This window comes from Pseudomonas sp. 10(2024) (genome assembly GCF_045164175.1).
Taxonomy (GTDB): Bacteria; Pseudomonadota; Gammaproteobacteria; order Pseudomonadales; family Pseudomonadaceae; genus Aquipseudomonas; species Aquipseudomonas alloputida.
In genome coordinates, this window is the sequence record NZ_CP174006.1 from 5342942 (window position 1) to 5458284 (window position 115343).

General features: G+C 62.7%; 91 protein-coding genes, 1 pseudogene and 1 riboswitch (2 of these 93 running past the window's edge). Of the genes and pseudogenes, 46 read left to right on the forward strand and 46 right to left on the reverse strand.

The window, feature by feature from the left end; genetic code table 11:
* From ACI7M0_RS24225 to ACI7M0_RS24250, 6 genes are all read right to left on the reverse strand, one after another.
* A protein-coding gene (locus tag ACI7M0_RS24225; protein WP_256658181.1) for a S8 family serine peptidase crosses the window boundary here: on the reverse strand, positions 1-5219 show its 5' portion. It extends 193 nt beyond the left edge of the window; the window shows 5219 of its 5412 coding nt (coding positions 1-5219); it begins with the start codon at positions 5217-5219; its stop codon lies beyond the left edge, outside the window.
* A gap of 5 nt (positions 5220-5224) precedes the next feature.
* Positions 5225-5998 (reverse strand): hypothetical protein, encoded by a 774-nt coding sequence (locus ACI7M0_RS24230; protein ID WP_129932016.1) that lies wholly within the window; start codon positions 5996-5998, stop codon positions 5225-5227.
* 26 nt (positions 5999-6024) lie between these two features.
* Positions 6025-7443 carry an HlyD family type I secretion periplasmic adaptor subunit gene (locus tag ACI7M0_RS24235; RefSeq protein ID WP_064492581.1) on the reverse strand — a complete coding sequence of 473 codons (1419 nt, stop codon included), beginning with the start codon at positions 7441-7443 and terminating at the stop codon, positions 6025-6027.
* Positions 7440-9584, reverse strand: a complete 2145-nt coding sequence (locus ACI7M0_RS24240; RefSeq protein ID WP_104962659.1) for a type I secretion system permease/ATPase — start codon at positions 9582-9584, stop codon at positions 7440-7442. Before ACI7M0_RS24240 ends, ACI7M0_RS24235 begins: the two co-directional genes overlap by 4 nt.
* 238 nt (positions 9585-9822) lie before the next feature.
* Complete coding sequence (gene waaA, locus ACI7M0_RS24245) at positions 9823-11094, reverse strand: lipid IV(A) 3-deoxy-D-manno-octulosonic acid transferase (RefSeq protein WP_129932017.1); 1272 nt, start codon at positions 11092-11094, stop codon at positions 9823-9825.
* A gap of 11 nt (positions 11095-11105) precedes the next feature.
* A complete protein-coding gene (locus ACI7M0_RS24250; protein WP_104886980.1) occupies positions 11106-11996 on the reverse strand; it encodes a LysR family transcriptional regulator in 891 nt (296 codons plus the stop codon).
* Positions 11997-12082: 86 nt separating this feature from the next.
* Here ACI7M0_RS24250 and ACI7M0_RS24255 point away from each other — a divergent pair, with 86 nt between their 5' ends.
* The 4 genes from ACI7M0_RS24255 (at position 12083) to ACI7M0_RS24270 (ending at position 15515) form a co-directional block, all read left to right on the forward strand.
* Positions 12083-12415: a multidrug efflux SMR transporter gene (locus tag ACI7M0_RS24255; RefSeq protein WP_004577390.1), complete on the forward strand. Its 333-nt coding sequence runs from the start codon at positions 12083-12085 to the stop codon at positions 12413-12415.
* Between the two features lie 88 nt (positions 12416-12503).
* On the forward strand, positions 12504-13679 hold the full coding sequence (locus ACI7M0_RS24260; RefSeq protein ID WP_129932018.1) for an FAD-binding oxidoreductase: 1176 nt from the start codon (positions 12504-12506) through the stop codon (positions 13677-13679).
* Positions 13676-14488 carry an aldo/keto reductase gene (locus tag ACI7M0_RS24265; RefSeq protein ID WP_064492584.1) on the forward strand — a complete coding sequence of 271 codons (813 nt, stop codon included), beginning with the start codon at positions 13676-13678 and terminating at the stop codon, positions 14486-14488. The genes ACI7M0_RS24260 and ACI7M0_RS24265 overlap by 4 nt, the downstream gene beginning before the upstream one ends.
* A 58-nt stretch (positions 14489-14546) precedes the next feature.
* A complete protein-coding gene (locus ACI7M0_RS24270) occupies positions 14547-15515 on the forward strand; it encodes a metal ABC transporter ATPase (RefSeq protein WP_129932019.1) in 969 nt (322 codons plus the stop codon).
* 81 nt (positions 15516-15596) lie between these two features.
* Here the strand turns inward: ACI7M0_RS24270 and hldE are convergent, their stop codons facing one another.
* From hldE to ACI7M0_RS24285, 3 genes are all read right to left on the reverse strand, one after another.
* Positions 15597-17018: a bifunctional D-glycero-beta-D-manno-heptose-7-phosphate kinase/D-glycero-beta-D-manno-heptose 1-phosphate adenylyltransferase HldE gene (hldE, locus tag ACI7M0_RS24275; RefSeq protein WP_003249449.1), complete on the reverse strand. Its 1422-nt coding sequence runs from the start codon at positions 17016-17018 to the stop codon at positions 15597-15599.
* A 130-nt stretch (positions 17019-17148) separates the two neighbouring features.
* A complete protein-coding gene (gene msbA, locus ACI7M0_RS24280) occupies positions 17149-18957 on the reverse strand; it encodes a lipid A export permease/ATP-binding protein MsbA (protein WP_010955513.1) in 1809 nt (602 codons plus the stop codon).
* Positions 18958-18972: 15 nt separating this feature from the next.
* Positions 18973-20148, reverse strand: coding sequence for an O-antigen ligase (locus ACI7M0_RS24285; RefSeq protein WP_020191474.1), 1176 nt, complete (start codon positions 20146-20148; stop codon positions 18973-18975).
* A gap of 100 nt (positions 20149-20248) precedes the next feature.
* Here ACI7M0_RS24285 and ACI7M0_RS24290 point away from each other — a divergent pair, with 100 nt between their 5' ends.
* Entirely contained in the window at positions 20249-20854 is a 606-nt protein-coding gene (locus ACI7M0_RS24290; RefSeq protein ID WP_020191475.1) for a hypothetical protein, read from the forward strand.
* A 3-nt stretch (positions 20855-20857) separates the two neighbouring features.
* Here the strand turns inward: ACI7M0_RS24290 and ACI7M0_RS24295 are convergent, their stop codons facing one another.
* From ACI7M0_RS24295 to putP, 9 genes are all read right to left on the reverse strand, one after another.
* Positions 20858-21949 carry a glycosyltransferase gene (locus tag ACI7M0_RS24295; RefSeq protein WP_104886978.1) on the reverse strand — a complete coding sequence of 364 codons (1092 nt, stop codon included), beginning with the start codon at positions 21947-21949 and terminating at the stop codon, positions 20858-20860.
* A 37-nt stretch (positions 21950-21986) separates the two neighbouring features.
* Positions 21987-22760 (reverse strand): glycosyltransferase family 2 protein, encoded by a 774-nt coding sequence (locus ACI7M0_RS24300; RefSeq protein WP_010955517.1) that lies wholly within the window; start codon positions 22758-22760, stop codon positions 21987-21989.
* A gap of 65 nt (positions 22761-22825) precedes the next feature.
* Entirely contained in the window at positions 22826-23782 is a 957-nt protein-coding gene (locus ACI7M0_RS24305) for a glycosyltransferase (protein ID WP_003249439.1), read from the reverse strand.
* A gap of 48 nt (positions 23783-23830) precedes the next feature.
* Positions 23831-25234, reverse strand: a complete 1404-nt coding sequence (locus ACI7M0_RS24310; RefSeq protein ID WP_129932020.1) for a PIG-L deacetylase family protein — start codon at positions 25232-25234, stop codon at positions 23831-23833.
* Positions 25231-26127 (reverse strand): antimicrobial resistance protein Mig-14, encoded by an 897-nt coding sequence (locus ACI7M0_RS24315; RefSeq protein ID WP_064492588.1) that lies wholly within the window; start codon positions 26125-26127, stop codon positions 25231-25233. The genes ACI7M0_RS24310 and ACI7M0_RS24315 overlap by 4 nt, the downstream gene beginning before the upstream one ends.
* On the reverse strand, positions 26127-27257 hold the full coding sequence (locus tag ACI7M0_RS24320; RefSeq protein WP_104962665.1) for a glycosyltransferase: 1131 nt from the start codon (positions 27255-27257) through the stop codon (positions 26127-26129). Before ACI7M0_RS24320 ends, ACI7M0_RS24315 begins: the two co-directional genes overlap by 1 nt.
* Positions 27241-28998: a carbamoyltransferase gene (locus ACI7M0_RS24325; RefSeq protein WP_003249431.1), complete on the reverse strand. Its 1758-nt coding sequence runs from the start codon at positions 28996-28998 to the stop codon at positions 27241-27243. Before ACI7M0_RS24325 ends, ACI7M0_RS24320 begins: the two co-directional genes overlap by 17 nt.
* A gap of 192 nt (positions 28999-29190) precedes the next feature.
* Positions 29191-30027 carry a 23S rRNA (adenine(2030)-N(6))-methyltransferase RlmJ gene (locus tag ACI7M0_RS24330; protein ID WP_010955521.1) on the reverse strand — a complete coding sequence of 279 codons (837 nt, stop codon included), beginning with the start codon at positions 30025-30027 and terminating at the stop codon, positions 29191-29193.
* Between the two features lie 106 nt (positions 30028-30133).
* Positions 30134-31612 carry a sodium/proline symporter PutP gene (putP, locus tag ACI7M0_RS24335; RefSeq protein ID WP_129932021.1) on the reverse strand — a complete coding sequence of 493 codons (1479 nt, stop codon included), beginning with the start codon at positions 31610-31612 and terminating at the stop codon, positions 30134-30136.
* Positions 31613-31639: 27 nt separating this feature from the next.
* On the opposite strand from putP, the gene ACI7M0_RS24340 reads away from it, so the two are divergent.
* Together ACI7M0_RS24340 and putA are read left to right on the forward strand one after the other, a co-directional pair.
* Complete coding sequence (locus tag ACI7M0_RS24340; RefSeq protein ID WP_129932022.1) at positions 31640-31936, forward strand: hypothetical protein; 297 nt, start codon at positions 31640-31642, stop codon at positions 31934-31936.
* 31 nt (positions 31937-31967) lie between these two features.
* Positions 31968-35921 (forward strand): trifunctional transcriptional regulator/proline dehydrogenase/L-glutamate gamma-semialdehyde dehydrogenase, encoded by a 3954-nt coding sequence (gene putA, locus ACI7M0_RS24345; RefSeq protein ID WP_104962666.1) that lies wholly within the window; start codon positions 31968-31970, stop codon positions 35919-35921.
* A 242-nt stretch (positions 35922-36163) separates the two neighbouring features.
* On the opposite strand, the gene ACI7M0_RS24350 is transcribed toward putA, so the two are convergent.
* Entirely contained in the window at positions 36164-36847 is a 684-nt protein-coding gene (locus ACI7M0_RS24350) for a hypothetical protein (protein WP_129932023.1), read from the reverse strand.
* A 142-nt stretch (positions 36848-36989) separates the two neighbouring features.
* On the opposite strand from ACI7M0_RS24350, the gene ACI7M0_RS24355 reads away from it, so the two are divergent.
* From ACI7M0_RS24355 to yccS, 7 genes are all read left to right on the forward strand, one after another.
* Complete coding sequence (locus tag ACI7M0_RS24355) at positions 36990-38792, forward strand: acyl-CoA dehydrogenase (RefSeq protein WP_104962669.1); 1803 nt, start codon at positions 36990-36992, stop codon at positions 38790-38792.
* 31 nt (positions 38793-38823) lie between these two features.
* Positions 38824-40266 (forward strand): TldD/PmbA family protein, encoded by a 1443-nt coding sequence (locus tag ACI7M0_RS24360; RefSeq protein ID WP_129932024.1) that lies wholly within the window; start codon positions 38824-38826, stop codon positions 40264-40266.
* On the forward strand, positions 40266-41585 hold the full coding sequence (locus tag ACI7M0_RS24365) for a TldD/PmbA family protein (protein WP_020190674.1): 1320 nt from the start codon (positions 40266-40268) through the stop codon (positions 41583-41585). Before ACI7M0_RS24360 ends, ACI7M0_RS24365 begins: the two co-directional genes overlap by 1 nt.
* 109 nt (positions 41586-41694) lie before the next feature.
* On the forward strand, positions 41695-43122 hold the full coding sequence (gene mdtD, locus ACI7M0_RS24370) for a multidrug transporter subunit MdtD (RefSeq protein WP_003249408.1): 1428 nt from the start codon (positions 41695-41697) through the stop codon (positions 43120-43122).
* Between the two features lie 112 nt (positions 43123-43234).
* Positions 43235-44572 carry an ATP-dependent RNA helicase DbpA gene (dbpA, locus tag ACI7M0_RS24375; RefSeq protein WP_230065385.1) on the forward strand — a complete coding sequence of 446 codons (1338 nt, stop codon included), beginning with the start codon at positions 43235-43237 and terminating at the stop codon, positions 44570-44572.
* Positions 44573-44694: 122 nt separating this feature from the next.
* Complete coding sequence (locus tag ACI7M0_RS24380; RefSeq protein WP_129932025.1) at positions 44695-45876, forward strand: NAD(P)/FAD-dependent oxidoreductase; 1182 nt, start codon at positions 44695-44697, stop codon at positions 45874-45876.
* Between the two features lie 211 nt (positions 45877-46087).
* Positions 46088-48271, forward strand: coding sequence for a YccS family putative transporter (yccS, locus tag ACI7M0_RS24385; RefSeq protein ID WP_129932026.1), 2184 nt, complete (start codon positions 46088-46090; stop codon positions 48269-48271).
* Positions 48272-48289: 18 nt separating this feature from the next.
* Here the strand turns inward: yccS and ACI7M0_RS24390 are convergent, their stop codons facing one another.
* The gene (locus tag ACI7M0_RS24390) at positions 48290-49027 is read right to left on the reverse strand and encodes an ABC transporter substrate-binding protein (RefSeq protein ID WP_129932027.1); all 738 of its coding nucleotides are present in this window, start codon (positions 49025-49027) and stop codon (positions 48290-48292) included.
* Between the two features lie 153 nt (positions 49028-49180).
* Between ACI7M0_RS24390 and ACI7M0_RS24395 the strand changes: the two genes are divergently transcribed.
* Positions 49181-49633, forward strand: a complete 453-nt coding sequence (locus tag ACI7M0_RS24395; RefSeq protein ID WP_014859623.1) for a GNAT family N-acetyltransferase — start codon at positions 49181-49183, stop codon at positions 49631-49633.
* Between the two features lie 25 nt (positions 49634-49658).
* Here ACI7M0_RS24395 and ACI7M0_RS24400 read toward each other — a convergent pair whose 3' ends face one another.
* The 9 genes from ACI7M0_RS24400 to tkt all read right to left on the reverse strand — a co-directional run bounded on the left by ACI7M0_RS24400 (position 49659) and on the right by tkt (position 59139).
* A complete protein-coding gene (locus tag ACI7M0_RS24400; protein WP_003249396.1) occupies positions 49659-49955 on the reverse strand; it encodes a helix-turn-helix domain-containing protein in 297 nt (98 codons plus the stop codon).
* 12 nt (positions 49956-49967) lie between these two features.
* On the reverse strand, positions 49968-50468 hold the full coding sequence (locus ACI7M0_RS24405) for a M48 family metallopeptidase (RefSeq protein ID WP_054889349.1): 501 nt from the start codon (positions 50466-50468) through the stop codon (positions 49968-49970).
* 39 nt (positions 50469-50507) lie between these two features.
* Positions 50508-52637: a bifunctional diguanylate cyclase/phosphodiesterase gene (locus ACI7M0_RS24410; RefSeq protein WP_020193542.1), complete on the reverse strand. Its 2130-nt coding sequence runs from the start codon at positions 52635-52637 to the stop codon at positions 50508-50510.
* Between the two features lie 212 nt (positions 52638-52849).
* Entirely contained in the window at positions 52850-53914 is a 1065-nt protein-coding gene (gene fba / locus ACI7M0_RS24415; protein WP_010955535.1) for a class II fructose-bisphosphate aldolase, read from the reverse strand.
* A gap of 100 nt (positions 53915-54014) precedes the next feature.
* Positions 54015-54344 (reverse strand): MliC family protein, encoded by a 330-nt coding sequence (locus ACI7M0_RS24420; RefSeq protein WP_003249387.1) that lies wholly within the window; start codon positions 54342-54344, stop codon positions 54015-54017.
* 160 nt (positions 54345-54504) lie between these two features.
* Positions 54505-54756 (reverse strand): hypothetical protein, encoded by a 252-nt coding sequence (locus tag ACI7M0_RS24425; protein WP_129932028.1) that lies wholly within the window; start codon positions 54754-54756, stop codon positions 54505-54507.
* Positions 54756-55919 (reverse strand): phosphoglycerate kinase, encoded by a 1164-nt coding sequence (locus ACI7M0_RS24430; protein ID WP_003249382.1) that lies wholly within the window; start codon positions 55917-55919, stop codon positions 54756-54758. The genes ACI7M0_RS24425 and ACI7M0_RS24430 overlap by 1 nt, the downstream gene beginning before the upstream one ends.
* Before the next feature lie 12 nt (positions 55920-55931).
* The gene (gene epd / locus ACI7M0_RS24435; protein WP_020193574.1) at positions 55932-56990 is read right to left on the reverse strand and encodes an erythrose-4-phosphate dehydrogenase; all 1059 of its coding nucleotides are present in this window, start codon (positions 56988-56990) and stop codon (positions 55932-55934) included.
* A gap of 151 nt (positions 56991-57141) precedes the next feature.
* Positions 57142-59139, reverse strand: a complete 1998-nt coding sequence (tkt, locus tag ACI7M0_RS24440) for a transketolase (protein ID WP_129932029.1) — start codon at positions 59137-59139, stop codon at positions 57142-57144.
* A gap of 251 nt (positions 59140-59390) precedes the next feature.
* Here tkt and ACI7M0_RS24445 point away from each other — a divergent pair, with 251 nt between their 5' ends.
* From ACI7M0_RS24445 to ACI7M0_RS24460, 4 genes and pseudogenes are all read left to right on the forward strand, one after another.
* Positions 59391-60383 carry a metalloregulator ArsR/SmtB family transcription factor gene (locus tag ACI7M0_RS24445; RefSeq protein WP_003249377.1) on the forward strand — a complete coding sequence of 331 codons (993 nt, stop codon included), beginning with the start codon at positions 59391-59393 and terminating at the stop codon, positions 60381-60383.
* Positions 60384-60401: 18 nt separating this feature from the next.
* The gene (gene metK / locus ACI7M0_RS24450) at positions 60402-61592 is read left to right on the forward strand and encodes a methionine adenosyltransferase (RefSeq protein WP_003249375.1); all 1191 of its coding nucleotides are present in this window, start codon (positions 60402-60404) and stop codon (positions 61590-61592) included.
* A gap of 230 nt (positions 61593-61822) precedes the next feature.
* Positions 61823-63521 (forward strand): annotated as a pseudogene (gene ligB, locus ACI7M0_RS24455) (NAD-dependent DNA ligase LigB).
* Positions 63522-63653: 132 nt separating this feature from the next.
* Positions 63654-64046: a DUF1090 domain-containing protein gene (locus ACI7M0_RS24460; protein WP_020191823.1), complete on the forward strand. Its 393-nt coding sequence runs from the start codon at positions 63654-63656 to the stop codon at positions 64044-64046.
* Between the two features lie 74 nt (positions 64047-64120).
* Here the strand turns inward: ACI7M0_RS24460 and ACI7M0_RS24465 are convergent, their stop codons facing one another.
* A complete protein-coding gene (locus ACI7M0_RS24465; RefSeq protein WP_064492989.1) occupies positions 64121-64579 on the reverse strand; it encodes a cytochrome c in 459 nt (152 codons plus the stop codon).
* 119 nt (positions 64580-64698) lie between these two features.
* Between ACI7M0_RS24465 and ACI7M0_RS24470 the strand changes: the two genes are divergently transcribed.
* Positions 64699-65850, forward strand: a complete 1152-nt coding sequence (locus ACI7M0_RS24470; RefSeq protein WP_129933157.1) for a murein transglycosylase A — start codon at positions 64699-64701, stop codon at positions 65848-65850.
* 111 nt (positions 65851-65961) lie between these two features.
* On the opposite strand, the gene ACI7M0_RS24475 is transcribed toward ACI7M0_RS24470, so the two are convergent.
* Positions 65962-66348: an MAPEG family protein gene (locus tag ACI7M0_RS24475; RefSeq protein ID WP_010955544.1), complete on the reverse strand. Its 387-nt coding sequence runs from the start codon at positions 66346-66348 to the stop codon at positions 65962-65964.
* Positions 66349-66376: 28 nt separating this feature from the next.
* Positions 66377-67210, reverse strand: coding sequence for a DMT family transporter (locus ACI7M0_RS24480; RefSeq protein WP_020191826.1), 834 nt, complete (start codon positions 67208-67210; stop codon positions 66377-66379).
* Positions 67211-67492: 282 nt separating this feature from the next.
* Between ACI7M0_RS24480 and ACI7M0_RS24485 the strand changes: the two genes are divergently transcribed.
* Positions 67493-68728, forward strand: a complete 1236-nt coding sequence (locus tag ACI7M0_RS24485) for a sodium:proton antiporter (protein ID WP_104962677.1) — start codon at positions 67493-67495, stop codon at positions 68726-68728.
* Between the two features lie 111 nt (positions 68729-68839).
* On the opposite strand, the gene ACI7M0_RS24490 is transcribed toward ACI7M0_RS24485, so the two are convergent.
* Entirely contained in the window at positions 68840-69241 is a 402-nt protein-coding gene (locus tag ACI7M0_RS24490) for an acyl-CoA thioesterase (RefSeq protein WP_003249362.1), read from the reverse strand.
* 178 nt (positions 69242-69419) lie between these two features.
* Positions 69420-69516, forward strand: a riboswitch (S-adenosyl-L-homocysteine riboswitch).
* Between the two features lie 20 nt (positions 69517-69536).
* Between ACI7M0_RS24490 and ahcY the strand changes: the two genes are divergently transcribed.
* The 5 genes from ahcY to ACI7M0_RS24515 all read left to right on the forward strand — a co-directional run bounded on the left by ahcY (position 69537) and on the right by ACI7M0_RS24515 (position 76185).
* Positions 69537-70946 carry an adenosylhomocysteinase gene (gene ahcY / locus ACI7M0_RS24495; protein ID WP_129933155.1) on the forward strand — a complete coding sequence of 470 codons (1410 nt, stop codon included), beginning with the start codon at positions 69537-69539 and terminating at the stop codon, positions 70944-70946.
* 166 nt (positions 70947-71112) lie between these two features.
* Positions 71113-71958: a methylenetetrahydrofolate reductase [NAD(P)H] gene (gene metF, locus ACI7M0_RS24500; RefSeq protein WP_020191829.1), complete on the forward strand. Its 846-nt coding sequence runs from the start codon at positions 71113-71115 to the stop codon at positions 71956-71958.
* A gap of 93 nt (positions 71959-72051) precedes the next feature.
* Complete coding sequence (locus tag ACI7M0_RS24505) at positions 72052-73128, forward strand: hypothetical protein (protein ID WP_104962678.1); 1077 nt, start codon at positions 72052-72054, stop codon at positions 73126-73128.
* A gap of 169 nt (positions 73129-73297) precedes the next feature.
* Complete coding sequence (locus ACI7M0_RS24510; RefSeq protein WP_104962679.1) at positions 73298-74086, forward strand: ABC transporter substrate-binding protein; 789 nt, start codon at positions 73298-73300, stop codon at positions 74084-74086.
* 218 nt (positions 74087-74304) lie between these two features.
* Complete coding sequence (locus tag ACI7M0_RS24515; protein WP_020191535.1) at positions 74305-76185, forward strand: DEAD/DEAH box helicase; 1881 nt, start codon at positions 74305-74307, stop codon at positions 76183-76185.
* A gap of 140 nt (positions 76186-76325) precedes the next feature.
* On the opposite strand, the gene ACI7M0_RS24520 is transcribed toward ACI7M0_RS24515, so the two are convergent.
* The 3 genes from ACI7M0_RS24520 to ACI7M0_RS24530 form a co-directional block, all read right to left on the reverse strand.
* The gene (locus ACI7M0_RS24520) at positions 76326-76904 is read right to left on the reverse strand and encodes a YceI family protein (RefSeq protein ID WP_020191536.1); all 579 of its coding nucleotides are present in this window, start codon (positions 76902-76904) and stop codon (positions 76326-76328) included.
* Between the two features lie 32 nt (positions 76905-76936).
* Positions 76937-77488 (reverse strand): cytochrome b, encoded by a 552-nt coding sequence (locus ACI7M0_RS24525; protein ID WP_129933153.1) that lies wholly within the window; start codon positions 77486-77488, stop codon positions 76937-76939.
* Positions 77489-77687: 199 nt separating this feature from the next.
* Complete coding sequence (locus ACI7M0_RS24530) at positions 77688-79556, reverse strand: flavin monoamine oxidase family protein (RefSeq protein WP_129933151.1); 1869 nt, start codon at positions 79554-79556, stop codon at positions 77688-77690.
* Positions 79557-79927: 371 nt separating this feature from the next.
* Between ACI7M0_RS24530 and ACI7M0_RS24535 the strand changes: the two genes are divergently transcribed.
* Both ACI7M0_RS24535 and ACI7M0_RS24540 read left to right on the forward strand, forming a co-directional pair.
* Positions 79928-81334, forward strand: coding sequence for an adenosylmethionine--8-amino-7-oxononanoate transaminase (locus ACI7M0_RS24535; protein WP_010955554.1), 1407 nt, complete (start codon positions 79928-79930; stop codon positions 81332-81334).
* Positions 81335-81482: 148 nt separating this feature from the next.
* Positions 81483-82202 carry a 16S rRNA (uracil(1498)-N(3))-methyltransferase gene (locus tag ACI7M0_RS24540; RefSeq protein ID WP_104962683.1) on the forward strand — a complete coding sequence of 240 codons (720 nt, stop codon included), beginning with the start codon at positions 81483-81485 and terminating at the stop codon, positions 82200-82202.
* Here the strand turns inward: ACI7M0_RS24540 and ACI7M0_RS24545 are convergent, their stop codons facing one another.
* The 7 genes from ACI7M0_RS24545 to ACI7M0_RS24575 form a co-directional block, all read right to left on the reverse strand.
* Positions 82203-82820 carry a hemolysin III family protein gene (locus ACI7M0_RS24545; RefSeq protein ID WP_014754668.1) on the reverse strand — a complete coding sequence of 206 codons (618 nt, stop codon included), beginning with the start codon at positions 82818-82820 and terminating at the stop codon, positions 82203-82205.
* 140 nt (positions 82821-82960) lie between these two features.
* Complete coding sequence (locus tag ACI7M0_RS24550; protein ID WP_129933149.1) at positions 82961-83434, reverse strand: chemotaxis protein CheW; 474 nt, start codon at positions 83432-83434, stop codon at positions 82961-82963.
* Positions 83427-88367: an Hpt domain-containing protein gene (locus tag ACI7M0_RS24555; RefSeq protein ID WP_129933148.1), complete on the reverse strand. Its 4941-nt coding sequence runs from the start codon at positions 88365-88367 to the stop codon at positions 83427-83429. Before ACI7M0_RS24555 ends, ACI7M0_RS24550 begins: the two co-directional genes overlap by 8 nt.
* Positions 88368-88379: 12 nt before the next feature.
* The gene (locus ACI7M0_RS24560) at positions 88380-90404 is read right to left on the reverse strand and encodes a methyl-accepting chemotaxis protein (RefSeq protein WP_256658262.1); all 2025 of its coding nucleotides are present in this window, start codon (positions 90402-90404) and stop codon (positions 88380-88382) included.
* A gap of 47 nt (positions 90405-90451) precedes the next feature.
* Entirely contained in the window at positions 90452-91006 is a 555-nt protein-coding gene (locus ACI7M0_RS24565) for a chemotaxis protein CheW (protein WP_010955559.1), read from the reverse strand.
* On the reverse strand, positions 91003-91368 hold the full coding sequence (gene pilH / locus ACI7M0_RS24570; RefSeq protein WP_003249327.1) for a twitching motility response regulator PilH: 366 nt from the start codon (positions 91366-91368) through the stop codon (positions 91003-91005). The genes ACI7M0_RS24565 and pilH overlap by 4 nt, the downstream gene beginning before the upstream one ends.
* Before the next feature lie 47 nt (positions 91369-91415).
* A complete protein-coding gene (locus ACI7M0_RS24575) occupies positions 91416-91817 on the reverse strand; it encodes a PleD family two-component system response regulator (protein ID WP_010955560.1) in 402 nt (133 codons plus the stop codon).
* A gap of 238 nt (positions 91818-92055) precedes the next feature.
* Here ACI7M0_RS24575 and gshB point away from each other — a divergent pair, with 238 nt between their 5' ends.
* The 14 genes from gshB to ACI7M0_RS24645 all read left to right on the forward strand — a co-directional run bounded on the left by gshB (position 92056) and on the right by ACI7M0_RS24645 (position 105948).
* Positions 92056-93009: a glutathione synthase gene (gshB, locus tag ACI7M0_RS24580; protein ID WP_010955561.1), complete on the forward strand. Its 954-nt coding sequence runs from the start codon at positions 92056-92058 to the stop codon at positions 93007-93009.
* A gap of 91 nt (positions 93010-93100) precedes the next feature.
* Positions 93101-94006 (forward strand): energy transducer TonB, encoded by a 906-nt coding sequence (locus ACI7M0_RS24585; protein ID WP_014592660.1) that lies wholly within the window; start codon positions 93101-93103, stop codon positions 94004-94006.
* 169 nt (positions 94007-94175) lie between these two features.
* Positions 94176-94745, forward strand: coding sequence for a YqgE/AlgH family protein (locus tag ACI7M0_RS24590; RefSeq protein WP_003249318.1), 570 nt, complete (start codon positions 94176-94178; stop codon positions 94743-94745).
* Positions 94745-95170 carry a Holliday junction resolvase RuvX gene (gene ruvX, locus ACI7M0_RS24595; protein WP_010955563.1) on the forward strand — a complete coding sequence of 142 codons (426 nt, stop codon included), beginning with the start codon at positions 94745-94747 and terminating at the stop codon, positions 95168-95170. The genes ACI7M0_RS24590 and ruvX overlap by 1 nt, the downstream gene beginning before the upstream one ends.
* 49 nt (positions 95171-95219) lie before the next feature.
* Positions 95220-95738: a bifunctional pyr operon transcriptional regulator/uracil phosphoribosyltransferase PyrR gene (pyrR, locus tag ACI7M0_RS24600; protein ID WP_020191541.1), complete on the forward strand. Its 519-nt coding sequence runs from the start codon at positions 95220-95222 to the stop codon at positions 95736-95738.
* A 12-nt stretch (positions 95739-95750) separates the two neighbouring features.
* A complete protein-coding gene (locus tag ACI7M0_RS24605) occupies positions 95751-96755 on the forward strand; it encodes an aspartate carbamoyltransferase catalytic subunit (RefSeq protein ID WP_003249311.1) in 1005 nt (334 codons plus the stop codon).
* Positions 96752-98023, forward strand: coding sequence for a dihydroorotase (locus ACI7M0_RS24610; protein ID WP_010955564.1), 1272 nt, complete (start codon positions 96752-96754; stop codon positions 98021-98023). Before ACI7M0_RS24605 ends, ACI7M0_RS24610 begins: the two co-directional genes overlap by 4 nt.
* A 210-nt stretch (positions 98024-98233) precedes the next feature.
* On the forward strand, positions 98234-98764 hold the full coding sequence (gene hslV, locus ACI7M0_RS24615) for an ATP-dependent protease subunit HslV (RefSeq protein WP_003249309.1): 531 nt from the start codon (positions 98234-98236) through the stop codon (positions 98762-98764).
* Positions 98765-98840: 76 nt separating this feature from the next.
* On the forward strand, positions 98841-100184 hold the full coding sequence (hslU, locus tag ACI7M0_RS24620; RefSeq protein WP_003249308.1) for an ATP-dependent protease ATPase subunit HslU: 1344 nt from the start codon (positions 98841-98843) through the stop codon (positions 100182-100184).
* A gap of 166 nt (positions 100185-100350) precedes the next feature.
* The gene (locus ACI7M0_RS24625; RefSeq protein ID WP_003249306.1) at positions 100351-100728 is read left to right on the forward strand and encodes a gamma-butyrobetaine hydroxylase-like domain-containing protein; all 378 of its coding nucleotides are present in this window, start codon (positions 100351-100353) and stop codon (positions 100726-100728) included.
* 268 nt (positions 100729-100996) lie between these two features.
* Positions 100997-102676, forward strand: a complete 1680-nt coding sequence (phaC, locus tag ACI7M0_RS24630; protein WP_010955566.1) for a class II poly(R)-hydroxyalkanoic acid synthase — start codon at positions 100997-100999, stop codon at positions 102674-102676.
* Positions 102677-102738: 62 nt separating this feature from the next.
* Positions 102739-103590: a poly(3-hydroxyalkanoate) depolymerase gene (phaZ, locus tag ACI7M0_RS24635; RefSeq protein WP_129933680.1), complete on the forward strand. Its 852-nt coding sequence runs from the start codon at positions 102739-102741 to the stop codon at positions 103588-103590.
* Positions 103591-103638: 48 nt separating this feature from the next.
* Entirely contained in the window at positions 103639-105321 is a 1683-nt protein-coding gene (gene phaC, locus ACI7M0_RS24640) for a class II poly(R)-hydroxyalkanoic acid synthase (protein ID WP_029615476.1), read from the forward strand.
* 12 nt (positions 105322-105333) lie between these two features.
* Positions 105334-105948 carry a TetR/AcrR family transcriptional regulator gene (locus ACI7M0_RS24645; protein ID WP_010955569.1) on the forward strand — a complete coding sequence of 205 codons (615 nt, stop codon included), beginning with the start codon at positions 105334-105336 and terminating at the stop codon, positions 105946-105948.
* A 121-nt stretch (positions 105949-106069) separates the two neighbouring features.
* Here ACI7M0_RS24645 and ACI7M0_RS24650 read toward each other — a convergent pair whose 3' ends face one another.
* A complete protein-coding gene (locus tag ACI7M0_RS24650; protein ID WP_129933679.1) occupies positions 106070-106855 on the reverse strand; it encodes a phasin family protein in 786 nt (261 codons plus the stop codon).
* A 10-nt stretch (positions 106856-106865) separates the two neighbouring features.
* Positions 106866-107285, reverse strand: a complete 420-nt coding sequence (locus ACI7M0_RS24655) for a phasin family protein (RefSeq protein WP_020191651.1) — start codon at positions 107283-107285, stop codon at positions 106866-106868.
* 447 nt (positions 107286-107732) lie between these two features.
* Between ACI7M0_RS24655 and ACI7M0_RS24660 the strand changes: the two genes are divergently transcribed.
* Complete coding sequence (locus ACI7M0_RS24660) at positions 107733-112226, forward strand: hypothetical protein (RefSeq protein WP_371920360.1); 4494 nt, start codon at positions 107733-107735, stop codon at positions 112224-112226.
* An 18-nt stretch (positions 112227-112244) separates the two neighbouring features.
* On the opposite strand, the gene ACI7M0_RS24665 is transcribed toward ACI7M0_RS24660, so the two are convergent.
* Entirely contained in the window at positions 112245-112520 is a 276-nt protein-coding gene (locus ACI7M0_RS24665) for a polyhydroxyalkanoic acid system family protein (RefSeq protein WP_003249289.1), read from the reverse strand.
* Between the two features lie 124 nt (positions 112521-112644).
* Here ACI7M0_RS24665 and ubiE point away from each other — a divergent pair, with 124 nt between their 5' ends.
* The 3 genes in view from ubiE to ubiB are tightly spaced (each overlapping or abutting the next) and all read left to right on the forward strand, a layout consistent with a single transcriptional unit that may run on beyond the window.
* Positions 112645-113415 (forward strand): bifunctional demethylmenaquinone methyltransferase/2-methoxy-6-polyprenyl-1,4-benzoquinol methylase UbiE, encoded by a 771-nt coding sequence (gene ubiE, locus ACI7M0_RS24670; protein ID WP_004576729.1) that lies wholly within the window; start codon positions 112645-112647, stop codon positions 113413-113415.
* The gene (locus ACI7M0_RS24675; protein WP_129933678.1) at positions 113415-114038 is read left to right on the forward strand and encodes an SCP2 domain-containing protein; all 624 of its coding nucleotides are present in this window, start codon (positions 113415-113417) and stop codon (positions 114036-114038) included. The genes ubiE and ACI7M0_RS24675 overlap by 1 nt, the downstream gene beginning before the upstream one ends.
* A protein-coding gene (gene ubiB, locus ACI7M0_RS24680; RefSeq protein ID WP_104886965.1) for a ubiquinone biosynthesis regulatory protein kinase UbiB crosses the window boundary here: on the forward strand, positions 114035-115343 show its 5' portion. The gene runs 314 nt beyond the window's last position; only the first 1309 of its 1623 coding nucleotides appear in the window; the start codon lies at positions 114035-114037; its stop codon lies off the right edge, out of view. The genes ACI7M0_RS24675 and ubiB overlap by 4 nt, the downstream gene beginning before the upstream one ends.

Below are 115343 nucleotides of genomic sequence, written 5' to 3' on the forward strand. Positions count from 1 at the left end.
GATGTGACCATTGCCGGCTGCGCAAAGATAAAGTCCTCCGCTGTCACCTGCGCAACTTCGAGCGCATCCAGGTACAGCATCTTCACAATACCTTCCTGCCCCGGCACTGCCTGAGTATCAACGGCTACACCGTGAATCTGCGCAAAGTCATTGAGTTTGAAGCGCTGGACTTTGCTGACGTGCAGATCCTCGAAGCGACTGATGCCTACCTGGGTCAGGTCAATCTTGTCGATACCGTGTCGGAACCCCCGAAGGGTGTTCTTGTAGTCGCTCACACCTTCTTGTTTTGTCACCAGAAACACGCTGGGCGCAACCGTCGGCGGGGAATATATCGTGCCTGCCAAAGAAGCCACCAACTGCCCGGATGCGTCACTGGCAAGCGACACGCCACCTGCACCACCGGTAAGCAGAACATTCGCGCTGACAGGCGGGGTCGTCTGCTCTTCAGGGCTGCCCTCGAAATAACCTGGCGCAGCGGTGAAAGCGTCAAGGAAACGGAAGTTCGCTGACCGCAGTTCAGCAATCGTAGTGTCCGCAATCGTCAGCTTCTGCCCACTGCCAAGGTCGAGCACAGTCGAATTGCCGTCCTGTTGCATCTGCAAGTCAGCAAACCCTGAACCACCAAAGCCGATCAGGTCGATCACCTCACGCGAAGTCTCGAACTGCTTGAGTACATCGTTACCGCCTGCACGCCTGTGGATGACAAAGCGGTCGGTACCCTCCCCCCCCTTGAGGAGATTGTACCCACGGCCACCATCCAGTAATGCCCCGGTGGGCCCGGCGATCAAGGTATCGTCGCCATCACCACTGATAAGGTTTTGCACCGAGCCAGGGGTTATGGTGAGCGCCGCACCGGCAATACTGGCGCTGCCGCTGGCCAGATCCACCGAGATACTGCGACTTACTGCAGCCGCGTTCAACGTATTGCGCCCGCCAGCGGTGCCGCTGATGGCATCGTCAAGCTTCGCGCGCCCTGGGTTTTCTGCCACCAGATTCGCGTAGTCGTCGGTAAAGTAATAGACATCATCGGTGGTGCCGGGGCTGCCGACGAGGCGCAGCGTCCAGCGATCAAGCGTTAGCGGTAAGCCAGCAACAGCATTACGCACCTCAAGCTTCCACTCCCCAGCCGAGCGCTCTGCGCGATGATGGGTCGACATGAACCCATATTTGAACGCCCCTGAACGCGAATCGCCCAGATCGTCATCACCAGAGCCCGGCGCCTTGCCTGTGCGATCGAGCAGTACGCTGCGCGTGCCGCCAGGCGACACCAGCGTGAGCGTCATGTCGCCAAGGCGGCCGACCATCGAGTGGACATCGACCTCCACATGCTCCACCAGCAAATCAGCCGGCAGGGTCAAAGACAAAGTCGCAACCTGCCCCGCCGCAACCTGTTGAGCCACTGGTTCACTGCTGGCTGTCAGCAGCCTTTCATTGGCCTTGGTCGCCCGGCTCCCCCAGGACTCGGCAAGGCGCACTGCGGCGCGGGCGTCGATCATGCCAAAGCCATAGTCGTGGCTGGCGTGCATGCCACCGCCATTCCAATTGCGCCCTGCGTTGTAAGCCCATTGGGTTGATGCGTCATCCACTATGCGCGCAGACAGTGCGAGGATCTGCTGAACATCCCGGTAACCCAACCCCGGGTTGGCCTGCAACATCAACGCCACCACGCCTGAGACGATCGGCGCGGCGAAGCTGGTGCCCTGAGTCGTGCTGTAGGCGCTGCCGACCGACGCACCGCGCTCCGCTTCAAGGCTGACGCCACTGGATAAAACATGGCTCCCCGGTGCAGCGACCAGCAAGCTGGAGCCTGGATTGGAAAAGGGTGCCGTGGCAGCTTGCAGTACCGAGAGGTCTGCCTTTGCATTGATGGCCGCCACTTCAATGGCGTGGCGGTTGTTGTTGGTCAGCGAGCCCTGTGCATTACCGCCTTTATGGCGCTGGTTGCCACCAGAGGCGACGACGATGGTGCCTAGCCCGCCACGGCCGTTGGTGGCGGCAAGCGTAGTGCTGAATGCCAGCGCCAGAGCAGTATCGACTTTTCCTTCTGGAACATTTGTAAGTCCGAAGTCCGTTTTGAAACCCCAACTGTTGTTGGCTATGTCGTAGTTGACCATTTGCCCCAGATTGGTCAGGTCATCGCCTTTGTTGGCCAGGTAGTGCCCGCCGATCTTCGCATCATATGCGATGCCGATCCCTCCTTGATCATTGCGCGCGCCAACCATGACCCCAGCCACTTGAGTGGCGTGATTGGACGCCAGAGCGGGCAGCGTGCCATTAGTGCGTTGGGTTTGCAGCCAGATAGGATCGATATTCGGCTTGAGATCGGGGTGCCCGATGTCGAAGATTTCCGGCGCCACGGCAAACTCCCCACCCGGCTCGAACTGCCCTATCCTCACCCCCTTGCCCGTGAAGTCACGCCATACCGGCGCGACATTGATCTCGTCCAGATACCACTGCCGCCCCGACAGCGGGTCAGCGGGGGATTGTTCATGGCGCAACGTTACCGTTGCCCGCAAGGGTGCTGATGCAGCACTGCCCACCTCGGTCACACTCATGGAGGCGTTGCCGGCAGCATCGACCAAGTCGTAGCGGAAACTGACATCACCGTCATGGCCTGGCAACGGCGTGACCTCCACATCACCCTGCTCATTCAGCCGCACTGTTGCACCCTTGCCAGCGCTGACTGAGGCGATGCGCAATGGCCCGTTGCTGCCAAGTGGCTGATCATTGCCCAGCAGCGCCGTTGCAGGGACTATCAGCGCCGTGTCAGTGGTGGCGAATGTAGCCAGTTGCTCAGGCGAGAGCCTGTCGCCGATTGGCATGGCGCCCCCGCCGAGAAGATCGATGGCAGCAATGTCGGCGAAGCTGAGTTTCTGGATGTTGCTCAAGCTCAGACGGCCATCTCGTCCCGCCACGGTGTCGGTGATCAGGTGGCCCGATTCGGTACGTGTGATCAGGTACTCGTCGTGAGCACCATGCAAACTGACCAGGTTGGTGCCTGCGCCTCCGTCGATCGTGGCATCGCCGCGTCCGGCCTCGATCACGTCATCGGCAGCACCGCCCGTAATCCGATCAGCGCCACCACCGGCGTAAATGATACTTCCGCCCACCGAGGCCCGGATGCGATCCCCCTTGGGGCCCGCATAGATCACCGACTTGCCGGTACCGCCAATGATGTCGTTACGGCCTGTACCCCCCACAAGCACATCGTTGCCGCCCCCGCCAATCAGCAAGCTGTCGCCCGAGCCGCCCTTGATGAAAACTCCGCGTTGACCGCCGCTGGCGATGATGTCCTTACCCCGCCCGCCTTGCGCAATGGTCAGCCCGGCCTTGGCCATGTTCAGCCCAACGCCATGCTCCCCCACGATCAGTGCCGTGTCGCGCCCACCATTGCCCTGCATGTTCGCCCAATCGTCGCTGGCACTGATCACGAATACATCGTCGCCCGCCCCGCCGTGATAGGTGTTGCTGCCACCGCCACCAACCAGCCAACTGCCCTCTGGAGCCGCGGTCAAGACATCATCGCCCGCGCTGCCGTACAGCGTCTGTACGCCGAGCGCTGCGGCGTCCAGCGTGCTGCCTTGAGTACTCTGGCTGATGTAGGCCCTTCGGGAAGTGGGCCCGCTTGACGAAGTCAGTAGAGCGCCACCCTCCTGGGCCTCGATCCGATTACCGACGGTATCGGCGAGAAACCTCACCGCCAGTACTTCCCGGTCCTCACCATTAACAGTGAAAGCGCCTCGGGAAATGACCTCGTTACCCTGACGCACCTCTCCTACCGGCTCGACCTGGCCGAGCTTGATCTGGCTAATGCCATGCTCCTGCAATGCCCTCAGCTCACCGGCATCGGCAAGCCCGTCATGGTTGCCATCGACCCACACCTTCAATTGCGCCCAGACGGCGTCTTCAGCGTTGATGACGCCATCGGCGTTGGCGTCAACACTTGCCAGGGCGGCGAAGCCATCCTTGAACGGTGTTTCACCAGAGCTGCCGTCGCTGCCTGCCTTGCCGCCGTAGTATTCGGAGAACAGCTGGCTGACGTTGCTCACCTGGCCGGTACCGTTGTCATGCACCAGCATGCCGGTCAGCCGGTCTGCCCAGCCGGTGCGGCGCAGTGAACCACTGTTATCGATATCGAACAGTACGCCTTCCTCGATACCCGTCAGACCAACGCCCTTGCCGCTGAGGTCGAGCAAGAGCGGGTCGACAAACGTGTTCACCGTGGTCATTGCTGCCAACCCGTTGAGTACCACGGCATTGCGCAGGCTGAAATCCGGTTGTTCATTGCCATCACGATAGAACTGAGCCAGATGCTGATTGGGTCGCACGTTGGGGTCGATCTGGAGCTCGCCGGGGCGAACACCACCGGTGGCCAAACTGCCCAACTGAGCGGAGGTGAAGTCGGTGTTGTCGAGGGTGCTGTCGGTGAATGCGATACTGTGGGTCAGGCGACGATCGACGTAGCCGTTGGAGACGTCATTGCGGATATCGTCCTGGCCTTGGAGGTCGCGGCGGGATTCGGTTGTGGGGGTGATTTCGATTTTGATTGAGGCGTCTGATGCACCTCCACCTAAACCAGTATCTTGATGTATGAAAAAATCAACCAGTTTGTCGAAAGTAGTTGACGCAAGATCGAACCATCCCGTGGGTGCTTCGATATGATGAAACCACTTTCTAGCAGCTCCAATTACCTCTTTTGAACCCAACACACTTTTTTGGCTCATAAAAGCATGGGTACGCCCTGCCAGCTCTAGCTCCTTCGCGGGATCCCCCGCAGAGGACAAAACCAGTCCCCAATATATCTGTTTACTTTCTTCTGGCAATCCTAAAAATATGGGATAAAGGGTCCAAGCGCTTTCAGGATATCCGGAACCTTCAAATACTTGCTTATGGAAATTCGCTATAGCAGTTTGAGGTATTGGCCCTAAAACAAAACCATCCACCGCATGCGCCTTTAACGCATTCAGATACTCCTTAGCCATATTAAAACGGATGATTTCAACATCTTCATCGCGCATTGGCATACCCGCTTCTGCGGCTACGCCTTTCATGTAGTTTATCGCCGCCACACCTGCAATGCTGTTCCCCCGAGCCACACCATTTGCGAGCACCGCATATTTATCACCTTTTTCGGCTAATTTATCATACATCGCCGACGGACCTTCTTTTGTTAACAACTCGCTTGCAAGCTCGATATCAGAATGGCTTAATTTCATCATAAAAATTATCCTTGTATACCATTAGAAACTAAGAAGATTTTTACACGCGATGCTATCTCACCCCACTCGCTTAATTCGTCCCATCCAAAATCAATCTTTACAATAGCTTTACTGTCCTCCAGCAAATATCTAAAATGACACCGATGGTATTTAGACCTATACTTACTCCAACTACACCTTCCAATTTGCTCCATGTACCCATTTCTTTCAGACCAGAAAATCATCCGTGGTGAATTGGGGAAAACGCTATCAACACCCTCCACTCGATTCAAACCTAATTGTCTATCAAACACCTTGGCCTCTCGTTGCTTATAAGTTGCCTCGGAAATGAAAAAATCAAAGGTTTCGCGCAGTCCCCTCTCACCAGCGGGCCATGGTTCAAGCGTCACTACGATTCCACTAAACGTCTCTGAGAAATAGTTTCCCGGCGTTAACTCAGGCCAGTTCATGGCCAGACTTAAAGAATATAAATTTGATTCACACCCTCTATCAACGCCGCCAGAACCTCTCTTATAATTTCCTTCATCCTCATATTCCGGCCAGAAAGGAACATATTCGCTTGAAAACTCATACATAACACCGGACACCACACCACATACTTTTGGCGCAGGGGGTGCGACCGGCTTCGATTTCTCGCTTAAAGCAACAGTCGCCACTGCTAAAGCAACACAGCTCGCGGGAAGACACAACGCGACCGCTGCGCTAACCCTCAGTGCATTCCATATAATTTCGTACAGCATTCTCCAGCCGCTTTTTTCTCGTAGCCGATTCGCGTCCATCTGTTATCACCCTCACAAGTAATCACTTAGCGCTCCGTTAAACTTTCCTGCACATGTCGCCGCAAAGGCCTTAGAAAATAACTTATAACCTTGCGCTTATCCGTAATAACCTCCGCACGCACTGACATACCCGCCGTCAACGGAACATCCTGTTTTCCTACACGCATTATTTCCTTACCCAGGCGGACTCGAGCGCTATAAACCAACCCTCGCTTCTCATCTTCAATGGCATCGTCAGAAATACTCTCCACCACCCCCGGGACAACCCCGTACTGGGTAAACGTGAACGTCTCAACTTTCACTTCCACTGGCTGCCCCGGATATACAAAGCCGATATCTTTGTTCTCGACTTTCACTTCCACTTCCACCGGCTCGCCCGTCGGCACAATGACCATCAGTGTCTGCGCGGGTGTAACCACCCCGCCCTGTGTATGGATCGCCAACTGCTGGACGGTGCCGTCAACGGGGGATGTCAGTACCTTGAGGCGATGCCGCTGCTCGGCCTTGTTCAACTCCTGCTCAAGGGTTGCAATGCGCCGTTGCGCCTCACCGTGAAGGTCGAGCATGGCTCTGCGCAGTTGGGCAATGGCACCGCTACGGCGGTGCTGAGCAGCAAGCCGTGCAGCGTTCAGTTCGTCGATGCGCGAGCGCTGGAGTGCCAGTTCGCGTTCCTGCTCCAGGCGGGCCTGCTCCTTTTCCAGGTAGGTGTGCTTGGCCACGGCCGATTCGCTGAACAACAGCTTGTAATCCGCTGTCAGTTGGCGGGTGATCACCAGCAGTTGCTGGAGCGCGTCGGCCCTGCCCTGGGCGGAACGGATTTCGGCAGCGCGTTGACCGATTTCGGCATCAGCCTGTTCCAGCGTGGCCTGCAACTCCAGGTATTGCCCCTCCAACCAGCGCTGCGCGCCTGCCTGCTGCGCGGCCGTGGCCTGCGGTATCAATGGTGCCAGGGAGGCAGGTGCCACATCGCCGTCCAGCGCACTCAGCAGTGTGCTGGCGCGGGCCTGGTCGATCTGTGCAGCCAGCAGTTCGCTGCCCAGGCGCTTGATGTCAGCCTCGGTCAACTGCCCTTCCAGCTCGACCAGCACATCACCTTTGCGCACCGGCTGGCCATCGACGACGTGGATCGACTGCACCACCGCGACCTCGCTGGCCTGTATCAACTTGCTCCTGCCACTGGGCACGATCTTGCCTTCGGCACTGGCGATGACATCGATCTCACCGATGCAAGCCCAGGCAAGCGCCAGCCCGATGAACATCAGCAGGCTCCACTGCAGGTAGCGCGGCAAGGGATGCACTGGCGTTTCCTGCAAGGACAGTGCCGCAGGTAAAAAGGCCAGTTCGTCGGGCTCACGTACGGGGCCGTCCATGCTCCGGCGCTTTCGCCATGCCGTCCTCCACGCATCCCGGTAGCGCTCGGCAAGGTCTTTGAACGCCACACTCATACGGCGGCCCCGAGCTGCAGTTGATGCAGGTAGGCATAGGTGCCCTGTGGATAACCCAGCAGCTCATCATGAGTCCCTTGCTCGATGATCTGCCCACGCTCCATAACCACGATGCGGTCGGCATGGCGTACTGCCGAAAGCCGATGGGCAATGATGATGACCGTGCGCTGCGCGCAAATCCGCGCCATGTTCTGCTGGATGATCCGTTCGGACTCATAGTCCAGCGCACTGGTGGCTTCGTCGAAAATGAGGATGCGTGGGTTGCCGAACAGCGCTCGGGCGATGGCTATGCGCTGTCGCTGCCCACCCGACAGGCTGGCGCCGTGCTCACCAATCAGGGTTTCGTAGCCATCCGGTAATTCGAGGATGAACTCGTGAGCACCCGCCAGCGTCGCTGCGGCGATCACTTCTTCAAGCGGTGCTGCTGGGTTGCCGAGGGCAATGTTCTCGCGCACGGTGCGCCGAAAAAGCACGTTGTCCTGCAACACCACACCGATCTGCCGACGCAGTGACGCCACATCGGCTACCGCCAGGTCAGCACCGTCAAGCAATACCCGCCCCCGCTCGGGTGAGTACAGCCGCTGAATCAAGCGTGTCAGCGTGCTCTTGCCTGACCCCGAGCGACCTACAACGCCTATCACTTCTCCGGCGGCGATCTTCAGGCTGACATCGCGCACCACTTCGCCCCCGTCCGGCCGATAGCGAAAACACACACGATCGAGCTCAATCTGCCCGACAAGTGTGGGCAGTACCGTGCCCTTGCCTTGGTTGACCTCGGTACGGGTGTTGAGAATGTCACCCAGGCGTTGAATCGATACCCCTGTCTGCTGGAAGCTGGTCCAGAGTTGGGCCAGGCGGATGATGGGCTGCGACACGCGCCCTGCGAGCATGTTGAAGGCGATCAGCTCGCCCACCGTGAGTGCGCCTTCGATGACCAGCCGGGCCCCCAGCCACAAGGTGGCTACCGTGACCAGCTTGCCGATCAGGCCGACGCTTTCATTGGCCAGACTGGAAAGGTTCTGGGTCTTGAAACTGGCAGATACATAAGCGGCCAACTGATCATTCCAGCGCCGGGTCACCTGAGGTTCCACGGCCATCGACTTCAGTGTGTCGATGCCGTTGACCGCCTCGACCAAAAAAGCCTGGTTCTCGGCGCCGCGTTGGAAGCTTTGATCAATCAACGCCCGCAGTAGCGGAGTAACGACCAGGGATACGAGAAAATAGAAAGGCAGCGAGCCAACGACGACCAGCGTCAACCATCCGCTATAGAGGAACATGACAGCGATGAAGACCACCGAAAACAGCACATCCAGCACTAGCGTGATGCTGTTGTTGGTCAGGAAACTTCTGATGTTCTCCAGTTCTCGCACTCGGGCAACCGAGTCACCGACTCGCCTGGCGTGAAAATAGGCGGTGGGAAGATCGATCAAATGCCTGAACAGTTTTGCACCCAGTTCGACATCGATTCTTGACGCTGTATGAGCTGCCACATAGGTACGCAACCCACTCAGCAATGTTTCAAACAGAACGACGACCAATAAACCCAAGGCGATAACATCCAGCGTGGTCAAACCGCGATGCACCAGGACTTTGTCCATTACCACCTGAAAGAACAAAGGCGTCAGCAAAGCCAGTATCTGAATGACCAGGGAAACCACGAGCACTTCGCCAAATAGCCGCCTGTACTTCACCAGAGCAGGAATGAACCAGGTAAAGTCGAAGCGCGACAGCCCGAGGGGCAACTGGGCATCGGAGCGAACCAGAATGAGTTCTCCCGACCAGCGCACCACCAGTTCCGCGAGGGTCAGCGCTTGCGGCGCGCGGGAGTGCGGGTCCTGCACCAGAACCTGCTCGCCCTCCACGCGCGCGATGATGAAGTACTCACCACGCGTATCCACTGCAATAGCGGGCAAGGGCGTCTGCTGCAGCCGGGCCGGATCGACGCTGCGGTGTTTGGCCTTGAGGCCAAGTTGCTGAAATGCCCGAAGTAGTGTGCAGGTAGAGAAACGCTCACCCGCTGCTGCATGATCGTGCTGCAACTGCTCGGCAGAGACGGCAACACCATGGTAACGCGCCAGCGTGATAAGACACACCAGCCCACTTTCAATAGTGTTGGCAATGCCATCAGATAAATCAGCCATCACGCCACCTCTTATGAAAACCGGACATGAGGCGATACTAGCCCGAAGCAATAGGACAAACGTCCTACAAGCTTCCGACACAAGCGTGTGACACTTCTGACTTTTAAAGTCTATTCGTAGGAAGTTTCCTAACGGCGAGAAATCCAGTGTAGGAAGTTATAACTTACGCCGTAGGAATAAATAACCAGAATCAGACATATCCACTCTAGACCGGGTCTTTGAGTGGATATGTCGGTTATCAGCGGATCAAGGCCCCCAGACCCTCGAGCAATCGCTGCAGCGCCCCCTGATTGGCCCGCATCACCGCCCTGCCCGCCTCGCCCATGCGCTGGGCGTCCTGCGGCAGTTCCACCAGACGGCGCACCGCACCGGCCAGCCCGTCAGCATCATCCACCTGCTGCAACGCACCCGCCTCGCGCAGCATCGCGCTGATTTCGAGGAAGTTGAACACATGCGGCCCCATGAGCACCGGCAAGGCCAGCGCCGCAGGCTCCAACGGATTGTGCCCACCGGTCGGCACCAGGCTGCCACCGACGAAGGCAATGTCGGCCAGGGCATACAGGAACAGCAGTTCGCCCATGGTGTCGCCCAGCAATACCCGCGTTTGCGCATCGACCAGCGTGCCGGCAGAGCGGCGCACGGTGGTGAACTGCTCGCTGCACAGCGCATGCACTGCATTGAAACGCTCGGGGTGGCGCGGCACCAGGATCAGCAAGGCATCGCCATGCACCTGCAACAACTGCCGATGCGCCTGCAGGATCAAGGCATCTTCCCCTTCATGGGTGCTGGCGGCGATCCACACAGGGCGCTGGCCGCCCCCCCACTGTTCACGCAATGCCCTGGCGCGCGGCAGCAGCTGTTCGTCGATCGTCAGGTCGAACTTGATCGAACCGGTGACTTGCACGCGCTCAGGGCGTGCACCCAGGTCACGGAAGCGCTGGGCCTCGGTTTCGGTCTGCACGGCAATCAGGCTCATCTCGGCCAGCATCGGCCGGGTCAGCCTGGCAAAGCGCCCATAGCCACGGGCCGAGCGCTCAGACAAGCGCGCATTGGCCAGCGCCACCGGAATGCCGCGCCTGGCACACTGGTGAATGTGGTTGGGCCAAAGCTCGGTTTCCATGATGATGCCCAGCTTAGGCTGCACATGATCGAGAAAACGCCCCGCCGCCCAAGGCAGGTCGTAGGGCAGGTAGCAATGCTGCACGCGCGGTTCGTCGGCGAACAGGGCGCGAATGCGTTCAGAGCCGGTAGGGGTCATGCAGGTCAGTGTGATCGGCAACTCTGGGTAAGCCTTGAGCAAGGCACGCACCATGGGTGCGGCCGCAATGCTCTCGCCCACCGATACCGCGTGTACCCAGATACCACCCTGGCGCATGGCCGGCAGCTTGAAAGCAAAGCGCTCGCCGATACGCTGGCCGTAGGCCGGTGCCTTGCGCGCGCGCAGATACAGGCGCAGCGCAACCAGCGGCAGGCCCAGGTGAAACAGCAAGGTATAGAGAGTTCTGTTCATGGCGGCTAAGTCTACCCGATCGCGCGAAGGTGCACTGCAAAGCGCTCGGCCAGCCACTGCGCGGCCGGGCCCAGAGGTTCATCGCGGCGCCAGGCCAGCTCTGCCACCAAAGCCGGCGGCCGCCAGTTGCTGTCCAGTTCGACCATGTGCGCCTGGTAGGTCGGGTACTGCACCACATGCCGGGGTAACCAGGCCCAGCCCAGGCCGCGCATCAGTAGTTCGGCCATGGCGTAGAAACTGTCGGCACGCCATACCTGCGGGCTGATCGCTTCACCGCCGGGGTAACCGCTTTGTTGTGGCGTGATCAGCAACTGCCGGTGGCGGGCCAATTGTTGGCGGGTGACCCGGCCTTCGCCCGCCAGCGGGTGGCCGACCGCGCACACCGTGACCATCTCCACGCTGCCCAACGCACGGCGCTCCAAGGAAGCCGGGATGCTTTCGTGGAGGAAGAACAGGCCCAGATCGGCGCGCCGCTCCACCAGCTTGCGCGCCACATCGCCCTGGGCTCCGCTGGCCAGTTGCACCTCCAGGAACGGGTAGCGGCTCGCCAGTTCGTCGAGGCTGTCGATCACCGGCTGATACGGCATGGCTTCGTCCTGCGCGACCCGCAGCAAGGCCTCCTGCCCGCGCATCAGGGCCAGGGCGCGGCCATCCAGGCGTTCGCACTGGCGTAACAATTCGCGGGCGTCCTCCAGCAAGGCGCTACCGTTTTCAGTCAATTTCGGTTGCCGGCCGCTGCTGCGCTCGAACAGGGTGACCCCTAGGTCGGTTTCGAGCAGCGCGATGGCACTGCTGATCGCCGACTGGGCTTTGTGCTGCTCACGTGCCACCGCGGAGAACGAGCGCAGTTCTGCAACGCGCAGAAAGGTACGCAATTGTTCAAGGTTCCACTGCTCGGCCATCAACCTATCTCCCACATTGATAGGTAATGACTTTACCCCATCCAGGCAACGTCTAGAATGCCCGCTCAGTAACGGAGGATCCCGCCATGAATGCCTATACCTACCTCGCCATTGCCATCTGCGCCGAAGTCATCGCCACTGCCTCGATGAAGGCGGTGAAAGGCCTGAGCACGCCGTTGCCACTGCTGCTGATGGTGGTTGGCTATGGCATTGCGTTCTGGATGCTGACGCTGGTGGTCCGCAGCATTCCGGTGGGGATTGCCTACGCCATCTGGTCGGGGCTGGGGATTGTGCTGATCAGTGTGGCGGCGCTGGTGATCTATGGGCAGAAGCTGGATATGCCGGCGATGCTTGGCATGGCCATGATCGTGGGTGGCGTGGTGGTGATTCAGCTGTTCTCGAAGACCGCTGGGCATTGAGAGCCCGTGTGCGGGGCTCGCCGACGATAGGGCCATCTCAGGTATAGCCTGTATACTTGCCAGCTGTCCCAGTCTTCGAGGTACCGCCATGCCATCTGCCATTTCCACTGACGTGCTGATCGTCGGCGCCGGGGTCGCAGGCCTCTGGCTCAATGCCCGACTGCGCCGCCTGGGCTACTCGACAGTGCTGGTGGAGCGCGCCAGCCTTGGCGGCGAGCAGACCATCAAGTCGCAGGGCATCATCCACGGCGGCACCAAATACGCCCTGCACGGCGCCCTGACCGGCGCCTCGGAAGCCATCGCCGACATGCCGCGCCGCTGGCGCGAGGCCTTGGCCGGCAACGGCGAACTCGACCTCGGGCGTACCCGCCTGCTCTCCGATGCCCACTACCTGTGGTCGCCGGGCACCTTGGCCGGCAACCTCACAAGCTTCTTCGCCAGCAAGGCCGTGCGCGGCCGGGTCGACCAGGTCAAGGGTGACCAGTTGCCACCGGCACTGCAGGACCGCGCGTTCAAGGGCAAGGTGTACCGCCTGGCGGAACTGGTGGTCGATGTCCCGAGCCTGCTGGCCAACCTGGCCGAGCTGGCCGGCGAATCCTTGCTGGCAGGTGAGCGCATCGAACCCTTGCGTGAAGGTAATACGTTGGTCGGCCTGCGCGTGGACGACCGGGAAATCCGTGCCCAACGCATCGTATTGAGTGCCGGAGCCGGCACCGAAGGCTTGCTGCAGGCGCTGGGCCTGGATCAGCCGGCCATGCAAACCCGCCCGCTGCACATGGTCATGGCCAAGGGCCCGAACCTCAAACCTTTGTACGCCCACTGCCTCGGCGGCGGGCCCAAGCCGCGGGTAACGGTGACCACCCATCCGGCAGCCGATGGCCAGTGGGTCTGGTACCTCGGTGGGGACCTAGCCGAAGCCGATGGCGTGGCGCGCGAGCCTGCAGCGCAGATTGCCGCAGCGCAGAAGGAAATCGCCAACCTGCTGCCATGGGTCGATCAGAGCCTGGTGCGCTGGGCCACACTGCGCGTCGACCGCGCAGAGCCTGCGCAATCCGGCCTGGCACGCCCGGACAACGCCTTCCTTGCCGACCAGCAGCGCCTGCTGGTGGGCTGGCCGACCAAACTGGCACTGGCACCGGACTTCAGCGACCGGGTGATCAGCCACCTGGAGCGCGACGGCATTCGTCCACAAGCACAGGCCGACCTGGCCGACCTCCCACGCCCTCCACTGAGCGTACCGGCCTGGGAGCAGTTGCTGCCATGAGCCTGCCAACCCTGCACGCATTCCATCGCCCGCTGGGCAGCACCGGCCTCACGGTCTCCCCACTGGGCCTCGGCACGGTCAAGCTGGGCCGCGATCAGGGCGTGAAGTACCCCAGTGGCTTCACGATCCCCGGCGATGAGGAAGCCCGCCTGTTACTGGCCCAGGCCCGCGAGCTTGGCATCAACCTGATCGACACCGCCCCGGCCTACGGCCGTAGCGAAGAACGCCTGGGCCCGCTGCTGCGCGGCCAACGTGATGAATGGGTAATCGTCAGCAAGGTCGGTGAAGAGTTCGAGGAAGGCCTGTCGCATTTCGACTTCAGCGCTGCCCACACCCGCCGCTCGGTGGAGCGCAGCCTGCGCCGGCTCGAAACCGACCGCATCGAACTGGTGCTGGTGCATTCCGACGGCAATGACCTGGCCATCCTCGAACAGCAGGAGGTCTACCAGACCCTGGCCGAACTCAAGCAGGAGGGCAAGATCCTCGGTTTCGGGCTGTCCGGCAAGACCGTCGCCGGCGGCCTGAAGGCACTGGAGCAAGGCGACTGCGCCATGGTCACCTACAACCTCAACGAACAGGCAGAACGCCCGGTGCTGGACTACGCTGCCGAACACGGCAAGGCCATCCTGGTAAAGAAGGCCTTGGCGAGCGGGCATATCTGCCTGGCCCCGGGCGTCGACCCGGTGCAGGCCAGCTTCGAGCTGCTGTTCGCCCACCCGGGTGTCAGCAGTGCTATTGTCGGCACCATCAACCCGTTGCACCTGGCCCACAACGTGGCCACCGTCGCCCGTATCCTGGGCCAGCATTGAGTTACCTCAGGCTCCCGACTCAGGGACTGAAGACTGACCCGACGCAAGGAGGAGCCTCGTGGCGCGAACGCTGATCCGCAAGAACCCGAGCAACTTCAAGACACTGCCACTGCATGTCGAGGCCACGCCCGAAGGCTTGATCTACCAAAGCATCGGCATGCCGCTGAACTTTGCCCAGACCCAGCAACGGCGCAAGGCCATCCAGTTACCCGACACACAACACTTCGTGGCCGAACTGGCCAACCTGGGCGTGTCAGTGCGCCTCACGCTGCATTGGCAGAACCGCGATTACTGGGTACTGGTGCGTCAGCGCCGCCAAGACCGTGGCGATGTGGTGCTGAAACTGATTTCCGGTTATGTACCGGCGCAGGAGCTGAACCTGCCGCTGCACACGGCCGTACAGGAAGTGGCCGAGGAGTGCCTGCTGGAAACCCCGGAAGGTTGGCTGGGTGGGCGCTTCAACGACACCTGGCTGCCCGTACCCTACGCCGCCGCCCTGCACTACCGCGAAACACCCCACTTCGTGCTGGCTCCGGAGTCCGGTGCCGCACGCCCGGTGCATTGCGGCAAGCTGATGCTACTGGAGCGCCCACGGGCCTATGTGCACCTGCCCACCGCTTCGCTACAGCTGATCTATGACATGCGCCTGCAAGTGCCCCGTGACGCCAAGAAACTCAGCTTGTTCCACGTTGACGAGCGGCTGGAGGGCGACCAGCTGGTGGCGCGGCTCAACCGCAAACGGCCCGACCTGTACCTGATGCCATTGAAGGACGGCCAGCCACTGGCAGAGCTGTACACGCTGAAAAAGGATGAACTGGTGCCGGCGAGTACGCGTGGGCTGTACCTGGCAGAAAGTTTTGCCCGGCAGGAAGGCTGGGTGGTTGCAGATGAACGGGTACGCTGGAAGGATTGGGTGAAGCAGCAGGGTTTGGTGGAAAGCAAGCCCGCACGGGCGTCGCACTTGCAACGCTTTGGCGACAAGGCGCGAGCGCTGCTGGAGCGGGCGCGGACCTCGCTGAACAAGTGACATCCCGAAAGCTTTCGCCTGCTTGCTGGGGCGGGTAAACCCGCCCCTGCAGAGGGCCGCCGCAGCGGCCCCAAGGTCAGATCAGTTCTTGCGAATTTTCTCGACAATCGCCGTGGTCGAGCTGTTCTCGACCAGCCCCAGCACCTTCACGGTGCCGCCATAGCCCTTGACGATATCAGCGCCAACCACTTGGTCGATGCCATAGTCTCCGCCCTTGACCAACACATCCGGCTTGACCTGGCTCAGCAGGTTTTCCGGGGTGCCTTCCGGGAAACTAATCACCCAGTCCACCGCGCCCAAACCGGCCAGCACGGCCATACGCCGGTCAACGCTGTTGATCGGTCGGCCCGGCCCTTTCAGGCGGCTTACCGAGGCATCGTCGTTTACCGCAACGATCAGGCGATCACCCTGGGCCCGCGCCTGTTCCAGGTAAGTGACATGCCCGGCATGCAGGATGTCGAAGCAGCCATTGGTAAAGACGATCTTCTCGTTGTGCGCCCGCGCGTCATCAATGGCCAGCAACAGTTGCTCAAGGCCCAGCACGCCGCGTTCGGAGCCTTCCTCACGCTGGATGGCCCGGCGCAGCTCAGGGGCGCTGATGGCAGCCGTACCCAGCTTGCCGACCACAATGCCCGCCGCCAGATTGGCCAGGGCCACCGCATGGGGCAGGTCCTCACCCGCGGCAATGGCTGCGGCAAGGGTGGAAATGACAGTATCGCCGGCACCGGTCACATCGAACACTTCGCGTGCCCGCGCTGGCAGGTGCAACGCCGGCTGACCAACGCGCAGCAGGGTCATGCCATGCTCGCCGCGGGTAACCAGCAGGGCGCCCAGGTCCAGGTCCTGCAGCAACTGCAAGCCCTTGGCAACCAGTTCGGCCTCATCGACGCAACGGCCAACGATGGTCTCGAACTCGCTGAGGTTCGGGGTAATCAGGCTGGCGCCACGGTAGATGGAAAAGTCCTTGCCCTTGGGGTCGGCCAGCACCGGAATGCCCTTGGCCCGCGCCGCCTGGATCAGGTTTTGGTGATTTTTCAGTGCGCCTTTGCCGTAGTCGGACAGGACCAGCACCTTGACGCCTTCGAGCAGGCTGTCGACCTCCGCGCCCAACGACAGTGGGTCGGTGGCGAACGGCTCTTCGAAATCGATACGCAGCAGCTGCTGGTGGCGGCTCATGACCCGCAGCTTGACGATAGTCGGCTGGTGCGCGATGCGCTGGAACACCGAACGGACACCGGCAGCCTGCAGGCTGTTGGCCAGGCTGTCGGCAGCCTCATCCTGGCCGGTGACGCCGATCAGCGAAGCCGGCGCGCCCAGCGCAGCAATGTTCAAAGCAACGTTGGCCGCGCCGCCGGGGCGATCCTCGATCTGATCAACCTTGACCACCGGGACTGGCGCTTCAGGCGAAATACGCGAAGTACCGCCATGCCAGTAGCGGTCGAGCATGACATCGCCGACCACCAGTACCGGGGCTTGATCGAAACGCGGCATGGACAACTTCATGGGCAACCCATATGGAAATAATGAACAGGGGCAGGATATTAGCACAGGGTAGTCAATGGCTTTATGGCCAGATCATCCCTGGAAAATTCCCGTGACAATCGGGGCCATGACGGCCCCGATCAAGGAGGGTTCAGGTGATATCGGCCTTGGCCGGCTCATCCAGCCCCATGGCGTGCAGACGGGCATAATGGCCATTAGCCGCAAGCAGCTCGGTGTGAGTACCGCGCTCGACCAGGCGGCCCTGGTCCATGACCAGGATCTGGTCAGCCTTCTCGATGGTCGACAGGCGATGGGCAATCACCAGCGTGGTACGGCCTTGCATCACGTGGTCCAGGGCGGCCTGGATATGCCGCTCGGACTCGGTATCCAACGCCGAAGTCGCCTCGTCGAGGATCAGCAACGGCGCGTTTTTAAGCAGCGCACGGGCAATTGCCAGGCGCTGGCGCTGGCCACCGGAAAGCAGTACACCGTTCTCACCCACTTCGGTATCGAAGCCCTTTGGCAGCCGGTCGACGAACTCCTTGGCATAGGCATCGGCCGCGGCGGCTTCGATGTCTGCGCGCGGCGCGCCGGCCAGATCGCCATAAGCGATGTTGTTGGCCACGGTGTCGTTGAACAGGGTGACATGCTGGGTGACTTGCGAAACATGGCGACGCAGGTTACGCAGGCGATAGTGCTCGATCTCCACGCCATCGAGCAGGATCTGCCCCTTGTCGTGGTGATAGAAGCGCGGGATCAGCGCCGCCAGGGTGGACTTGCCACTGCCGGAGCGGCCGACCAGGGCGATCATCTGCCCGGGCTCGGCGACAAAACTGATATCGCTCAGCACTTCACGCTCGGTACCCGGGTAGGTAAAGCTCAGGTTACGCACTTCCAGGCGCCCTTCCACGCGTTCCTTCTCGACCGTACCAGTGTCCACTTCAGGCGCTTCGTCCAGTTGCTCGAAGATGCTCTCGGCACCTGCCAGGCCCTTCTGGATGGTCGAGCTGACTTCCGACAACTGGCGAATCGGCTTGGGCAGCAGGCCGGCAGCGGTGATATACGCCACCAGGTCACCAGCAGTAGAGTCCCCGCGCAGGAACAACACCAGGAACATCAGCGCAGCCATGGCGCTGTAGATCACCAGCTGAAGCATCGGCGTGTACAGCGAGCCGGTCTTGGTCATGCGCAGTTGCTTGTCGGTGTTGCTCTGGCTGGCCTGGCCGAATCGCTGCTGTTCGTAGGCCTCGCCACCGAAGCTACGGACCACGCGGTAACCCTGGATGGTTTCCGAGGCAACGTGGGTGACGTCGCCCATGGCTACCTGGATCTTTTTGCTCTGCTTGCGGAATTTCTTGCTGGCGATGCTGACCATAACCGCGATCACCGGCAAGATGGCGACCATCACCAGGGTCAGGTGCCAGTTCATCCAAAGCAGGTAGGCAAACAGGAACACCACGGTCAGGCCTTCGCGGATCACCACCTTGATGGCGTCGGTAGCGGCGCCGGTGACCATGGTCACATTGAAGGTAATGCGCGAAATCAGGTGCCCGGAGTTGTGGTTGTCGAAGTAGCGGTTGGGCAACACCAGCAGCTTGTTGAACAATGCCACCCGCAGGTCATGCACCAGGCTCAGAGAGACCTTGGCCAGGAAGTAGTTGCCGAGGAACGAGCCCAGGCCCTGCCACGCAGCGATCAGGATGATCAGCAGCGGCACCGCCTGCAGCAGTTGCAGGTCACGCAGGTAGGGGACGTTGGGGAACAATACCGCTTCGGGGTTGCTCAGCCCATCGACGAAGTACTTGAGGATGCCGGCCAGCATTGGCTGGGTCGAGGCAAAGATCACGAAACCGACAATGCTCAGCAGGAAAATGCCGACATAGGGTTTCACATAGCTCAACAGCCGGAAGTAGATCTTCAGGCTGGAGGTGTGCTCCGCTGGTCGCGGTGTTTCGGCCATTATCGAGCTCGCTGTTCAGGTTGAACCGGCAATTTTACCACAGGCGTCATTTTCGGCACGCCCCCATGGCAGCAACATGGCAAGGCCCACCGGCAGCCAGCTGATGAACCATTCGGCACGTGGCGTACCGGTGAGGCTGGCGGCATCGAACTGCATGGCCAGGGTCGAGTAGACCCAGAAGCCCAGCAGGACCTTGCCGAACAGGGTGCCACGGGCGCGAACGATTTCGCCCAGCGTGAACAGCCACACCATTACCCACAGCAACATGCCGGGCAAGCCCATTTCAACGGCAACATGGGTGAACATGTTGTGGGTGTGATCGAAGTGCATGCCGACGGCGCTCACCTCGTAATCAGCCCCCAGGCCAAGACCAGTCCAAGGGTGCGCGGCAATCATCTGGAGAACGGCATGGAAAATTTCCGGCCGGTAGGACGAGCCCCGTTGGGCGATAACGTCGTACACGGCCAAAAAGGCCAGGCCGGTGGCAAGCAGTGCCAGAACAGAGAACACCCGGCTGTGGCGGTCACGGAACCACAACGGCGCCATCACCACGGTAATCACCAGTGCCAGAACCGCACCACGGCTCTGGCTGAGCATGGCGAAGGCCCCCAGGCAAGCCAGTACCGCCAGCCACAACAACTGCAAGCCACGTCGCCGAGGTGGCTCGTAGAGCATCAAGAGCAAGGCCGAACCAATGACATAAGCCCCCAGGATGGGGTGGGATATCTCGCCGATACCCGCCAGCCTGAACAACAAAGGCGCACGCTGCACCCCATAGAACTTGATGATGGAGACCAACGCAGCGATGGCCAGCAGCGCGCTGCCAAGCAGCAATAACTGACGAATGCGGGCTTGGCCAAGCTGGGCCAACAGCGGAAACGCCAGCAGGAACACCAGGATGTAGAGCAAGCGCTTGAGCTCGCGCACGGGCTCCTCGGCGGGCGACCATGCCAGGCTCAGGCCGCTCCAGGCCAACAGCAGCAGCACACTCCCCCACAGCGCCGGTTGCCGCCTCCAGGCTTGCACCAGCACACCTCGGGCCGACCAGGCCAATACCAGCGTTGGCAGCCACAAGAACAACACCAGACCTTGCTGATAAACCTTGTTGCTGGGTGCCAGGGCAATCGCCGCCATGAACCAGACCAGGCCCAAACCTAACCACGCTTGTGCCCAGTTTTTTTGATACAACATCCTTTCCCCCGATGAATCAGAAACACCATCCATGGTGCTACAGCATTATTTTCGGCATTATTGCCGGTCATTTTGCTCGCCAGACGACAAGGCCCTATTCATGCAATGCTCCCGGCTCACCCAGGTCGACTTCGATCAGCTGACACTCGGCGCACAGGTGCTTGAGGCAGACAGCCATGGCGCCAAAGTCTACCTGCTCACAGATGGAAATTTCCTCAAGGTTTTTCGTAGGAAGCGTCTGATTTCATCTGCACTGCTACGTCCTTACTCGCAACGCTTCGTCGATAACGCCGCGCGCCTGGCGCAACTGGGCATCCCTACCCTCGAAGTGATCAGCCAGCACAAGCTCGACCTGCCGGGCCGCACTGCGGTGCTGTATCGCCCGCTACCCGGGCGAACGCTGCTGCAGATGTCGCGCGATGACGGCTTCAGCTGGGACACTTACCTGCCACGCCTGATCGAACTGATCCGTCAGCTGCACCGCAGCGGCATTTATTTCCGCTCGCTGCACCTGGGCAACGTGGTGGTCACCCCCGACCAGCGTCTGGGTTTGATCGACGTGGCCGACATGCGCTTTTTGCGCCCGCCACTGTCGGCCCGCATGATTCGACGCAATGTGCAGCACATGGTGCGCTATATCGAGCGGGAGAACCTGGGCGACCGGTTCCCCCTTGCCGCCTTCGAGGCAGCCTTGCTGACACGCTGAAGGTCAGCTGCGCAACAGGCTCTGCGAGCCGCTGCAGAACGCCTGCCAGGCCTGCTCCGGTGCCAGTGCCTGGCGCTGCTTAGCGGCGATCGTCGATGCACTGAGCGCCGTACAGCGCTCGATCGCCTCAGCCCAGGCGCTTTCGTCGGCAACCGGCAGGTAGCCACCCGTGTCGCGCAACTGCTCGCGAAACACTTCCAGGTCGCTGCACACCACCGGTACATCGGCCATCACCGCCTCTTGCACCACCAGCCCCAGGCCTTCGGAACGCGAAGGTACCAATAGCCAGTCGAATGCCCGATACAGCTGCTGCAGGTCTTCGCGATGACCGCGCAGATGAACGCGCTCGGCCAGGCCCAACGCGTCGATACGCTGCTGCAGCACGGCATGCTGCGGCCCCTCGCCAATGATCGCCAGCTGCAAGCCCGGTTGCCGTGCACTAGCCCTGGCGAATGCCTCGATCAGCATTTCGAAGCCTTTGCTCTCTACCAATCGCCCTACCGCACCCAGCATCACCTCGGCGTCCTGAGGCAACTTCAGCGCCTGCCTGGCCTGGTCCCGGCTCAGCAAAGGCTCGACGAATGCAAGCGGGTCGAGCGCCATGCGCAGCGTCTGCACCGGCCTGCCCAGGTCACGCTCCAACGACTCGGCCAACGTCTGTGATACCGCCGCGATACTCAGACGCTCGGACGGAAAACTCTGCAACAAGCGGATATCGCTGGCATGCAGACGCGTCTTGCCATGGAACAGGACCTTGGCACGTACGTGCCCGATGCGTTGCAACAACGGCAGCACCAACCGGGCGACGCCAATACCATCGAGCAGCACCACTTCTGCCCCGGCCTCGGCCAATGCCTTGCGCAAGCGCATGCGCAGCCACGGGCGCAGCAAGCGCCACAAGTGCCGCCCTTTGAGCGCACGTGAGGGCATATGCCATTCCCGGGTCGAACCGAGCCCACAGCAGAGCCCGCTCCCCAGCAGCAGCCAGTTACTGATCCGGGCATCGGCACCCGCGTTCGACAAGACCTGCCGGTGCACCTTGTGGATGGACATGTACGGCGTTCCACCCGCCCACATCATATTGACGATGTTCATGGGCCCTCTCCCGCTCAAGTCAGGTGGGACAGCGACTTCATTGAACAAAAATGGTGATTCCCATGCCGATCAAGGCCCCCGCAACCAGCGTCAATGCCAGCTTCAACCGATCACGCTGACGACGCTTGGCCTTACGCTCCACTTCAATGGGCAAGGTCACGTGATTGCCGAATCCAGTGTGCAATACTGCGTCACCCTCCAAGGTGACCGCTGTCAGATTTAACTCAGCGTAGCGGCGGGAAAGCGCCTTTTCTCCAGCATAGGCGGCAAATGGCGCACAGCGCTGGTAATCGCTCAATCGGCGCAGCCCAGGGTTGAGCGAGAACGCCTGCCACTCGGCCTTGTCGGACAGCAGCGGATAGCACGGCACCCCAGCGATCACCTGGCGATCGCCCAAGTGGATGTACGGGCTGTGGATGGCCAGGTCGTGGGCATGGCTGCGCAACCAGACCTGCAAGATGTTGGGACTGACATCCAGGATGGCCTGCGAGTCTTCGACAAAGCCTTGGCGATAGAATTGCCAGTCGTCTTCGCAGTGAAAAATGTACGGCGTCTTGACCTGGCTGTAGGCCAGGTCGATAGACGGCAACTGGCCAAGTTTGGGCCGGTTGACGAACACCTTGCAGTGCGGCTTCCAGTGCGCCGGCACAGCGGCATGCACAGCATCATCGCCAGAGTCTTCGGTGATGAATACCTCGCGAATGGGCGCGGTGTTGTAGCGATCGAAACTCTCAAGGGTGTCTTTGAGCAGATCGAACCGCCCACAACTGGTCACGACGAGCGTGACGTCACTCTCATTTGAAAAGCGCACCGGATTCCCTCCGCATTACGACTATCGGCCTTCAACAACCCGCTCCTGGGCGTGAAAGCTCTTGTTTAGATGCCCAGCTTCAGACGCAGCCGCTGCCATGCAGACAATGGCGGGTGGGGCCTGAGCGCCGGGCGCATGTGGTCGACGATGCTACGTCCAACTGCGCCGAAACTAAAACGGGAAACCGCCAGATGGCGGCCATTTTCTGCAATCTGCCGGGCTAGCTCGGGGTTCGCGCGCAAACGACGGAGCTTTTCCTGAAGGGTCGGGATGTTGTCATAGAACACCACGTTGTGCATGTCTTGCAGGCCTAGCGCACGGTTCTCTTCCTCGCCCTGATCGTATGCCAGCAACACACAGCCACAGGCCATGGCTTCGAAGTTCTTGATCATGTATTCGCCCATGCCGACATCGGCACTGACGAAGAAACGAATACGGTTAAGCGTGTTGCAGTAGTCCTCGCCCGACTTGGTACGGGTTACCAACAGGTTCTCGACCTGCCCCAACTCGTCCAGCAGTGCCTTGCGGCCGCTATAGGCCACGCTGTTGACGCTGCCGACAAAGGCCAGTTCGATATCACGCTCACGCCCTTGGTCAGCCAGCAACTGCTCGTCATAGCCCTTGGGCACGAACACCGCGTCGAAACCTTCCTGGCGCAAGCGCTCGCTGACCATGTAGCCCGAGCTGATCACCCGCGCCCATGGCAACTGGCGGTAATGAGCGCTGAACTTGCCGGTGTACTTGCACGGGATGTAGTTCTGGTAGGCGTCGTGCTCGAGAATCACCAGGTTCGGCACAGTGCGGATGAAGGCCACCTGGCGGATCTCCTGCTTGAAACGCAGGAAGAACACGATGCGGTCATAGCGCTCGACTTGCACCTCACGCTTGAAGTAACGGCGCAGGTTGCGCTGATCCTGGCTGGTCAGCCAGCGCAGGTCGCACTCGCAGTTGGCCGCGACGCCATCGTACAGGCGGTCAAGAATCGCCCGCTGTTCCTTCTGCACCAGAAATAGGACTTTCATTGCTTTCCTTGGGCGCTCTGCGCCTTCGCGGTCAACCATGGGGCGTGCTTACAGCTCACGCCGCCAGAACAGTTCGTGTCGGCGCACGGCCTTGCGGAAGAATTCGTTCTCCCCAAAAGGCGATGGCTGTCGCCCGGCAAGCCAGCGTTGCAGCAGGCGGCGCAGGCGGCGCTTGAACGGTGCCGGCGGCTGCAGGTCATGCATCATGCCCAAGGCCATCGCCTTGTCGCGCTGGGTCGCGCAGTCCAGCACCAGGCTGCAGGGTGCCCAGGCCTGGGCAGCGCTCAATTGCGGCGGTAAAGCCACGCCATCGCCACTGTCGCCCATCGGCCAGCGGTCGTTATCGTGCAGGTGGTTGGCGTAGCACAGCAAGGTTTGTGGCTGCCAGGTCATGCCTTGCAAGGCTTCCAATACCGCCGCCTGAGCGCAGATATGGTCCGGATGGGGGTCTAGCTGCGGGTGCGGCATCACCAGCACCTCTGGTTTGGCCAGCTCCAGCAAGGCTCGCAGGTCGGCCAGCAGGTTGTGCCAGGTGGGTGCGCCATCACGGTCGCCCGGTAACGGGAACGGGTTGAACTGGCGGAACACGCGGATATCGGCCAGGTCTGCCTCACGTGAGGCCGCCGGCTGGTCGGGTGCGGCCTGCATGGCAGGTAGTTGCAGGCAGAAGTAACCCAGCTGTATGCAACGCGACTCCGGCACACCGGCCCAACGCGGCACGACGATGCTGTCCCAGGCACGCAGGCGCCCCTTCAGGCGCGCGGCCTCGGCCTTTGCCAGACCCATCTGCTGATAGTGCTCGGCCTCTATCTCACCGGCGGTCAGGGTCACCACCCAGCTTTCGTCGGCCTGGCTGTACAAACCATACGCGGCCAACTCGGCATCGTCGGCATGTGGCGCGATCACCATCACCCGGCGCCGCTGCAGCTCGACCGAGGGGGTTATCCACAGGCGCAACTGACCCTGCAGCCGGCAATGCCGGCCGCGCAGTCGCAACGTACCGGCCTGCAGTGGCGCAGCAAGACCCGTCAGGTTAAGGAAGCGCACGCCATCGACGCCACGCTCGAACGCTTGCCGATCGGCCTGTTCGCCAGCCAGCAGCTCGACCCGAGGGTCGAGAAAGCGCCCCAACCAGCTGCTCTTTAGCCGCAGTTCAAGCACCAGGGTTTCGTCGCCTTGCAACGTGCAATCAGCCTTGAGCCAGCCATCGTGCAGGCTGGCAGGAACCTGCTGCACCTGATCGCCGAAGTCGTAGGCATAGTCCTCACCCGGTGCATAGAACAGGTGGTCGGCAAACCAGGCCTCATGGGCAGCCCAGAACAGCGGCAACAACAGCAGTGGCATCCACCACCAGCTGAAAACACCGAGGGCGACCAGCGCAACCAGGCCCGCCAGCAGCCCCAGGCGTTTGTTGCGCCGGTGGCGCTTGAGCAACTGCTGCTTGCGGCTCACGCTTGATACACCGGCACAGGGTTGCACCAGCGGTCCTTGTACTCACGGTCAGCACGGCCGAACGAGAACCGCAGCGGCTTGTTGCGTGACCGGGCGTCTTCCCAGGCGGCCTGGGTATTGAGGAAGCTCAGCACGCTGCCTGGGCTGAAGGCCTTGGTTTCAGGGTCGACGCCGCCATTGATGTACTCGACGCTGATCCACTCCGGCGCTTCGACGCGGTACACCAGCTGGATGGCAATCGGCTTACCGTCCAGCAGCAACACCGAGCCGATCAGCAGCTCACGCAGGCGCTCCAGCACATCGGCCATACGTTCGGCACCGGTAGCCGGGAACCCCCAGCGGCGCAGGAACAGGTCGCAGTACATGCTGGCGATTTCCTGGGCACTGAAGTCGCTGATCGGGCGTACCACGCCACCCGCCTCTTCCAGCAGGCGCAGTTCACGGCGCTGGTTGTAGCGGAACTTCTTCGACAGGTCTTCAGGCGCCCGGGCCATGGCCAACTGCTCCTTCTGCGCCTTGAGGCCGCTGAAGCGGCCCTGGTTCAGTTCGGACAGGTAACGCATTGTATGGCGCAACGGCGCAGCGGCATCAGACGCCGCCGGCAGAATGATCTCGGCATTACCGAGGTCGAACAGGGCCTTCTTGCCAGCACGCTTCAGCACGTCCTTGGACAGCGCCAGGTGACGCCCCCAGGCCGGGATGGCGGCTTGCAGCTCGCCAGCCTGGTACCAGCCCAGGTAACGCACCGGGATCTGTGCCAGGTCCGCCAGTTGCTCGACCACCAGCGGATGGGTGGCGACACTGCCGCCAAAGCGCGCCCATACCTGGGCATAAGCATTGGCATCGATAGCTTGCCAACCGCGTTCGCGGAAGGCCTGGATACGATTGAGCATCAGGCCTGCCCCACCAACGCGCGCACCTGTGGAAGTTGCCAGAAGGCCTCGCGCACCGCCTGGTCAGAGAAACGCTCACCCAGGCGCTGCAGCATGTGCCTGGCACAGGCCTGGCGCTGCCCAGCGTCCAGTACGGCCATGTGCTGCAGGCCCTGGGCCAGCTGCGCGGCGTCGCCCAACGGGAACAGCACGCCAACGCCCTCGACCACTTCGCGAGCACCGCCACAGGCCGTGGCCAACACCGGCACACCGGCAACCATCGCTTCGAGCAGGACCATGCCGAACGGCTCGTGATCGGAACTCAAAGCAAACACGTCGAACGCCTGGAAGTAACGGCGCGCATCCGGTACCTGGCCAAGAAAGTCGACTTGCCCGGCAATGCCAAGCTCGGCAGCCAACGCCTTGAGCCTGGCCTCCAGACGCCCCTTGCCGAGGATCGCCAGGCGGGCGCCAGCAGGTAGCCCCGGCAGTGCCTGGGCAAAACCGCGCAACAGGGTGGCCTGGTCCTTGTCCGGGTGCAGGCGCCCGACATTGCCGACGATCCACGCCTGAGGATCCAGGCCCAAGGCCTGGCGTGCGTCAGCGCGCGGCACCAGGGCTGCTTGCAAGGCGTCGATGTCGATGCGGTTGTACAGGGTCTGGATGCGTTCGGCCGGCCACTGCGGCAAGCAACGGCGCATATCGTCACGTACCGCGTCCGAAACACCCAACAGGCTCAGACGCTTGCTGAACAGGTTCGCGAACAGGCGGCGGCCTTTGCGCTGGTAGTCGCCAAAGGCATGGTGCACACCAATCACCGGCAGGCCGGTCCCCAGCAGGGCAACGTAGATCGGCTTGAAGCGATGGGCGATGCAGAAAGCGAAATTGCGCTCGGCCGCAATGCGCCGCAATGCGCGGATGGCGCCGAGTTTCAGGCCACGCACGGCCTTGGAACTGAACTCAAGGAACAGTACCTCGTCCGACGCACAGCCAGCCGCCACCTGCGCATCGGCGGCGCCGGTGAGGAATACCGTGGTCACCTGGTACCCACGCCCCTGAAACAGGCTGGCGTACTGACGGGCGCAGTCCAGGAACGGCCCGTCATAGCCATGGCAGAACTGCAGGATGCGCGGTTCAGAGCGGCTGGTCATACGGGGCCGCGCCGTCCTTCACAACCAGGATGTCTTCCATGATCAGGTACTGCAGGTCCGAGCCGAAGAACATGTTCAGGGCATCGGTCGGCGAGCAGATCATCGGTTCACCACGACGGTTCAGCGAGGTGTTCAGCGACACGCCGTTGCCAGTCAGGTCTTCCAGTGCCTTCATCATGTCGTAGTAGCGCGGGTTGTACTCGCGCTTGAGCACCTGGGCACGCGAAGTGCCGTCCTCGTGCACCACTTCCGGCACGCGGGTTTTCCACTCTTCAGCGACTTCGAAGGTGAAGGTCATGAACGGCGCGGGATGGTCGACCTTGATCATCTGCGGGGCGACAGTGTCGAGCATCGACGGGCAGAAAGGTCTCCAGCGTTCACGGAACTTGATCTGGTGGTTGATGCGGTCAGCCACGCCTTCCACGCTTGGGCAACCGATGATCGATCGGCCACCCAAGGCACGCGGCCCGAACTCCATGCGGCCCTGGAACCAGGCTACCGGGTTGCCATCGACCATGATCTGGGCGATCTGCTGCGGCATGTTCTCGAGTTTGCGCCACTTCGGCTGGTTCGGGTGACGGGCGCAGGCGGCGATCACGTCTTCGTTGGAGTACGACGGGCCGAGGTAGACGTGCTCCATCTTCTCGACCGGAACGCCACGGGCGTGGGAAACATAGGCAGCGGCGCCAACAGCAGTCCCGGCGTCGCCGGAGGCCGGCTGGACGAACAGCTCTTTCACGTCCGGACGGGCGATGATCTTCTGGTTGAGCTTGACGTTCAGCGCACAGCCGCCGGCGAAGGCCAGCTTGCCGGTTTCACGCAGGGTGTCGCCCAGGTAATGGTCGATCATTTGCAGCGCCAGTTTCTCGAACAGCGCCTGCATGCTGGCGGCGTAATGGATGTACGGCTCGTCGGCGATGTCGCCTTCGCGCTTGGGGCCCAGCCATTCGATCAGCTTTGGCGAGAAGTAGAAGCCCTTGCCCTTCTCTTTATAGCGGCGCAGGCCGATAACGTTGGCGTACTCGGTGTTGATGACCAACTCGCCGTTTTCGAAGCTGGCCAGACGCGAGAAATCATACTTGCTGGCGTCGCCATACGGCGCCATGCCCATGACCTTGAACTCGCCATCGAGCATTTCGAAGCCCAGGAACTCGGTAATGGCACCGTAAAGGCCACCCAGCGAGTCCGGGTCGAAGAATTCCTTGATCTTGTGGATCTTGCCGTTTTCGCCGTAACCAAAGAAGGTGGTGGCGTACTCGCCCTTGCCGTCAATGCCAAGGATTGCGGTTTTTTCCTTGAAACCCGAGCAATGATAAGCACTGGAAGCGTGGGCCAGGTGGTGCTCGACCGGCTCGATCTTGACCTTTTTCGGGTCGAAGCCCAGTTGCTCCAGGCACCAGACGATCTTCTTGCGATAGCGCTTGTAGCGACGGTTGCCCATCAGGATGGCATCGAGTGCACGATCCGGGGCGTACCAATAGCGCTTGGCATAGTGCCACCGCGCCTTGCCGAACAGGCTGATCGGGGCGAACGGGATGGCTACCACGTCGACGTCGGACGGCTTGATGCCTGCCTGTTCCAGGCAGAACTTCGCCGACTCGTAGGGCATGCGGTTCTTCGCATGCTTGTCACGCACGAAGCGCTCTTCTTCGGCGGCGGCAATCAGCTTGCCGTCAATGTACAGGGCCGCGGAAGGGTCATGGCTAAGGGCGCCGGACAGGCCAAGAATCGTCAATGCCAAGGGATTAGCCTCTTCATTCGGTAAAAATGCGCCAGCGGCCTCTTGGGCGGATGGCGGCTAAAGGGCGGGATTATAACGCAAACATTGGAGGCACACCGCCCCCTTGTAGGAGCGGGCTCACCCGCGAAGCAGGCAATGCGGTGGATGGCACCGGCGTTGCCGGTGTTCGCGGGTAAACCCGCGCCTACAGGTTTATTCGGCGATCAGCCAGTCCATGCGGTAACTACCGGCGGTCTGTGCCAGCTCTTTGGCCAGCCATGGCAGCAGCTCCTTAAGTTCATCCTCCAGCCCCCATGGTGGGTTGGCGATGGCCAGGCCCGAACCATTCAGGCCCTGCGGGCTGTCCTGGTGATGCACATACAGCTCGACCCGCAGCAGCTTTGGCGCGCCGGTGCTTGTCAGGTCCTGGTAGTAGCGGGTCAGCGAGCGCTGGTCCTTGATCGGGTACCAGATGGCCGCAACGGTCTGGCGCATGCGGCCGATCGCCTCTTTCATGGCCGTGGTGCAGCGCTTGAGCTCATCGGCCTGCTCGAACGGCGGGTCGATCAGCATGATCGCGCGCTTTTCCTGCACCGGCAGCAAGGCCCGCGGCACATGCCAGCCCTCACCCAGGTGCACGGTCACGCGCGGGTCTTTTTTCATGTTTTCTTTGAGGAGCGGCCCGTCTTCGGGGTGCTTCTCGTTGAGCAGGGCGCGGTCCTGCTGGCGCATCAGGCGACGGGCCAGTTCGGGCGACCCTGGGTAGTAGCGCAGCTCGCCATCGGCATTCAGGCGCTTGATGATGCGCAGGTAGTCGTCGGCCATGGCCGGCAGGTCATCGCGATTCCACAGGCGGGCTACGCCTTCCAGGTACTCGCCGGTACGGCTTGCCTGATCGCCCTGCAGATCGTACAGGCCGAGCCCTGCGTGGGTATCGATATAGGCGAACGGCTGCTCCTTGCGCGACATCAGGGCGATGAGGCGGGTCAGCACGATGTGTTTGAGGACGTCGGCGTGGTTGCCGGCGTGGAAGGCGTGACGATAGTTCATGGCAACTCCTGCGAAGGCGGCAAGTTTACCTTGCCTTGCAGGCGGAGTCAGGCCTGGCTGCTGATTGGCGGCACCCGCAAAGCAGGCGCCGTCAATTCAACGGGTGTTACTTGTCGGCGTGATACGCCGCATCAGCAGCTTCGAAGCGCTTGACCATCGCCTGCGAAGGGCTGCCCAGCTTGCTCACCAGAACAATGGCGATGCTGGCGAACAGGAAGCCCGGGATGATTTCGTACAACCCGAGGGTGTCGAAGTTCTTCCACAGGATCACCGTCAGCGCACCCACCACGATACCGGCCAGCGCACCGTTACGGGTCATGCCTTTCCACAGCACCGAAATCAGCACCACCGGGCCGAAGGCGGCACCGAAGCCAGCCCAGGCATAGGCCACCAGGCCCAGCACGCGGTTTTCCGGGTTGGAGGCCATGGCGATGGCGATCAGGGCCACGGCCAGCACCATCAGACGGCCAACCCACACCAGTTCGACCTGCGAAGCATTCTTGCGCAGGAAGGCTTTGTAGAAGTCTTCGGTCAGGGCACTGGAGCACACCAGCAGCTGGCAGCTCAGGGTACTCATGACTGCGGCCAGGATGGCCGACAGCAGGACACCCGCAATCCATGGGTTGAACAGGATCTTGGCCAGCTCGATGAACACACGTTCGTGGTTCTCGCTAACCGGGCCTGCCAGCTCAGGATGGGCCGAGAAGTAGGCAATGCCGAAGAAGCCAACGGCACAGGTACCCGCCAGGCACAGGATCATCCAGGTCATGGAAATGCGGCGCGCCTTGGCGATCGACTTCACCGAATCAGCGGCCATGAAGCGCGCCAGGATATGCGGCTGGCCGAAGTAACCCAGACCCCAGCCCATCAGCGAGATGATGCCGATGAAGGTGGCACCCTTGAGCATGTCGAAGCTCGCCGGGTTCACCGCCTCGATAGCGGCGAAGGTCTGATCGAAGCCACCGGTGGCGATCAGCACGAACACCGGGGTGAGGATGAGCGCGAAGATCATCAGTGTGGCCTGCACGGTATCGGTCCAGCTCACAGCCAGGAAACCACCGATGAATGTGTAGGCGATGGTCGCCGCTGCACCAGCCCACAGCGCGGTTTCGTACGACATGCCGAAGGTGCTCTCGAACAGACGGGCACCGGCCACGATGCCGGAGGCACAGTAGATGGTGAAGAACACCAGGATGACGATGGCGGAAATGATGCGCAGCAGGCCGCTCTTGTCTTCGAAACGGCTGGAGAAATAGTCCGGCAGGGTCAGCGCGTCACCGTTGTGCTCGGTCTGCACGCGCAGCCGTCCGGCCACGAACAGCCAGTTCAGGTAGGCACCGACCGTCAGACCGATGGCGATCCAGACCTCAGACAGGCCCGCAAAGTAGATGGCACCAGGCAGGCCCATCAGCAGCCAGCCACTCATGTCGGAGGCACCGGCAGACAGCGCGGTGACCACGCTACCCAAGCTGCGACCGCCCAGAATGTAATCGGAAAGGTTTTTGGTAGCGCGATAGGCGGCGAAGCCGATCAGCACCATTGCTGCGATGTAGATCACGAAGGTGATCGTTAGTGGATTGCCCATGCGTGTGCCCTGGCGTTTGTTTTTATCATGCGCAACCACAGCGATGGCGGTTGCACCCAGGCGGCGAATGCTATGCAACAACGCAAAGAAGGTGCAACCATTTTTCTTTTGCAAGTTGCACCTGCCAGTGCATTTTCCGACAAAGCCCATTTTTTGCTCCTTTCGGGAGTAAAAAACCGGTTTTTCAGAATAAAACACACCCAAAACGCCCCTTTTCAGGGTATGGGAATGGCTATCGGACGAGTTGCACCTTCTACACAAAAAATTCAGGTTGCACCTAGTTGCACCCGAATTGTCCTACAGCTACTCTTGATGCCAGCTTAGGCCACAACCGTGGCAATAACGAGGATAAGAAATGGCGACTACCACCCTTGGGGTCAAACTCGACGACCCGACCCGTGAGCGACTCAAAGCAGCTGCGCAGTCCATCGACCGCACGCCTCACTGGTTGATCAAGCAAGCGATCTTCAATTACCTGGAGAAGCTCGAGGGTGGTGCCACCCTGACCGAACTCAACGGTCATGCCAGCAACCCGGCCGACGATGCCGGTGAAGTCCAGGCCGACCACAGCCACCAGTGCTTCCTCGAATTTGCCGAGAGCATCTTGCCGCAGTCGGTACTGCGCTCGGCGATCACCGCCGCCTACCGCCGCCCCGAGCAGGAAGTGGTGCCGATGCTGCTGGAGCAGGCGCGCCTGAGCGCGCCGCTGGCCGACGCCACCAACAAGCTGGCCGCAAGCATTGCCGAAAAACTGCGCAATCAGAAAAGCGCCGGCGGCCGTGCCGGTGTCGTTCAGGGTCTGCTGCAGGAATTCTCGCTGTCGTCTCAGGAAGGCGTGGCGCTGATGTGCCTGGCCGAAGCCCTGCTGCGTATCCCCGACAAAGGCACCCGCGATGCGCTGATCCGCGACAAGATCAGCACCGGCAACTGGCAGCCGCACCTGGGCAACAGCCCGTCGCTGTTCGTCAACGCCGCCACCTGGGGGCTGCTGCTGACCGGCAAGCTGGTCAGCACCCATAACGAAACCGGCCTCACCTCCTCGCTCACCCGCATCATCGGCAAGAGCGGCGAACCGATGATCCGCAAGGGCGTCGACATGGCCATGCGCCTGATGGGTGAGCAGTTCGTCACCGGCGAGACCATTGCCGAAGCACTGGCCAATGCCAGCCGTTTCGAGTCCAAAGGCTTCCGCTACTCCTACGACATGCTCGGCGAAGCCGCACTGACCGAACACGACGCGCAGAAGTACCTGGCGTCCTACGAGCAGGCCATCCACTCGATCGGCAAGGCCTCGCATGGCCGTGGCATCTATGAAGGCCCAGGCATCTCGATCAAGCTGTCGGCACTGCACCCGCGCTACAGCCGGGCCCAGTACGAGCGCGTGATGGAAGAGCTGTACCCGCGCCTGCTGTCGCTGACCCTGCTGGCCAAGCAGTACGACATCGGCCTTAACATCGACGCCGAGGAAGCCGACCGCCTGGAGCTTTCGCTGGACCTGCTCGAACGCCTGTGCTTCGAGCCATCCCTGGCTGGCTGGAACGGCATCGGCTTCGTTATCCAGGCCTACCAGAAGCGCTGCCCGTACGTGATCGACTACGTCATCGATCTGGCCAAGCGCAGCCGCCACCGCCTGATGATCCGCCTGGTAAAAGGCGCCTACTGGGACAGCGAGATCAAGCGTGCCCAGGTCGAAGGCCTGGAAGGCTACCCGGTCTATACCCGCAAGGTGTACACCGACGTGTCCTACGTCGCCTGCGCCCGCAAGCTGCTGGCCGTGCCAGAAGCCATCTACCCGCAGTTCGCCACCCACAACGCCCACACCCTGTCGGCCATCTACCACATTGCCGGGCAGAACTATTACCCGGGCCAGTACGAGTTCCAGTGCCTGCACGGCATGGGCGAGCCGCTGTACGAGCAAGTGGTCGGCAAGATTGCCGATGGCAAGCTGAACCGCCCGTGCCGCGTGTATGCACCGGTCGGCACCCATGAAACGCTGCTGGCCTACCTGGTGCGCCGTCTGCTGGAAAACGGCGCCAACACCTCGTTCGTCAACCGCATCGCCGACCACTCGATTTCCATCCAGGAACTGGTCGCCGACCCGGTGGCCAGCATCGAGCGCATGGGTACCCAGGAAGGCAGTATCGGCCTGCCGCACCCACGCATTCCCCTGCCGCGCGATCTGTATGGCACTGAACGGGCCAACTCGGCCGGCATCGACATGGCCAACGAACACCGCCTGGCATCGCTGTCCTGCGCCATGCTGGCCACCGCTCACAATGACTGGAAGGCTGCCCCGCTGCTGGCCTGCGCCGCCAGCGAGAGCGCTGCCGCACCGGTACTGAACCCGGCAGACCACCGCGACGTAGTCGGCCATGTGCAGGAGGCCACCGTTGCCGACGTGGACAACGCCATCCAGTGCGCACTGAACGCCGCGCCGATCTGGCAGGCCACCCCGCCAGCTGAGCGTGCTGCCATTCTGGAGCGTACCGCCGACCTGATGGAGGCCGAGATCCAGCCGCTGATGGGCCTGCTCATCCGCGAGGCCGGCAAGACCTTCGCCAACGCCATCGCCGAAGTGCGTGAAGCCGTGGACTTCCTGCGCTACTACGCGGTGCAGGCACGTAACGACTTCAGCAACGACGCCCACCGCCCGCTGGGCCCGGTGGTGTGCATCAGCCCGTGGAACTTCCCGCTGGCGATCTTCACCGGCCAGGTGGCCGCAGCCCTGGCTGCCGGCAACCCGGTACTGGCCAAGCCTGCCGAGCAAACCCCGCTGATCGCCGCCCAGGCCGTGCGCCTGCTGCTGGAAGCGGGCATCCCAGAAGGCGTGCTGCAGCTGCTGCCGGGCCGCGGTGAAACCGTCGGTGCCGGCCTGGTCGGAGACGAGCGCGTCAAAGGCGTGATGTTCACCGGCTCCACTGAAGTGGCCCGCCTGCTGCAGCGCAACGTCGCTGGCCGCCTGGACAACCAGGGCCGCCCGATCCCGCTGATCGCCGAAACCGGCGGCCAGAACGCGATGATCGTCGACTCCTCGGCACTGACCGAACAGGTCGTGATCGACGTGGTGTCCTCGGCCTTCGACAGTGCCGGCCAGCGTTGCTCGGCCCTGCGCGTGCTGTGCCTGCAGGAAGACTCTGCCGACCGCGTGATCGAAATGCTCAAGGGCGCCATGGCTGAAAGCCGCCTGGGCTGCCCGGACCGCCTGGCCGTGGACATCGGCCCGGTGATCGATGCCGAAGCCAAGGCCGGCATCGAGAAGCACATCCAGGGCATGCGCGAGAAAGGCCGCCCGGTCTATCAGGTCGCCATTGCCGATGCTGCCGAGATCAAGCGCGGCACCTTCGTCATGCCAACCCTGATCGAGCTGGACAGCTTCGACGAGCTGAAGCGCGAAATCTTCGGCCCCGTACTGCACGTGGTGCGCTACAACCGCCGCAATCTGGACCAGCTGATCGAGCAGATCAACAACTCCGGCTACGGCCTGACCCTCGGCGTGCACACCCGTATCGACGAGACCATCGCCAAAGTGGTGGAAACCGCCAACGCCGGCAACATGTACGTCAACCGCAACATTGTGGGTGCAGTGGTGGGCGTGCAGCCGTTCGGTGGTGAAGGCCTGTCTGGCACCGGCCCGAAAGCCGGCGGCCCGCTGTACCTCTACCGCCTGCTGTCGACCCGCCCGGCCGATGCCATTGGCCGCCACTTCCAGCAGCAGGACGGCGAAGGCAAGCCGGACCGCACCCTGCACGAACAGCTGATCAAGCCGCTGCACGGCCTGAAGGCCTGGGCCGAGAGCAACCAGCTGGCCGACCTGGCCGCGCTGTGCAGCCAGTTCGCCAGCCAGTCGCAGAGCGGCATCGCTCGCCTGCTGCCAGGCCCGACCGGCGAGCGCAACAGCTACACCATTCTGCCGCGTGAGCACGTGCTGTGCCTGGCAGACAACGAAACCGACCTGCTGGCGCAGTTCGCCGCGGTACTGGCCGTTGGCAGCTCGGCGGTGTGGGTTGACGGTGAGCCGGGCAAGGCCCTGCGCGCCCGCCTGCCGCGTGAGCTGCAGGCCAAGGTGAAGCTGGTCGCGGACTGGAACAAGGATGAAGTGGCGTTCGACGCCGTGATCCACCATGGCGACTCGGACCAGCTGCGCGGCGTATGCCAGCAGGTGGCCAAGCGTGCCGGGGCGATCGTTGGGGTGCACGGGCTGTCCAGCGGGGATCACCAGATTGCGCTGGAGCGCCTGGTCATCGAGCGCGCGGTGAGCGTGAACACTGCAGCGGCGGGTGGTAACGCCAGCCTGATGACCATTGGCTAATGGCTGAGGGTTGTTGAAGAAGAAGGAGAGCCTCGGCTCTCCTTTTTTATGCGTGAATGTCCTGAAGCAGGGGCTGGACTAACAGGTGCTCACCAGAACGTGAGCCATGCCAACGGTGACTTGGGTGTCTTCTGTTGTTACCGTTTATCCCCTGGAAATTCTCGGCTGCCTGGGCCGGTCCTTTCGCGGGTAAACCCGCTCCTACGGAGCTCCCCTCAGACAGAGCTCCGGCCAAAAGTTGCTCAAACCATTGGTGAAAGCGCAATCAAAGCAGACAGCTGTGCTGCCATAAGCCCAATACCCAACAGCATCCAAAGCCAATTTGCCAGCGTGAACCGGCTGTTGGCCTTCCCTTCTTTGTCACCCGCACTGAAATTGATGCCCTTCTGCATGAACACCAGAATGATCAGCCAAGCTGCCTGAACGGCTAAGCCCGCAAAATAGGCCGGCCACAGCTGGCCTTCCAACACGACGCCGGCAGCCACCCAGACAACGCAAAAACCGTAATAGCCCAGCGTGAGCCCCAGGATGGACCACGGATAGGTTTTACCTGAGTCGCGAATATGGTCATTTGCCCTTCTCAATAATGGATAGATGAAGAACACTGCAAAAGCGCTTCGCCAGAGCGGACTTACGCGCTCTCCCGTTTTCTCTCTATGCAGACTCCAACTTTGATAGAAGCAATAAACCCAGTAGAAGCCCAAGGTAAAGAAAGTCATTACACCAAATTTCATGGGTGAGACTACGAAGAAGGGAACCTGGTTGCCGTCGGCCTCAGCCAAGTCAGCGGGGTGGGCATCACTCATCTGAAACGTTTCCTTGTGAACACCAAAACGCACATTCAAGGCCAACTGACATTCGATCCGCAGCAGTCCATTTCCGATCGGGATTGTGGGAAACGTCTCTATATTGTCCCGAGCAGGCATTACACGACCTGACCTTGCGTTGGTTTCACCAATAACCGGCAGGCTTCCCGGCGTTCTCAACCCATATCACGCAAACCTATTAACCTGTCCCCAGTCTCACCACGCTCCTACACTCGCAGCATCCCGCCTCAGGACCGCCACCATGCCCGAGACCTTGCTCAGCCCCCGCAACCTCGCCTTCGAGCTCTACGAAGTCCTTGACGCCGAAGCCCTGACCCAGCGCCCGCGCTTCGCCGAGCACAGCCGTGAAACCTTCGATGCGGCACTGACCACCGCCCGCACCATCGCCGAAAAGTATTTCGCCCCGCACAACCGCAAGGCCGACGAAAACGAACCACGCTACGTGGACGGCCGCGCCGAGCTGATCCCCGAAGTGAAGCCCGCCGTCGATGCCTTCCTCGAAGCCGGCTTCCTCAACGCCAACCGGGACTTCGAGGTCGGCGGCATGCAACTGCCCAGCCTGGTCTCGCAAGCCTGCTTCGCCCACTTCCAGGCCGCCAACGCCGGCACCACGGCCTACCCGTTCCTGACCATGGGCGCGGCCAACCTGATCGAGAGCTTCGGCTCCGATGAACAGAAGCGCCTGTTCCTGCAACCGATGATCGACGGCCGCTACTTCGGCACCATGGCGCTGACCGAACCCCACGCCGGCTCGTCGCTGGCCGACATCCGTACCCGCGCCGAACCAGCAGGCGACGGCAGCTACCGGCTCAAAGGCAACAAGATCTTCATTTCCGGCGGCGACCACGAACTGTCGGAAAACATCGTGCACATGGTGCTGGCCAAGCTTCCGGACGCCCCGCCCGGGGTCAAGGGCATCTCGCTGTTCATCGTGCCCAAGTACCACGTAAACCCGGACGGCAGCCGCGGCCCGCGCAACGATGTGCTGCTGGCTGGGCTGTTCCACAAGATGGGCTGGCGCGGCACCACCTCGACCGCGCTGAACTTCGGCGACAATGGCCAGTGCGTCGGCTATCTGGTCGGCCAGCCGCACCAGGGCCTGGCCTGCATGTTCCAGATGATGAACGAGGCGCGGATAGGCGTAGGCATGGGCGCGGTGATGCTGGGTTACGCCGGCTACCTTTACTCCCTGGAATACGCTCGCCAGCGGCCGCAGGGCCGGCTGCCGGACAACAAGGACCCACACAGCCCGGCGGTACCGATCATCGAGCACACGGATGTGAAACGCATGCTCCTGGCGCAGAAGGCCTACGTAGAAGGCGCCTTTGATCTGGGCCTGTACGCCGCGCGCCTGTTCGACGACACCCATACGGCCCCTGACGAAAACGCCCGCAAACCGGCGCAGGACCTGCTCGACCTGCTGACCCCGATCGTCAAATCCTGGCCCTCGGCGTTCTGCCTCAAAGCCAACGAACTGGCGATCCAGATTCTTGGCGGCCACGGCTACACCCGCGAATACCCGGTGGAGCAGTACTACCGTGACAATCGCCTGAACCCGATCCACGAAGGCACGGAGGGTATCCAGTCGCTCGATCTGCTCGGCCGCAAGCTGGCACAGCACAATGGTGCCGGCCTCAAGCAATTGATCCGCCTGATCGCCGCCACCTGCGAGCGCGCCAGCCATCACCCGAACCTTGACCCACTGCGTCAGCCGTTGGAGCAACTGGCCAACCGCCTGCAAGGCGTAACCCTGGCCCTGCTCGGCGATCTGGCCCAAGGCAAAGTCGCTGGTGCCCTGGCCAACTCTGCCTTGTACCTCAAGGCCTTCGGCCACTGCGTGATCGGCTGGCGCTGGCTGGAACAGGCGGTTCACGCAGAGCTTGGCATGCTCAAGGGAACGGCTGCTGATCGCGACTTCTACCTCGGCAAGCTGCAAGCTGCGCGTTATTTCCTGACCTGGGAAGTACCGGGCTGCCATAATGAGCTGGCATTGCTCGAGGCACACGACGATACCTGCCTCGGCATGCAAGACGGGTGGTTCTAGGGGGAGCCACCGTGTACACGGAGGCATCCGCATGTTCGATTCCAGCGCCCTGCTGCGCCAGCGCTTTGCTGCGCTGCGCAGTACGGCCGAGTTGTTTTCCCTGCGCCATGTGAAACAGTCGCACCAGGCGCTTTCGGTTCGCCGCAACGTCGCCGAACCACCCTTCTTCAGCCAGGATGAGGGCGCCATGCTCACCGTGCGGGTAAATGGCGTGGAGGCCTACGCTGCCACCGCCGACCTGTCCCAGGCTGGCCTGCAGCGCGCCCTTGAGCAAGCCGAGGCGCTGGCGCGGCAGATCGCCCGGCACAGCCTGCTGGACCTGCGCGAACAAGCCGTGACCAGCGCACGCCACGACCATGTTTCGCCCAACTTCGACCAACCCGTGCCCAGCCTCGCCGACTGCCTTGGCCTGCTCGCCGCCGAATCGGCCAGCGTGCCCAAGGACAGCCGCTTGGTGGACTGGCAGGCCAGCCTGGGGCTGAGCCTGGTCGAACAAACCTACCTGAACTCGGCCGGCGCCGAACTGCGCCATGCCCAGCGCTTCCTGTTCCCGGGCCTGGGGGTGACCGCCAGCGACGGCCAGGACAGCCAAAGCCGCAGCCTGGGCCGCGACAACTTCGGCCAACAGGGTGGTTTCGAGATCATCGAGCGCTGCGGCCTGGTCGGCGCGGCCAGCCGGGTGGCCGACGAAGCACTGCAACTGCTGCTGGCACCGAACACCCCCAGTGGCCCGCGCGACCTGCTGTTGATGCCGGACCAGATGATGCTGCAGATTCACGAATCCGTCGGCCACCCGCTGGAGATGGACCGTATTCTCGGCGACGAGCGCAACTACGCCGGCACCAGCTTCGTCAAAACCAGCGACTTCGGCCACCTGCAGTACGGCTCCAGCCTGCTGAACGTGACCTTCGACCCGACCATTGGCGAAGAGCTGGCCAGCTACAGTCATGACGACGATGGCACCCCGGCCAGCAAAGCGTTCCTGATACGCGACGGCCTGCTGCTGCGCCCATTGGGTGGCGCGCTGTCGCAGTTCCGTTCTGGCCTGGACGGCGTGGCCAACAGCCGTGCCTGCGGCTGGAACCGCGCGCCGATCGACCGCATGGCCAACCTCAACATCGAGCCGGGCGACCAGTCTTTCGAGCAACTGATCGGAGGCATCGAGCACGGCATCCTGATGCGTACCAACCGTTCCTGGTCCATCGACGATGCACGCAACAAGTTCCAGTTCGGCTGCGAATGGGGCCAGTTGATTGAAAATGGCGAGCTCAAGGGCATCGTCAAGAACCCCAACTACCGCGGCATCTCCGCGCAGTTCTGGCGCAACCTGTCGGCGGTTGGCGACCACAGTACCTTCCAGGTGCTGGGCACGCCCAACTGTGGCAAGGGCGAACCCAATCAGGTGGTGCGGGTCGGCCACGCCTCGCCGGCCTGTGTGTTCCGCCAGATCGATGTATTCGGAGGAGACGCGTGATGAAACAGGCTTTCGAAACCCTGGTCGGGGAGGTGCGCACCGCCCTTCAGGCGGGCGAGCAGTTCACCCTCGGTTACAGTGCCGAGCAATCGCAGTTCGTGCGTTTCAACCATGCCAAGGTGCGCCAGGCCGGCGAAGTGAACCAGGCCACTGTGCAATTGCGGCTGATCCACGATGGCCGCCAGGCTGAACAGCAAGTGACCTTGAGTGGCGATGCGCAGTTGGACCGCCAACGCCTGGCGGATGCCCTGGAGCAGCTGCGCCAGACACTGCCGCTACTCGCCGTCGACCCTTACCTGCGCCTGGACGAGAGCCCCTGGCACAGCCATAGCCAGCAAGCGCAGGCGCTGCCAGACCTGAACGAAGTGCTGGCACTGCTGGAGCGTGATGCCGGTGACCTGGACCTGGTCGGTATATACGCCGCTGGCCCGGTCTGCCGGGGCTTCGCCAGCTCGTACGGCGCGTTCGGCTGGCACCAGGCCAACAGCTTCAACTTCGATTGGAGCGTGTTCCACCCAAACGGCGAAGCGGTGAAAGCCAACTATGCCGGCCAGCTGTGGAACGCCGACGACTTCAGCGCACGCCTGCGCCAGGCGCGGGAGCAGTTGGGCTTTCTTGGGCGCCCGGCGGTGACCCTCAAGCCAGGCAGCTACCGCGCTTTCCTGGCGCCGGCAGCGATGGACGAGATCGCCGGCATGTTGTGCTGGGGCGGTTTTTCCGCGCAGGCCCTGGCGACTGGCAACAGTGCCTTGCAGCGCCTGTACAACGGCGATGCGCGGCTTAGCCCGCTGGTGAGCTTTACCGAGCAGGTCAGTGGCTCGTTGAGCCCGGCGTTTTCCGATGAAGGCTCGCCGCGCCTGGATGTGCCATTGATTCAGCGAGGAGAGGCGTTGCAACGGCTGATCAGTGCGCGCAGTGCGGCCGAATTCGGGCTGCTGGCCAATGGCGCCGACAGCTACGAGTCGCCTTGCGCGCTCAGCCTGGCGCCGGGTAGTTTGCCCACCGAGCAAATCCTGCAGCGGCTTGGCACCGGGTTGTACATCAGCAACCTGTGGTACCTGAACTACTCGGACCTGCCAGCGGCGCGCATGACCGGGCTGACCCGCTTCGCCACTTTCTGGGTAGAAGACGGACAGATCCAGGGGCCGGTGAGTACCATGCGCTTCGATGACAGCCTGTACAGCTTGCTGGGCAGCCAGCTGGAGGACCTGACCCAGGAGCGCGAGATGATCCTGTCGACCAGTACTTATGGACAGCGCAGTACCGGGTCGAGTCATTTGCCCGGGGCACTGGTCAAAGGCCTGACCCTGACATTGTGACTGGACTTGCCGGCCCTTTCGCGGCTAAAGCCGCTCCTACAAGGAACGCGTAACCCTTGTAGGAGCGGCTTTAGCCGCGAAAGGGCCGGCACTGACAAACGAGGACGTCATGCCCGAACGCACCCCGCTGGACCCCGTCACCGCCCGCTGGATCCCTTGGGTGGTGGCTATCGCCTTCTTCATGCAGTCCCTGGACGGCACCATCCTCAACACTGCCCTGCCGGCCATGGCCCGCTCGTTGGCCGAAGACCCCTTGCGCATGCAGGGTGTGATCATTGCCTACATGCTCACCGTGGCCCTGCTGATCCCTGCCTCAGGCTGGATCGCCGACCGATTCGGCACCAAGCGCATCTTCTTCAGCGCCATCTTGCTGTTCAGCTTTGGCTCGCTGCTGTGCGCTGCAGCCAACAGCCTTGGCTTCCTGATCTTCGCCCGCGTGGTGCAGGGACTGGGCGGTGCGCTGATGCTGCCGGTCGGGCGGCTGGTGGTGCTGCGCGCCTACCCACGCAGCGAGCTGGTGCGGATCATGAGTTTCATCACCATCCCCGGCCTGCTCGGGCCATTGCTGGGCCCAACGGTCGGTGGCTGGCTGGTGGAAATCCTCAGCTGGCACTGGATCTTCCTGCTCAACCTGCCAGTCGGCCTGCTTGGCTGCATTGCCGTATGGAAGTTCATCCCGGACTTGCGCGGCGCCGAGCGCACCACCTTCGACGGCCCTGGTTTCCTGCTGTTCGGCGCAGCGATGGTACTGATCACCATTGCCATGGAAGGCCTGGGCGAGCTGCACCTGCCGCACTTGCGGGTAATGTTGCTGCTGTTCGCCGGCATGGCCTGCCTGGCCGCGTACTGGCTGCGCGCCGGGCGCGACCCGGAGCCGCTGTTCTCGCCAAGCCTGTTCCGCGTTCGTACTTTCGCCATCGGCATCCTCGGCAACCTGTTCGCCCGCCTGGGCAGCGGCGCGCTGCCGTTCCTGGTGCCGTTGCTGCTGCAGGTCGCGCTGGGCTACTCACCCGCCCAGGCCGGCATGAGCATGATCCCGCTGGCGGCGGCGGCCATGCTGGCCAAATCCATTGCCCGACCGCTGATCGAACGGTTCGGCTATCGCATCATCCTCACAGGTAATACCTTGCTGCTAGGCATCCTGCTGGCAAGCCTGGGCCTGGTGGACGAGCAGACCCCTTATTGGCTGCTGTTGGTGCAGCTTGGCCTCCTGGGCGCAGTGAACTCCATGCAGTTCACTGCGATGAACACAGTGACGCTCATCGATCTCGACGACGCCAGCGCCAGCAGCGGTAACAGCCTGCTGTCAGTGGTCGCGCAACTGTCGCTGAGCCTGGGTGTGGCCTGCGCCGGCGCACTGTTGGGCGGCTTTACTGCGGCAGGCAGCGCCGAAGGCGTGGAAACCACACTGGGCGCGTTCCAGCTGACCTTCGTCACCATCGGTGTAATGGCCATGCTGGCAGCGGCGATCTTCCTGCAGCTGGCGCCGACGGACGGAAGGCGTGCCCGTCGTCCGGAACAACACATGGAGTCGTAGGGCGAATGGCCACGAGGCTGGTAGACTATGCGGCATTTTTCGCTTCGCACCGCAGGCCCGCCTCGTGACCACCGAATCCACCGCCTTTGCCACCTTGCCGCTGTCCACTGCCATGCTGGCCAACCTGGAGGCCCTCGGCTATGCCTCGATGACGCCGATCCAGGCCCAGAGCCTGCCTGTCATCCTCAAAGGCCAGGACCTGATCGCCCAGGCCAAGACCGGTAGCGGCAAGACTGCCGCCTTCGGCATCGGCCTGCTCAACCCGATCAACCCGCGCTACTTCGGCTGCCAGGCGTTGGTGCTCTGCCCTACCCGCGAACTCGCCGACCAGGTGGCCAAGGAGCTGCGCCGCCTGGCCCGTGCCGAGGACAACATCAAGATCCTGACCCTGTGCGGCGGCGTTTCGCTGGGCCCACAGATCGCTTCGCTGGAGCACGGCGCGCACATCATCGTCGGCACCCCAGGGCGCATCCAGCAGCACCTGGACAAAGGCACCCTGGTCCTGGACGGGTTGAACACCCTGGTGCTGGACGAAGCCGACCGCATGCTCGACATGGGCTTCTTCGACGCCATCGCCAGCATCATCGGCAAGACCCCGTCGCGCCGCCAGACCCTGCTGTTCTCGGCCACCTACCCGGCCGGCATCAAGCAACTGGCCGCCGACTTCATGCGCAACCCGCAGCAGGTCAAGGTCGAAAGCCTGCACACCGACAACCAGATCGAGCAGCGTTTCATCGAGATTGACCCGCAGCAACGCCTGGAAGCCGTCACCCGCGTGCTCGGCCACTACCGCCCGCAGTCGTGCGTAGCGTTCTGCTTCACCAAGCAGCAATGCGAGGACGTGGTCGCCCACCTGACCGCCAAGGGCATCGTCGCCCAGGCCCTGCACGGCGACCTGGAGCAGCGCGACCGTGACCAGGTGCTGACCATGTTCGCCAACCGCAGCAGCTCGGTGCTGGTCGCTACCGACGTGGCCGCGCGCGGCCTGGACATCGATGGCCTGGACATGGTCATCAACGTGGAGCTGGCGCGTGATGCCGAAATCCACGTGCACCGCGTGGGCCGTACCGGCCGCGCCGGCGAGAAAGGCGTTGCGGTCAGCCTGGTGGCACCGGCCGAAGGCCACCGCGCCCAGGCCATCGAAGCGCTGCAGAAGAGCCCGCTGCGCTGGGACCAGCTGGACAGCCTGAAAAACAAGGGCGGCGAGCCCCTGCTGCCGGTGATGACCACACTGTGCATTGCCGCTGGCCGCAAGGACAAGCTGCGCCCTGGCGACATCCTGGGGGCCCTGACCGGTGATGCCGGCATCCCGGGCAAGCAAGTGGGCAAGATCGCCATCTTCGACTTCCAGGCGTTTGTAGCCGTGGAGCGGGCGCTGGCCAAGCAGGCCATGCAGCGGCTGAACAGCGGCAAGATCAAGGGTCGCGCCCTGAAAGTCCGCATTATCTAAAGCCAGGCAAAGCCCCCTGTAGGAGCGGGTTTACCCGCGAACGCGGCAGTAAATGCATCGTCGCATTCGCGGGTGAACCCGTTCCCACAGGGTTCAGCATTTCAAATCTGAAGGTTCATACCGTGCACTCCACCGACGTGATCATCCTTGGCGCCGGCGCCGCCGGCCTGATGTGCGCCCAGCTCAGCGCCCGTCGCGGCCGCCGGGTGCTGCTGCTCGACCACGCCAACAAGCCAGGCAAGAAAATCCTCATGTCCGGCGGCGGGCGTTGCAACTTCACCAACCTGTACACCGAGCCGGCCAACTTCCTTTCGCACAACGCGCACTTCTGCAAGTCGGCCCTGGCCCGCTACACCCAGTGGGACTTCATCGAGCTGGTGTGCAAGCACGGCGTGGCGTACCACGAGAAGAAGCTCGGCCAGCTGTTCTGTGACAACAAGGCCAGCGACATCCTCGACATGCTGCTGGCCGAGTGCGACGAGGCCGGTGCCGAGATCCGCATGCACACCAGCATCGAACAGATCGAGAAGATCGAAAGCGGCTACCTGCTGCAGACCAGCGGCGGCCAGTTCGCCTGCCAGTCGCTGGTCATCGCCACCGGCGGCCTGTCGATCCCGACCCTGGGCGCCACCGGTTTCGGCTACCAGGTGGCCCGCCAGTTCGGCCACACCCTGCTGCCAACCCGCGCTGGGCTGGTGCCATTCACCATCACCGAGCCCCAACTCAAGGCGATGTGCACCGAGTTGTCCGGCACCTCGCTGGACTGCACCGCCAGCTGCAATGGCACCAGCTTCCGCGAAAACCTGCTGTTCACGCACCGCGGCCTGAGCGGCCCGGCAATCTTGCAGATCTCGTCGTTCTGGGAAGCCGGTGACACGGTCGAGATCAACCTGTTGCCCGACCGTGATGCGCTTTCCTGGCTGCAACAGATGCAGGCCGAACGCGCCAACGCCGAACTGAAGACCGTGCTGGGCGAGGTGTTCACCCGCAAGCTGGCCAACTTGCTGGCCGAGCAGTGGTTCGAGTCGAAGCCAATGAAGCAGTACACCCCGGCGGAACTGGCGCAAATCGCCGAAAAGCTGGCGAACTGGCAAGTGGTGCCAGCCGGCACCGAAGGCTACCGCACCGCCGAAGTGACCCTGGGCGGCGTGGATACCCGCGAGGTGTCGTCCAAGACCATGGAATCGCTGAAAAGCCCCGGCTTGTACTTCATCGGTGAAGTGCTGGATGTCACCGGCCACCTGGGCGGTTTCAACTTCCAGTGGGCTTGGGCATCGGCGAACGCCGCCGCGCAGTTCGTGTAGAGTAGAATCCTTTCAGCAGCACGGAACGCTTCTTGCTGGCCCGTGCTTGGCGCCGTTATTGGGGCCGCTGCGCGCCCCTTCGCGGGCGCGCCCGCTCCCACAGGGGCCTGTGTCGTACGTGTGGGAGCGGGCGTGCCCGCGAAGGGGCGCGAAGCGGCCCCGATAACCGGCCCTGAAAGGTATTCTTCTGATCACCGCCTGGCAGGCCATCATGTCATCGAGCTCGTTCCGTCAGTCACTGCGTCGCCTGTGGGGCCAAGACAAGTTCAGCTACAGCATCCGGGTCACCATTGCCCTCACCGGCAGCCTGGCCCTGTGCTGGTACCAGAACGAGATGGCCCTGCTGATTCCGCTGTTCCTCGGCATCATCGCCAGCGCCCTGGCCGAAACCGACGACAGCTGGCAGGGCCGCCTCAGCGCCCTGGCCGTTACCCTGGTGTGCTTCGCCATCGCTGCACTGGCAGTCGAGTTGCTGTTCCCCTACCCCTGGATCTTCGTCATTGCCCTGGCCCTGGCTGCCTTTGGCCTGACCATGCTCGGGGCGCTGGGCGAGCGCTACGGCGCCATCGCTTCGGCCACCTTGATCACTGCGGTCTACACCATGATCGGGGTGGACCAGCGCGGCGGCCAGGTCACCGACTTCTGGCATGAACCGCTGCTGCTGGTGGCAGGTGCGGCCTGGTACGGGTTGTTGTCGGTGCTGTGGCAGGCGCTGTTTTCCAACCAGCCGGTACAGCAGAGCCTGGCCAAACTGTTCTTCGAGCTGGGCAGCTACCTCAAGCTCAAGGCCAGCCTGTTTGAACCGGTCCGCACGCTCGACGTCGAGGCACGGCGCCTGGAACTGGCCCAGCAGAACGGCAAGGTGGTGGCCGCGCTGAATGCAGCCAAGGAGATCATCCTGCACCGGGTGGGCAACAGCCAACCAAACTCGAAGGTAAGCCGCTACCTCAAGCTGTACTTCCTGGCTCAGGACATCCACGAGCGTGTCAGTGCCTCGCACTACCCCTACAACGCACTGACCGAGGCGTTTTTCCACAGCGACGTCATGTTCCGCTGCCAGCGCCTGTTGCGTAAGCAGGGTTCATCCTGCCAGGAACTGGCCCGCTCGATCCGCCTGCGCCAACCGTTCGTACTGGCCAGCGGTTATCCAGAAGCCCTCGAGGACCTCAACGCTTCGCTCGAGCACCTGCGCATCCAGAGCAACCCGGCCTGGCGCAGCCTGTTGCGCTCGCTGCGGGCACTCGCCGCCAACCTGGCAACACTGGACCGCCTGCTCAGTGCCGCCAGCAACCCGGATAGCCTGGCCGACGCCAGCGACAGCAGCCTGCTCGACCGCTCGCCACACTCGCTGAAGGACGTGTGGACGCGCCTGCGCACTCAGCTCACACCGACTTCGCTGTTGTTCCGCCATGCCTTGCGCCTGCCGCTGGCGTTGTCGATCGGCTATGGCATGGTGCACCTGATTCACCCGACCCAGGGCTACTGGATCATCCTCACCACGCTGTTCGTCTGCCAGCCCAACTACGGGGCCACGCGGCGCAAGCTGGTGCAGCGAATCTTCGGCACTGCCGTTGGCCTGACCGTGGGCTGGGCCTTGTTCGACCTGTTCCCCAACCCGGTCATCCAGTCGTTGTTCGCCGTGGTTGCCGGGGTGGTGTTCTTCGTCAACCGCACCACCCGCTACACCCTGGCCACTGCCGCGATCACCCTGATGGTGCTGTTCTGCTTCAACCAGATCGGCGATGGCTACGGCCTGTTCCTGCCACGCCTGTTCGATACGCTGGTGGGCAGCCTAATTGCCATTCTTGCAGTGTTCCTGTTCCTGCCTGACTGGCAGGGCCGACGGCTGAACAAGGCGCTGGCCAATACCCTGGCCTGCGCCAGCGTGTACCTGCGCCAGATCATGCAGCAGTACGCCCACGGCAAGCGCGACGACCTGGCCTACCGCCTGGCCCGGCGCAATGCCCACAACGCTGACGCGGCGTTGTCCACCACCTTGGCCAACATGCTGATGGAGCCGGGGCATTTCCGTAAGGAGGCCGACGTTGGCTTTCGTTTCCTGGTGCTGTCGCACACTTTGCTCAGTTACCTCTCGGGGTTAGGCGCGCACCGCGACACGGCGTTGCCGGCGGAGGTGCAGGAGCAGTTGATCGAAGGCGCCGGGCAAAGCCTGGCCAGCAGCCTGGACGAGATTGCCAACGGCCTGGCCGCACGGCTGCCGGTGGCGATTCACAGTGATGCCGAAGAGGCGCTGGCCAATGCCCTGGAGCAGATGCCGGAAGATCTGGATGAGCATCAGCGGTTGGTGCAGACGCAGTTGGCGTTGATATGCCGGCAGCTGGGGCCATTGCGGACCCTGGCGGCACACCTGATCAAGGAAAATGCCCCGGCCTGATCGTTTTATTGCCTGTGCTCAAAAGCCATACTGACGCAGCAGCCGGGCATAGCTGCCATCGGCCTTCATCGCCGCTATCGCCTGCTCGAAGCGCTCGACGATCCGCTTGTGCTCCGGGTGCTTCAGGCTGACCAGGACATGCAGGGTGTTCTCCCCCAGCGGCGGATCCACCAGCATCACCCTGTCACGCACTTCCTGCGGCTCGCGCTGCAGGTTGTAGCGGGCCACGTAATCGTCTTCCACCGCCAGGCTTACCCGCCCTGCCGCCAACATGCGTACCGCAGAAGAAAAGTTGCGCACCGGCACTTTGTTCAGACGCGGATCCCCGTCGAATTCCGGTGAATAGGCGTAATCACGCACTACCGCAATGCTGTAGGCATAAAGGTCAGACAGACGCGTGTAGCTGAACGCCTCCCCCTTACGTTGCAGCAGGCGAATACGATTACTCAGGTAGGCGCTGGAGAATTGCCCGATATTGGCGCGCGAGTCGTTGTACCAGGCATTGATCAGCACGTCGTAGCGCCCTTCACCTACCCCCAGCAACGCCCGCGCCCACGGCACCTCTTCATAGCCGCTGGCGTAGCCGGCACGGGCCAGTGCGGTGGTAACGATGCTGGTCGCAAGGCCGCCGCCCGGCATCTTGGCATCGGTGAACGGTGGCCAGTTGTCGGCCACCAGGCGTAGCTTGTCGTGACCCGGGGCAGGTGTTGCCAGCATCGTTGTCAGCAATCCCAGAACACAAAGCAGTGGCCGCATGCTCACGTCCTTTCGCAATGGAGGGCAACACTGCCAGTGAGATTACACAAAGCGCTTGCCGAGGGCAGCGGCCAATAGTGTCATTTAGCCTCTATTTTGGCCGAAGCACGTGCAGCATGCGATGATCGAGCCTCATCCAAGGAGTTCGTGCCCATGTCAATCGACTGGCTCTGCAAGCACCACACCGATCTCGGCAAGGAGCAGCTCTATGCCATTTTGCAGCTACGCACTGAAGTGCTCGTGGTGGAGCAGCGCCACGCCTACCAGGAAGTCGATGGTCAGGACCTGACTGGCGATACCTTGCACCTCATGGCCTGGCAGGAAGACAAGCTGGTGGCCTACCTGCGCCTGCTGGATCCGCAGTCACAAGGTGGGGATGTGGTGATCGGACGAGTGGTGACATCACCGCAGGCGCGAGGTTTGCAGCTCGACGAAAGCTTGCTGCTCAAGGGGCTGGAAGCGGCGGAGCATTGTTGGCCGGGGGTGCCGGTTTATCTGTCGGCTCCGGCGCATTTACAGGCGTTTTATGCCCGCCATGGGTTTGCGGTGGTGGGCGAGGAGTCTTTGGAGAACGGCATCGCGTCCATTGGAATGCGCAAGGGATGAGCCCACCCTGTGCGGGCTTTGCACATCAGGGGTAACCCAGCACTTCGCGGATCTGCCGCAAGTGACGGATGATCCACTGCTTGTCGATCGCCCCCCAGTCATGAATGCGATAATGCCCGGCGTGGTTGCGTGCGCCTTCCTGCTGTTCGAACTCGCAGACGATGTCCAGGTCGGCCAGCGCGGCGATAGTGTCCTGAGCTGTGCGACGAGGCATGCCGGTGGCTTCCATCAGGGCGGGCACGCTGGTCGCGGTCTGGCTATCGATCAGCCAGGCCACGTACAGGCGGCGGTAGAAGCTGCTCTTGGTCTTGCTCACTTCCATGCTGCATGTTCCTTAGAGATTGCCCGGCAGCTCCCGGTAGGTCAGGTAGACGCGCAGGTCGAATTCCAGTTGATGATAGTCCGGCTCCATGTGCTGGCAGAGCTGGTAGAACGCCTTGTTGTGATCTCGCTCGCGCAGGTGCGCCAACTCGTGCACAACAATCATGCGCAAGAACTGTGGCGCGGCCTCCTTGAACAGCGAGGCAATGCGGATTTCCTTCTTCGCCTTGAGCTTGCCGCCCTGCACCCGCGACACCGCCGTGTTCAAGCCCAGGGCCCGATGCGTCAGATCGAGGCGGCTGTCGAACAGCACCTTGTCCAGGTTTGGCGCACTTCGCAGGTACTGTTGGCGCAGATCCTGGGCATAGCCATACAGCGCCTTGTCGTTTTGCACGTCATGGCGGTCAGGGTAACGGCGCTGCAGGTATTCACCCAGGCGGTCGCTGTCGATCATCTGCCGCACCTGCTCCTGCAGGTGCGGGGGGTAGGCTTGCAAGTAACGTAGTACGGTCATGGCGCTGTATTCGGCGTAACGAATGCCGATTCTAGCCAATCACGGCCCTGGCCAGGAGAAAATTGCCGGGAAGCCGCTAGCGTCAGTCGCGGTCATCGGATAAGCCACCAGGAAACCCTGAACGTATTCGCAGCCATTGGCCTTGAGCCAGGCTGCCTGCGCCGGGGTCTCCACCCCCTCGGCGATCACCGTGATACGGTAGTCGGCGCACAGGCCGATCACGCTGCGAACCAACGCAGCATCTACCGCCGAATCGGGCAGACGTGCCACCAGATGACGGTCGAGCTTGAGTGTGTCGATAGGCAGGTCGCGCAGCATGCGCAACGAACAGTCACCCGCACCGAAGTCATCCAGGGCCACCCTCACGCCCAGCTCACGCAAGCGGTGTATCTGTTTGACGGCCGCGTCGATGTTATACATCAGCGACGTTTCCGCCACTTCCACCTCCAACTGCGTCGGGACAAGCTGGTAAAGCTGGATGACCCGTTGCAGTTCTTCGACCAGGCCAGGCATGACGAACTGCGCGCGGCTCAGGCTGATGCCGAGCACAAGGTCCGGCGGAAACCTGTCGTACCAGGCCTGCCGCTGGGCGGCCCCCTGGCGGTAGATCCAGCTGGCCAGGCGGTTGATCAGACGCGCTTCTTCCAGCAACGGGATGAACAGCCCCGGCGGCACATCGCCAACGCTGGGGTGCTGCCAGCGCAGCAAGGCCTCGAAACCACGCAGGCGACCATCGTGGAAGGCGACCTGTGGCTGGTACACCAAGGTAAAGTCCTGCTGCTCGATGGCCGTGCGCACGCTGTCCTCGAGCATCAATCGCGAGCGCGCCCGTCCGTTGAGTTCCTGGTCGTAGAAGCGGTATTGCTGACGCCCCGCTTGCTTGGCGGCGTACATCGCAGCATCGGCCGAACGCAGCAGGCCTTCGACATTGGCGCCACAGTCCGGGTAGGTGGCAATGCCGATGCTGACCCCAAGGCACACATCGAGCCCGTCTACCTCATGGCTGATGGAAACACGTTCGAGCAACCGTTCGGCAAAACGCCCGGCCTGCTCCGGGTAGGGCAAGCTGTCAAACAGTGCAGTGAACTCATCACCGCCCATACGCGCCAGCAAGGCCTCACTGCCCAGGCAGTCCTTGAGCTGCTCGGCCACCCAGCGCAACACCCGGTCGCCCGCGTCGTGGCCGAGCGAGTCGTTGATGCGCTTGAAGCCATCCAGGTCCATGTACATCAGCGCCTGCGCCTTGTCCGAGCGCTCGTTGCGCAACAGTGCACCTTCAGCCGCCTGGTAGAAACCACGGCGGTTGAGCAGGCCGGTGAGCGGGTCAGTAATGGCCTGGTATTCCAGCTGTTGGTGCAAGTTACGCACTGCCGACATGTCCAGCACGGTCACCACCATGGCCTGTTGATCGGCCGGCAACGGCGCACAGGACAGCGCCACCGGCACAAGCTCACCGCCTTGGGTACGCAGTTGGGCATCGTGTACGCGGTAGATCTGCCGCCCCTGGTAGGCCTTGTAGAAGTCCGACTCGCGCCACAGGCTGGTACTGGTCAGTTGCACAACGTCGAGCAATTGGGTGCCCTGCAGGTGTTGCACCGGTGCCGCCAGCAAACGGGAGATGGCCGGATTGGCAAAACTGATGATGCCATGGGCATCAACCACCAGAATGCCTTCGGCGGCATTTTCCAGGATGGACGCGTTGAAGGCCCTGGCCGTCTCCAGCTCGCGACTCAGCTGCTGCAGCATGCGCCGGTTGCGCTGCTGGTCGAGCAGCGCCTGGACCTTGGGCTTGAGGATTTGTGGGTCGAACGGTTTGAACATGTAGTCCACGGCGCCGCTGGCGTAGCCTTTGAGCACGGCCGCTTCGGACTGTTCGTTGGCGGTGAGGAAAATGATCGGGGTCAGTCGGGTACGCTGATTGCCGCGCATCAGCCGGGCGACTTCAAAGCCGTCCATTTCCGGCATCTGTACATCCATCAACACTAGGTCGACTTCGTACTCAAGCAACGCGCTCAAGGCTTCTATCCCAGAGCTTGCCGTCAATACTTGCCAATCCTGCCGGGCCAGCAAGGCCCGCATGCTGATGAGGTTCTCGGGGTAGTCGTCTACCACCAGAAGAACTGAGCTGCCATCCAGTGGCTGCTGCTGTTGAGGGTGAGCGCCATCCATGCTGCTTCTCTGTTATGTGACCGACTTCAAAATACGGTTGGATCCATTAGTACTCTAGACCTGAGGCTGCAACACGCAATGCAATCAGAACGCTATCAATGGTCAAACTGTACGGTAGCCGACTAACGGTCGGTCTGCCGGAATTATGTACAGGTTTCCATCACCCATAAAAAAACCCGCATCGCTGCGGGTTTTTCAGGGTTACCTGTCGATCAGTTGACCTTGGCGGCCAGTTCACCTTTCAGGTAGCGCTGGTACATACCTTCCAGAGAGATCGGCTTGATCTTCGAGGCATTGCCGGCGGTGCCGAAGGCTTCGTAACGCGCGATGCACACGTCGCGCATGGCCTTGATGGTTTCACCGAAGAACTTGCGCGGGTCGAACTCGCTCGGGTTCTGCGCCATCAGGCGGCGCATGGCACCGGTAGAGGCCAGACGCAGGTCGGTATCGATGTTGACCTTGCGCACGCCGTGCTTGATGCCTTCAACGATTTCTTCGACCGGTACACCGTAGGTTTCTTTGATGTCGCCGCCGTACTGGTTGATGATCGCCAGCCACTCTTGCGGTACCGAGGACGAACCGTGCATCACCAGGTGGGTGTTGGGGATGCGCTTGTGGATTTCCTTGATGCGATCGATGGCCAGCACGTCACCGGTTGGTGGCTTGGTGAACTTGTAGGCACCGTGGCTGGTACCAATGGCGATCGCCAGGGCGTCGACCTGGGTCTTCTTGACGAAGTCGGCGGCTTCTTCCGGGTCGGTCAGCATCTGGCTGTGATCCAGCACGCCTTCGGCGCCGATCCCGTCTTCTTCACCGGCCATGCCGGTTTCCAGCGAACCCAGGCAGCCCAGCTCGCCTTCAACCGAAACGCCGCAGGCGTGAGCCATGGCAACGGTCTGCTGGGTAACGCGGACGTTGTACTCGTAGTCGGTCGGGGTCTTGCCGTCTTCACCCAGCGAGCCGTCCATCATGACCGAGCTGAAGCCCAGCTGGATGGAGCGCTGGCAGACGTCAGGGCTGGTACCGTGGTCCTGGTGCATGCACACCGGAATGTGCGGGAACTCTTCGATGGCAGCCAGGATCAGGTGGCGCAGGAAAGGCGCACCAGCGTATTTGCGGGCACCGGCCGAAGCCTGGACGATCACGGGGGAGTCGGTCTTGTCGGCCGCTTCCATGATGGCGCGCATCTGCTCGAGGTTGTTGACGTTGAAAGCTGGTACGCCGTAGCCGAACTCGGCGGCGTGGTCCAGCATCTGGCGCATGCTAATGAGTGCCATTGTGTATCTCTCTCCCGACAAGCGTCGTTTGTTTCGTGCAAGCCTGCCGCAGGGGCGGTTGCTGTTCAAGTAGTGTGGGCCACCCTCGCGGCCCGGCCAGTCACGGTGCCTTGCAGCCCCGCCCAATCAGATCGTTGGTTGCCACCCAGTACACCAGGCCTTCTTCGCCCTTGGTGTGGAAGGCCAGCATGCCATCGCTGTACAGCGCACCCGAGGCACCCGGTTCAGCCTTGAGCCGATAGACCTGGTCGCCGCCGCCAAGGCGCACGTCAACCTGGTCACGTTGCGCATCGGCGAAGCGCCAAAGCACCTCAGCCTGGGTGTCGCAGACCCAACGGGTCCAGTTGTCTGCCGGGGCCGGTTGCGTCGGCTGCAGCAGTGAGCATCCTGCCAGTGTCGCCAGGGCCGTCACGGCCAAAAGCGCTTTCATTCAGTTTCCTCGATTTGGGGCTGCTGTGCAGCCCTTCGCGGGCTCGCCCGCTCCCACAGGTACAGTACGGTCTCTGTGGGAGCGGGCGAGCCCGCGAAGGGCCGCACAGCGGCCCCTTCTTCAAGACCACAAATCAACGTTCAGGTTGCCTATTACCCGATCAAGGGCAACCCGGCGCCTTGCGCTGGTGGTCTTCGTCGTACTTTTCCAGGCCTTCCGGGCCCACGCGCTTGCCGATGACCGGCACAGTCTCGGCCTGCCATTCGGACTGGTAGCAACCGCCCTTGTGCGACTGCGCCGAGTCGGTATCCGAGGCCGGGCTGCCCGCGCAAGCGCTCAACAGACCAGCCAGCATCATCACAGGCAATTGTTTGACCACCAGGCCACTCCCTTTGCCAAGCGCCGACGTCATCAGGCCTTGGCCCGCTCTTCCAGGATTGCCACAGCTGGCAGGACCTTGCCCTCGACGAACTCGAGGAAGGCGCCACCACCGGTAGAAATGTAGGAGATTTCCTTGCTGACGCCATATTTGTCGATGGCTGCCAGGGTGTCACCGCCACCGGCGATGGAAAACGCGGCGCTGTCGGCGATGGCCTTGGCCAGTACCTTGGTGCCGTTGCCGAACTGATCGAATTCGAACACGCCAACCGGGCCGTTCCACAGAATGGTTTTCGACGATTTCAGCAGCTCGGCGAAGTTGGCCGCGGTTTGCGGGCCGATGTCCAGGATCATGTCGTCGGCAGCTACGTCGGCGATGGCCTTGACGGTGGCTTCGGCGGTCTCGGCGAACTCCTTGGCAACTACCACGTCGACTGGCAGCGGTACGCTGACCTTGGCGGCGATGGCCTTGGCGGTGTCTACCAGGTCAGGCTCGTACAGCGACTTGCCCACCGGGTGGCCAGCAGCGGCCAGGAAGGTGTTGGCAATACCGCCGCCGACGATCAGCTGGTCGCAAACACTGCTCAGGCTGTTCAGCACGTCCAGTTTGGTGGAAACCTTGGAGCCGGCAACGATGGCCGCCATTGGTTTGGCCGGGGCCTTCAGGGCCTTGCCCAGGGCATCCAGTTCGGCTGCCAGCAGTGGGCCGGCAGCGGCCACCTTGGCGAACTTGGCGACGCCATGGGTCGAGCCTTCGGCGCGGTGTGCGGTGCCGAAAGCGTCCATGACGAATACGTCGCACAGGGCTGCGTACTTCTGCGCCAGCTCGTCGGCGTTCTTTTTCTCGCCTTTGTTGAAGCGCACGTTCTCGAACAGCACCAGTTCACCGGCCTGTACCGCGACACCGTCCAGGTAGTCGGCAACCAGCGGCACGTCGCGGCCCAGGGCCTTGCTCAGGTAATCGGCGACCGGCTTGAGGCTGTTCTCGGCAGAGAATTCGCCTTCGGTCGGGCGGCCCAGGTGCGAGCAGACCATTACCGCTGCGCCCTTCTCCAGGGCCAGCTTGATGGTCGGCAGCGCTGCCAGGATACGCGCGTCGCTGGCTACCACACCGTCCTTCACAGGCACGTTGAGGTCTTCGCGGATCAGTACGCGCTTACCTTGCAGGTCGAGGTCGGTCATCTTCAACACGGTCATGAATGCAGTCCTTCAGGGCTGTTTGTTGCGGGTTGGGTGAACGACGTGCAGAAAGTGTTCGGCAACGTCGAGCATACGGTTGGCAAAACCCCATTCGTTGTCGAACCAGGCCAGCAGGTTTACCAGGCGAGGCCCGGAAACACGCGTCTGGCTGGCATCGACGATCGCCGAATGCGGGTCATGGTTGAAATCACAGCTGGCGTGCGGCAGCTCGGTGTAGGCCAGCAAGCCTTTAAGCGGGCCTTCCAGCGCGGCCTCGCGCAGCACTCGGTTGACTTCGGCCGCACTGGTGTCGCGGGCGGTCTGCAGGGTGATGTCCAGGCACGAGACGTTGACGGTCGGTACACGTACCGCTTTGGCCTGGATTCGCCCGGCAAGTTCCGGAAGCAGGCGCTCGATGCCACGCGCCAGGCCAGTGGACACGGGGATCACCGATTGGAAGGCCGAACGCGTGCGGCGCAGGTCTTCGTGGTGATAGGCATCGATCACCGGCTGGTCGTTCATCGCCGAGTGGATGGTGGTGATCTGCACGTATTCGATGCCGAACGCCTGGTCCAGCACACGCAGCAGCGGCACACCGCAGTTGGTGGTGCACGAGGCGTTGGACACCAGGCGCTCGCTACCGGTTAGGCAGGCCTGGTTGATGCCGTAGACCACCGTGGCGTCAACGTCGGCCTCGCTGGCCATGGGCTGCGAGAACAGCACCCTTGGCGCACCGGCTTCGAGGAAACGCTGGCCATCGGCACGGGTGTTATAGGCACCGGAACACTCCAGCACCAGGTCGATGCCCAGCGCAGCCCAGTCGATGCCTTCGGGGGTGGCACTGCGCATTACCTTCACGCAGTCGCCATTGATGTGCAGACAGTCGCCGTCGACCTTGACCTCGCCGGGAAAACGCCCGTGGGTGGAGTCGAAGCGTGTCAGGTATTCGAGGCTGGCCTGATCGGCCAGATCGTTCAGCGCAACGATCTCGAAACCGGCCTTTGCCCCCCGCTCGAACAGCGCGCGCAGGACACAGCGGCCGATACGGCCATAACCGTTGAGTGCAACTTTGTAGGGACGGTGGGGCATTCGGGGCTCACGAGACAGTTCAATTGTCGTCAGCCTGCGGAATTTGCGGTGTGGCATTCGCGGGCAAGCCCGCTCCCACAGGGTTTCATGCAACCTCTGTGGGAGCGGGCTTGCCCGCGAATGAAGGCGACACCGCCCGCAGATCTTTAAATCAGTCTTCCAGCAGCTCTTCGGCAGTACCGAGGATGTTCTCCAGGGTGAAGCCAAACTCTTCGAACAATGCCGAAGCCGGCGCCGACTCACCGTAGGTGGTCATGCCGATGATACGACCTTCCAGGCCGACGTACTTGTACCAGAAGTCGGCGTGGGCAGCTTCGATGGCGATGCGCGCACCGACTTCCAGCGGCAGCACGGATTGCTTGTAGGCAGCGTCCTGGGCATCGAACACGCTGGTGCATGGCATGGAAACCACGCGCACCTTGCGGCCTTGCTCGGTCAGCTTGTCGAAGGCCTGAACAGCCAGGCCCACTTCGGAACCGGTGGCGATCAGAATCAGTTCAGGCTCGCCGGCGCAGTCCTTGAGCACATAACCACCGCGGCTGATGTCGGCGATCTGCTGGGCATCGCGGTCCTGGTGCTGCAGGTTCTGGCGCGAGAAGATCAGCGCCGATGGGCCGTCCTTGCGCTCCAGGGCGTTTTTCCAGGACACGGCGGATTCCACCGCGTCGGCCGGGCGCCAGGTGTCCAGGTTCGGGGTGCTGCGCAGGCTGGTCAGCTGCTCGATCGGCTGGTGCGTCGGGCCGTCTTCGCCCAGACCGATGGAGTCGTGGGTGTACACGTGGATCACGCGCTGCTTCATCAGGGCCGACATGCGCACGGCGTTGCGGGCGTATTCCATGAACATCAGGAAGGTCGCGCCGTAAGGCACCAGGCCACCGTGCAGGGCAACGCCGTTCATGATGGCGGTCATGCCGAACTCGCGCACACCGTAGAACACGTAGTTGCCGCTGGCGTCATTGGCTTCGACGCCCTTGCAACCTTTCCACAGGGTCAGGTTGGAGCCGGCCAGGTCAGCCGAACCGCCGAGGAACTCGGGCAGCAGCGGGCCGAAGGCGTTCAGGGCGTTCTGGCTGGCCTTGCGGCTGGCGATGGTTTCGCCTTTGGCAGCCACTTCGTTGATGTAGGCCTGGGCCTTTTCGCTGAAGTCGGCCGGCAGCTCGCCGCTGGCACGGCGCTTGAACTCGGCAGCCAGCTCCGGGTAGGCCTTGGCGTAGGCCTCGAAGCGCTGGTTCCACTCGGCTTCAACCTTGGCACCGGCGGCCTTGGCATCCCACTCGGCGTAGATGTCGGCCGGGATTTCGAACGGGCCGTGGTTCCAGTTCAGGGCCTGGCGGGTCAGGGCGATTTCGTCGTTGCCCAGCGGGGCACCGTGGCAGTCTTCCTTGCCCTGCTTGTTCGGCGAACCGAAACCGATGGTGGTCTTGCAGCAGATCAGGGTCGGGCGATCGCTCTTGCGGGCGGTCTCGATGGCCATCTTGATTTCTTCGGCATCGTGGCCGTCGACGTTGCGGATCACCTGCCAGTTGTAGGCTTCGAAGCGCGCCGGGGTGTTGTCGGTGAACCAGCCGTGCACTTCGCCGTCGATGGAGATGCCATTGTCATCGTAGAAGGCGATCAGCTTGTTCAGGCCCAGGGTGCCGGCCAGCGAGGCGACTTCATGGGAGATGCCTTCCATCATGCAGCCGTCGCCGAGGAACACATAGGTGTTGTGGTCGACGATATTGTGGCCGTCACGGTTGAACTGGGCAGCCAGCACTTTTTCGGCCAGAGCGAAGCCCACGGCGTTGGCGATACCCTGGCCGAGCGGGCCGGTGGTGGTTTCCACGCCTGGGGTGTAGCCGTATTCCGGGTGGCCCGGGGTGCGGCTGTGCAGTTGGCGGAAGCCTTTGATGTCATCGATGGTGACGTCGTAGCCGGTCAGGTGCAGCAGCGAGTAGATCAGCATCGAACCGTGGCCGTTGGACAGCACGAAGCGGTCACGGTCGGCGAAGCTCGGGTTGCTCGGGTTGTGCTTCAGGTAGTCGCGCCAAAGCACTTCGGCGATATCCGCCATGCCCATGGGGGCACCTGGGTGGCCGCTGTTGGCCTTTTGCACGGCATCCATGCTGAGGGCACGAATGGCGTTGGCACGTTCACGACGGCTGGGCATCGCTGATCTCCTAGGGGGCTTGAATAGGTGGTGTCACGAAAAAGGCGGCCATTTTCGCCCACTGGGGGCGCTTGGGGCAAACATTTAAGCGCCAGGCGCCAGCTTTAAGCCGCAACTGAAGAAGCAGAGCGCGACTCGGGGTGCCCCAAAGCGTGTAACTTGAGGCTTTCGGCTTGCAGCTCATCGCCAATATCAAAACTTTTTGATATTGGCCTTGCTAGGGCATCGATGCCTGTCTAGACTGCCGCCCCATGAATCTGCGTGCGCAATCGATCCCCGAACAACGCGAAACATTGGCCGCCCTGTGCAAAGCCAGTGGCGATGCGCTGCGCCTGAACGTATTGCGCGCCCTGGCCAACGACTCGTTCGGCGTGCTGGAGCTGGCGCAGATCTTCGACATCGGCCAGTCGGGCATGAGCCATCACCTCAAGGTGCTGGCTCAGGCCGACCTCGTGGCAACCCGCCGCGAAGGCAACGCCATCTTCTACCGCCGTGCCCTGCCCGATGGCCTGCGCCTGGGTGGCCGGCTGCACGCGGCGCTGCTCGAAGAAGTCGACGACCTGGCCCTGCCGCCCGATGTGCAGGCGCGCATAGCCCATGTCCAGCAGCGACGGGCGGCCACCAGCCAGGACTTCTTCCTGCGCGTGGAAGAGAAGTTCCGTGCCCAGCAGGACCTGATCGCCGGCCTTCCGCAGTACCGCGACAGCCTGCTGGCGCTGCTCGACAAACTGCATTTCGACCCGGCCGCCAGCGCGCTGGAAGTCGGCCCCGGCGACGGTGGCTTCCTGCCCGACCTGGCCCGGCGCTTCGCCCAGGTCACCGCCCTGGACAACAGCCCTACCATGCTCGAGCTTGCGCGCCAGGTGTGCCAGCGCGAAGGGCTCGACAACGTGAACCTGCAGTTGGCCGATGCACTGGGTGCAACGGATGTGGCCGCCGACTGCGTTGTGCTGAACATGGTGCTGCACCATTTCAGCGACCCGGCCCTGGCCTTGCGCCAGCTGGCCAAACGGGTGAAGGCAGGCGGCAGCCTGCTGGTCACCGAACTGTGCAGCCATGACCAGGGGTGGGCGCGCGAAGCCTGCGGCGACCTCTGGCTGGGCTTCGAACAGGACGACCTGGCGCGCTGGGCCAACGCTGCCGGGCTGGCCCATGCGGACAGCCTGTACGTGGGCTTGCGTAACGGTTTCCAGATCCAGGTCCGCCATTTTCAGCGGACGGCTGGCGACATACACCATCGGTAAATTTCAGGAACCTTCGAGATGAGCGAATACTCCCTTTTCACCTCCGAGTCCGTGTCCGAAGGGCATCCGGACAAGATCGCCGACCAGATTTCGGACGCAGTCCTTGATGCCATCATCGCTCAGGACAAATACGCCCGCGTAGCCTGCGAAACCCTGGTCAAGACCGGTGTCGCCATCATCGCCGGCGAAGTCACCACTTCGGCCTGGGTCGACCTGGAAGACCTGGTGCGCAAAGTCATCATCGACATCGGCTACAACAGCTCCGACGTCGGCTTCGACGGCGCCACCTGCGCCGTGATGAACATCATCGGCAAACAGTCGGTAGACATCGCCCAGGGCGTGGACCGCTCCAAGCCAGAAGACCAGGGCGCCGGTGATCAGGGCCTGATGTTCGGCTATGCCAGCAACGAAACCGAAGTCCTGATGCCTGCACCGATCTGCTTCTCGCACCGTCTGGTAGAACGCCAGGCCGAGGCGCGCAAGTCCGGCCTGCTGCCATGGCTGCGCCCGGATGCCAAGTCGCAGGTCACCTGCCGCTACGAGAACGGCAAAGTGGTCGGTATCGACGCCGTGGTGCTGTCGACCCAGCACAATCCGGAGGTTTCGCAGAAAGACTTGCAAGAAGCCGTGATGGAGCTGATCGTCAAGCACACCCTGCCGGCCGAACTGCTGCACAAAGGCACCCAGTACCACATCAACCCGACCGGCAACTTCATCATCGGTGGCCCGGTGGGTGACTGCGGCCTGACTGGCCGCAAGATCATCGTCGACTCTTACGGTGGCATGGCCCGTCACGGGGGTGGCGCGTTCTCCGGCAAGGACCCGTCCAAGGTCGACCGTTCCGCTGCCTACGCCGGCCGCTACGTGGCCAAGAACATCGTCGCCGCCGGTTTGGCCGAGCGTTGCGAGATTCAGGTGTCGTACGCCATCGGCGTGGCCCAGCCGACCTCCATCTCGATCAACACCTTCGGTACCGGCAAGGTCTCCGACGACAAGATCATCCAGCTGGTGCGTGAGTGCTTCGACCTGCGTCCATACGCCATCACCACCATGCTCGACCTGCTGCACCCGATGTATCAGGAAACCGCTGCCTACGGCCACTTCGGCCGCACCCCGCAGCAGAAGACTGTCGGCGACGACACCTTCACCACCTTCACCTGGGAGCGCACCGACCGCGCCCAGTCGCTGCGTGACGCTGCCGGCCTGTAAGAGCTTCCTGCAGCGCCAGACGAAAGCCCCTGCCGAGCGATCGGCAGGGGCTTTTTTGTGCCTGTCACGGCATGTCCATCGCCCGTGAGATCGAGCGCCGCGCTCGTTTTTTGCTCCGCCTCGGGCTTGGAGACGAACACCAGCGAAATATCACCTGACAACTGCACGCACCGCCCGCCCCGCCACCCGCCTACGCTAAGCGCTTCCCCGCCATGCAAGGATGCCAGGCCATGCCGTACCTGTTGTTGTTCGCCCTGCTATTTGTGCTGAACACCCCATTGGCCAGGGCTGCCTCATGCCCACACTGGAGCCCGCAACAGGTCAAGGCCGAAGTTGCGCAACTGCGCGCCACGCTTGCCCGATGGGACGAGCACTACCATCGCCAGGGCATAGCCCTGGTGGCCGACGAACTGTACGACCAGAGCCGCGAGCGCCTGAACCACCTGCAGCAGTGCTTCGCGGTTGGCACCAGCCCCTCCCCTGGCCAGCGCTCGCGGCCCGGTCCCCCACCCTGTGCCGCATACCGGCGTCGACAAGCTGGCAGACCGCCAGGCCGTGGCGCGATGGATGGCCGGCAAGACCGGCGTGTGGGTACAGCCCAAGGTCGACGGCGTAGCCGTTTCCCTCACTTACCAACAGGGCCGATTGGTACAGCTGACCAGCCGGGGGGACGGTGTACACGGCCATGACTGGAGCCGACACATCCCACAGCTCGGCGCTGTCACACGGCAGTTGCCCGAGGCGGTCGACCTGCACTTGCAAGGTGAACTGTATCTGCGCCTGGACGAACATGTGCAAGCCAAGGCAGGCAGCGCCAACGCCCGGGGTACCGTGGCAGGGCTGCTCGCACGCAAGCAACTGACTGGCGCACAAGGCAACGCTATCGGCCTGTTCGTGTGGGGCTGGCCGCACGGCCCCGAGCAACAGGCCGAACGCCTCGCCCAGCTGGCACGACTGGGTTTTCCGGACAGCCAGCTTTACAGCATCGCCATCGACACGCTGGAGGATGCAGCACACTGGCGCGAGCACTGGTATCGCTCTGCTCTGCCCTTCGCCACCGACGGTGTGATCCTGCGCCAGGGCAGTCGGCCACCTGCCGAGCGCTGGCAGGCCAAGGCGCCATACTGGATCGCGGCCTGGAAGTACCCCTATGCACAAGCCTTGGCCGAAGTACGCGACGTGCGCTTTCGGGTCGGCCGCACTGGCAGGGTCACGCCCGTTCTTCACCTGCAACCCGTTACCCTCGATGACCGGCGCATTAGCCAAGTCAGCCTTGGGTCGCTGGCGCGCTGGCAACGCCTGGATATTCGCCCTGGCGATCAGGTGGCCATCAGCCTTGCCGGGCTGACCATTCCGCGGCTCGAACACGTCGTGCACCGCGCTGTAGAGCGCCAACCGATAACCGCACCAGCACCCGACCAGCATCATGCCCACAGCTGCTGGCAAGCCAGCGAGGGCTGTGATGAGCAGTTCATTGCCCGACTCACCTGGCTTGGCGGTAAACAGGGCCTGGCCTTGCCACGCACCGGGCCGGGCACATGGCGTCGGCTGGTCGAAGCTGGCTTGGTAACGTCCATGGCCGACTGGCTGCAGCTCGATGCCGAGCGCCTGCAGCAGGCCCCCGGTATCAGCAGGCTCACTGCGGCACACCTGATGGGCAGTTTCGACGAAGCCCGCTCACGCCCATTCGATCAGTGGCTGCGCGCCCTTGGCGTGCCCATTGGCAAGCATTTGCCACTGACTGGCGACTGGCAGGCGCTGGCTTCACGCAGTGCCGGGCAATGGCAAACCGTGCCCGGCATCGGCGCAAAACGCTCGCGCCAACTTGTGGAATTTTTCGCGGCATCCGAGGTGCAAGCCATTGCCGCACAGTTGGCCGAAGCCGGCATAGAAGGTTTCCGGACCCCACCCCAGCGCATTGAGCAATGATTTTTTACCAAATAGTGCGTAGGAAAAACCCGAGACTCCGGCAGAAAACCTCACCAAGGGTTTCTAAATGGGCAAAACCAAGGCAGGATTTCCCCCAACTTTTGCTGCCCCGCCCCGTTAGGGAGGCTTTTCATGAAACGTATTTCGACTCTTTTCCTGCTCGCAACACTGGGCCTGGCCGCGGGCACTGCTCAGGCTGCCCAGCCGGATGCCGGCCTGACCGGTTGCGCCGCCAAGCGCAGCGCCATCGAAAACCAGCTGAAAATTGCCCGTGACCACGGCAACAGCGACCAGGTTGCAGGGCTGGAGGAAGCCCTGCGCGGTGTGGACAACTGCACCGACGCCAGCCTGCGCAAGGAACGTGAGCAGAAGGTGCTCGATGCGCGTCACGAAGTGGCGCAGCGGGAAAAGGACTTGAAGAAGGCAGAGAAGAAAGGCGACGCCGAGAAGATCAACAAACGCAAGGACAAGCTGGCCGAGTCGCGTAAAGAGCTGCAGGAAGCGGTCGACGCTCTCGACCGCTAAGGCATCTGGCCGGCAAGCCTGGTCTTTGTGGAATTTGTACACGCCTCGAAGGTTTGCGCAAACAGCACAGCCATTCAATGATTACGAAATTCGCTATGACAGGCCTTGCACGCAGCCTCGACCTTGTCCATCGGTGCCTTCAATTGCGCAGCATCCAGTGGCTGGTTGCGGGTGACATCGACCAGTTCGCCGGTGACGCCCTCAAGCTGCCGGGCCAGGTCATGGAACCGCGCCTGGCGCTCCCACACTTCGGCACGGGCGGCGCTGTCACCACCATCGCGCACCTGTGGAAAATGCTGCCACGGCTGATGCGACAGGCTGTCCAGCTTCAGCGCGCCGTCGGCAAACTTCACCCCGTCGAACGGCAACCGGCCACGCAGCATGCCGCCGAGGTCCTCGCTGGTCTTGAGCATGTCCTTGAAGATCACCTTGCGTTTGCCCAGCGGCGAATTCGGGTCAACCCGGTCACAACCCGTCAGAGCCCCTCCCAGGGCAAGTGCTGCCAGCAGAACAACGGTCAATCGCTTAAACATCACGCTCACTTCGGCCTACGCAAATGGGCGGCCAGTATCGCTGCCCCTGGGCCAAACACCAATAGCCACATAAAAGACAGGGGCGAACCTTCATGTTCGCTCATGACAGGAATGCACACATGAAATCTGCCCTGCGCCACCTGGCCTGGACACTGCCGGTGCTGGCTTTGCTGGCCGGCTGCAACGGCGGCGAGAGCGCCAAGCCCGAGCCCCACGCTGTCGCCACCTATGCCCCGGCCACTTGGAAAGACTTGCCGGCCGTCAGCGATGAAGACCTGCTGGCAGGCTTTTATGCATGGCGCAACGGCTGCGAAAAACTCAAGCGCGACCCGGTGTGGGCCGCCACCTGCGAAGCGGCCGGCAGCGCCACAGCCAGCGCCGCCCAAGTGCGAACCTTCCTTGAACAGAACCTGCAGGTGTACGGCCTGCGCTCTGCAGAGAACAATGCCAACGGCCTGATTACCGGCTACTACGAGCCGGTCTACCCAGGCAGCCTGAGCCAATCGGCAACCAACCATGTGGCGGTCTACGGCATCCCTGATGACATGATCGTGGTCGACCTGGCCAGCGTGTACCCCGAACTGAAGGGCAAACGCCTGCGCGGCCGCCTGGAGGGTCGGGTGCTCAAGCCCTACGACACGGCCGAAGTCATCAACCGTAACGGCGTCAAGGCACCGGTGCTGGCCTGGCTGACCGACCCGATGGACCTGCAATTCCTGCAGATCCAGGGTTCTGGCCGGGTGCAACTGGAGGACGGCCGTCAACTGCGCCTGGGCTACGCCGACCAGAACGGCCACCCCTATCGGCCGATCGGCCGCTGGCTGGTGGAGCAAGGTCAGCTGAAAAAAGAAGAAGTGAGCATGGGCGCCATTCATGCCTGGGCCCAGGCCAACCCGCAGCGCGTACCAGAGCTGCTGGCCAGCAACCCCAGCTACGTATTCTTCAGCACCCGCCCGGACAGCAACGAAGGCCCGCGCGGCTCGCTGAACGTACCGCTTACCGCCGGCTACAGCGTGGCCATCGACCGCAAGGTGATTCCCCTGGGCAGCCTGTTGTGGCTTTCCACTACGCGCCCGGACGGCTCGCCAGTGGTGCGCCCGGTGGGTGCGCAGGACACTGGTGGGGCGATTGCGGGTGAAGTGCGTGCCGACCTGTTCTGGGGCACCGGGCCGGAAGCCGGCGAGCTGGCGGGGAACATGAAACAGCAGGGGCAGATCTGGATGCTCTGGCCTAAAGGCCAGCCGCTACCTGAGGTACCTAAGGTACCTTGATCGGCGATGGATTCTTCGCGGGCTTGCCCGCTCCCACAGGTACACCACAGCCCTTGAATACTGTGGTGTACCTGTGGGAGCGGGCAAGCCCGCGAAGAAGACCACTCGGTTTCAGATGGAAACCACGAAGAACGACACGATCAGTGCCAGGCTGGCAAACCACACCAGCGACCGCAAGGCAGCCCAGTCGGCCAGGTAGCAGATGATGTAAAGCAAGCGGCTGGTGATATACATCACCCCCAGCACATCCTGGGTCACCTGCTCTGCATTGCCCACGATATCCGCCACAAGCACCGCCGCAGCAAATGCCGGAAACGCTTCGTAGCCATTCTGCTGCGCTGCATGGGCACGCCGCGGCAGGCCCGACAAGGTATCGAGGAAGGCTCGCGGATCGTGATTGTCCTTGAGGCCGAAGCGGCCACTGCTCGCCTTGGCGATCAAGGCACAAAGCGGGTTCAACAGCAGCGCAATCAGGATGCACCACAGGGCAACAGTCATGGACAGGACTCCTTGTTCAGTCTTCAGTTCAAAGCTTCATTACCAGCATGCCGGCCAACACCAGCCCGCAAGCTAGGAGTCTCGGCCCGCCAAAAGGTTCTTTGAGGTAGCGCATACCCAGCAGCACCACCAGTATCACGCTCAACTCCCGCAGTGCCGCCGCTTCGGCCACTGACCCCAGGTGCATGGCCCACAGCACCAGGGCATAGCTGAACAATACGCAGAACCCTACCGCCAACCCAAGGCGCCATTGGGTTCGCCAGAACAGTACGAATGGCGCCCGCCGCGCTACGCCCGCCAACAACGGGAATTGCCAGGCGCTGAGCAGGGTCAGCCAGACCAGGTAATCCCACGGTTTGCCCCACAGGCGCACGGCCTGGCCGTCGAACCAGGTGTAGCAACCAATGCACAGGCCAATCAAGGCAACCACCGGCAGCATCGACCATGGCAGCCGGTCACCGCCGCCGCCCTGCCACAACAGGCAGGCCATGCCACAGGGGATCAACAGGATACCGATGATCTGCTGCTGGCTCAGCGATTCCCCGGCAAAGGCCAGGGTCAGCCCCAGCACCACCAGCGGTGACAGCCCGCGCATCAGAGGATAGACCAGCCCCAGGTCGCCCACGCGGTAGGCCTTGATCAGCAGATAGCGGTACAACTGCTCAGCCAGTGCCGAGGCTACCAACCAGGGCCAGATTTCAGCAGGCGGAACATCGACGAAGGGCACCGCCAGCACCGCGAAGGCCAGCGCTACCGTGTCCATGCTGGCAATTACCAGCAAGCGCTCGCCACTGAATTTGATCAAGGTATTCCAGGTTGCATGCAGCAGGGCGGCAACCAGCACCAGAGATGTTGCCAACACGCCTTCTTGTCCTTATGGCTTTTCATGGCTGTGAATATATAGCGTTCAGGGGGGCTTTGTGGGAGCGGGCATGCCCGCGAAGAATGCAACTCGGTGTATGGCACCGGCTTTGCCGGTGTTCGCGGGCACGCCCGCTCCCACAGGGTAACCAGTGCAGACTGTCACGGGAACGATTTGGACTAATTCGGTCAAACCCTGTGCCCCGAACCCCGTGCCAGGTCATCAAAGAACTGCCCGAGTCACTCGGGTAACGACTTGGAAGCCACTGTTACAGGATTCGGGATGCTTGAATTAGTTGCCGCGTTTATTTGCCTCACCACCCTTCTTACCTATGTCAATTACCGCTTCATCGGCCTGCCCCCCGCTATCGGCGTGATGGTTACGGCGCTGTTGTTTTCCCTGATATTGCAAGGCCTGAGCCTTGTCGGCTTCCCTGGCCTGGAAGAGCGCGTCGAAGGGCTGATGAACCAGATCGACTTCAACGATCTGCTCATGCACTGGATGCTGGCGTTCCTGCTGTTTGCCGGCGCCCTGCACGTCAACCTCAGCGACTTGCGCAGCTACCGCTGGCCGATCGGCCTGCTGGCTACCTTGGGCGTGCTGATTGCCACCGTGGTCATCGGCTACCTGTCACATTGGGTGTTTGCCCTGTTCGGCTGGCAGGTGCCCCTGATCTACTGCCTGCTGTTCGGTGCACTGATCTCACCGACCGACCCGATTGCAGTGCTTGGCGCGCTGCGTACTGCCAATGCGCCCAAACCGCTTAAAACCACCATCGTCGGCGAGTCACTGTTCAACGACGGCACGGCAGTCGTGGTATTCACCGTGTTGCTGGGCATCATCCAGCTGGGTGAAACACCGAGCATGGCCGACACGGCGATCCTGTTCGCCCGCGAGGCCATTGGCGGTGTGGTGTTCGGTGGCCTGATCGGCTACGCCACCTACCGCATGATCAAGAGCGTCGAGCAGTACCAGGTGGAGGTCATGCTGACCCTGGCGCTGGTAATCGGTGGTTCGGCGATGTGCTACGAGCTGCATGTGTCGGCACCGATCGCCATGGTGGTGGCAGGCCTGATCATCGGCAACCTGGGGCGCAACCTGGCGATGAATGACATGACCCGCCGTTACATGGACGGTTTCTGGGAGCTGATCGACGACATGCTCAATGCCCTGCTGTTCGCATTGATCGGCCTGGAGCTGTTGCTGCTGCCGTTCAACTGGATGCACCTGGCGGCCGGCGGCGTGCTGGCGCTGGCAGTGCTGCTGTCGCGCCTGTTGACGGTGGCCCCGGCGATCGTGTTGCTGCGGCGCTGGCGCCCGGTGCCCAAAGGCACGGTGCGGGTGCTGACCTGGGGTGGCCTGCGCGGTGGCGTGTCGGTGGCACTTGCACTGTCGCTACCGCTGGGCGAGGAACGGGACCTGCTGCTGTCGATCACCTACATCGTGGTGTTGTCGTCGATTCTGGTGCAGGGGTTGAGCATTGGGCGGGTGGTGCGCAAGGTCAGCGCCCAGCCTTGAGAATGCCGGGGCCGCTTTGCGGCCCATTCGCGGTAAACCCGCTCCTACGGGGGCGCGTCCCCCTGTAGGAGCGGGTTTACCCGCGAAGAGGCCGGCACAGGCAACCAGGGTCTATTCGACTGCCGAATCCGGGAACTGGTCCTGCACGTACTTGATCTCGGTGCGCCCATGGGCTGCCGGCAAGCCATCCTCGCCCAGGTTGACGAACACCATCTTGTCGACAGTCAGAATGCTCTTGCGGGTTATCTTGTTACGCACTTCGCACTTGAGGGTGATCGAGGTGCGGCCGAACGCGGTAGCGGTGATGCCCAGCTCGATGATGTCACCCTGACGCGAAGCACTGACGAAGTTGATTTCCGACATGTACTTGGTCACCACACGCTGGTTGCCCAACTGGACGATGGCGTAGATCGCCGCCTCTTCATCGATCCAGCGCAACAGGCTGCCACCGAACAGGGTGCCATTGGGGTTGAGGTCTTCGGGTTTAACCCACTTGCGGGTGTGAAAGTTCATCTGTACTCCTGACCTGCTTGGCTAACGTGTAGCAATGATGGCAGAGCGGCTGCCTTCGCTCCATTGAACATCGACTATCGTCGCGATTAATCGACGGAAAACCTTGGGCAAGCCGGCGGGGGCAGCTATAATCTGCGCCGTTTTACATGGTTGCCCACAGCGGAGCCATGCCCGCCACCTGTCCGAGGGGCGCTGCAGCAGGCTAGGCCTGTCAGGCTCGGATGGGGCGTTGCTCGCTCCCGCGAGCGCTTAACGCACAACGGCGCCCATTCGCACATTACGAATGGAGGCTCTCATGAGCGCTGCAAACATGCCTGCTGGTTTTACCGATTACAAAGTCGCCGACATCTCCCTGGCCGCCTGGGGCCGTCGCGAAACCATCATTGCCGAATCGGAAATGCCTGCGCTGATGGGCCTGCGTCGCAAGTACCTGGCCGAGCAACCGCTCAAGGGTGCGAAGATCCTGGGCTGCATCCACATGACCATCCAGACCGCCGTGCTGATCGAAACCCTGGTTGCCTTGGGTGCCGAAGTGCGCTGGTCGTCCTGCAACATCTTCTCGACTCAAGACCAGGCCGCCGCCTCGATCGCCGCCGCCGGTATCCCGGTTTTCGCCTGGAAAGGTGAAACCGAAGAAGAATACGAGTGGTGCCTGGAGCAGACCATCCTGAAAGATGGCCAGCCATGGGACGCCAACATGATCCTCGACGACGGTGGTGACCTGACCGAACTGCTGCACAAGAAGTACCCGCAGGTACTGGACCGCGTGCACGGCGTGACCGAAGAGACCACCACCGGCGTACACCGCCTGCTGGACATGCTGGCCAAGGGCGAGCTGAAAGTCCCGGCGATCAACGTCAACGACTCGGTCACCAAGAGCAAGAACGACAACAAGTACGGCTGCCGTCACAGCCTGAACGATGCCATCAAGCGTGGTACCGACCACCTGCTGTCGGGCAAGCAGGCCCTGGTGATCGGCTACGGTGACGTGGGCAAGGGCTCGGCCCAGTCCCTGCGTCAGGAAGGCATGATCGTCAAGGTCTCCGAAATTGACCCGATCTGCGCCATGCAGGCCTGCATGGACGGCTTCGAGCTGGTCTCGCCGTTCATCGACGGTATCAACGACGGCACCGATGCCAGCATCGACAAGGCCCTGCTGGGCAAGATCGACCTGATCGTGACCACCACCGGTAACGTCAATGTCTGCGACGCCAACATGCTCAAGGCCCTGAAAAAGCGTGCCGTAGTCTGCAACATCGGCCACTTCGACAACGAGATCGACACCGCCTTCATGCGCAAGAACTGGGCCTGGGAAGAGGTCAAGCCGCAGGTTCACAAGATCCACCGTACCGGCGCTGGCAGCTTCGACCCGCAGAACGACGACTACCTGATCCTGCTGGCCGAAGGCCGCCTGGTCAACCTGGGCAACGCCACTGGCCACCCAAGCCGCATCATGGACGGCTCGTTCGCCAACCAGGTTCTGGCACAGATCTTCCTGTTCGAGCAGAAGTTCGCTGACCTGCCGGCCGAAAAGAAAGCCGAGCGCCTGACCGTTGAAGTGCTGCCGAAGAAACTCGACGAAGAAGTGGCCCTGGAAATGGTCCGCGGCTTCGGCGGCGTGGTCACCCAGCTGACCAAGCAGCAAGCCGACTACATCGGCGTGACCGTCGAAGGCCCGTTCAAGCCGCACGCCTACCGCTACTAAGCGGCAAGCTTGAAGCTGCAAGTGGCAGGCAAAGGCATACCGTGCCGTTGCCACTTGCAGCTCCGGAAACACAGATCTTGAACGACGCCCAAGCCAGACCGGCCATCACCGATCTGGCTTTTACTTGCAGCTTGCCGCCAGACGCTTGTTGCCAGAGGAACGCCTGATGTCACAAGAACGCCGCTACAGTTTCGAGTTCTTCCCGACCAAGACCGATGCCGGTCACGAAAAGCTGATGGGCGTCGCCCGCCAGCTGGCCACCTATAACCCGGACTTCTTCTCCTGCACCTACGGTGCCGGTGGCTCGACCCGCGACCGCACGCTCAATACCGTGCTGCAGCTGGAAAGCGAAGTGAAGATACCTGCCGCGCCGCACCTGTCGTGCGTGGGCGACACCAAGGCCGAATTGCGTGCCCTGCTGGCCGAGTACAAGGCAGCCGGCATCAAACGCATTGTCGCTCTGCGTGGTGACCTGCCGTCGGGCATGGGAATGGCCAGTGGTGAACTGCGCTATGCCAGTGACCTGGTCGAGTTCATCCGCCAGGAAACCGCTGATCACTTCCACCTGGAAGTGGCTGCCTACCCGGAAATGCACCCGCAGGCGCGCAACTTCGAGGCGGATCTGGCCAACTTTGTGCACAAGGTCAAGGCCGGTGCCGACAGCGCCATCACCCAGTACTTCTTCAACGCCGACAGCTACTTCTACTTCGTCGAGCGTGCACAGAAGCTGGGCGTGGAGATTCCGGTGGTACCGGGCATCATGCCGATCACCAACTACAGCAAGCTGGCCCGCTTCTCCGATGCCTGTGGCGCCGAGATCCCGCGCTGGATCCGCAAGCAGCTGGAAGCCTATGCCGACGACACCGCCAGCATCCAGGCCTTCGGCGAAGAAGTGATTACCCGCATGTGCGAACAGCTGTTGCAAGGCGGCGCGCCGGGCCTGCACTTCTATACCTTGAACCAGGCCGAACCGAGCCTGGCGATCTGGAACAACCTGAAGCTGCCGCGCTGAAATCTTTTGGCAAAGTCTGCTTAAGAAATGATTAAGGCTTTGGTCATAGACTAAAGCCTTATTCATTTTCGGGTTAAACAGGTCTTGCCTGCCATGCAGCACACCCAACCTTCGCGCCCACAGCTTGTATACCTGGCTTTTGGCCCGGCAACCTACCATCAGGAAGCCTGCTTCAGCATCGTCAGCGCCCTCGCCCAGCTAGGCAGCGCAGCCGGCGAGGCCATGGACATCCAGGTCTACACCGACAATGCGCAGCCCTACGCCAGGCTGCCCGTCACCGTCCACCTGCTGGACGAGGCCACGCGCCAGGCATGGAATGCCCCGCACGGTTATCACTTTCGCAGCAAGCATGTGCTGTTGCGCCAGGTACTGCAGCAACACCCGCTGGCAGTGCTGATCGACACCGATACCTTCTTCCGCACCTCGCCGTTGCATCTGTTCGCCCGCGTGGCGCCCAACCGCCTGCTGTGCAACGCCATCGGCACGCGCTACGGCGCTGACCAGAAGTGCCTGTTGTACAAGAACCTGCTGGCCATTCTCGAGTCCCGGGGACTGGCCGACTGCCAGATGCCGCTCGTCAATTCCGGCGTTATCGGCCTCACTGCCGAGAACTGCGACACCCTGGACCGCTCCATCGCCATGATGGACGAATTCTACCCCTTGGCTCGGGAGGCCTATACCCTTGAGGAGTTCTGCCTGGCAGTAGCGGCCTACCGCAACCTGGAGCTGGCCGAGTGTACCGATGTCATCCATCACTACTGGAGCCGGAAGGCGCAGTTCCGCGCCAAGATCCAGGCCTGGCTGCGCAAGCACGAGCACGACCCACTCAGCCCCTCGGCCTTGGCCGACGTTGCGCTGGTCAACGACCAACTGCCGCGACCACCCACTCTGCACCGCCTGGGTTACAAGGCGTTGAGCCTGACCCTGCCCAGTCACGAGCGCCAGTTCGCCCGCGAATTGCTCTATGGCTGCTACCCCTACCCCAATGAGTTCGACCGCGCCTGTGCGTCCGCCTGGTGGGACAAGGCCCTGGAAAACCTCAATGACCGCTACGGCCACGTGGAGCCCGAGCGGCTGCGTCAGTGCCTGCGCCATCCGGGGCTACGGCTATCGCTGGGCGAGCGGCGCAAGGATATCGAGGCGCATCTGCTGCGAACCACTCAAGCCTGATGTGCCCGCAAAACTCATTGCCTTGCGCGGTCTGGTGGGAGCGGGCGTGCCCGCGAAGAGAGCAACCCGATCGTTGGCACCGGCTTCGCCGGTGTTCGCGGGCACGCCCGCTCCCACATCGATAATGCATGCCTTTACCGTACACCGGCCGAGCGCGTAATCTCCGGCCATGCCACATATCGCCCGTCTGTTCTGGATCCTGCTGCTCGTTTGCCTGAGCCCGTTGGCTCTGGGCGAACGCTTGCGCCTGGTAACCGACGACTGGGCACCTTATGTGTTTCAGCACAACGGCCAACCGCGCGGCATCGACTACGAAGTCGCCAGCCAGGTCTTCGCACGCCTCGGCGTCGAGGTGGAGTGGCAATTCCTGCCTTGGAAGCGCTGCTTGGCGATGGCTGAGCAGGGCCTGGCCGATGGCATTCTCGACATTTTCCAGACGGAGGCGCGCCAACCCTACATGGTGTACGGCTCCGAACCCATGTCGGAGGTCGAATTCGTCCTGTTCCAAAGCCGCACGCGCCGCCATACCGTCACCCACCTGGACGACCTCGCCGGCCTCACCGTCGGCACATCACCCGGCTACGCCTACGGTAAAGCGTTCACCGAGGCCCCGCACTTCAAGCGCGAAGCCGCACCCACCCACGAAGCCAACTTCGGCAAGCTGGTGCTGGGCCGTATCGACCTGGCGATCACCGACCGCAGGGTCGGGCATTACCTGCTCCGCCAGCTCGGCCTGCAACAGCAAGTCGAAGAACTGCCGCTGGTAGTCAGCCGCCAGGCGCAGTATTTGGGCCTGGTGCGCAAGCCTGGGCGCGAGGCACTGGCCGTGGCCTTTGCCGAAGAGCTGCAGCGGTTCAAGCAGGAGCCGGCCTATGCAGCGATCAGCAACCGTTATACAAGCGACACTGGAAACATTCTCAACGCCGTTGAGCAGCAGGAAAGCAGCACAGCGCGATAGCTCTGTTATACTCGGGCCTTCCCGCCCGGCTCACGCCCGGACGCTCGGCCTCGCAACAGGCATCCCGATCGGTACCGACGCCCCTTCGCGTCCAGCCTCCGTTTCCCGGATGTGCAGTGAAAGCCCAGCTGGACCGGACGCGATCGCATTTCATCGATGCCCGTCGCGCCAGGCAGAACATCCCAACGGGCCCAGCCCACACGAGAACAGGATCGCCCATGTCCTTTGCTTCCCTCGGTCTCTCCGAGGCTCTTGTCCGCGCTATCGAGGCTGCGGGCTACACCCAGCCGACCCCCGTGCAACAGCGGGCTATTCCCGCCGTGTTGCAAGGCCGCGACCTGATGGTTGCCGCACAGACAGGTACGGGTAAAACCGGCGGCTTCGCCCTGCCGATTCTCGAGCGCCTGTTCCCGGCCGGCCATCCCGACAAATCGCAGCGCCACGGCCCACGCCAGCCTCGCGTGCTGGTCCTGACACCGACCCGCGAACTGGCAGCCCAGGTGCATGACAGTTTCAAGGTCTATGCCCGTGACCTGCCACTGGTCAGCGCCTGCATCTTCGGCGGCGTTGGCATGAACCCGCAGATCCAGGCCATTGCCAAAGGCGTTGATGTGCTGGTCGCCTGCCCAGGCCGCCTGCTCGACCTGGCCGGTCAAGGCAAGGTCGACCTGGCCCACGTGGAAATCCTGGTACTTGATGAAGCCGATCGCATGCTCGACATGGGCTTCATCCACGACGTCAAGAAGGTCCTCGCCCGCCTGCCGGCCAAACGCCAGAACCTGCTCTTCTCGGCCACCTTCTCCAAGGACATCACCGACCTCGCCGACAAGCTCCTGCACAACCCGGAGCGTATCGAGGTCACCCCGCCGAACACCACCGTCGAGCGTATCGAGCAGCGGGTGTATCGCCTGCCTGCCAGCCACAAGCGTGCCCTGCTGGCGCACCTGATTACCCTGGGTGCCTGGGAACAGGTGTTGGTGTTCACCCGAACCAAGCATGGCGCCAACCGCCTGGCCGAGTACCTGGAAAAGCAAGGCCTGACCGCCGCCGCGATCCACGGTAACAAGAGCCAGAACGCCCGCACCAAGGCTTTGGCCGACTTCAAGGCCAACAGCGTGCGCGTACTGGTCGCCACCGACATCGCTGCCCGCGGCCTGGACATCGACCAGTTGCCCCACGTTGTCAACTTCGAGCTGCCGAATGTCGAGGAGGACTACGTCCACCGCATTGGCCGTACCGGCCGTGCCGGTCGGTCGGGCGAAGCAATTTCCCTGGTCGCGCCAGATGAAGAGAAGCTGCTCAAGAGCATCGAGCGGGTGACCAAGCAGCGCATCGCGGATGGCGACCTGATGGGCTTCGACGCCAGCCAGGTCGAAGCCGAAAAGCCCGAAGCACGCGAGCGCCCACAGAACAACGGCCGCGGCGGCCGCAACCAGCAAGCCCGTGGCGAAGGTGCTAAAGACAGCAACGGCGGCCGCAAGGACAAAGGCAAGGACAAAGGCAAAGCCAGGCAGCAAGCTGCGGCCAAGCCGGACGACAAGGAAAAGAGCGGCGACAAGCAGCAACCGCGCAAGCCGCGTGACAAGAAGCCACGCCCGCAGCAGGCCAGCAGTAACAGCGTTCCGAAGCCGCCGGCAGACCGCGACCCGGAAGAATTCCTGGACGACGAGCTCGATAACTTCGGTAACCGCGCCGACTATGTCAGCCCGTACCAAGGCAAGAACCAGGGCCGCAACCGCCGCCCGGGTGGTGCTGGCCAAGGTCAGGGGCAAGGCAATGGCCAACGCAGCAACGCTGGCGGCCAGGGCCAAGCTCGCAATGGCGGCCAGCCACGCAGTGGTGGCGGAGAAAAACGCCCGCCTCGCGCCAACAACGGTGGCGGTGCCCGTCGTGATGGCGGCGGTGGCCGTGGTCGCCCAGCGCGTGACGATGCTGCCCGGCAAGAGCCGGCCGTGCGCAACCCGCGTCAGCCGGAAAAACAGCCAGTGATCATTCGCAAGGAGTCCAAGCTGGACCGTTTCCCGACGCCTGAGCAACTGGATGACCTGCCAAGCCGCCCACGCGGTGAGCGCCCAGCGCTGCTGACCCGCAAGGGCTGATAGAAGTACCGAGGGGGCTGCTTCGCAGCCCTATCACGACACAAGGCCGCGCCTGCAGAGAATTTCTTGATCTCTGCAGGCGCGGCCTTGTGTCGTGATAGGGCCGCAAAGCGGCCCCCTCGGTTTTCAGCTGGCAGAAATTACTTCTGCTTCACACCTTCGACACTGATATCCAGGTCCAGGGTCTGCGAAGTAGCACCTGGGCCTTTGATGCCGAAGTCGTTCAGGTTCAGCGTCGTGGTGGCGTTGAAGCCTGCGCGCTCACCACCCCATGGGTCCTTGCCTTCACCGTTGAAGGTAGCCTTGAACGTCACCGGTTTGGTGACACCGTGCATGGTCAGGTCACCAGTCACGTCAGCCGTCTTGTCGCCAGTCGACTTGACGCTGGTGGAGACGAATTTGGCGTCCGGGTACTTCTTCACGTCGAGGAAGTCGGCGCTGGCGATGTGCTTGTCACGCTCGGCGTGGTTCGACCACAGGCTGGCAGTTTTCAAGTCGACGCTGATCTTGCTGGCTTCAGGCTTGGCACTGTCCCAGGTGAAGCTGCCGTCGAAATCCTTGAAAGTACCGTGGATGAAGCTGTAGCCCAGGTGGCTGATTTTCCAGTCAACGAACGCGTGCTGGCCTTCCTTGTCGATCTTGTACTCGGCAGCCATGGCCTGGCCAGCAGAGAGCAGAGCGGTACCGAGCGCCAGAGCGGCAAAAGTCTTTTTCAACATCCTGTTCCTTCCTGTGTAATTGAGGTTGAGAGTCAAGCTTTGCGGCCCAGCATGCGAGTCAGGGTCGCGTCACGGTCGATGAAATGATGCTTGAGCGCGGCAAGGGCATGCAGCACGGCAAAAATCACCAGCCCCCAAGCCAGCCACAAATGAACCACACCCGCCACATCTGCCTGGTCAGGCAGGTCGCTGATCAGTGCCGGCACTTCGAAAAGGCCGAACACCGGAATGCCGACGCCGTCGGCGGTGGAAATCAGGTAACCGGCAACCATCACCGCAAACAGCCCAAGGTACAGGGCCAGGTGGCCCAGCGTGGCCGCCAGGCTTGTGACCGCACCATGGTTGGTTGGTGCCGGTGGTGGCGGGCTGATGAAACGCCAGACTACCCGCAGCAGCATCACCGCCAGCAGCACCAGGCCGATGCTCTTGTGCAGGTCCGGGCCAGCTTTGCGCCAAGGGCTGTAGTAGTCCAGGCCGACCATCCACAAGCCCAGGCCGAACAGGCCGAAAACTGCCAGCGCCACGCCCCAGTGCAGGATGATGCTGACCACGCCGTAGCGAGAAGGTGAATTGCGCAGTTGCATGTTGCGTGTTTCCCCGTGAAAGCTATGCACAGACTAACGCGTAACGTATCGAATAAAAGCGGAAAAAATTGCTTTGGATTATCGAGGAATCCGATATTTATTCTGTTAGCTGACCATTAAGAAAACATTAACGATAGTCGGAGAGTTGGGGTTGCAGTGCCGGCCCTCAGGCTGCGAACAGGCCGGCACTGTCGATCGATCAGCCCGCCTTGGCCTGGGTATTGGTTACAGCCTTCTTCGCAGGCTCCGACTTGGCTGTCGCCTTTTTCGTCTCGGCAGGCTTGTGGGCTGGCTTGTGCGCGGGCGCATGCTTGGCGGGAGCGGCTTTGGTTGCCGCAGGCTTGGCAGCCGTTTCCTTGGCCACAGGCGCAGGCGCTGCAGGAGCCGGAGCCGCCTGTGGAGCGGGCGCAGGTGCAGGCGCCACTTCCTCAGCCTTGGCAATTGGCTCAACCTTCGCCTCTGGCGCTTGCGCCCCGCCAAACAGGCGCTTGAAGAAGCCTGGCTTGTCCTGCTTGTCCTGCTTGGCCTCTTCGGCCTGCTTAGGCTCAGCTTTGGCCGGCGCCTTGTCAGCTTTGTCGCCCTTGTCGGACGAACCGCCGAACATATTGGAGAAGAAGCCGCCCTTGCTCTCCTTGGCGGCCGCCGCACCTGCCGCCGCCGCAACCGGCAGCGCCTTGGCCGGGTCGAACGACTTGCCGGCCAACAGGTCCTGTGCCTGGCTGGCCGCACGCTGGCCACTGCGCAGGGCGCCTTCCAGGGTGCCCGGGTACAGGGCATCCGTGTGCTCACCGGCAAAGGTCATGCGCTGCACCGGACGCTCCCACAGGCGCCAGTATTTACTGATCTGCCCTGGGCCGTAGGCCAGGTAGGCACCACCCGTGCCAGCGTCCGCGCTGTATCGCTTGACCTCGTAACCAGTGAACGCGCCACGGGCCTGGGGGTAGAACGCATGCAGACGGATCAGCACCTGGTCGACCATCTGCTTTTCACCAAAGGCCTGCAGCAGGCGTGCGTTGTCGCCGGACAGGTTGATCACCACGTTGGCACCACCCTTGAGCGCCGGCTCGACCCACAGCATGCCGAGGCCGGCGTTACTGTAGATTTCGCCCGACATGCGTGCACGGCTTTCCCATACGGGTTTCTTGAACTTGAGCATGATCTGGTCGCGCCAACCATAGTTGGTGCCCTTGAGCGCCGCCAGGTGCTGGCTGTCCAGGCCAGGGGTCATCTGAATCTTGGCCAGCGCGCGCAGGGGCACAGCCATGACCAGATAGTCCGCCTTGTAGCCGACGCTGCCGACTTTTACCGTGACACCATCCTTGTCCTGGACAATGGCGGTAACCGGCGAGTTGGTCTTGATGGTTTTCAGCTGCTTGACGAAAGCCTGGGCCAGCACCGGGCTGCCACCGGGCAGGCGCGCAGCGCGCAGGTCGCGGTCGCTGACGCCGCGGTAGACGCGGTTCTGCTGGGCGAAGTACAGCAGCGACAGGCGCGACGGTTCATCGTAGCGGGTGCGGATCTGCTGATTGATCAACTGACGGGCGGTGGCCGGCAGTTGCAGTTTGTCCAGCCAGGTGGAGACATTGATCTGGTCGAGGGCGAACAGCGTGCTGGTTGCCTGCGGGTTCAGCGGGTCATCGATCGAACGGGCCAGGTCATCGAGGGTTTTCTCATAACGCTTGAGCGCCTCGGCAGTGGCCGGTTGCTTGGTGGCCAGGTCGCTGGCGCTGAAGTACTCGCCGTCGATCAGGTAACCCGGGGTACGCACGAACTCGGGCGCCGGCAGTGTTTCAAGCTTGAAACGGTCGAGGTACTGGTTGAGCACCGGCTGTGCCTTGGCGTTGCCGATCCACTCGCTGGTCGCCAGGCCCGAACGCCCGCCCATGCCCGCCTTGGCCTCCAGCAAGGTCACCTGCCAGCCTTTGTTCTGCAGCTCGTAGGCTGCCGTCAGGCCTGCCAGGCCACCCCCCACGACAATCGCCGTGGGCGTCTTGTCTTTTGCCAGCGCAGCGCCGCTGGACACACCAATCAATACCAACGCGCACAGGCGCACCCAAGCAGCAGCCATGTCGGCGAACTCCGAGTCAGAGGTTACAGAAACGGGGAGAGGCAGGAATGCCCCAGGAAGATGCGTTAAGAATACGTCAGGTCCGAGCACCCTGCCAGCGCAGTGACATCAAGTCCTTTTGGCAGCTCATATTTTTGTCGGTAGCTATGCCACACAGTAGCAGGGACCTCTGCATGAGCCTGGTGACTGCGCACAGCCTCAGGCCTGAGCCTTCACTCCGGCACCACATCCTGCAGGGCTTTGCTCTGTGCATGGCAGCAGGCTCGAATGGACCAGCACCCACCGCCATTGAACGGCAGCGGTTGTCCTGCCCTGCGGCATTGCTTAGGCTTACGCGGTCGAACCACGCCGCAAAGCCAGGAGAAGTGCCCATGGGCCTCAATGATCAGTGGATGCAACGCGACCTCAAGGTCCTGTGGCACCCCTGTACCCAGATGAAAGACCACGAGCAGCTGCCGCTGATCCCGATCAAGCGCGGCGAAGGCGTGTGGCTGGAAGACTTCGAGGGCAAACGCTACCTGGATGCGGTAAGCAGCTGGTGGGTCAACGTGTTCGGCCATGCCAACCCGCGCATCAACCAGCGCATCAAGGACCAGGTCGACCAGCTCGAGCACGTGATCCTGGCCGGTTTCAGTCATCAGCCAGTGATCGAGCTGTCCGAACGCCTGGTCGCCATGACCCCGGCCGGTCTCGACCGGGTGTTCTATGCCGACAATGGCTCGTCGTGCATCGAAGTGGCGCTGAAAATGAGCTTCCACTACTGGCAGAACATCGGCAAACCGGACAAGAAGCGCTTCGTCACCCTGACCAACAGCTATCACGGCGAAACCATTGCCGCCATGTCGGTGGGTGATGTGCCGCTGTTCACCGAAACCTACAAGGCGCTGCTGCTCGACACCCTCAAGGTGCCAAGCCCTGACTGCTACCTGCGCCCGGAGGGCATGAGCTGGGAGGAGCACTCGCGCAACATGTTCCAGGCCATGGAGCAGACCCTGGCCGAACACCACGCCTCGATCAGCGCCGTGATCGTCGAGCCGCTGATCCAGGGTGCCGGTGGCATGCGCATGTACCACCCGGTGTACCTCAAGCTGTTGCGCGAGGCCTGCGACCGTTACGACGTGCACCTTATCCACGATGAGATCGCCGTGGGCTTCGGCCGTACCGGCACGATGTTCGCCTGCGAGCAAGCCGGCATCCGCCCGGATTTCCTGTGCCTGTCCAAGGCCCTCACCGGCGGCTACCTGCCGCTGGCCGCCTGCCTGACCACCGACAAGGTGTATCAGGCGTTCTATGACGATTACCCGACACTGCGCGCATTCCTGCACTCGCACAGCTACACCGGCAACCCGCTGGCGTGCGCTGCAGCGCTGGCGACCCTGGATATCTTCGAGCAGGACAACGTGATCGAGGCCAACAAGGCCCTGGCCACGCGCATGGCCACAGCCACTGCACACCTGGCCGATCATGCTCACGTTGCCGAAATACGCCAGACTGGCATGGCCCTGGCCATCGAAATGGTGCAAGACAAGGCAGGCAAGCTTGCCTATCCCTGGCAGGAGCGCCGTGGCCTGAAGGTGTTCGAGCACGCCCTGACCCGCGGCGCCCTGCTGCGACCGCTGGGCAGCGTGGTGTACTTCCTGCCGCCGTACGTGATCACCCCCGAGCAGATCGACTTCCTTGCCGAAGTGGCCAGCGAAGGCATCGATATCGCCACCCGCGACAGCGTCAGTGTCGCAGTGCCGGCCAACTTCCACCCCGACTTCCGCGACCCGGGCTAGGCCCGGCAATTCGCCACACCACTTTTCCTGTGGGAGCGTGCGAGCCCGCGAACAAGGGCGAAGCCCTTGCCAGGCACCGCGGCGCCTGATTCGCGGGCACGCCCGCTCCCACAGGGGATCTGCGTCTCTCTATTTACCGAGCAAACCCATGAGACTGTCCCGCTTCTTCATCGACGCCCCCCTGAGCCTTGGCGAGCACGACCTGCCCGAGGCCCAGGCCCATTACATTGGCCGCGTGCTGCGCATGGCACCCGGCGACGCCGTGCAGCTGTTCGATGGCAGCGGCCAGGAATACCGTGGTCAGTTGCTCGAGGTGGGCAAGAAAACTGTCCGCGTCAGCCTTGACCAGGCCTTTGCCGGCCAGGCCGATTCACCGCTGCATGTGCACCTGGGCCAGGGCCTTTCCCGTGGCGAGCGCATGGACTGGGCGATCCAGAAGGCCACCGAGCTTGGTGCCAACGAAATCACCCCGATCGTCAGCGAGCGCTGCGAAGTACGCCTGAAAGATGAGCGCGCCGACAAGCGCCTGGCCCACTGGCGCCAAGTGGCGATCAGCGCCTGTGAACAATGCGGGCGTTCTACCTTGCCCGTCATCCACCCACCCGTGACCCTGGCTGAATGGTTGAGCAGCACCAAGGCTGACCTGAAGCTGGTCCTGCACCCGGTGGCCGAGCCGCTCACCAGCCATGAAAAGCCCGCCACCCTGGCCTTCGTGATCGGCCCCGAAGGCGGCCTTAGCGAAGCCGAGGTCGAGCAGGCCAAAGCCGCCGGTTTCCACGCAGCACGCCTTGGGCCGCGCGTGCTGCGCACCGAGACCGCGCCGGTGGTGGCGATGTCGGTGGCACAGCAGTTGTGGGGCGATTTTTAACTAGCGCACGTAGAACGACACCGCCACGAAGTGCATCAGGCTGCCAGCGATCACGAACAGGTGCCAGATGCCATGCCAGTGGCGGAAGCGGCTGTCGAAGGCGAAGAAGATGATGCCGACGGTGTAGAACACGCCGCCGGCAGCCAGCCAGGCGAAGCCGGCCGTGCCCAGCGAGTTCAGCAGTGGCTTGACTGCCACCAGCACGATCCAGCCCATTACCGCATAGATGATGATCGAAAGGATCCGCGCCTCGGAGCGCGGCTTGATCTCTTGCAACATGCCGATGATCGCCAGCCCCCAGACCACGCCGAACAGGCTCCATCCCCAAGGGCCGCGCAGGCTGACCAGGCAAAACGGCGTGTAGCTGCCGGCAATCAGCAGATAGATCGACAGGTGGTCGAGCTTGCGCATGATCACTTTCGCCCGCCCACGGGTGCTGTGGTACAGGGTGGAAATGCTGTACAGCAACAGCAGCGTGCCGCCGTAGATGGAGAAGCTGACGATCTTCCACGGGTCGCCTTGCAGGCCCGCGGCCACGATCAGCCAGATGGCACCAATAGCAGCGAGGACGGCACCGACCAGGTGGGTCCAGGCGTTGAAGCGTTCACCGTAATACATGCAAACACAGACCTCCTGAGGTGGGCTGGGTTCCTGTTGTGATGCTGATGACCCCTTCGCGGGTAAACCCGCTCCTACAACGGAGCGCGCAGCCATTGTAGGAGCGGGTTTACCCGCGAAGAGGCCCTGCGCCTCACATCCTAACCAAGGTCAGGTTGCAGATCCGCGTCACGCACCAGCCTTTCCAATGCGACCAGGTCCGGCACCCGCGCCACCTGCTCACCCACCTGCACCGCCGCCAGCTCCAACCTGCCCAGCGCCACATCCACGTAGTTAAGCTGACTGTCGAGCTTGCACGAGCGCGGAATGTCCTGCAGCAACAGCGCCAGGTAGCGCAAACCGGTATCGCCCAACGCATTGAGCACCACCACGCGAGCCCGGTCCCCGCACGGTGTCTCACCACCGCATGCGGCCTCGAAACCGATCAACGGCAGGCGTTGCTGACGCCAGTCGATCCACCCCAGGTGCCAGGCGGGGTCGCCGTGCTGGCACACCAGGTTACGCTGCCCGCTCAACTCGGCCACCGCCACGTTGGGCAACACCAGCGTGCGGTCCCCCAACGGCAGCAACAGCCCGGTCAGGCTGCTGCGCTGGCCGGAAATCAGTTCAAGCATGGGCCTGGCTCCAATGGGCGATGCTCTGCAACAGCAGCGATTCCTGGTACGGCTTGCCCAGGTATTCGTTGACGCCGATGGCCATGGCGCGGTCCCGGTGCTTCTGGCCGGTGCGCGAGGTGATCATGATGATCGGCAAGTCTTTCAGCCGTGCGTCACGGCGGATGCGTGTGGCCACCTCGAAGCCGTCCATGCGCGGCATTTCGATGTCCAGCAACAACACGTCAGGCCGGTGCTCTTCCAGCAGGGCCATGGCATCGACACCATCCTTGGCCGTAAGCACGCTCATACCGTGGCGCTCCAGCAGGCGGCTGGTTACCTTGCGTACGGTTACCGAATCGTCCACCACCATCACCAGCAAGGCACGGCGCGGCGCCGGGCCAAGCAACTGGCGTTGGCTACCGCCACCAGGCAAGCGGGCCAGACGTCGCTGCTGGCCGCGCAGCTGGCCCAGCAGGTCAAGAATCAGCACCACCCGGCCATCGCCCAGCAGTGTCGCCCCCGATAACCCGGCAACCGCGGCAAACTGCGGCCCCAGGCTTTTCACCACGATCTCGCGGCTGGGCGACAGGCTGTCGGCCTGGATGGCGAACGACTGCTCCTTGGAATGCACCAGCAGCACCGGCAACGGCACGCTCTGCCCCAGCAGCGCGGGGCGCGGCAGGCCTTGCAGCAACTCGCCCAGATAGCGCAGCTCGTATTCGTGGCCGGCATAGACATAGCGCGGCGAGTCCAGTTGGTAGCACGCCGCAAGCTCGGCAGGTGGCACGCGGACGATGCCCTCGATGGTATTGAGCGGAATGGCGTATTGCTCTTCGCCCAGGTGCACCATCAGCGCACGGTTGATCGACACGGTGAACGGCAGGCGGATCAGGAAACGCGCCCCCTTGCCCTGCGCCGACTCGATACTCATCGAGCCACCCAGTTGCTTGACCTCCTCGTGCACCACATCCATGCCCAGCCCGCGCCCGGAAATCTGGGTGATCTTTTCGGCGGTGGAAAAGCCTGGCCGCAGGATGAACTGCAGGATCTCGTGGTCACTCAACTGCGCCTGCGGGTCCAGCAGGCCGCGCTTGATGGCCTTGCGCCGCACCGCTTCCAGGGGCACGCCGGCACCATCATCCGTCATTTCGATGACGATATCGGCGCCCTCATGCAGCAAATTCAGATGGATGGTGCCCTGCTCCGGCTTGCCGGCGGCCAGGCGCATTGCGCGGCTTTCCAGGCCGTGGTCAACGGCGTTGCGCAGCATATGCTCCAGCGGCGCCACCATACGTTCCAGCACGCTGCGGTCCAGTTCGCCCTCGGCATTGCCAACCACCAGTTCCACCTGCTTGCCCAGCTCGCTGGCCACCTGCCGCACCACGCGCTGCAAGCGCGGCACCAGGCGCTCGAACGGCACCATCAGGGTGGCCGTCAGGCCCTCCTGCAACTGGCTGTTCACCCGCGCCTGCTGTTGCAGCAGGCTGTAGGCCTCCTGAGCGCGCTGAGCCAGGGTCTCCTTCAGGTCGAGCAGGTCCGAGGCAGACTCGAAGAGGGCCCGTGACAGCTGCTGCAGCTGGGAGTGGCGGTCCATTTCCAGCGGGTCGAAGTCGTCATAGGCATCGCCTTCGAACTGCTGCCGGCTGGAGATTCGCCCCTGGGTCTCGACATCCAGACGCAGCAACTGATCACGCATGCGCTCGAGTGTGGTCTCCATCTCGTTGAGGGCGAACTGCGCGTCGTTGACCTGCTGCTCGATGCGCCCCCGGATGATCGAGTGCTCGCCGGCCAGGTTACCCAGGTCGTCGAGCAGCTCGGCGTCGACCTTGACCATGTCACCCGGTGCCCGCTCTGGCGCTGCTGCCGGTACTTCGGCGGTGGCAGCTTCTGGCGGCCCCTGGCCCGCGGCACTGTCTGTCAGTGCGGCGCTACTGAAGTTGCGAATGTAGTCGATCAGCGCTGTAGCGGCATGCAGCGGCTGCCCCAGGCGCACAGCGTCAAGCATATGCGCCAGCCGGTCGTGGCAGTTCTGCAGCAGTGCGAACAGTGGCGCGCTTGGCGGCAATCTACCCGCAGCCAACAGCTCATAGAGAAACTCCAGTTCGTGGGCCAGGTCGCCGATCGGGGTAATTTCGACCATGCGCGCCACGCCCTTGAGGGTGTGCAGGTCGCGCATCAGGTTGTCCACCTCGACGCTGCTGCGCGGGTCGGCCTGCCAGCGCGCCAGGGCCGCCGCGGCGCTCTCGACGATGTCCGAGCTTTCTTCTAGGAACACTTCCAGCAGCTCTTCGCCGGGGCTTTCCGGCTCCTCGGCAAGCGGCTCGGCCACCTGCGGTTGCAACGGCGGGCGTGGCAACCCGAAGGTATCGGACAGGTCCATGTCCGGGTGCAGTGGTGTGACCGTATCGATGCCCACCAGGCCGGTGGCATCTGGCGCCAAGGCCTGGTCCAGCAGGTTGCGCAGGCTGTCGACCAGCTCCGGGCGCGGTGGAATATCCTGCCCGGCCGCCACTTCGTCCAGCATGTCCAGCAAGGCTTCATGGGCCCGCTGCGCCTGGCTGAAGAAGCGGGCATCGGCAGGCAGGCTGCCCTCCTCCACAGCGCCATACAGGTCCAGCAACGCCTCGCACACGTCATCCATCTGCCACAGGTCGGCCAGGTGCGCGGCGTGCCCCAGGGTGGTCATCTGGTCGAGCAGGTTATCCAGTGCGTCGCGCTGGGCGGGCTGTTGCTGCCAGCGCGACAACAACGTCTCTGCATCGAGCAGGATGTCCATGGCCTGGGCCAGGAAGCTGGCGACCAACTGCGGATCACGCTTGCTGCGGCCGGCATGGTGCGGGTCTTCATGCAGGCTGGCCAGGCGGCGGTCCACGGCCTGGCCAACCTGCTCGATCAGTTCCGCGGCACCGGGGATGGCGGCCAGGGGCGTGCTATCGAGTTGCGCCAAGCCCAGATGGAACAACGACCGCGCAGCCTCCAGCCATTCCATTTCGGCCATTTGCAGTGGCAGTTGATGGCCCTTGTACTCACGGGCCAGGCGGTCGAAGGCAGTGGCCAGTTCGGCCACCGGCATCACACCGGCCATGGCGGCACTGCCTTTGAGTGTGTGCAAGGCACGCTGCAAGTCATCGCTGACCGGCGTGTCGTGGCCACCGGTGTTTTGCAGATAAACCTCAAGGCTGGCCAGATGGCCCTGCGCCTCGCTGCGAAAAATACCCAGCAACTGCGGATCGAGGCCATCGACACCGGCAGCCGCCGGGGCATCGTTTTCGGCCAGGCTGTGCAGATGCCCGGCCAATTGCTCGATTTCAGTCAGTTGCGGCAACTGGCCGGCGGCAAAGTCGGCCAGCAGGTCAGGCAGGTGAACGAACACCTGCTGCAGCGCTACAACCCCTTCCGGGCTGAGCACGCTGCGGCCCTCGAGCACCCGGTTCAGCAGGTGCTCGGCGCCCCAGGCCAGTTCAGCCACCGCCTCGGCATGGACCATGCGGCCGCTGCCTTTGAGTGTATGCAGCGCGCGACGCACTTCACCCAGTGCCTCGCGCTGCTGGTTGTCGGCACGCCAGCGCAGCCAGTGGCGCTCGATTTCCGGCAGCAGTTCGCCCGCCTCGTCAAGGAACACTTGGCGAAGCTCATCATCGATGCCATCGCCATTGCCGTCCTGGTCTGGGCTGGCCCCGATCACCGCGCACTGCACACCCAGCGCCGCCAGGCTGGCCCGTGCCATCTCGATAAAGGGTTGGCCATCGGCCAGCGGGTCTGCCGTCCGCCATTGCAGGTAGCATTCGGCAGCGCTCAGTGCCTCGGCCAAGTGCGTCAGCTCATCAATCGGCGGCTCTTCCTCCTGGTGCTGCAACCAACGCTGCACATAGCTTGCGCAGCCGACAAACAGCTCGGCCACGGCCGGCAGCATCAACATGGCCAATGCCCCGCGGATCTGCTGTAACAGCCCCGGCAAGGGCTGCAGGCGTTGCCGCGGCCAGTCGGACTCCAGGTAATCGCCGATCAGATCCTTGGCCTGCTGCAACACGTTCAGCGATTCATTCAGCACCAGCTGGCGTATCTCGGCCAGGTCCGAGCCCGGCAGGCTGCCTTGGCCGTTTTCCTCCAAAGGGCCGACCATGCCGTTCAGGGAGGCCTCCACGTACAGCAGGGCCCCCGCCACATCCATCAACACCGCGTCGTCCACCGCCCGCTCGCCCTGAGCCAATGCCTGCAACGCCAGCACCTGGTCGATGATCACCCGCCGCGGTTGCTGAAAGCCCAGTACCGCCAGGGTGTCAGCCACGTGGCGCAACGGCGCCAACAGCGCATCGAGCTGTTCGCGGTGCTGACGGTCGCCGCGCCCGAACTGGTCCAGGCGCTCCTTGATGCGCATCAAGTCATCGCACAGTGCAGTCACCACCGAACGCAGCGCATCACGCCCCGACCCGGCCTGCAGTTGGTGACGCCAGTTGCCCAGCGACAGGTCGAGGTTGGCAAGGTCATCGTCACCCGCGAAGCGTTGGGCGGCGCCGGTCATCAGGCTGGCCTGAGCCAGCGGTTCCTCCCCCCGGCAGGCGCGCAGCTGGTTGAGCAACGGCAGCATCACCAGTGGCAGGTCATGGCGAGCACCGCGCAACCGCTCCAGGTACGAGGGCAACTGCTCCAGGCCGCGGAACAATGCACCAAGGCAATCACCCCGGGGGCTGACCTGGCCGTCGGCCAACGCCCTGGCAAACAGCTCCAGCTCCTCGGCCAGGCGCGTGGCGCCGCGCAGTTCGAGCATGCGCAGGCAGCCGTGCACCTGGTGCAGGTTGTCGACCACGAAAGCCATCATCGACAGGTCACCCGTCTCGCCGGCAAAGCGCTCCAGCGCCTGCCGTGCCTGGCCCAGGCAATCGAGGATGGCGGCCTTGGTCCAGGCCAGCGCCACTGTTTCGTGACGCTCGGGGCTTACTGCAGAAGCCATGGTCGCTATTCCTTAACGCGGCTCGGTAGGGGGTGGCAGGGTGAAACCGGACACCGAACGGCGCATCTCGCTGGCCATGCGGGCCAAGTGGCGGATGCTGTCGGCGGTGGCACCGGAGCCGGCAGAGGTTTGCGCGGTAATCTGCTGGATCACCGCCATGGTGTGGGAGATCTGCCCGGCCGACGAGGTCTGCAACTGGGCAGCGTCGGAGATGCTGTGGATAAGGTCGGCGAGGTTCTGCGATACCCCTTCGATCTCGGCCAGCGCCACCCCGGCATCCTGGGCCAGGCGTGCGCCACGCACCACTTCGGCAGTGGTCTGCTCCATGGAGATCACCGCTTCGTTGGTATCGGCCTGGATGGTACGCACCAGCGCCTCGATCTGGCGGGTGGCAGACGATGAGCGTTCGGCCAGGCGCTGCACCTCGTCGGCAACCACGGCAAACCCGCGCCCGGCCTCACCGGCCAGCGAGGCCTGGATGGCGGCGTTCAGGGCAAGGATGTTGGTCTGGTCGGCAATGTCGTCGATCAGGCTGACGATGTCGCCGATTTCCTGGGAGGACTCGCCCAGGCGCTTGATCCGCTTGGCAGTGTCCTGGATCTGCTCGCGAATGTTGTCCATGCCATTGATGGTGTTGTGCACCACCTCGTTGCCCTTGTTGGCAATGGCCACCGAACGCTCGGCCACCTTGGCCGATTCGTAGGCATGCGCCGAAACCCGGTCGATCGACTCGACCATGTCACCCACCGCCTCGGACGCCTCGCTGATCTGTGCAGCCTGGTGCTCTGAGGCCTTGGCCAGTTGCCGCGCAGTGTTCTGCGTGTCCTGCACGGCGGCGGCGACCTGCACTGCACTGTGGTTGATGGTGGCGACCAGGTCGCGCAACTGGTCCACGGAATAGTTGATCGAGTCGGCAATGGCGCCGGTAAAGTCTTCAGTCACCGATACGGTCACGGTCAGGTCGCCATCTGCCAGCTCTTCGATCTCGTCGAGCAGGCGCATGATGGCCTGCTGGTTGCGTTCGTTCTTTTCTGCGGTCTCGCGCAGTTGGCGGTTGGTGGTGCGCACCATGACCAGGCCGATGAGGATGATCGAGGCCAGCGCCAGCAGCCCCAGGGCATAGCCGCCAACGGTGTCGAGGGTGCGCCCGCCAGCCAGGTTCTCGAAACCGTTCGCCAGGTGCGACGCTTCGTCGAGCAGGGTTTGCGAAAGGCTGAAGATGTTGCCCGCAGCCTCCCGCACACGGAACAGTTCGGGCGAGGTTTCGAGGATTTCATCCACCGAGCCGGCAACGAACTGGAACAACTCGGCGATTTCGGCCAGCCGCGCACGCGCATCGGCGTCCTCGACGCGGGTTATCTGGATTGTCGCATTGCCATTGAGCATGCCCTCCAGCACCTGGCCAAAGCGCCCGGCGTCACGGCCGAAGGCATCGGCCGCCTGGGCGGCGCTGTCGTCACCGGCCAGCACGGTGTTGACCGAGCCAAGGATGCGTTCGGCCAGCAACAGCTGGCGCTGGGCCACCGCAACCTGATTGGCCGGGGCACCGCTCTGCAGCAGGATCTCGACCACTTTTTCGTATTCCACCTGCAGCTGCGGCACGGTCTCGGCCAGGGTCGCTGCCACCTGGTGCAGCGACAGCACGGTCTGCTCGCTGGCCAGGATGATGTCGGTGTTCTTGCGCAGGTTTTCCCAGTCGCGGCGTACCGATTCCATCTCGTCACGCACCGCAGGTGGCGCAGGCGGCAGGCCAGTGGACTTGTCACCCTGGCGCAGGTAACCCCAGCGCCGTTCGAAATCATTGCGCGCATCCGACAGCAGCTTGAAGGCCAGGGCCTTGCCGGTGGCCGCCTCGGTGGCGTTCTTGGCGATACGCTGCGACAGCACGCGCAGCTCGCCGGCATGGCCGATGTACTGCTTGTCGTAGTTGGATTGGGTATTCAGGTAAGCAAAGTTGGCGAACAGCAAGATGATCGAAAGGATCAGGATCAGGAACAGCACGGTGATCTGCGCGATGCTGCGGGTACGTGGGCTCACGGTGGTGGCAGTGACGGGGGTGGCAGGCTTGTTCACGTTCGCAGGTCCTATAACGCCACATCGAGAAAGCCCGGCGCCTGGGCCAGGGCAAAGGGGCTGAAGATCGCCCAGTTACGTTCACGCGGAAAATACCCCTGCACAAAGCGTGCAGCGGCAGGGATCAGCGGCTGCGGCGGCGACAGCTGCAGGCTGTCGAGGGCAAAGTGCTGAAGGCCCAGCACCTCGTCGACCAGCAAACCGACGAACAGGTCGTCGTGATCCAGCACCAGCACTCGCCGCTGCTTGCCCGGTGCGGCGTGGCCAAGGCCGAAGAAGCAGCTCAGGTCCATCACCGGCAACAGCCGGCCACGCAGGTTGGCCACCCCGCACACCCACGGCTGCACGCCGGGAACGCGGCTACTGCGCGGCTCGCGCAGCACCTCGGCCACTTCGCCCATGGGCGCGACGAACCACTGCCCGGCAATGCGAAAGCCAATGCCGCTCCACTGCTGCACGCGGTTGTCCTGCGGCGGCTGGTCGGCAACCAGCAGGCGACAGCGCCGGTCGATGTCCAGCAACAACTCAAAGGCGGTCAGCGACGCGCCTTGCGGGCGGGTGGTCAAGCCCCCAGCACTTCTTTGAGCTTGGCGATCAGCGCCTCCTCTTCCACCGGTTTGGTCAGGAAGTCACGGGCACCCTGGCGCGTGGCCCAGATACGGTCGGTTTCCTGGTCCTTGGTGGTTACCACGATCACTGGAATAGCGCTGGTGTCCGGGTCCTTGCTGAGCTGGCGGGTGGCCTGGAAGCCGTTCATGCCAGGCATGACGATGTCCATCAGCACCGCGTCGGGCTTGTCCTGCCGGGCCAGGGCCACGCCGTCGGCACCGTTGCTGGCCTTGAGCACCTGGTAGCCGTGCTTTTCCAGCCATTCGGTCAATCTGTACATCTCTGTCGGCGAGTCGTCGACAATCAGAACTCGGGCCATGCTGTTTCCCCATCAGGAAAGTAGGACCGCGCCATGGCGGGGCTCGGTCAGGGTGCGTGTTGTTGAGGTGCGGCAAACCCGGGCACATGGGCGCGGATCGCGTCGAGCAGTTCTTCCTTGCTGAACGGCTTGGTCAGGAACTGATCGGAACCGACCACCCGCCCGCGGGCCTTGTCGAACAGGCCATCGCGGGACGACAGCAGGATAACCGGGGTGTCCTTGAAGGCACTGTTGTGCTTGATTACCGCGCAGGTCTGGTAGCCGTCCAGGCGTGGCATCAGCACATCGACGAAAATGATGCTGGGCTGATGGTCGACGATCTTGGCCAGGGCATCGAAGCCATCGCTGGCGGTGATCACCTCGCAGCCCGCTTCACCGAGCAACATCTGCGCGGTGCGGCGGATCGTGCGGGAATCGTCGATCACCATCACCTTCAGGGGTTGTTCCATAGACGCCTACCAGTAGGATTGAAGCCGCAAGTTGCAAGCGGCAAGCTGCAAGAAAGCAGCTCGGCGCATGGATGCTCTTTTCTTGAGGCTTGTAGCTCAAGGCTTGCAGCTGCATTTTTAGCATACTCCGGATGGCCATTCCATCTGCCGCGCCCCTTGACCGTCGGCGTTCGCGGCGCCACCCTGAGCCACTTTTCTTTCGATCCACCGCGGCCACCTGCCGCCAAGAGGACCCACCATGAGCGTTCGCCTCGGCATTGTGATGGACCCCATCGCGTCCATCTCCTACAAGAAGGACAGCTCGCTGGCCATGCTGCTGGCCGCCCAGGCACGCGGCTGGAGCCTGTTCTACATGGAACAGCAAGACCTGTATCAGGGCGAAGGCAAGGCCCGCGCCCGCATGCGCCCGCTGAAGGTGTTTGCCGACCCTGCACGCTGGTTCGAACTGGGCGAGGAGCAGGACAGCCCGCTGGCCGAGCTGGACGTGATCCTGATGCGCAAGGACCCGCCCTTCGACATGGAGTTCGTCTACAGCACTTACCTGCTGGAACAAGCCGAGAACGACGGCGTACTGGTGGTAAACCGCCCGCAAAGCCTGCGCGACTGCAACGAGAAGATGTTCGCCACGCTGTTCCCGCAATGCACCACCCCGACCCTGGTCAGCCGCCGCCCGGACATCATTCGCGAATTCACCGCCAAGCATGCCGACGTGATCCTCAAGCCACTGGATGGCATGGGCGGTACGTCGATCTTCCGTCACCGGGCTGGCGACCCCAACCTGTCGGTGATCCTGGAAACCCTGACCGCACTGGGCACCCAGCAGATCATGGCGCAGGCCTACCTGCCGGCAATCAAGGACGGCGACAAGCGCATCCTGATGATCGATGGCGAGCCAGTGGACTATTGCCTGGCACGCATTCCGGCCAGCGGCGAAACCCGTGGCAACCTGGCCGCAGGCGGGCGTGGCGAAGCCCGCCCACTGACCGAGCGCGACCGCTGGATCGCCGCCCAGGTCGGCCCGACGCTGCGCGAGAAGGGCCTGCTGTTCGTTGGCCTGGACGTGATCGGCGACTACCTCACCGAAATCAACGTCACCAGCCCCACCTGTATCCGCGAAATCGATGCCGCCTACAACACCGATATCGGTGGCAAGCTGATGGATGCCATTGATCGCAAGCTAAAGGCACGCTGACAGCCAACGCGAAGTAAAGCCGTAGAGTGGGGTATGATGCCGGTCCTATTCGACTGAGCTGCTGCCCCGCCCTGCGGTTGCTGGATACCTGATGACGCACCCCGCTGACGTCCCTGCCGACCTGCTGCCTCCCCGTGTTCGCCCTGCGGACCGGCTTGGCTTCACCCTGTTCCTGGCTGCGCTGGTGCACCTGGCGCTGATCCTTGGCGTCGGCTTCACCGTGGTCAAGCCTGCCGAAATCCGCCACACCATGGACATCACCCTGGCCACCTTCAAGAGCGAGAAACCGCCCGAGAAGGCTGACTTCCAGGCCCAGGACAACCAGCAAGGCAGCGGCACCCTGGACAAGAAAGCGGTGCCCAAGACCACCGAGCTGGCGCCGTTCCAGGACAGCAAGATCAACAAGATCACCCCACCGCCTGCGGCCAGGCCCGAGGTGGTCCCACCCCCTCCCCCGAAAAAGTCGGCAGTGGTGACGACGGCGCCCAAGCCGCACAAGGTCGAGCCCAAACCCAAGGAAAGCAAGGCGCAGCCCAAGCCAGCCGCACCGGCACCGGACTTCGACAGCTCGCAGCTGTCCAGCCAGATCGCCAGCCTGGAGGCGGAGCTGTCCAACGAGCAGCAGATGTACGCCAAGCGCCCGCGCATCCATCGCCTGAACGCCGCGTCGACCATGCGCGACAAGGGCGCCTGGTACAAGGAAGAGTGGCGCAAGAAGGTCGAGCGCGTGGGTAACCTCAACTACCCCGACGAAGCACGCCGACAGCAGATCTACGGCAACTTGCGCATGATGGTCTCGATCAACCGCGATGGCTCGCTGTACGAGGTGCTGGTACTGGAATCATCCGGGCAGCCCGTGCTGGACCAGGCGGCGCAACGCATCGTGCGGCTGGCCGCGCCGTTTGCACCGTTTACCGGGGATCTGGCCGAGTTCGACCGGCTGGAGATCATCCGCACCTGGCGCTTTGCCCGTGGGGACCGTTTGTCCAGTAACTGATTTTCTGCCTGTGCCGGCCTCTTCGCGGGCACGCCCGCTCCCACAGGTTGCTCACCGGCGCTGAAGCCTGTGGAGTATCGGCGGGAGCGGGCATGCCCGCGAAGGGGCCGGCAAAAGCGACACAAAGCCCACCTTGTCAGTCTCGCCACCTGGCGCCACACTATCCCCCATGAAAACCCTCGCACCCAGCTACCTCAAGCACCAGTTCCTGATCGCCATGCCGCACATGGCCGATCCGAACTTCGCCCAGACCCTCACGTATATCGTCGAGCACAATGAGCATGGCGCCATGGGCCTGGTGGTCAACCGACCACAGGAACTGAGCCTGGCCGACATCCTCGAGCAACTGCGCCCGGACGAAACGCCGCCGGCCAGCACCCTGCAGGTGCCGATCTACCAAGGTGGCCCGGTACAAACCGACCGCGGTTTCGTGCTGCACAGCAGCGAGTGCAGTTTCCAGGCCAGCGTGGCGCTGGAAGGGCTGTCGCTGACCACGTCACAGGACATATTGCTGGCTATCGCCGCCGGTGTGGGCCCGAAACAGAGCCTGATCACCTTGGGCTATGCCGGTTGGGAAGCGGGCCAACTGGAAGCGGAACTGGCCGACAACGCCTGGCTGAACTGCCCGTTCGACCCGGAAATCGTCTTCGGAATGGCCAGCGACCTGCGCCTTGAGGCTGCGGCCGCCAGCCTGGGGATCAACCTGCACCTGCTGACCAGCCAGGCGGGCCACGCCTGATGGCTGATCTACGCCTGCTGCTGGGCTTCGACTATGGCAGCAAACAGATCGGCGTGGCCGTCGGCCAGGTGATTACCGGCCAGGCCCGCGAACTGTGCACCCTGAAGGCGCAGAACGGCGTACCGGACTGGGCCCAGGTGGAAAAGCTGATTGCCGAATGGAAGCCAGATGCCATTGTCGTAGGCCTGCCGCTGAACATGGACGGCACACCCAGCGAAATGAGCGCCCGCGCCGAAAAGTTCGCCCGCCGCCTGAACGGCCGCTTCAACCTGCCCGTGCACACGCACGACGAGCGCCTGACCACCTTCGAGGCCAAAGGCGAGCGCATGGCCCGTGGCGGCCAGCGTGGCAGCTACCGCGACAACCCGGTCGATGCCATTGCCGCCGCCTTGTTGCTGCAAGGCTGGCTGGAGGCCAATACCTGATCATCTTTGCCGCCGGGCCCACCCGGCGCACCCTTCCGAGGAGCCCGCAATGAGCCTACCCAATCCCGCCGAGCTGATCCGGCAGATGGCTGTCGACCTTCGTGCCCACCTGGCGCGCCGGGCAATCACCGAGCCCCGTTACATCGGTATCCGCACCGGCGGCGTCTGGGTTGCCCAGGCCCTGCAGGATGCCATGGGCGACACCAGCCCAATGGGCACCCTGGACGTGTCGTTCTACCGCGACGACTTCAGCCAGAACGGCCTGCACCCACAAGTGCGCCCTTCCGAGTTGCCGTTCGAGGTCGAAGGCCAGCACCTGGTGCTGGTGGATGACGTGCTGATGAGCGGTCGTACCATCCGCGCGGCGCTCAACGAACTGTTCGATTACGGCCGCCCGGCCAGCGTCACTCTGGTCTGCCTGCTGGACCTGGATGCCGGCGAACTGCCGATTCGCCCGAACGTGCTCGGCGCCACCCTGTCGCTGGCCGCCCATGAACGGGTAAAATTGACCGGACCCGCACCGCTCGCCCTCGAGCGCCAGGACCTCGCCTCCGCTTCCGCCCTTTAAGAGTCCCCCGCGATGACGCCAATCGACGCCAAGCGCCCGCTGCAGCTCAATGATCAGGGCCAGCTGCGCCACTTCCTCTCGCTTGACGGTTTGCCCCGCGAACTGCTCACCGAGATCCTCGACACCGCCGACTCCTTCCTGGAAGTCGGTGCCCGGGCTGTGAAAAAAGTCCCGTTGCTGCGCGGCAAGACTGTGTGCAACGTGTTCTTCGAGAACTCGACCCGTACCCGTACCACCTTCGAACTGGCAGCCCAGCGCCTGTCGGCCGACGTGATCAGCCTGAACGTGTCGACCTCCTCGACCAGCAAGGGCGAAACCCTGTTCGACACCCTGCGCAACCTCGAAGCCATGGCCGCCGACATGTTCGTCGTACGCCACTCCGACTCCGGCGCCGCGCACTTCATCGCCGAGCACGTGTGCCCGGAAGTGGCCGTGATCAACGGCGGTGACGGCCGCCACGCGCACCCGACCCAGGGCATGCTCGACATGCTCACCATCCGCCGTCACAAAGGCAGCTTCGAAAACCTGTCCGTGGCGATCGTCGGCGACATCCTGCACTCGCGTGTGGCCCGTTCCGACATGCTCGCGCTCAAAGCGCTGGGTTGCCCGGACATCCGCGTGATCGGGCCGAAAACCCTGATCCCGATCGGTATCGAGCAGTACGGCGTAAAGGTCTACACCGACCTCGCCGAAGGCCTGAAAGACGTCGACGTGGTGATCATGCTGCGCCTGCAGCGTGAGCGCATGGCCGGTGGCCTGCTGCCCAGCGAAGGCGAGTTCTACCGCCTGTTCGGCCTGACGACCGCGCGCCTGGCCGGGGCCAAGCCTGACGCCATCGTCATGCACCCGGGCCCGATCAACCGTGGCGTGGAAATCGAGTCGGCGGTTGCCGATGGCAAGCACTCGGTGATCCTCAACCAGGTCACCTACGGTATCGCCGTGCGCATGGCCGTGCTGTCCATGGCCATGAGCGGGCAGAACGCGCAACGTCAATTGGACCAGGAGAACGCCCAGTGACCATCAGTATTCTCGGCGCCCGGGTCATCGACCCCAACAGCGGCCTGGACCAGGTCACCGACCTGCACCTGGACGGCGGCCGCATTGTCGCCATCGGCGCCGCACCGGCCGGTTTCAGCGCCAGCCGCACGATCCAGGCTGATGGCCTGGTAGCTGCGCCCGGTCTGGTTGACCTGGGCGTGTCCCTGCGCGAGCCGGGTTACAGCCGCAAAGGCAACATCGCCAGTGAAACCCGCGCTGCCGTTGCCGGCGGTGTCACCAGCCTGTGCTGCCCGCCACAGACCAAGCCGGTGCTGGACACCTCGGCGGTAGCCGAACTTATCCTTGACCGCGCCCGCGAAGCCGCCAACAGCAAGGTCTACCCGGTCGGCGCCCTGACCAAGGGCCTGGAGGGCGAGCAACTGGCCGAACTGGTGGCCCTGCGTGACACCGGTTGCGTAGCGTTTGGCAACGGCCTGAAGGAAATCCCCAACAACCGTACCCTGGCCCGCGCCCTGGAGTATGCCGCCACCTTCGACCTGACGGTGGTGTTCCACTCCCAGGACCGCGATCTGGCCCAGGGCGGCCTGGCCCACGAAGGTGCCATGGCCAGCTTCCTCGGCCTGCCGGGCATCCCGGAGAGCGCCGAAACCGTGGCCCTGGCGCGCAACCTGCTGCTGGTGGAACAGAGCGGCGTGCGTGCGCACTTCAGCCAGATCACCAGCGCCCGTGGTGCGCGGCTGATCGCCCAGGCCCAGGCCTTGGGCCTGCCGGTAACCGCCGATGTAGCGCTGTACCAGCTGATCCTCACGGACGAGTCGCTGCGCGAGTTCTCCAGCCTGTACCACGTGCAGCCGCCGCTGCGCACCGCTGCCGACCGTGACGGGTTGCGCGAGGCGGTGAAGTCGGGGGTGATCCAGGCCATCTCCAGCCATCACCAGCCGCACGAGCGCGATGCCAAGCTGGCCCCGTTCGGCGCCACCGAGCCGGGTATCAGCAGCGTCGAGTTGCTGCTGCCACTGGCCATGACCCTGGTGCAGGACGGCCTGCTCGACCTGCCAACCTTGCTGGCCCGCCTGAGCAGCGGCCCGGCTGCCGCCCTGCGCCTGCCGGCCGGTGAGCTGAAAGTGGGTGGCGCGGCCGACCTGGTGCTGTTCGACCCGCAAGCGTCCACCGTTGCTGGCGAACAATGGTTCTCCCGTGGCGAGAACTGCCCGTTCATCGGCCACTGCCTGCCGGGCGCGGTGCGTTATACCTTGGTCGATGGGCACATCTGCCACGAGGCCTGAGTACCATGCTTCGCGGGCACGCCCGCTCCCACAGGATCACCACAATTCCAAGGCATGTGGTAACCCTGTGGGAGCGGGCGTGCCCGCGAATGCCTTCACATAGTCCCCCCGCCAAGCGCGACCATTCATCCCCCCGGTTGAAATCCTTCCCCCCACCCCCATATGAGTCTGCATCAGGCACTTTCGCCCCGCTGCGTGGAGACTCTCCCCTTGACCACAATCGTTTCTGTCCGCCGTAACGGCAAAGTCGTCATGGGCGGCGACGGCCAGGTATCCCTCGGCAACACCGTGATGAAAGGCAACGCCAAGAAGGTGCGCCGCCTGTACCACGGCCAGGTCATCGCGGGCTTCGCCGGCGCCACTGCCGACGCCTTCACCCTGTTCGAGCGCTTTGAAGGTCAGCTGGAAAAACACCAGGGTCACCTGGTACGCGCCGCCGTCGAGCTGGCCAAGGAATGGCGTACCGACCGCTCCCTGAGCCGCCTGGAAGCCATGCTGGCCGTGGCCAACAAGGATGCATCCCTGATCATCACCGGCAACGGTGACGTGGTCGAACCCGAAGATGGCCTGATCGCCATGGGGTCCGGCGGCGCCTATGCCCAGGCCGCAGCCCGTGCCCTGCTGAACAAGACCGACCTCTCGGCCCGCGAAATCGCCGAGACCGCCCTGAACATCGCCGGCGACATCTGCGTGTTCACCAACCACAACCTGACCATCGAGGAGCAGGACCTGGCCGACTGATTCAGCTGTTCTGGCGCCCCTTCCCGATGAAGGGGCTTTTCCACGCTGACTCACCTGCCCAAGGACCGTATTGATCATGTCCATGACCCCCCGCGAGATCGTCCACGAACTCAACCGCCACATCATCGGCCAGGACGACGCCAAGCGCGCCGTGGCTATTGCCCTGCGCAACCGCTGGCGGCGCATGCAGCTCCCTGCCGAGCTGCGTGCCGAAGTCACCCCCAAGAACATCCTGATGATCGGCCCTACCGGCGTCGGCAAGACCGAAATCGCCCGCCGGCTGGCCAAACTGGCCAACGCGCCGTTCCTCAAGGTCGAGGCCACCAAGTTCACCGAAGTGGGCTACGTGGGCCGCGACGTCGAGTCGATCATCCGTGACCTGGCCGATGCCGCGCTGAAGATGCTGCGCGAGCAGGAAATCATCCGCGTGCGCCACCGCGCCGAAGACGCCGCCGAAGACCGCATCCTCGACGCCCTGCTGCCCCAGGCACGCGTCACCAGCTTCAGCGAAGAAGCCGCACAGACCAGCAGCGACTCCAACACCCGCCAGCTGTTCCGCAAGCGCCTGCGCGAAGGCCAGCTGGACGACAAGGAAATCGAGATCGAAGTGGCCGATGCCGTCGGTGTCGAAATTGCTGCGCCGCCCGGCATGGAAGAAATGACCAACCAGCTGCAGAGCCTGTTTGCCAACATGGGCAAGGGCAAGCGCAAAGCGCGCAAGCTGAAGGTGAAGGAAGCGCTGAAGATGGTTCGCGATGAAGAAGCGAGCCGCCTGGTCAACGAGGAAGAGCTCAAGGCCAAGGCCCTGGAAGCAGTCGAACAGCACGGTATCGTGTTCATCGACGAAATCGACAAGGTTGCCAAGCGTGGCAACGTTGGCGGCGCCGACGTGTCCCGTGAAGGCGTACAGCGCGACCTGCTGCCGCTGATCGAAGGCTGCACCGTCAACACCAAGCTGGGCATGGTCAAGACCGACCACATTCTGTTCATTGCCTCGGGTGCATTCCACCTGAGCAAGCCGAGCGACCTGGTGCCCGAGCTGCAAGGCCGTCTGCCGATTCGTGTCGAGCTGAAGGCACTGACCCCGGAAGACTTCGAGCGCATCCTGCAGGAGCCGCACGCGTCGCTGACCGAGCAGTACCAGGCATTGCTGAAGACCGAAGGCCTGAACATCGAGTTCCTCGCCGACGGCATCAAGCGCCTGGCCGAGATTGCCTACCAGGTCAACGAGAAGACCGAAAACATCGGTGCCCGCCGCCTGCACACCCTGCTCGAGCGTTTGCTCGAAGAAGTGTCGTTCAGTGCGGGCGACCTGGCCAGCACCCATGACGAAGCGCCGATCCAGATCGACGCGGCGTATGTGAACAGCCACCTGGGTGAGCTGGCACAGAACGAAGACCTGTCGCGTTACATTCTGTAAGACCGGTTTCGACAGTTTCGCGGGCAAGCCCGCTCGTGCACGCGCCACCACAACCCTTGGGCCTGTGGTGATCCGTGCGGGGGCGGGCTTGCCCGCGAAGAGGCCCTTGAATCCCTCCCCCATAAGCTGGAAGCTGTGCTTCATCAGCTCCCGAGAGATTCTGCCCATGGCCCGCCTGCCTACCGCCATCAACCTGCACAAAGCCTCCAAGACCCTCAGCCTCACCTACGCGCCCGGCGAGGTCTACCACCTGCCCGCCGAATTCCTGCGCGTGCACTCTCCCTCCGCCGAGGTCCAGGGCCACGGCAACCCCATCCTGCAGTTCGGCAAGATCAACGTCGGCCTCAGTGGCTTGGAACCTGCCGGCCAATATGCACTGAAACTGACCTTCGACGACGGCCATGACAGCGGCTTGTTCACTTGGGAATACCTTGAGCAACTGTGCCTGCGTCAGGAACAACTGTGGGCGGAATACCTCGACGAGTTGCACAAGGCCGGCAAATCCCGCGACCCAGCCGAATCTGTGGTCAAGCTCATGCTCTAGCGCAAGGCCTGCGGGGTTTAGAGCGCATTTTCTAAATTCATCTGTTTGAATGACTTGCAGACAGCCCAGTGAAGGGCTGTCTTGCGCATTACACGAAAGTCGGGTAACCAATGGGTGTGGCAAGTTCCCTGCATGACTTTGCAGGTCGGCAGAACCCACGCAGCACCGCTGTTCCTTATCACTGGTCACCCGAGTAGCAGTACCGGGCTCAGGGCTGTGCACCCGCCACAGCAACCGGTACTCGTCTCAGGACAACGGAGCGTCGTAGATGAGTAACAAGAACAACGATGAGCTGCAGCGGCAGGCCTCGGAAAACACCCTGGGGCTGAACCCGGTCATCGGCATCCGCCGCAAGGACCTGTTGAGCTCGGCACGCACCGTGCTGCGCCAGGCCGTGCGCCAACCGCTGCACAGCGCCAAGCATGTGGCTCACTTTGGCCTGGAGCTGAAGAACGTGTTGCTGGGCAAATCCAGCCTGGCCCCGGACAGCGACGACCGTCGCTTCAATGACCCGGCCTGGAGCAACAACCCGCTGTACCGCCGCTACCTGCAAACCTACCTGGCCTGGCGCAAGGAGCTGCAGGACTGGGTGAGCAGCAGCGACCTGTCCCCCCAGGACATCAGCCGCGGCCAGTTCGTCATCAACCTGATGACCGAGGCCATGGCGCCGACCAATACCCTGTCCAACCCGGCTGCGGTCAAACGCTTCTTCGAAACCGGCGGCAAGAGCCTGCTCGATGGCCTGTCCAACCTGGCCAAGGACATGGTCAACAACGGCGGCATGCCCAGCCAGGTGAACATGGATGCCTTCGAAGTGGGCAAGAACCTGGGCACCAGCGAAGGCGCGGTGGTGTACCGCAACGATGTGCTGGAACTGATCCAGTACAGCCCCATCACCGAACAAGTGCATGCGCGTCCGCTGCTGGTGGTGCCGCCACAGATCAACAAGTTCTACGTGTTCGACCTCAGCCCGGAAAAGAGCCTGGCGCGCTTCTGCCTGCGCTCGCAGCAGCAGACCTTCATCATCAGCTGGCGCAACCCGACCAAGGCCCAGCGCGAATGGGGCCTGTCCACCTATATCGATGCGCTGAAAGAAGCCGTCGACGCGGTGCTGTCGATTACCGGCAGCAAGGACCTGAACATGCTCGGCGCCTGCTCCGGTGGCATCACCTGTACCGCACTGGTGGGCCACTATGCCGCCATTGGCGAGAACAAGGTCAACGCCCTGACCCTGCTGGTCAGCGTGCTGGACACCACCATGGACAACCAGGTTGCTTTGTTTGTCGACGAGCAGACCTTGGAGGCCGCCAAGCGCCACTCCTATCAGGCGGGCGTGCTGGAAGGCAGCGAAATGGCCAAGGTGTTCGCCTGGATGCGCCCCAACGACCTGATCTGGAACTACTGGGTAAACAACTACCTGCTCGGCAATGAGCCCCCCGTGTTCGACATCCTGTTCTGGAACAACGACACCACGCGCCTGCCGGCCGCCTTCCACGGCGACCTGATCGAAATGTTCAAGAGCAACCCGCTGACCCGCCCCGACGCCCTGGAAGTGTGCGGCACCGCGATCGACCTGAAACAGGTCAAATGCGACATCTACAGCCTCGCCGGCACCAACGACCACATCACCCCATGGCCGTCATGCTACCGCTCGGCACATCTGTTCGGCGGCAAGATCGAATTCGTACTGTCCAACAGCGGGCATATCCAGAGCATCCTCAACCCGCCGGGCAACCCGAAGGCACGTTTCATGACCGGTGCCGATCGCCCGGGTGACCCGGTGGCCTGGCAGGAAAATGCCATCAAGCATGCAGACTCCTGGTGGTTGCACTGGCAGAGTTGGCTGGGCGAGCGTGCCGGCGCGCTGAAAAAGGCACCGACCCGCCTGGGCAACCGTACCTATGCCGCCGGCGAAGCCTCCCCAGGCACCTACGTTCACGAGCGTTGAGTTACAGCGCCGTGGCGGCCTGCACGGCGCCACGGTGTTTACTTCACCCAAGAGTCACATGCATGCCGCAACCCTATATTTTCAGGACCGTCGAGCTGGACAACCAGTCCATCCGCACCGCTGTTCGCCCCGGCAAGCCGCACCTGACGCCGTTGCTGATCTTTAACGGCATCGGCGCCAACCTCGAGCTGGTGTTCCCGTTCATCGATGCACTTGACCCGGACCTGGAAGTCATCGCCTTCGATGTGCCCGGGGTCGGCGGCTCGTCTACGCCACGCAACCCGTACCGCTTCCCTGGGCTGGCCAAGCTGACCGCGCGGATGCTCGACTACCTCGACTACGGCCAGGTCAACGTCATCGGCGTGTCCTGGGGCGGCGCCCTGGCCCAGCAGTTTGCTCACGATTACCCCGAGCGCTGCAAGAAGCTGGTGCTGGCCGCCACCGCTGCCGGTGCGGTAATGGTGCCAGGCAAGCCCAAGGTGCTGTGGATGATGGCCAGCCCCCGGCGTTACGTGCAGCCATCGCATGTCATCCGCATTGCGCCGATGATCTATGGCGGCGGCTTCCGACGTGACCCCGACCTGGCCATGCACCATGCTGCCAAGGTGCGCTCCGGCGGCAAGCTGGGCTACTACTGGCAGCTGTTCGCCGGGCTGGGCTGGACCAGCATCCACTGGCTGCACAAGATCCAGCAGCCCACCCTGGTACTGGCCGGCGACGACGACCCGTTGATCCCGCTGATCAACATGCGCCTGCTGGCCTGGCGGATTCCCAATGCCCAGCTACACATTATCGACGACGGACATCTGTTCCTGATCACCCGTGCCGAAGCCGTCGCCCCGATCATCATGAAGTTCCTGCAGGAAGAACGTCAGCGTGCGGTCATGCATCCCCGTCCGGCCTCGGGGGGGTGAAACAGCTGCGGCCTGACAGGGAAATGGATCAGACGAGGGAGTGTTGCCATGACAGACAAACCGGCCAAAGGATCGAGAACGCTCCCCGCCACCGGCATGAACGTGCAGAACGCGATCCTCGGCCTTCGCGGCCGCGACCTGCTTTCCACGCTGCGCAACGTCGGCCGTCACGGCCTGCGCCACCCGCTGCATACCGCGCATCATCTGCTGGCGCTTGGCGGGCAGTTGGGGCGGGTGATGCTGGGGGACACGCCCTACCAGCCGAACCCGCGTGACGCGCGCTTCAGTGACCCGACCTGGAGCCAGAACCCGTTCTACCGCCGCGGCCTGCAGGCCTATCTGGCCTGGCAGAAGCAGACACGCCAGTGGATCGATGAAAGCCATTTGAACGACGATGATCGAGCCCGCGCCCACTTCCTGTTCAACCTGATCAACGATGCGCTGGCGCCCAGCAACTCACTGCTCAATCCGTTGGCGGTCAAGGAGCTGTTCAACACCGGCGGCCAGAGCCTGGTGCGCGGCGTGGCCCACCTGCTCGACGACCTGCGTCACAACGATGGGCTGCCGCGTCAGGTGGACGAGCGCGCCTTCGAAGTGGGCGTTAACCTGGCCGCAACCCCTGGCGCAGTGGTATTTCGCAACGAGCTGCTGGAGCTGATCCAGTACTCGCCGATGAGCGAAAAGCAGCACGCACGCCCACTGCTGGTCGTGCCGCCTCAGATCAACAAGTTCTACATCTTCGACCTCAGCGCGACCAACAGCTTCGTCCAGTACATGCTCAAAAGCGGCTTGCAGGTGTTCATGGTCAGCTGGCGCAACCCCGACCCACGCCACCGTGAATGGGGCCTTTCCAGCTACGTGCAAGCCCTGGAGGAAGCGCTCAATGCCTGCCGCAGTATCAGCGGCAACCGCGACCCCAACCTGATGGGCGCCTGTGCCGGCGGCCTGACCATGGCCGCACTGCAAGGCCATCTGCAAGCCAAGAAGCAATTGCGCCGGGTGCGCAGTGCCACGTATCTGGTCAGCTTGCTGGACAGCAAGTTCGAAAGCCCGGCCAGCCTGTTCGCCGATGAGCAGACCATCGAAGCGGCCAAGCGACGCTCCTATCAGCGTGGCGTGCTGGACGGTGGCGAAGTGGCGCGGATCTTCGCCTGGATGCGCCCCAACGACCTGATCTGGAACTACTGGGTCAACAACTACCTGCTCGGCAAGACACCGCCGGCGTTCGACATCCTGTACTGGAATGCCGACAGCACGCGCCTGCCCGCCGCGCTGCATGGCGACCTGCTGGAGTTTTTCAAGCTCAACCCGTTGACCTACGCGTCCGGGCTGGAGGTGTGCGGTACGCCGATCGACCTGCAGCAGGTCAATATCGACAGCTTTACCGTGGCCGGCAGCAACGACCACATCACACCATGGGATGCGGTGTACCGCTCGGCCTTGCTGCTGGGTGGCGAGCGGCGCTTCGTGCTGGCCAACAGCGGGCATATCCAGAGCATCATCAACCCGCCAGGCAACCCCAAGGCCTACTACCTGGCCAACCCCAAGCTGAGCAGCGACCCACGCGCCTGGTTCCACGACGCCAAGCGCAGCGAAGGCAGCTGGTGGCCATTGTGGCTGGAGTGGATCACCGCCCGCTCCGGCCTGCTCAAGGCGCCCCGCACTGAACTGGGCAACGCCACTTACCCACCGCTAGGCCCCGCGCCAGGCACCTACGTGCTGACCCGATGAGCTGCTGACTGGATGAAAACCCGCGACCGTATCCTTGAATGCGCCCTGCAGTTGTTCAACCAGCAGGGCGAACCCAACGTATCCACCCTGGAAATTGCCAACGAACTCGGCATCAGCCCAGGCAACCTGTACTACCACTTCCATGGCAAGGAGCCCTTGGTACTGGGCTTGTTCGAGCGTTTTGAGGAAGCGTTGATGCCGTTGCTGGACCCGCCGCTGGAGGTGCGGCTGGACGCAGAGGATTACTGGCTGTTTCTGCACTTGATCGTCGAGCGCATGGCTCAGTACCGCTTCCTGTTCCAGGACCTGTCCAACCTGACCGGGCGCCTGCCCAAACTCGCCCGAGGCATGCGCAGCCTGATCAATGCAATCAAACGCACGCTGGCGGCGCTGTTGGCCAGCCTCAAGAGCCAGGGGCTGGTAGAGAGTGATACCCAGGCGCTGGGGCAACTGGTTGAGCAGATCACACTGACGCTGATGTTCTCGCTGGATTACCAGCGTGTGCTGGGGCGCGAGGGGGATGTGGGGATCGTGGTGTATCAGGTGATGATGCTGGTGGCCCCGCATCTGCAGGCCCAGGCCCGGGCGGCGGCGGAGCAGCTGGCAGTGAAGTACCTGGAGGGGTAGGCCGAGCAGATCCGTGGTGGGGCCTTCGCGGGCATGCCCGCTCCCACAGGGTCTGCGCTGATGTTCGGATCTGCGCTGTACCTGTGGGAGCGGGCGAGCCCGCGAAGAAAGCGACGCAGTATCAGATCAGGGTACCGGTGCCAGTCGGTGCCGACGGCGTGCTGCTGGCCGGGGTGGCGGCAGTTGCCGGTGCTGTGGTCGCTGCAGGCGCAGCGCTGGCAGCTGGTGCTGCTGGTTTGGCCGCTGCCGGTTTGGCTGGAGCTTTCTTCACCGCAGGTTTCTTGGCTGCCGCAGGTTTGGCCGCTGCAGGCTTGGCTGCTGGCTTGGCTGCAGGTTTTTCCGCTGCGTTTTTGGCTGCGGGTTTGGTCGCTGCGGTTTTACCAGCAGGTTTGGCCGCCGCCGTTTTCGCCGCAGGCTTGGCTGCTGCCTTGGCCAGTGGCTTGGCCGCAGCCTTGCTTGCAGCCGGCTTGGTTGCTGCAGCGCGCGACGAAATCGGCGTAACCGAAGCACCGGTCAGCTTCTCGATCTGCTTGGTCAGGCTGTCCACCTGCTGGTGCAGTGCCTTGATCTCGTTGCGGCTCGGCACGCCAAGGCGCGAGATGGCGCTGTTAAGGCGCTTGTCGAAGGCTTCTTCAAGTTCGCTCCACTTGCCCAGCGCACGGTCCTTCACGCCTGACACCCGCGAAGTGGTCGAAGACTTGGCAGTCTCGGCAACATCTTCAGCCGTCTTTTTCGCCTGCTTCTCGGCCTTCTCGCCATCCTTCACCAGCGAGTCGAACAGCTTCGGGCCGTCCTGGTCGATCTTCGAATAGATACCCAGCCCCGCCAGCCAGATCTTGCGGGAGTATTTCTCGATCCCGCCGACCCAGGAGCTGCCTTCTTTTTCGGTGTTCTTCTTGCCAGCCATCCTGCTCTCCTTATGGTTTGTGCGCGACGCGCTCAAGCAGCTCATGCAACTGTTCAAGCTTGATCGACAACGCCTCAACGTCATGTTTAGACGGAATACCCAGGCGATTCAAGGCGCGACCGACCCGTGCGTCGAAAGCTTTTTCGATCTTGTCGAGTTGAATTTCTACCTTGCCGCGTACGCGGCTCACTTCTTCACCGACTTCGTCAAGCTGGTGGTTGGCGGCATCGAGCTCTTTGTCGATGCGCTTCTTGCCGCGCGTCTCGACACTTTCACCCGCCCTGACCAGCTCTTTGAAGTAGTCAGAGCCTTCCTGACCCACGCGGGCGTAGGCGCCGATACCGGCCAGCCAGATCTTGCGCGCATAGCCGCGCACCTCGCCAAGCGTGCCCAGGGCTTCGTCTTTTTTCTTCACAATCACTTTGGCCATGCTGTGTACCTCATGCTCATGAGTGGTGGAAAACCGCCCATGGAGGCTGGGCTTGAGCATTAAGGTAGGGAAGAAAATTAGAAACCTCACCCTAAGGTCGTCGTTGTCGCATCTATATACCGCAAGCCCCGTTGACCATAGCGCTAGCGTCGCAGGCTTCACCTCACGGACATCGACGCCATGACTGCTGTAGCAAACCCACCCAGGCTGACGTTCAAGCAAAGCGTGGCAGCCTGTTTCTCCAAACGACCCAGCCTGCGGGACGTTTTATCAAAAGAAGCATTCCAGACTTTCAGCGACCGGTATCCATGGTTGCACCGCAACCACCCTCACATCACATCGCTCGATCCTTTCGTCATCTTGCATGCACCGGCCAGTACAGGTGATCTCCCACGTCAGAGCGGGCTGCCGGACGAGCTTCTCAGGCATTTTCTGGCCAAGGAACGTGTGCAACTAAGCGCCGCAGACAAGCTGAGCATCAGCCCACCCCATGTGTTTCAAATTCAGGAGCAAGGCTCGGACAACCTCCGCCAACCCGAAATCATCCCGGACCTGACGAAGCTCAACGATGACTTCGATACAGTGCTTGGTGCGTTGATACCCGCCTTCCAGCAAGCCCAGATCGGCTTCTGGAACGGGCTCGACGAAGACAGCCAAGTCTCGCGCATGCTCTGGCTGGAACACACCATCAAGGCCGCCTTGCTCGAGAACCTCCCTGGCCAAGGCCTGGCAGATGATGAAAAAGCTGCAATGTACGCCCTGCTCGACGGGGTGTTCGACAGCCTGGCTGTCGAGGCGATACAAGTCACGCTCGGAACGGATGGCGAGGCACGCACCGTCACCCTACCGGATCTGTTGCTCATCACCACAAGTGGCACCCGCAACCTGGTTCTGCAATGCAAACCCTGCGGTTCGGTTCACCGCCATGTCGACCTGCCCAGCTTTGCCACCGCGCTGCAACGGCAGCTAGCGCAACGCTATCGCTTCGAAGCGTTGTCCTGGGCGCACACACCGGTGATCGGACGCCCTTTCGCCTTCCAGGCCAGGCAGCTGCTGAACGATATCCTTGACGACATCGGCCGCCTGCGTCTTGGTGGCCTGGCAACCGTCGACGAACTGGAGCGACAACTGCGCCAGGTGAGCGACCCGTCAGCTTACTTCTTCGACCTGCCTTCGCAGGAACGAACTGCACCCGCCGTCAGTCCGCCGCGATGGCTGCTCAATGCCAGCGCTGAGGACCGCTATGCCTATCACACTGCACTGCTCGATCTGGCGGCGAGCCAAGGTCGGTCGAAGGGCTGCACATCCCTGGGCGATGTTGAAGATATCCGTGATTACGCCGCTCGCCGCTTGCGTGAGACCCTGCAGACCAGCTACCCAGACAAGGCGGTACACGACCCGAACAAGGTGCGCATCCGCATTTCCCAGGCCATCATCGGCGCCGCTACACAAGGGCAGTCACTGTTCTTGTACTCGGTTTCCCTGACCGACCTGGCGATTTCACGCCTGCGGCTGGAGGCTGGCGAGGTGATGAGCGGGATGAACTTCGAGGACGGCTCGCCTGTGACCGACTGGCTGAGCATCGACCAGATCAGGGGCCTGATTCATCAGGTCGACATCGGCGGCCACTACCCCTCCTACCTGAAGGACCAAGTCAACACCCAGCCGCGCAGAGCCGAGCGAATCCGCCAGCATGCCAGGGAATGGCGTTACGCCCTTCGGTTCAGCACGCTGAAGGCCAAGATCGAGCGACAGCTTGGCGAAGCGGCAAGCCAGGCAATGCTCAGGTTCTGCCAGGGCATGGACAATGGCGTGGACCTTCTGCGCATCGCCCCCCTGGCGTTCCTTTGCGCGCCTGGCGCTTCGGCAAGCGATGTGGCGCACGGGATGTTCATCATCGAAATACCGGCAAGCGGCAGCTGGGTCTTGTACCGCCCATTCTATGCCGACAGGGCGTTGCAGGAATTTCCGAACCTCGAATTGCTGATGGACGCAATCCGCAGCAGGGGCGAACTGCAAGAGAGCGTATTGGCCTGGCTCGACGATGACGCGCGCCCGATTTACCAGAACGACGGGTTCAAGCACCCGCACTTGCACCCGAACATTACCAAACTGACGCACCTGCTCAATGTGCCGGTCGAGCTGCTGGACAGTCTTTTGCAACGCCTAAGACGCCCGGTTCAGGCCTCGTTCCAAGCCTGGACGGATGATCTGGACACCCACCTGTTCAACGCCCGCATCGACACCATGTTATTGGCCTCAGCCAGCAACAGCGTCTCCAATGCCCAGGAAGTGCGGGCTTTGGTGAAGGAGGCTACCTGGGCGATCTTCAATACCGTCACCCAACTTTGGCATGGCCCGATGACCACCCTGCTATGGCTGGTCGTGGCGCTGTCGGCGGCCAAGGAAGACGTGGAGGCGCTGATCAAGCGCAGCGGTGACGATAAGATCGTCGCCGCCATAGACCTTCTCACCAACCTGGCCTTGCTCCTTGCGCACCGCCCCGCAACGCCACCTGCCAACAGCGAAGCGGCCGCTACGTTGCGTTTTTCAGGCCCTGCACCGAAGGAAGAATCCCCAGCCCCAGCGCTAGAGCAGCCACAGGAGAAACCGTGGCAGGCCCCCGTCGAGGCGCCGCAGCCTACGCGCGTGCGGGTAGAAAGCTGGCATGACGAGCAGCGCCTGAGCAACCTGTCGGTACAGGAACGCCAGGCAATGGCCCAGCTGCAAGCCTCGCAGTCGCTGGAAGGGCACGCGCCACTGATAAAGGGCCGTTTGCGTGGGTTGTTCAATATCGCCGGCCGTTACTACGTCAAGTTGGGCGATGACGTCTATGAGGTCATCGAGACCTGGAACGGCATGCAGATCATCGGCCCAGAGCCGAGCAGCAGCGAATGGGTGTCCCAATGGAATGGCGCCCCGGACGGCTACCATATCGTTGGTCGTGAACGCCAGAAAGGCCCCTGGTTGACGCGCTGGCATGGCCAATGGACTTTGAATCTGACCCTCTTTGGCGGCATGCCAAGGAACAGGCAATCCATCAACGCGGAAAACCGCCAGCGGTTCGACACGTTGAGCGCAACCGCCACGGCTAACCAACAAGCGCTGAATCAGATGGCACCACTGATGGAACGCAGCCAAGTGCAACTGCAGGCTTATGACGACCTCGCGCTGGAATACAGCCTTGCTATCGATGCATTACCTGCACATGAGCGCGCTACACCGCCGCCAGCCTTGCAGCTTCAGATGCAGGCACTCAAAGCCCAGCGCCTACGCCACTTACCGGAAATCAGGGCATCCGCGCTGTACCTGGAACGGCAGAGCATGCTGCTGCACGGGAATATCGAAGTATTCAAGGAGATGGCCGAACCTCGGTTCAGCAAATTCGACACCCGAGCCCCGAACCGACGCCGATACGGCAATTGGTACGGTGCAGCCATCGAAAACGACATGCTGCTGTGCCGCCGCTTGCTGGAGCAGGTCGACCACCAGGCGCTGAGCGCACAGTCCATCGGGCTGCCCCGCGTTCCAGAGACTGCCGAGCAGATACAGCAATACCTCGATTATCGCGAACGGGTCCGCGATTCTAGCCAGGCCAGCCGCCGCCTGCTTGTCGTCAGCCAGCGACTGGACCGGACCCTGGCGGAAGCACTGCAGGACCCCAAGATCGATTTTCCCAATAAAGCCACGAAACTCGCCCAGACCATTCGACGCAGGACGTATTCGACACTGGTCATTCGGGCCCAGCTGCTCAGTGACCTGGCCTACCTCGCCGTGGACAAGACCCGCCTCACTGCGGACACGGCCGAGCATTTGCTTGCGATGCGCGCGCCGCTCAGCGGCATCGAATTCAGCCGCACAATATGGAGCCACGACGGGCTGGCAGCCACCGAAGAGACGGCCCAGGTCAAAGCCGAACTGCTTGAGGATATCCTTCAGAAATACCGTACCGTGCTGGATCGCGCCCAATACATGAGGACACTGGACTCGCCTGCGCTGGTCGCTGACGTGCTGGACGAATACATACGCGAACTGTCCAGCATTACCCAGATCACGGAGCAGCAACTGAGCGCGACCCTGACCAACCTCGACAGCGGCATCAGTCCCCCCTCGCCAACGCCCTACCATCGCCCCGCAACGATCAGGCGCCGGGTCATCCGTGTTGACCGAGGTCGACCGCTGCTGGTGGAAATCGACCAAATGGGCAATCGGGCCATCCAGCGCAGTGCATTCAACCAGGAGCCTGCGGGCAGTTTCGCGCAACGCGACGGGGTGTGGCATGCCGTGCCTGAGCAAGCGCGGCCGGCCCAGCACGACCGGGCACAGCTGCGCCAGCGCGCAAGCCGCCTGCTGGCAGAGGTGGATGGGAAAATCGCCTTCGCCGCGCACTATGCCGATGAGCCCAACAGCCTGGCCGACTTTCTGGAATGGCCTGCAGGTGACATGCGCGAAGTGCAGCAGCAACTGACCGAGCTGAACAATCCACTGGATTCCAGCTTGGTCGACCTCCTTCGGGCAGCGGTAGAGCGCGTCCATCACGAAAGGCTTCGGCTGCTCACCGACGCGTATCTGAACACCCGCCATCCCGACGGCAAGGCCCTTCGCTTCCTGGCTGAGCAGAAGCGAATTCGGATCAGGCAGACCGTGATTCGCCGGCAGCTACGTCACGCCAATGATTACCTCGACGTCTACGAGATTCGCGATGTGCAAGCGCCACAGCGGGTATTGTGGGAGGCGCATTTTCACTACCCCAGCCTCGAAGCGAGGGGGCATGACTTCGTCAAGGGCCACCTCAAATTCTGGGATGCAGGCGTAAGGGGCCGAAAGGCCATGCTCGAGCAGGCCGCAGACGCACACGAGCGCATCGCGATCTACCGCGGCGATCTGCGCCTGGAGCAGGTGATTGGCATCATTCCCTTTCCGGCGGACGCGCCGCAGTAATCTGAGAGCGGCTCTGGCTCAGGCCAGGGCCTTGTCCAGCGCCCGCTCGATCTCCCCCTTGATGGTGCCGCTCATCATCGACAGCATCATGCCCAGCTTCAATTCGACACGGATGCTGTCGTCGCCAATGTGCACACTGCCATTGGCGCCACTGCGCGCAACGTCCACGCGGTCACCGTTCCAGGTGGCCTTGAGGTCGTACTCACGGCTGAGCTTGTCGACCAGCGCTTCGGCCTTGGCGCGGGCGGCATCACGGCCGAGGGAGTGTTTGCGTTCGACGCTGATCTGGGTCATGCGGGCGTTCCTGAAGATGTAGACATAATGAGCATTATGCCCGCCCCTGCCGACTGGCACACCCCGCCAAGACAAATCCGCCCGTTCGCCCTAGAATGGCGGTAATTTTTTCCGGTGAAGCGATATGAACGACCAGCGCAAAGGCGACCACGCCGAACCCACCACCCATTTCGGCTACCAGGACGTGCCTGAAAGCCAGAAGGCGAAAAAAGTCGCCGAAGTGTTCCACTCGGTAGCAGCCAAGTACGACCTGATGAACGACGTGCTTTCCGGCGGCATGCACCGCCTGTGGAAGCGCTTTACCATCGAGCTGTCAGGCGTGCGCAGCGGCAACCGCGTGCTGGACATCGCCGGCGGTACCGGTGACCTGGCGGCCAAGTTCTCGCGTCTTGTCGGGCCGACCGGGCAGGTGGTGCTGGCCGACATCAACGATTCGATGCTCAAGGTTGGCCGTGACCGGCTGCTTGACCGTGGCGTGGCCGGCAACATCGAGTTCGTCCAGGCCGACGCTGAAAAGCTGCCGTTCCCGGACAACCACTTCGACTGCGTGACCATCGCTTTCGGCCTGCGCAACGTCACCCACAAGGACGCCGCCATCCGTTCGATGCTGCGCGTGCTCAAGCCCGGTGGCCGCTTGTTGATCCTGGAGTTCTCCAAGCCGACCAACAAGCTGATGTCCAAGGCCTACGACGCCTACTCGTTCGCCTTCATGCCGCTGGCTGGCAAGCTGATCACCAATGACGCCGAGAGCTACCGTTACCTCGCCGAGTCGATCCGCATGCACCCGGACCAGGAAACCCTGAAGAGCATGATGGTCGAGGCCGGCTTCGACCGCGTCACCTACCACAACATGACCAGCGGCATCGTTGCCGTGCACCGGGGGATCAAGCCCTGATGTTGCTGGCCGGGCTGCTCGCCAGCGTCGAACATGGCCTGAACCGCGTCCTGCGCCTGGACAGCACGGCCCTGCCGCGGCTGGCCGCGCTGGAAGGCAAGGTCATCGAGATCGACTGCCGCCAACCGGCCCTGCAGGTGTTCATCCTGCCCGATGAGGAGGGCCTGATGCTCGCCGCCCATTGGCAGGGTGAGGTCGACTGCAGCCTGCGCGCCCCCGCCGGTAGCCTGGCGCAACTGGCCCTGGCCAAGGACAAGACCGCCGTGCTGCACAGCCCGCAGGTCGAACTGTACGGCGACAGCGCCGTACTGCTCGACCTGTTCGGTGTGCTGCAGGACCTGGAGCTGGACTGGGAGCACGAGCTGCAACGCTGGCTTGGCCCGGTCGCCACGGCAATGCTGGCCGGCCATATCCGCCTGCGCGCTCGCTGGACTCGCCAAGGCCTGGCACGTTTCAGCCAGAACCTGTCCGAATACCTGGCCGAAGAATCCCGTACCCTGGTCGGCAAGCGCGAGGCCGAAGCCGCCTTCAGCGAGCTCGATGCCTTGAAGCTTGATACAGAACGCCTCGAAGCGCGCCTCAGGCGCCTGTCCCGATCCCTTGATACCAGCGATAACGCATGAAGCTGCTCGCCGTCCGACGTCTTTTTCGCATCCAGCGTGTGGTGATCCGCTACCGCCTCGATGACCTGCTGTTCGACCAACCCTTGCTGCCCTGGTGGCTGGCCAGCCTGCGCCTGTTGATGCCGTGGCGCTGGCTGCCACGCAAGCCCACCGAACTCAGCCGTGGCGCGCGCCTGCGCCTGGCACTGCAGGACCTGGGGCCGATCTTCATCAAGTTCGGCCAACTGCTGTCCACCCGCCGCGATCTCCTGCCCCCCGACATCGCCGACGAGTTGATGCTGTTGCAGGACCGTGTGCCACCGTTCGACCCGAAACAAGCCGTGGCCTTGATCGAGGAACAGCTCGGTGCGAAGGTCGGCGAGGTGTTCAGCCGCTTCGACGTCGAGCCACTGGCCTCGGCCTCGGTGGCCCAGGTGCACGCTGCGCGCCTTAAAACTGGCGAAGAAGTGGTGGTCAAGGTGGTGCGCCCGGGCCTGAAGCCGGTCATCGCCCAGGACCTGGCCTGGCTGTTCCTGATCGCCAAGGCCGCCGAACGCGCCTCGGCGGATGCCCGTCGCCTGCACCCGGTGGAAATCGTCGGCGACTACGAAAAAACCATCTACGACGAGCTCGACCTGCTGCGCGAAGCTGCCAACGCCAGCCAGCTGCGGCGCAACTTCGAAGACTCCGAGCTGATGTACGTGCCCCAGGTGTACTGGGACCTGTGCCGCCCCAAGGTGCTGGTGATGGAGCGTATCTACGGCGTACCGGTGACCGACATGGCCACCCTGGCCGACCAGCGCACCGACATGAAGCTGCTGGCCGAGCGCGGCGTGGAAGTGTTCTTCACCCAGGTATTCCGCGACAGCTTCTTCCATGCCGACATGCACCCCGGCAACATCTTCGTCAGCACGGTCAAACCGTGGAGCCCGCAGTACATTGCCATCGACTGCGGCATCGTCGGCAGCCTCACCGCCGAGGACCAGGACTACCTGGCGCGCAACCTGTTTGCGTTCTTCAAGCGTGACTACCGCCGCGTCGCCCAGTTGCACATCGACTCGGGCTGGGTGCCGGCAAACACCAAGGTCAACGAGTTCGAAGCAGCGATTCGCACCGTGTGCGAGCCGATCTTCGAGAAACCGTTAAAAGATATTTCCTTCGGGCAGGTACTGATGCGCCTGTTCCAGACTGCACGGCGCTTCAACATGGAAGTGCAGCCACAGCTGGTATTGCTGCAGAAAACCCTGCTCAACATCGAAGGCCTGGGCCGTCAGCTGTACCCCGACCTGGACCTGTGGAGCACCGCCAAGCCGTACCTCGAACGCT

Excerpts from the sequence above, each read along its gene's own strand:
- ACI7M0_RS24230 (WP_129932016.1), bottom strand. The coding sequence starts at position 5,998 with ATGGACGCGAATCGGCTACGAGAAAAAAGCGGCTGGAGAATGCTGTAC.
- ACI7M0_RS24235 (WP_064492581.1), bottom strand. The coding sequence starts at position 7,443 with ATGAGTGTGGCGTTCAAAGACCTTGCCGAGCGCTACCGGGATGCGTGG.
- ACI7M0_RS24240 (WP_104962659.1), bottom strand. The coding sequence starts at position 9,584 with ATGGCTGATTTATCTGATGGCATTGCCAACACTATTGAAAGTGGGCTG.
- waaA (WP_129932017.1), bottom strand. The coding sequence starts at position 11,094 with ATGAACAGAACTCTCTATACCTTGCTGTTTCACCTGGGCCTGCCGCTG.
- ACI7M0_RS24250 (WP_104886980.1), bottom strand. The coding sequence starts at position 11,996 with ATGGCCGAGCAGTGGAACCTTGAACAATTGCGTACCTTTCTGCGCGTT.
- ACI7M0_RS24255 (WP_004577390.1), top strand. The coding sequence starts at position 12,083 with ATGAATGCCTATACCTACCTCGCCATTGCCATCTGCGCCGAAGTCATC.
- ACI7M0_RS24260 (WP_129932018.1), top strand. The coding sequence starts at position 12,504 with ATGCCATCTGCCATTTCCACTGACGTGCTGATCGTCGGCGCCGGGGTC.
- ACI7M0_RS24265 (WP_064492584.1), top strand. The coding sequence starts at position 13,676 with ATGAGCCTGCCAACCCTGCACGCATTCCATCGCCCGCTGGGCAGCACC.
- hldE (WP_003249449.1), bottom strand. The coding sequence starts at position 17,018 with ATGAAGTTGTCCATGCCGCGTTTCGATCAAGCCCCGGTACTGGTGGTC.
- msbA (WP_010955513.1), bottom strand. The coding sequence starts at position 18,957 with ATGGCCGAAACACCGCGACCAGCGGAGCACACCTCCAGCCTGAAGATC.
- ACI7M0_RS24285 (WP_020191474.1), bottom strand. The coding sequence starts at position 20,148 with ATGTTGTATCAAAAAAACTGGGCACAAGCGTGGTTAGGTTTGGGCCTG.
- ACI7M0_RS24290 (WP_020191475.1), top strand. The coding sequence starts at position 20,249 with ATGCAATGCTCCCGGCTCACCCAGGTCGACTTCGATCAGCTGACACTC.
- ACI7M0_RS24295 (WP_104886978.1), bottom strand. The coding sequence starts at position 21,949 with ATGAACATCGTCAATATGATGTGGGCGGGTGGAACGCCGTACATGTCC.
- ACI7M0_RS24305 (WP_003249439.1), bottom strand. The coding sequence starts at position 23,782 with ATGAAAGTCCTATTTCTGGTGCAGAAGGAACAGCGGGCGATTCTTGAC.
- ACI7M0_RS24315 (WP_064492588.1), bottom strand. The coding sequence starts at position 26,127 with ATGCTCAATCGTATCCAGGCCTTCCGCGAACGCGGTTGGCAAGCTATC.
- ACI7M0_RS24320 (WP_104962665.1), bottom strand. The coding sequence starts at position 27,257 with ATGACCAGCCGCTCTGAACCGCGCATCCTGCAGTTCTGCCATGGCTAT.
- ACI7M0_RS24330 (WP_010955521.1), bottom strand. The coding sequence starts at position 30,027 with ATGAACTATCGTCACGCCTTCCACGCCGGCAACCACGCCGACGTCCTC.
- putP (WP_129932021.1), bottom strand. The coding sequence starts at position 31,612 with ATGGGCAATCCACTAACGATCACCTTCGTGATCTACATCGCAGCAATG.
- ACI7M0_RS24340 (WP_129932022.1), top strand. The coding sequence starts at position 31,640 with ATGCGCAACCACAGCGATGGCGGTTGCACCCAGGCGGCGAATGCTATG.
- putA (WP_104962666.1), top strand. The coding sequence starts at position 31,968 with ATGGCGACTACCACCCTTGGGGTCAAACTCGACGACCCGACCCGTGAG.
- ACI7M0_RS24350 (WP_129932023.1), bottom strand. The coding sequence starts at position 36,847 with ATGCCTGCTCGGGACAATATAGAGACGTTTCCCACAATCCCGATCGGA.
- ACI7M0_RS24355 (WP_104962669.1), top strand. The coding sequence starts at position 36,990 with ATGCCCGAGACCTTGCTCAGCCCCCGCAACCTCGCCTTCGAGCTCTAC.
- ACI7M0_RS24360 (WP_129932024.1), top strand. The coding sequence starts at position 38,824 with ATGTTCGATTCCAGCGCCCTGCTGCGCCAGCGCTTTGCTGCGCTGCGC.
- ACI7M0_RS24365 (WP_020190674.1), top strand. The coding sequence starts at position 40,266 with ATGAAACAGGCTTTCGAAACCCTGGTCGGGGAGGTGCGCACCGCCCTT.
- mdtD (WP_003249408.1), top strand. The coding sequence starts at position 41,695 with ATGCCCGAACGCACCCCGCTGGACCCCGTCACCGCCCGCTGGATCCCT.
- dbpA (WP_230065385.1), top strand. The coding sequence starts at position 43,235 with ATGCTGGCCAACCTGGAGGCCCTCGGCTATGCCTCGATGACGCCGATC.
- yccS (WP_129932026.1), top strand. The coding sequence starts at position 46,088 with ATGTCATCGAGCTCGTTCCGTCAGTCACTGCGTCGCCTGTGGGGCCAA.
- ACI7M0_RS24390 (WP_129932027.1), bottom strand. The coding sequence starts at position 49,027 with ATGCGGCCACTGCTTTGTGTTCTGGGATTGCTGACAACGATGCTGGCA.
- ACI7M0_RS24395 (WP_014859623.1), top strand. The coding sequence starts at position 49,181 with ATGTCAATCGACTGGCTCTGCAAGCACCACACCGATCTCGGCAAGGAG.
- ACI7M0_RS24400 (WP_003249396.1), bottom strand. The coding sequence starts at position 49,955 with ATGGAAGTGAGCAAGACCAAGAGCAGCTTCTACCGCCGCCTGTACGTG.
- ACI7M0_RS24405 (WP_054889349.1), bottom strand. The coding sequence starts at position 50,468 with ATGACCGTACTACGTTACTTGCAAGCCTACCCCCCGCACCTGCAGGAG.
- ACI7M0_RS24410 (WP_020193542.1), bottom strand. The coding sequence starts at position 52,637 with ATGGATGGCGCTCACCCTCAACAGCAGCAGCCACTGGATGGCAGCTCA.
- fba (WP_010955535.1), bottom strand. The coding sequence starts at position 53,914 with ATGGCACTCATTAGCATGCGCCAGATGCTGGACCACGCCGCCGAGTTC.
- ACI7M0_RS24420 (WP_003249387.1), bottom strand. The coding sequence starts at position 54,344 with ATGAAAGCGCTTTTGGCCGTGACGGCCCTGGCGACACTGGCAGGATGC.
- ACI7M0_RS24425 (WP_129932028.1), bottom strand. The coding sequence starts at position 54,756 with ATGACGTCGGCGCTTGGCAAAGGGAGTGGCCTGGTGGTCAAACAATTG.
- ACI7M0_RS24430 (WP_003249382.1), bottom strand. The coding sequence starts at position 55,919 with ATGACCGTGTTGAAGATGACCGACCTCGACCTGCAAGGTAAGCGCGTA.
- epd (WP_020193574.1), bottom strand. The coding sequence starts at position 56,990 with ATGCCCCACCGTCCCTACAAAGTTGCACTCAACGGTTATGGCCGTATC.
- tkt (WP_129932029.1), bottom strand. The coding sequence starts at position 59,139 with ATGCCCAGCCGTCGTGAACGTGCCAACGCCATTCGTGCCCTCAGCATG.
- ACI7M0_RS24445 (WP_003249377.1), top strand. The coding sequence starts at position 59,391 with ATGAATCTGCGTGCGCAATCGATCCCCGAACAACGCGAAACATTGGCC.
- metK (WP_003249375.1), top strand. The coding sequence starts at position 60,402 with ATGAGCGAATACTCCCTTTTCACCTCCGAGTCCGTGTCCGAAGGGCAT.
- ACI7M0_RS24460 (WP_020191823.1), top strand. The coding sequence starts at position 63,654 with ATGAAACGTATTTCGACTCTTTTCCTGCTCGCAACACTGGGCCTGGCC.
- ACI7M0_RS24465 (WP_064492989.1), bottom strand. The coding sequence starts at position 64,579 with ATGTTTAAGCGATTGACCGTTGTTCTGCTGGCAGCACTTGCCCTGGGA.
- ACI7M0_RS24470 (WP_129933157.1), top strand. The coding sequence starts at position 64,699 with ATGAAATCTGCCCTGCGCCACCTGGCCTGGACACTGCCGGTGCTGGCT.
- ACI7M0_RS24475 (WP_010955544.1), bottom strand. The coding sequence starts at position 66,348 with ATGACTGTTGCCCTGTGGTGCATCCTGATTGCGCTGCTGTTGAACCCG.
- ACI7M0_RS24485 (WP_104962677.1), top strand. The coding sequence starts at position 67,493 with ATGCTTGAATTAGTTGCCGCGTTTATTTGCCTCACCACCCTTCTTACC.
- ACI7M0_RS24490 (WP_003249362.1), bottom strand. The coding sequence starts at position 69,241 with ATGAACTTTCACACCCGCAAGTGGGTTAAACCCGAAGACCTCAACCCC.
- ahcY (WP_129933155.1), top strand. The coding sequence starts at position 69,537 with ATGAGCGCTGCAAACATGCCTGCTGGTTTTACCGATTACAAAGTCGCC.
- metF (WP_020191829.1), top strand. The coding sequence starts at position 71,113 with ATGTCACAAGAACGCCGCTACAGTTTCGAGTTCTTCCCGACCAAGACC.
- ACI7M0_RS24505 (WP_104962678.1), top strand. The coding sequence starts at position 72,052 with ATGCAGCACACCCAACCTTCGCGCCCACAGCTTGTATACCTGGCTTTT.
- ACI7M0_RS24510 (WP_104962679.1), top strand. The coding sequence starts at position 73,298 with ATGCCACATATCGCCCGTCTGTTCTGGATCCTGCTGCTCGTTTGCCTG.
- ACI7M0_RS24515 (WP_020191535.1), top strand. The coding sequence starts at position 74,305 with ATGTCCTTTGCTTCCCTCGGTCTCTCCGAGGCTCTTGTCCGCGCTATC.
- ACI7M0_RS24520 (WP_020191536.1), bottom strand. The coding sequence starts at position 76,904 with ATGTTGAAAAAGACTTTTGCCGCTCTGGCGCTCGGTACCGCTCTGCTC.
- ACI7M0_RS24525 (WP_129933153.1), bottom strand. The coding sequence starts at position 77,488 with ATGCAACTGCGCAATTCACCTTCTCGCTACGGCGTGGTCAGCATCATC.
- ACI7M0_RS24530 (WP_129933151.1), bottom strand. The coding sequence starts at position 79,556 with ATGGCTGCTGCTTGGGTGCGCCTGTGCGCGTTGGTATTGATTGGTGTG.
- ACI7M0_RS24535 (WP_010955554.1), top strand. The coding sequence starts at position 79,928 with ATGGGCCTCAATGATCAGTGGATGCAACGCGACCTCAAGGTCCTGTGG.
- ACI7M0_RS24540 (WP_104962683.1), top strand. The coding sequence starts at position 81,483 with ATGAGACTGTCCCGCTTCTTCATCGACGCCCCCCTGAGCCTTGGCGAG.
- ACI7M0_RS24545 (WP_014754668.1), bottom strand. The coding sequence starts at position 82,820 with ATGTATTACGGTGAACGCTTCAACGCCTGGACCCACCTGGTCGGTGCC.
- ACI7M0_RS24550 (WP_129933149.1), bottom strand. The coding sequence starts at position 83,434 with ATGCTTGAACTGATTTCCGGCCAGCGCAGCAGCCTGACCGGGCTGTTG.
- ACI7M0_RS24555 (WP_129933148.1), bottom strand. The coding sequence starts at position 88,367 with ATGGCTTCTGCAGTAAGCCCCGAGCGTCACGAAACAGTGGCGCTGGCC.
- pilH (WP_003249327.1), bottom strand. The coding sequence starts at position 91,368 with ATGGCCCGAGTTCTGATTGTCGACGACTCGCCGACAGAGATGTACAGA.
- ACI7M0_RS24575 (WP_010955560.1), bottom strand. The coding sequence starts at position 91,817 with ATGGAACAACCCCTGAAGGTGATGGTGATCGACGATTCCCGCACGATC.
- gshB (WP_010955561.1), top strand. The coding sequence starts at position 92,056 with ATGAGCGTTCGCCTCGGCATTGTGATGGACCCCATCGCGTCCATCTCC.
- ACI7M0_RS24585 (WP_014592660.1), top strand. The coding sequence starts at position 93,101 with ATGACGCACCCCGCTGACGTCCCTGCCGACCTGCTGCCTCCCCGTGTT.
- ACI7M0_RS24590 (WP_003249318.1), top strand. The coding sequence starts at position 94,176 with ATGAAAACCCTCGCACCCAGCTACCTCAAGCACCAGTTCCTGATCGCC.
- ruvX (WP_010955563.1), top strand. The coding sequence starts at position 94,745 with ATGGCTGATCTACGCCTGCTGCTGGGCTTCGACTATGGCAGCAAACAG.
- pyrR (WP_020191541.1), top strand. The coding sequence starts at position 95,220 with ATGAGCCTACCCAATCCCGCCGAGCTGATCCGGCAGATGGCTGTCGAC.
- ACI7M0_RS24605 (WP_003249311.1), top strand. The coding sequence starts at position 95,751 with ATGACGCCAATCGACGCCAAGCGCCCGCTGCAGCTCAATGATCAGGGC.
- hslU (WP_003249308.1), top strand. The coding sequence starts at position 98,841 with ATGTCCATGACCCCCCGCGAGATCGTCCACGAACTCAACCGCCACATC.
- ACI7M0_RS24625 (WP_003249306.1), top strand. The coding sequence starts at position 100,351 with ATGGCCCGCCTGCCTACCGCCATCAACCTGCACAAAGCCTCCAAGACC.
- phaC (WP_010955566.1), top strand. The coding sequence starts at position 100,997 with ATGAGTAACAAGAACAACGATGAGCTGCAGCGGCAGGCCTCGGAAAAC.
- phaZ (WP_129933680.1), top strand. The coding sequence starts at position 102,739 with ATGCCGCAACCCTATATTTTCAGGACCGTCGAGCTGGACAACCAGTCC.
- phaC (WP_029615476.1), top strand. The coding sequence starts at position 103,639 with ATGACAGACAAACCGGCCAAAGGATCGAGAACGCTCCCCGCCACCGGC.
- ACI7M0_RS24645 (WP_010955569.1), top strand. The coding sequence starts at position 105,334 with ATGAAAACCCGCGACCGTATCCTTGAATGCGCCCTGCAGTTGTTCAAC.
- ACI7M0_RS24650 (WP_129933679.1), bottom strand. The coding sequence starts at position 106,855 with ATGGCTGGCAAGAAGAACACCGAAAAAGAAGGCAGCTCCTGGGTCGGC.
- ACI7M0_RS24655 (WP_020191651.1), bottom strand. The coding sequence starts at position 107,285 with ATGGCCAAAGTGATTGTGAAGAAAAAAGACGAAGCCCTGGGCACGCTT.
- ACI7M0_RS24665 (WP_003249289.1), bottom strand. The coding sequence starts at position 112,520 with ATGACCCAGATCAGCGTCGAACGCAAACACTCCCTCGGCCGTGATGCC.
- ubiE (WP_004576729.1), top strand. The coding sequence starts at position 112,645 with ATGAACGACCAGCGCAAAGGCGACCACGCCGAACCCACCACCCATTTC.
- ACI7M0_RS24675 (WP_129933678.1), top strand. The coding sequence starts at position 113,415 with ATGTTGCTGGCCGGGCTGCTCGCCAGCGTCGAACATGGCCTGAACCGC.